At 29.9% G+C, this 115,343-nt stretch carries 131 protein-coding genes, 3 tRNA genes, 2 rRNA genes and 2 other annotated features; of the genes, 122 read left to right on the plus strand and 14 right to left on the minus strand.

Translation table 11 applies throughout. The features are described 5' to 3' along the window. The 4 genes from J2S18_RS08335 to J2S18_RS08350 all read left to right on the plus strand — a co-directional run. Nucleotides 1-145, plus strand: a 23S ribosomal RNA gene (locus tag J2S18_RS08335); the annotation flags it as partial. 61 nt (nucleotides 146-206) lie between these two features. Continuing rightward, nucleotides 207-323 (plus strand): 5S ribosomal RNA (gene rrf / locus J2S18_RS08340). Nucleotides 324-329: 6 nt separating this feature from the next. Continuing rightward, nucleotides 330-405 (plus strand) — tRNA-Phe (locus J2S18_RS08345). A gap of 5 nt (nucleotides 406-410) precedes the next feature. Then, nucleotides 411-484: transfer RNA gene (locus tag J2S18_RS08350), tRNA-Cys, on the plus strand. 156 nt (nucleotides 485-640) lie between these two features. On the opposite strand, the gene J2S18_RS08355 is transcribed toward J2S18_RS08350, so the two are convergent. Further along, nucleotides 641-1,552 (minus strand): S66 peptidase family protein, encoded by a 912-nt coding sequence (locus tag J2S18_RS08355; protein ID WP_307485637.1) that lies wholly within the window; start codon nucleotides 1,550-1,552, stop codon nucleotides 641-643. A gap of 77 nt (nucleotides 1,553-1,629) precedes the next feature. After that, nucleotides 1,630-2,577: a magnesium transporter CorA family protein gene (locus J2S18_RS08360; RefSeq protein ID WP_307485641.1), complete on the minus strand. Its 948-nt coding sequence runs from the start codon at nucleotides 2,575-2,577 to the stop codon at nucleotides 1,630-1,632. A gap of 292 nt (nucleotides 2,578-2,869) precedes the next feature. On the opposite strand from J2S18_RS08360, the gene J2S18_RS08365 reads away from it, so the two are divergent. The 8 genes from J2S18_RS08365 to fdxA all read left to right on the plus strand — a co-directional run bounded on the left by J2S18_RS08365 (nucleotide 2,870) and on the right by fdxA (nucleotide 7,124). After that, nucleotides 2,870-3,403, plus strand: coding sequence for a DUF6106 family protein (locus J2S18_RS08365; protein ID WP_307485643.1), 534 nt, complete (start codon nucleotides 2,870-2,872; stop codon nucleotides 3,401-3,403). Between the two features lie 97 nt (nucleotides 3,404-3,500). Beyond that, nucleotides 3,501-3,698 (plus strand): sigma factor G inhibitor Gin, encoded by a 198-nt coding sequence (locus J2S18_RS08370; RefSeq protein WP_307485645.1) that lies wholly within the window; start codon nucleotides 3,501-3,503, stop codon nucleotides 3,696-3,698. Nucleotides 3,699-3,732: 34 nt separating this feature from the next. Further along, a complete protein-coding gene (tmk, locus tag J2S18_RS08375) occupies nucleotides 3,733-4,374 on the plus strand; it encodes a dTMP kinase (protein ID WP_307485648.1) in 642 nt (213 codons plus the stop codon). Nucleotides 4,375-4,445: 71 nt separating this feature from the next. After that, complete coding sequence (darA, locus tag J2S18_RS08380; protein ID WP_307485651.1) at nucleotides 4,446-4,775, plus strand: cyclic di-AMP receptor DarA; 330 nt, start codon at nucleotides 4,446-4,448, stop codon at nucleotides 4,773-4,775. 24 nt (nucleotides 4,776-4,799) lie between these two features. Further along, complete coding sequence (locus J2S18_RS08385) at nucleotides 4,800-5,729, plus strand: DNA polymerase III subunit delta' (protein WP_307485654.1); 930 nt, start codon at nucleotides 4,800-4,802, stop codon at nucleotides 5,727-5,729. Nucleotides 5,730-5,733: 4 nt separating this feature from the next. Next, nucleotides 5,734-6,639: a PSP1 domain-containing protein gene (locus tag J2S18_RS08390; RefSeq protein ID WP_307485656.1), complete on the plus strand. Its 906-nt coding sequence runs from the start codon at nucleotides 5,734-5,736 to the stop codon at nucleotides 6,637-6,639. Nucleotides 6,640-6,650: 11 nt separating this feature from the next. Next, complete coding sequence (locus J2S18_RS08395; RefSeq protein WP_307485658.1) at nucleotides 6,651-6,854, plus strand: heavy-metal-associated domain-containing protein; 204 nt, start codon at nucleotides 6,651-6,653, stop codon at nucleotides 6,852-6,854. Between the two features lie 99 nt (nucleotides 6,855-6,953). Continuing rightward, nucleotides 6,954-7,124: a 4Fe-4S ferredoxin gene (gene fdxA, locus J2S18_RS08400; protein ID WP_204596642.1), complete on the plus strand. Its 171-nt coding sequence runs from the start codon at nucleotides 6,954-6,956 to the stop codon at nucleotides 7,122-7,124. Nucleotides 7,125-7,167: 43 nt separating this feature from the next. On the opposite strand, the gene J2S18_RS08405 is transcribed toward fdxA, so the two are convergent. Then, a complete protein-coding gene (locus tag J2S18_RS08405) occupies nucleotides 7,168-7,812 on the minus strand; it encodes an MBL fold metallo-hydrolase (RefSeq protein ID WP_307485660.1) in 645 nt (214 codons plus the stop codon). 145 nt (nucleotides 7,813-7,957) lie between these two features. Here J2S18_RS08405 and J2S18_RS08410 point away from each other — a divergent pair, with 145 nt between their 5' ends. The 4 genes from J2S18_RS08410 (at nucleotide 7,958) to J2S18_RS08425 (ending at nucleotide 12,336) form a co-directional block, all read left to right on the plus strand. After that, on the plus strand, nucleotides 7,958-8,413 hold the full coding sequence (locus J2S18_RS08410; protein WP_307485662.1) for a CtsR family transcriptional regulator: 456 nt from the start codon (nucleotides 7,958-7,960) through the stop codon (nucleotides 8,411-8,413). A gap of 163 nt (nucleotides 8,414-8,576) precedes the next feature. Continuing rightward, nucleotides 8,577-11,012, plus strand: coding sequence for an ATP-dependent Clp protease ATP-binding subunit (locus J2S18_RS08415; protein ID WP_307485664.1), 2,436 nt, complete (start codon nucleotides 8,577-8,579; stop codon nucleotides 11,010-11,012). A 150-nt stretch (nucleotides 11,013-11,162) separates the two neighbouring features. Beyond that, entirely contained in the window at nucleotides 11,163-12,098 is a 936-nt protein-coding gene (trxB, locus tag J2S18_RS08420) for a thioredoxin-disulfide reductase (RefSeq protein ID WP_307485666.1), read from the plus strand. A 13-nt stretch (nucleotides 12,099-12,111) separates the two neighbouring features. Then, entirely contained in the window at nucleotides 12,112-12,336 is a 225-nt protein-coding gene (locus tag J2S18_RS08425) for a glutaredoxin family protein (protein ID WP_307485669.1), read from the plus strand. A gap of 56 nt (nucleotides 12,337-12,392) precedes the next feature. Here J2S18_RS08425 and J2S18_RS08430 read toward each other — a convergent pair whose 3' ends face one another. Together J2S18_RS08430 and J2S18_RS08435 are read right to left on the minus strand one after the other, a co-directional pair. After that, nucleotides 12,393-12,623, minus strand: a complete 231-nt coding sequence (locus J2S18_RS08430; RefSeq protein ID WP_307485672.1) for a glutaredoxin family protein — start codon at nucleotides 12,621-12,623, stop codon at nucleotides 12,393-12,395. A 140-nt stretch (nucleotides 12,624-12,763) separates the two neighbouring features. Further along, on the minus strand, nucleotides 12,764-12,931 hold the full coding sequence (locus J2S18_RS08435; RefSeq protein WP_307485674.1) for a hypothetical protein: 168 nt from the start codon (nucleotides 12,929-12,931) through the stop codon (nucleotides 12,764-12,766). A gap of 138 nt (nucleotides 12,932-13,069) precedes the next feature. Between J2S18_RS08435 and J2S18_RS08440 the strand changes: the two genes are divergently transcribed. From J2S18_RS08440 to disA, 4 genes are all read left to right on the plus strand, one after another. Further along, nucleotides 13,070-13,792 carry a GntR family transcriptional regulator gene (locus J2S18_RS08440; RefSeq protein ID WP_307485677.1) on the plus strand — a complete coding sequence of 241 codons (723 nt, stop codon included), beginning with the start codon at nucleotides 13,070-13,072 and terminating at the stop codon, nucleotides 13,790-13,792. Further along, nucleotides 13,789-14,517, plus strand: a complete 729-nt coding sequence (gene nagB, locus J2S18_RS08445) for a glucosamine-6-phosphate deaminase (RefSeq protein ID WP_307485679.1) — start codon at nucleotides 13,789-13,791, stop codon at nucleotides 14,515-14,517. Before J2S18_RS08440 ends, nagB begins: the two co-directional genes overlap by 4 nt. Before the next feature lie 191 nt (nucleotides 14,518-14,708). Continuing rightward, entirely contained in the window at nucleotides 14,709-16,076 is a 1,368-nt protein-coding gene (radA, locus tag J2S18_RS08450) for a DNA repair protein RadA (protein ID WP_307485681.1), read from the plus strand. Between the two features lie 16 nt (nucleotides 16,077-16,092). Continuing rightward, nucleotides 16,093-17,157 (plus strand): DNA integrity scanning diadenylate cyclase DisA, encoded by a 1,065-nt coding sequence (gene disA, locus J2S18_RS08455; RefSeq protein WP_307485683.1) that lies wholly within the window; start codon nucleotides 16,093-16,095, stop codon nucleotides 17,155-17,157. A 66-nt stretch (nucleotides 17,158-17,223) separates the two neighbouring features. Here the strand turns inward: disA and J2S18_RS08460 are convergent, their stop codons facing one another. Beyond that, the gene (locus J2S18_RS08460; protein WP_307485685.1) at nucleotides 17,224-17,622 is read right to left on the minus strand and encodes a nucleoside triphosphate pyrophosphohydrolase family protein; all 399 of its coding nucleotides are present in this window, start codon (nucleotides 17,620-17,622) and stop codon (nucleotides 17,224-17,226) included. Nucleotides 17,623-17,933: 311 nt separating this feature from the next. Here J2S18_RS08460 and J2S18_RS08465 point away from each other — a divergent pair, with 311 nt between their 5' ends. The 63 genes from J2S18_RS08465 (at nucleotide 17,934) to J2S18_RS08775 (ending at nucleotide 66,651) form a co-directional block, all read left to right on the plus strand. Next, nucleotides 17,934-19,052: a PIN/TRAM domain-containing protein gene (locus J2S18_RS08465; protein WP_307485687.1), complete on the plus strand. Its 1,119-nt coding sequence runs from the start codon at nucleotides 17,934-17,936 to the stop codon at nucleotides 19,050-19,052. A 12-nt stretch (nucleotides 19,053-19,064) separates the two neighbouring features. Further along, the gene (ispD, locus tag J2S18_RS08470) at nucleotides 19,065-19,739 is read left to right on the plus strand and encodes a 2-C-methyl-D-erythritol 4-phosphate cytidylyltransferase (protein ID WP_307485690.1); all 675 of its coding nucleotides are present in this window, start codon (nucleotides 19,065-19,067) and stop codon (nucleotides 19,737-19,739) included. 64 nt (nucleotides 19,740-19,803) lie between these two features. Then, nucleotides 19,804-19,986 (plus strand) — a binding site (T-box leader). 58 nt (nucleotides 19,987-20,044) lie between these two features. Beyond that, entirely contained in the window at nucleotides 20,045-21,760 is a 1,716-nt protein-coding gene (locus J2S18_RS08475; protein WP_307485693.1) for a proline--tRNA ligase, read from the plus strand. Between the two features lie 15 nt (nucleotides 21,761-21,775). Then, on the plus strand, nucleotides 21,776-23,185 hold the full coding sequence (gene cysS, locus J2S18_RS08480; RefSeq protein WP_307485695.1) for a cysteine--tRNA ligase: 1,410 nt from the start codon (nucleotides 21,776-21,778) through the stop codon (nucleotides 23,183-23,185). A 51-nt stretch (nucleotides 23,186-23,236) separates the two neighbouring features. Beyond that, on the plus strand, nucleotides 23,237-23,653 hold the full coding sequence (locus tag J2S18_RS08485) for a Mini-ribonuclease 3 (protein ID WP_307485697.1): 417 nt from the start codon (nucleotides 23,237-23,239) through the stop codon (nucleotides 23,651-23,653). 33 nt (nucleotides 23,654-23,686) lie between these two features. Then, complete coding sequence (gene rlmB, locus J2S18_RS08490; protein WP_307485701.1) at nucleotides 23,687-24,610, plus strand: 23S rRNA (guanosine(2251)-2'-O)-methyltransferase RlmB; 924 nt, start codon at nucleotides 23,687-23,689, stop codon at nucleotides 24,608-24,610. A 15-nt stretch (nucleotides 24,611-24,625) separates the two neighbouring features. Continuing rightward, on the plus strand, nucleotides 24,626-25,138 hold the full coding sequence (locus J2S18_RS08495; RefSeq protein WP_307485702.1) for an NYN domain-containing protein: 513 nt from the start codon (nucleotides 24,626-24,628) through the stop codon (nucleotides 25,136-25,138). 92 nt (nucleotides 25,139-25,230) lie between these two features. Then, nucleotides 25,231-25,857 carry an RNA polymerase sporulation sigma factor SigH gene (sigH, locus tag J2S18_RS08500; protein ID WP_307485705.1) on the plus strand — a complete coding sequence of 209 codons (627 nt, stop codon included), beginning with the start codon at nucleotides 25,231-25,233 and terminating at the stop codon, nucleotides 25,855-25,857. A 77-nt stretch (nucleotides 25,858-25,934) separates the two neighbouring features. After that, nucleotides 25,935-26,010: transfer RNA gene (locus J2S18_RS08505), tRNA-Thr, on the plus strand. Nucleotides 26,011-26,072: 62 nt separating this feature from the next. Further along, complete coding sequence (gene tuf / locus J2S18_RS08510; protein ID WP_307485707.1) at nucleotides 26,073-27,266, plus strand: elongation factor Tu; 1,194 nt, start codon at nucleotides 26,073-26,075, stop codon at nucleotides 27,264-27,266. Between the two features lie 189 nt (nucleotides 27,267-27,455). Further along, entirely contained in the window at nucleotides 27,456-27,605 is a 150-nt protein-coding gene (rpmG, locus tag J2S18_RS08515; RefSeq protein ID WP_027099171.1) for a 50S ribosomal protein L33, read from the plus strand. 52 nt (nucleotides 27,606-27,657) lie between these two features. After that, nucleotides 27,658-27,888 carry a preprotein translocase subunit SecE gene (gene secE / locus J2S18_RS08520; RefSeq protein WP_307485714.1) on the plus strand — a complete coding sequence of 77 codons (231 nt, stop codon included), beginning with the start codon at nucleotides 27,658-27,660 and terminating at the stop codon, nucleotides 27,886-27,888. A 31-nt stretch (nucleotides 27,889-27,919) separates the two neighbouring features. After that, entirely contained in the window at nucleotides 27,920-28,441 is a 522-nt protein-coding gene (gene nusG / locus J2S18_RS08525) for a transcription termination/antitermination protein NusG (protein WP_307485717.1), read from the plus strand. Between the two features lie 86 nt (nucleotides 28,442-28,527). Next, entirely contained in the window at nucleotides 28,528-28,953 is a 426-nt protein-coding gene (gene rplK / locus J2S18_RS08530) for a 50S ribosomal protein L11 (protein ID WP_209796849.1), read from the plus strand. Between the two features lie 54 nt (nucleotides 28,954-29,007). Next, nucleotides 29,008-29,697, plus strand: coding sequence for a 50S ribosomal protein L1 (gene rplA / locus J2S18_RS08535; protein WP_307485721.1), 690 nt, complete (start codon nucleotides 29,008-29,010; stop codon nucleotides 29,695-29,697). A 42-nt stretch (nucleotides 29,698-29,739) separates the two neighbouring features. Beyond that, nucleotides 29,740-29,874: a sequence feature (ribosomal protein L10 leader region), on the plus strand. Nucleotides 29,875-29,906: 32 nt separating this feature from the next. Further along, complete coding sequence (gene rplJ, locus J2S18_RS08540; RefSeq protein ID WP_307485724.1) at nucleotides 29,907-30,410, plus strand: 50S ribosomal protein L10; 504 nt, start codon at nucleotides 29,907-29,909, stop codon at nucleotides 30,408-30,410. Between the two features lie 60 nt (nucleotides 30,411-30,470). Continuing rightward, nucleotides 30,471-30,833, plus strand: a complete 363-nt coding sequence (gene rplL / locus J2S18_RS08545; RefSeq protein WP_307485727.1) for a 50S ribosomal protein L7/L12 — start codon at nucleotides 30,471-30,473, stop codon at nucleotides 30,831-30,833. 368 nt (nucleotides 30,834-31,201) lie between these two features. Beyond that, the gene (gene rpoB / locus J2S18_RS08550) at nucleotides 31,202-34,912 is read left to right on the plus strand and encodes a DNA-directed RNA polymerase subunit beta (RefSeq protein ID WP_307485730.1); all 3,711 of its coding nucleotides are present in this window, start codon (nucleotides 31,202-31,204) and stop codon (nucleotides 34,910-34,912) included. A gap of 20 nt (nucleotides 34,913-34,932) precedes the next feature. Next, nucleotides 34,933-38,469: a DNA-directed RNA polymerase subunit beta' gene (gene rpoC / locus J2S18_RS08555; RefSeq protein ID WP_307485733.1), complete on the plus strand. Its 3,537-nt coding sequence runs from the start codon at nucleotides 34,933-34,935 to the stop codon at nucleotides 38,467-38,469. A gap of 209 nt (nucleotides 38,470-38,678) precedes the next feature. Then, the gene (rpsL, locus tag J2S18_RS08560) at nucleotides 38,679-39,053 is read left to right on the plus strand and encodes a 30S ribosomal protein S12 (RefSeq protein WP_209796855.1); all 375 of its coding nucleotides are present in this window, start codon (nucleotides 38,679-38,681) and stop codon (nucleotides 39,051-39,053) included. A gap of 147 nt (nucleotides 39,054-39,200) precedes the next feature. Next, complete coding sequence (rpsG, locus tag J2S18_RS08565; protein ID WP_209796856.1) at nucleotides 39,201-39,671, plus strand: 30S ribosomal protein S7; 471 nt, start codon at nucleotides 39,201-39,203, stop codon at nucleotides 39,669-39,671. A gap of 74 nt (nucleotides 39,672-39,745) precedes the next feature. Then, nucleotides 39,746-41,818 carry an elongation factor G gene (gene fusA, locus J2S18_RS08570; RefSeq protein ID WP_307485738.1) on the plus strand — a complete coding sequence of 691 codons (2,073 nt, stop codon included), beginning with the start codon at nucleotides 39,746-39,748 and terminating at the stop codon, nucleotides 41,816-41,818. A gap of 198 nt (nucleotides 41,819-42,016) precedes the next feature. Further along, nucleotides 42,017-43,210 (plus strand): elongation factor Tu, encoded by a 1,194-nt coding sequence (gene tuf / locus J2S18_RS08575; protein ID WP_307485707.1) that lies wholly within the window; start codon nucleotides 42,017-42,019, stop codon nucleotides 43,208-43,210. Nucleotides 43,211-43,668: 458 nt separating this feature from the next. Next, nucleotides 43,669-43,977 (plus strand): 30S ribosomal protein S10, encoded by a 309-nt coding sequence (gene rpsJ / locus J2S18_RS08580; protein WP_021876938.1) that lies wholly within the window; start codon nucleotides 43,669-43,671, stop codon nucleotides 43,975-43,977. Between the two features lie 77 nt (nucleotides 43,978-44,054). Continuing rightward, complete coding sequence (gene rplC, locus J2S18_RS08585) at nucleotides 44,055-44,684, plus strand: 50S ribosomal protein L3 (protein WP_307485763.1); 630 nt, start codon at nucleotides 44,055-44,057, stop codon at nucleotides 44,682-44,684. Between the two features lie 25 nt (nucleotides 44,685-44,709). Further along, entirely contained in the window at nucleotides 44,710-45,330 is a 621-nt protein-coding gene (gene rplD / locus J2S18_RS08590) for a 50S ribosomal protein L4 (RefSeq protein WP_307485765.1), read from the plus strand. Continuing rightward, a complete protein-coding gene (gene rplW, locus J2S18_RS08595; protein ID WP_307485767.1) occupies nucleotides 45,330-45,623 on the plus strand; it encodes a 50S ribosomal protein L23 in 294 nt (97 codons plus the stop codon). Before rplD ends, rplW begins: the two co-directional genes overlap by 1 nt. A gap of 64 nt (nucleotides 45,624-45,687) precedes the next feature. Continuing rightward, complete coding sequence (gene rplB / locus J2S18_RS08600) at nucleotides 45,688-46,521, plus strand: 50S ribosomal protein L2 (protein WP_307485770.1); 834 nt, start codon at nucleotides 45,688-45,690, stop codon at nucleotides 46,519-46,521. 62 nt (nucleotides 46,522-46,583) lie between these two features. Beyond that, nucleotides 46,584-46,859, plus strand: a complete 276-nt coding sequence (gene rpsS / locus J2S18_RS08605; protein WP_209796864.1) for a 30S ribosomal protein S19 — start codon at nucleotides 46,584-46,586, stop codon at nucleotides 46,857-46,859. A gap of 27 nt (nucleotides 46,860-46,886) precedes the next feature. Further along, nucleotides 46,887-47,219 (plus strand): 50S ribosomal protein L22, encoded by a 333-nt coding sequence (gene rplV, locus J2S18_RS08610; protein WP_307485772.1) that lies wholly within the window; start codon nucleotides 46,887-46,889, stop codon nucleotides 47,217-47,219. Between the two features lie 19 nt (nucleotides 47,220-47,238). Next, entirely contained in the window at nucleotides 47,239-47,904 is a 666-nt protein-coding gene (rpsC, locus tag J2S18_RS08615) for a 30S ribosomal protein S3 (protein ID WP_307485774.1), read from the plus strand. 23 nt (nucleotides 47,905-47,927) lie between these two features. After that, nucleotides 47,928-48,362, plus strand: coding sequence for a 50S ribosomal protein L16 (gene rplP / locus J2S18_RS08620; protein ID WP_307485777.1), 435 nt, complete (start codon nucleotides 47,928-47,930; stop codon nucleotides 48,360-48,362). After that, on the plus strand, nucleotides 48,362-48,574 hold the full coding sequence (gene rpmC, locus J2S18_RS08625) for a 50S ribosomal protein L29 (protein ID WP_039312823.1): 213 nt from the start codon (nucleotides 48,362-48,364) through the stop codon (nucleotides 48,572-48,574). The genes rplP and rpmC overlap by 1 nt, the downstream gene beginning before the upstream one ends. A 22-nt stretch (nucleotides 48,575-48,596) precedes the next feature. Beyond that, the gene (rpsQ, locus tag J2S18_RS08630; protein WP_307485787.1) at nucleotides 48,597-48,851 is read left to right on the plus strand and encodes a 30S ribosomal protein S17; all 255 of its coding nucleotides are present in this window, start codon (nucleotides 48,597-48,599) and stop codon (nucleotides 48,849-48,851) included. 32 nt (nucleotides 48,852-48,883) lie between these two features. Next, the gene (gene rplN / locus J2S18_RS08635; RefSeq protein WP_204596712.1) at nucleotides 48,884-49,252 is read left to right on the plus strand and encodes a 50S ribosomal protein L14; all 369 of its coding nucleotides are present in this window, start codon (nucleotides 48,884-48,886) and stop codon (nucleotides 49,250-49,252) included. 16 nt (nucleotides 49,253-49,268) lie between these two features. Further along, entirely contained in the window at nucleotides 49,269-49,583 is a 315-nt protein-coding gene (rplX, locus tag J2S18_RS08640; RefSeq protein ID WP_209796876.1) for a 50S ribosomal protein L24, read from the plus strand. A gap of 22 nt (nucleotides 49,584-49,605) precedes the next feature. After that, a complete protein-coding gene (gene rplE / locus J2S18_RS08645) occupies nucleotides 49,606-50,145 on the plus strand; it encodes a 50S ribosomal protein L5 (protein WP_307485794.1) in 540 nt (179 codons plus the stop codon). Nucleotides 50,146-50,161: 16 nt separating this feature from the next. After that, complete coding sequence (locus J2S18_RS08650; RefSeq protein ID WP_307485796.1) at nucleotides 50,162-50,347, plus strand: type Z 30S ribosomal protein S14; 186 nt, start codon at nucleotides 50,162-50,164, stop codon at nucleotides 50,345-50,347. 32 nt (nucleotides 50,348-50,379) lie between these two features. Further along, nucleotides 50,380-50,778 (plus strand): 30S ribosomal protein S8, encoded by a 399-nt coding sequence (rpsH, locus tag J2S18_RS08655; protein WP_307485798.1) that lies wholly within the window; start codon nucleotides 50,380-50,382, stop codon nucleotides 50,776-50,778. Between the two features lie 66 nt (nucleotides 50,779-50,844). After that, nucleotides 50,845-51,384: a 50S ribosomal protein L6 gene (gene rplF, locus J2S18_RS08660; RefSeq protein ID WP_307485801.1), complete on the plus strand. Its 540-nt coding sequence runs from the start codon at nucleotides 50,845-50,847 to the stop codon at nucleotides 51,382-51,384. Nucleotides 51,385-51,407: 23 nt separating this feature from the next. Then, a complete protein-coding gene (gene rplR / locus J2S18_RS08665) occupies nucleotides 51,408-51,767 on the plus strand; it encodes a 50S ribosomal protein L18 (RefSeq protein WP_307485804.1) in 360 nt (119 codons plus the stop codon). Nucleotides 51,768-51,786: 19 nt separating this feature from the next. After that, nucleotides 51,787-52,284, plus strand: a complete 498-nt coding sequence (rpsE, locus tag J2S18_RS08670) for a 30S ribosomal protein S5 (protein WP_307485807.1) — start codon at nucleotides 51,787-51,789, stop codon at nucleotides 52,282-52,284. 12 nt (nucleotides 52,285-52,296) lie between these two features. Next, a complete protein-coding gene (rpmD, locus tag J2S18_RS08675) occupies nucleotides 52,297-52,476 on the plus strand; it encodes a 50S ribosomal protein L30 (RefSeq protein WP_307485810.1) in 180 nt (59 codons plus the stop codon). Nucleotides 52,477-52,498: 22 nt separating this feature from the next. After that, nucleotides 52,499-52,939 carry a 50S ribosomal protein L15 gene (rplO, locus tag J2S18_RS08680; RefSeq protein WP_307485812.1) on the plus strand — a complete coding sequence of 147 codons (441 nt, stop codon included), beginning with the start codon at nucleotides 52,499-52,501 and terminating at the stop codon, nucleotides 52,937-52,939. 2 nt (nucleotides 52,940-52,941) lie between these two features. Beyond that, nucleotides 52,942-54,219 carry a preprotein translocase subunit SecY gene (gene secY / locus J2S18_RS08685; protein WP_307485815.1) on the plus strand — a complete coding sequence of 426 codons (1,278 nt, stop codon included), beginning with the start codon at nucleotides 52,942-52,944 and terminating at the stop codon, nucleotides 54,217-54,219. Nucleotides 54,220-54,246: 27 nt separating this feature from the next. After that, nucleotides 54,247-54,897 carry an adenylate kinase gene (locus J2S18_RS08690; protein WP_307485817.1) on the plus strand — a complete coding sequence of 217 codons (651 nt, stop codon included), beginning with the start codon at nucleotides 54,247-54,249 and terminating at the stop codon, nucleotides 54,895-54,897. Then, entirely contained in the window at nucleotides 54,897-55,646 is a 750-nt protein-coding gene (gene map, locus J2S18_RS08695; RefSeq protein WP_307485820.1) for a type I methionyl aminopeptidase, read from the plus strand. Before J2S18_RS08690 ends, map begins: the two co-directional genes overlap by 1 nt. Before the next feature lie 78 nt (nucleotides 55,647-55,724). Beyond that, nucleotides 55,725-56,006 (plus strand): hypothetical protein, encoded by a 282-nt coding sequence (locus tag J2S18_RS08700; protein ID WP_307485821.1) that lies wholly within the window; start codon nucleotides 55,725-55,727, stop codon nucleotides 56,004-56,006. A gap of 7 nt (nucleotides 56,007-56,013) precedes the next feature. After that, a complete protein-coding gene (gene infA, locus J2S18_RS08705; RefSeq protein WP_307485824.1) occupies nucleotides 56,014-56,232 on the plus strand; it encodes a translation initiation factor IF-1 in 219 nt (72 codons plus the stop codon). Nucleotides 56,233-56,271: 39 nt separating this feature from the next. Next, nucleotides 56,272-56,385, plus strand: coding sequence for a 50S ribosomal protein L36 (gene rpmJ, locus J2S18_RS08710; RefSeq protein WP_003373491.1), 114 nt, complete (start codon nucleotides 56,272-56,274; stop codon nucleotides 56,383-56,385). A 236-nt stretch (nucleotides 56,386-56,621) separates the two neighbouring features. Next, nucleotides 56,622-56,987: a 30S ribosomal protein S13 gene (rpsM, locus tag J2S18_RS08715; RefSeq protein WP_209796897.1), complete on the plus strand. Its 366-nt coding sequence runs from the start codon at nucleotides 56,622-56,624 to the stop codon at nucleotides 56,985-56,987. Nucleotides 56,988-57,002: 15 nt separating this feature from the next. Then, the gene (gene rpsK, locus J2S18_RS08720) at nucleotides 57,003-57,392 is read left to right on the plus strand and encodes a 30S ribosomal protein S11 (protein ID WP_204596696.1); all 390 of its coding nucleotides are present in this window, start codon (nucleotides 57,003-57,005) and stop codon (nucleotides 57,390-57,392) included. 28 nt (nucleotides 57,393-57,420) lie between these two features. After that, complete coding sequence (rpsD, locus tag J2S18_RS08725; protein ID WP_307485830.1) at nucleotides 57,421-58,041, plus strand: 30S ribosomal protein S4; 621 nt, start codon at nucleotides 57,421-57,423, stop codon at nucleotides 58,039-58,041. A gap of 93 nt (nucleotides 58,042-58,134) precedes the next feature. Then, nucleotides 58,135-59,082, plus strand: coding sequence for a DNA-directed RNA polymerase subunit alpha (locus J2S18_RS08730; RefSeq protein WP_209796903.1), 948 nt, complete (start codon nucleotides 58,135-58,137; stop codon nucleotides 59,080-59,082). 12 nt (nucleotides 59,083-59,094) lie between these two features. Further along, nucleotides 59,095-59,436 (plus strand): 50S ribosomal protein L17, encoded by a 342-nt coding sequence (gene rplQ / locus J2S18_RS08735; RefSeq protein ID WP_209796904.1) that lies wholly within the window; start codon nucleotides 59,095-59,097, stop codon nucleotides 59,434-59,436. 224 nt (nucleotides 59,437-59,660) lie between these two features. Next, nucleotides 59,661-60,506, plus strand: a complete 846-nt coding sequence (locus tag J2S18_RS08740) for an energy-coupling factor transporter ATPase (protein ID WP_307485837.1) — start codon at nucleotides 59,661-59,663, stop codon at nucleotides 60,504-60,506. Next, on the plus strand, nucleotides 60,491-61,363 hold the full coding sequence (locus J2S18_RS08745; RefSeq protein WP_307485840.1) for an energy-coupling factor transporter ATPase: 873 nt from the start codon (nucleotides 60,491-60,493) through the stop codon (nucleotides 61,361-61,363). The genes J2S18_RS08740 and J2S18_RS08745 overlap by 16 nt, the downstream gene beginning before the upstream one ends. Further along, nucleotides 61,364-62,164 (plus strand): energy-coupling factor transporter transmembrane component T family protein, encoded by an 801-nt coding sequence (locus J2S18_RS08750; RefSeq protein WP_307485843.1) that lies wholly within the window; start codon nucleotides 61,364-61,366, stop codon nucleotides 62,162-62,164. 15 nt (nucleotides 62,165-62,179) lie between these two features. After that, nucleotides 62,180-62,917, plus strand: a complete 738-nt coding sequence (gene truA, locus J2S18_RS08755) for a tRNA pseudouridine(38-40) synthase TruA (protein ID WP_307485846.1) — start codon at nucleotides 62,180-62,182, stop codon at nucleotides 62,915-62,917. Nucleotides 62,918-63,078: 161 nt separating this feature from the next. Next, the gene (gene rplM / locus J2S18_RS08760) at nucleotides 63,079-63,513 is read left to right on the plus strand and encodes a 50S ribosomal protein L13 (protein WP_307485849.1); all 435 of its coding nucleotides are present in this window, start codon (nucleotides 63,079-63,081) and stop codon (nucleotides 63,511-63,513) included. A gap of 29 nt (nucleotides 63,514-63,542) precedes the next feature. Then, nucleotides 63,543-63,935: a 30S ribosomal protein S9 gene (gene rpsI / locus J2S18_RS08765; RefSeq protein ID WP_024615630.1), complete on the plus strand. Its 393-nt coding sequence runs from the start codon at nucleotides 63,543-63,545 to the stop codon at nucleotides 63,933-63,935. A gap of 237 nt (nucleotides 63,936-64,172) precedes the next feature. Next, nucleotides 64,173-64,739 (plus strand): TetR-like C-terminal domain-containing protein, encoded by a 567-nt coding sequence (locus tag J2S18_RS08770; RefSeq protein WP_307485854.1) that lies wholly within the window; start codon nucleotides 64,173-64,175, stop codon nucleotides 64,737-64,739. 142 nt (nucleotides 64,740-64,881) lie between these two features. Beyond that, nucleotides 64,882-66,651 (plus strand): oleate hydratase, encoded by a 1,770-nt coding sequence (locus J2S18_RS08775; RefSeq protein WP_307485857.1) that lies wholly within the window; start codon nucleotides 64,882-64,884, stop codon nucleotides 66,649-66,651. Nucleotides 66,652-66,866: 215 nt separating this feature from the next. Here J2S18_RS08775 and J2S18_RS08780 read toward each other — a convergent pair whose 3' ends face one another. Next, nucleotides 66,867-68,519, minus strand: a complete 1,653-nt coding sequence (locus J2S18_RS08780) for an ABC transporter permease (protein WP_307485860.1) — start codon at nucleotides 68,517-68,519, stop codon at nucleotides 66,867-66,869. 3 nt (nucleotides 68,520-68,522) lie between these two features. Beyond that, entirely contained in the window at nucleotides 68,523-69,263 is a 741-nt protein-coding gene (locus J2S18_RS08785) for an ABC transporter ATP-binding protein (RefSeq protein WP_307486163.1), read from the minus strand. A gap of 357 nt (nucleotides 69,264-69,620) precedes the next feature. Here J2S18_RS08785 and J2S18_RS08790 point away from each other — a divergent pair, with 357 nt between their 5' ends. The 4 genes from J2S18_RS08790 to J2S18_RS08805 all read left to right on the plus strand — a co-directional run bounded on the left by J2S18_RS08790 (nucleotide 69,621) and on the right by J2S18_RS08805 (nucleotide 73,621). Next, nucleotides 69,621-71,240 (plus strand): Na/Pi cotransporter family protein, encoded by a 1,620-nt coding sequence (locus J2S18_RS08790; protein WP_307485861.1) that lies wholly within the window; start codon nucleotides 69,621-69,623, stop codon nucleotides 71,238-71,240. Between the two features lie 136 nt (nucleotides 71,241-71,376). Continuing rightward, complete coding sequence (gene cwlD / locus J2S18_RS08795) at nucleotides 71,377-72,051, plus strand: N-acetylmuramoyl-L-alanine amidase CwlD (RefSeq protein ID WP_307485864.1); 675 nt, start codon at nucleotides 71,377-71,379, stop codon at nucleotides 72,049-72,051. Nucleotides 72,052-72,198: 147 nt separating this feature from the next. Then, nucleotides 72,199-73,041, plus strand: a complete 843-nt coding sequence (locus tag J2S18_RS08800; RefSeq protein ID WP_307485867.1) for a fumarate hydratase — start codon at nucleotides 72,199-72,201, stop codon at nucleotides 73,039-73,041. After that, nucleotides 73,010-73,621 (plus strand): Fe-S-containing hydro-lyase, encoded by a 612-nt coding sequence (locus J2S18_RS08805; protein ID WP_370873789.1) that lies wholly within the window; start codon nucleotides 73,010-73,012, stop codon nucleotides 73,619-73,621. The genes J2S18_RS08800 and J2S18_RS08805 overlap by 32 nt, the downstream gene beginning before the upstream one ends. A 44-nt stretch (nucleotides 73,622-73,665) precedes the next feature. Here J2S18_RS08805 and J2S18_RS08810 read toward each other — a convergent pair whose 3' ends face one another. Next, nucleotides 73,666-74,523 carry a YitT family protein gene (locus tag J2S18_RS08810; protein ID WP_307485873.1) on the minus strand — a complete coding sequence of 286 codons (858 nt, stop codon included), beginning with the start codon at nucleotides 74,521-74,523 and terminating at the stop codon, nucleotides 73,666-73,668. 257 nt (nucleotides 74,524-74,780) lie between these two features. Between J2S18_RS08810 and J2S18_RS08815 the strand changes: the two genes are divergently transcribed. Continuing rightward, a complete protein-coding gene (locus tag J2S18_RS08815) occupies nucleotides 74,781-74,942 on the plus strand; it encodes a hypothetical protein (protein WP_307485876.1) in 162 nt (53 codons plus the stop codon). 36 nt (nucleotides 74,943-74,978) lie between these two features. Here J2S18_RS08815 and J2S18_RS08820 read toward each other — a convergent pair whose 3' ends face one another. Further along, on the minus strand, nucleotides 74,979-76,550 hold the full coding sequence (locus J2S18_RS08820; protein ID WP_307485878.1) for a putative ABC exporter domain-containing protein: 1,572 nt from the start codon (nucleotides 76,548-76,550) through the stop codon (nucleotides 74,979-74,981). Then, nucleotides 76,550-77,290 (minus strand): ABC transporter ATP-binding protein, encoded by a 741-nt coding sequence (locus J2S18_RS08825; protein WP_307485881.1) that lies wholly within the window; start codon nucleotides 77,288-77,290, stop codon nucleotides 76,550-76,552. Before J2S18_RS08825 ends, J2S18_RS08820 begins: the two co-directional genes overlap by 1 nt. 192 nt (nucleotides 77,291-77,482) lie before the next feature. Here J2S18_RS08825 and J2S18_RS08830 point away from each other — a divergent pair, with 192 nt between their 5' ends. From J2S18_RS08830 to ptsP, 6 genes are all read left to right on the plus strand, one after another. Beyond that, a complete protein-coding gene (locus tag J2S18_RS08830) occupies nucleotides 77,483-78,166 on the plus strand; it encodes a response regulator transcription factor (protein ID WP_307485884.1) in 684 nt (227 codons plus the stop codon). Further along, on the plus strand, nucleotides 78,144-80,012 hold the full coding sequence (locus J2S18_RS08835) for a sensor histidine kinase (protein ID WP_307485887.1): 1,869 nt from the start codon (nucleotides 78,144-78,146) through the stop codon (nucleotides 80,010-80,012). Before J2S18_RS08830 ends, J2S18_RS08835 begins: the two co-directional genes overlap by 23 nt. A 52-nt stretch (nucleotides 80,013-80,064) precedes the next feature. Further along, nucleotides 80,065-80,421, plus strand: coding sequence for an arsenate reductase family protein (locus J2S18_RS08840; RefSeq protein ID WP_307485888.1), 357 nt, complete (start codon nucleotides 80,065-80,067; stop codon nucleotides 80,419-80,421). A 370-nt stretch (nucleotides 80,422-80,791) separates the two neighbouring features. Then, entirely contained in the window at nucleotides 80,792-83,014 is a 2,223-nt protein-coding gene (locus J2S18_RS08845) for a ribonucleoside-diphosphate reductase subunit alpha (protein WP_307486165.1), read from the plus strand. Between the two features lie 20 nt (nucleotides 83,015-83,034). Further along, nucleotides 83,035-84,072 carry a ribonucleotide-diphosphate reductase subunit beta gene (locus J2S18_RS08850; RefSeq protein ID WP_307485890.1) on the plus strand — a complete coding sequence of 346 codons (1,038 nt, stop codon included), beginning with the start codon at nucleotides 83,035-83,037 and terminating at the stop codon, nucleotides 84,070-84,072. Between the two features lie 585 nt (nucleotides 84,073-84,657). After that, complete coding sequence (ptsP, locus tag J2S18_RS08855; protein ID WP_307485892.1) at nucleotides 84,658-86,277, plus strand: phosphoenolpyruvate--protein phosphotransferase; 1,620 nt, start codon at nucleotides 84,658-84,660, stop codon at nucleotides 86,275-86,277. Nucleotides 86,278-86,357: 80 nt separating this feature from the next. Here the strand turns inward: ptsP and J2S18_RS08860 are convergent, their stop codons facing one another. After that, entirely contained in the window at nucleotides 86,358-87,122 is a 765-nt protein-coding gene (locus J2S18_RS08860; RefSeq protein ID WP_307485894.1) for a DeoR/GlpR family DNA-binding transcription regulator, read from the minus strand. 173 nt (nucleotides 87,123-87,295) lie between these two features. Here J2S18_RS08860 and J2S18_RS08865 point away from each other — a divergent pair, with 173 nt between their 5' ends. From J2S18_RS08865 to J2S18_RS08915, 11 genes are all read left to right on the plus strand, one after another. Then, the gene (locus J2S18_RS08865; RefSeq protein WP_307485896.1) at nucleotides 87,296-88,198 is read left to right on the plus strand and encodes a glycyl-radical enzyme activating protein; all 903 of its coding nucleotides are present in this window, start codon (nucleotides 87,296-87,298) and stop codon (nucleotides 88,196-88,198) included. Between the two features lie 15 nt (nucleotides 88,199-88,213). After that, a complete protein-coding gene (locus tag J2S18_RS08870; RefSeq protein WP_307485897.1) occupies nucleotides 88,214-90,619 on the plus strand; it encodes a glycyl radical protein in 2,406 nt (801 codons plus the stop codon). Between the two features lie 19 nt (nucleotides 90,620-90,638). Further along, nucleotides 90,639-91,319, plus strand: a complete 681-nt coding sequence (locus J2S18_RS08875; RefSeq protein ID WP_307485900.1) for a fructose-6-phosphate aldolase — start codon at nucleotides 90,639-90,641, stop codon at nucleotides 91,317-91,319. 193 nt (nucleotides 91,320-91,512) lie between these two features. Next, nucleotides 91,513-92,049, plus strand: coding sequence for a chromate transporter (locus J2S18_RS08880; protein ID WP_307485903.1), 537 nt, complete (start codon nucleotides 91,513-91,515; stop codon nucleotides 92,047-92,049). Beyond that, nucleotides 92,050-92,580 (plus strand): chromate transporter, encoded by a 531-nt coding sequence (locus tag J2S18_RS08885; protein ID WP_307485905.1) that lies wholly within the window; start codon nucleotides 92,050-92,052, stop codon nucleotides 92,578-92,580. It begins immediately after the preceding gene. Nucleotides 92,581-92,815: 235 nt separating this feature from the next. Then, nucleotides 92,816-93,463: a biliverdin-producing heme oxygenase gene (locus tag J2S18_RS08890; RefSeq protein WP_307485907.1), complete on the plus strand. Its 648-nt coding sequence runs from the start codon at nucleotides 92,816-92,818 to the stop codon at nucleotides 93,461-93,463. Between the two features lie 119 nt (nucleotides 93,464-93,582). Next, nucleotides 93,583-94,779, plus strand: a complete 1,197-nt coding sequence (iadA, locus tag J2S18_RS08895) for a beta-aspartyl-peptidase (RefSeq protein WP_307485910.1) — start codon at nucleotides 93,583-93,585, stop codon at nucleotides 94,777-94,779. 131 nt (nucleotides 94,780-94,910) lie between these two features. Then, nucleotides 94,911-95,771, plus strand: a complete 861-nt coding sequence (locus J2S18_RS08900) for an ABC transporter ATP-binding protein (protein ID WP_307485913.1) — start codon at nucleotides 94,911-94,913, stop codon at nucleotides 95,769-95,771. Between the two features lie 294 nt (nucleotides 95,772-96,065). Next, the gene (locus J2S18_RS08905; RefSeq protein ID WP_307485915.1) at nucleotides 96,066-97,616 is read left to right on the plus strand and encodes a nitrite/sulfite reductase; all 1,551 of its coding nucleotides are present in this window, start codon (nucleotides 96,066-96,068) and stop codon (nucleotides 97,614-97,616) included. A gap of 234 nt (nucleotides 97,617-97,850) precedes the next feature. Continuing rightward, the gene (locus J2S18_RS08910) at nucleotides 97,851-98,153 is read left to right on the plus strand and encodes a hypothetical protein (protein ID WP_307485919.1); all 303 of its coding nucleotides are present in this window, start codon (nucleotides 97,851-97,853) and stop codon (nucleotides 98,151-98,153) included. A gap of 196 nt (nucleotides 98,154-98,349) precedes the next feature. Then, the gene (locus J2S18_RS08915; RefSeq protein ID WP_307485921.1) at nucleotides 98,350-99,807 is read left to right on the plus strand and encodes an NADP-dependent glyceraldehyde-3-phosphate dehydrogenase; all 1,458 of its coding nucleotides are present in this window, start codon (nucleotides 98,350-98,352) and stop codon (nucleotides 99,805-99,807) included. A 38-nt stretch (nucleotides 99,808-99,845) separates the two neighbouring features. On the opposite strand, the gene J2S18_RS08920 is transcribed toward J2S18_RS08915, so the two are convergent. Both J2S18_RS08920 and J2S18_RS08925 read right to left on the minus strand, forming a co-directional pair. Continuing rightward, on the minus strand, nucleotides 99,846-100,460 hold the full coding sequence (locus tag J2S18_RS08920; protein ID WP_307485923.1) for a cell wall hydrolase: 615 nt from the start codon (nucleotides 100,458-100,460) through the stop codon (nucleotides 99,846-99,848). Between the two features lie 60 nt (nucleotides 100,461-100,520). Beyond that, on the minus strand, nucleotides 100,521-101,528 hold the full coding sequence (locus tag J2S18_RS08925) for a hypothetical protein (RefSeq protein ID WP_307485925.1): 1,008 nt from the start codon (nucleotides 101,526-101,528) through the stop codon (nucleotides 100,521-100,523). A 165-nt stretch (nucleotides 101,529-101,693) separates the two neighbouring features. Here J2S18_RS08925 and cdaA point away from each other — a divergent pair, with 165 nt between their 5' ends. From cdaA to J2S18_RS09010, 17 genes are all read left to right on the plus strand, one after another. After that, complete coding sequence (gene cdaA, locus J2S18_RS08930; protein ID WP_307485927.1) at nucleotides 101,694-102,551, plus strand: diadenylate cyclase CdaA; 858 nt, start codon at nucleotides 101,694-101,696, stop codon at nucleotides 102,549-102,551. Then, nucleotides 102,518-103,795, plus strand: coding sequence for a CdaR family protein (locus J2S18_RS08935; protein ID WP_307485929.1), 1,278 nt, complete (start codon nucleotides 102,518-102,520; stop codon nucleotides 103,793-103,795). Before cdaA ends, J2S18_RS08935 begins: the two co-directional genes overlap by 34 nt. 11 nt (nucleotides 103,796-103,806) lie before the next feature. Next, nucleotides 103,807-105,402, plus strand: coding sequence for an NAD(P)/FAD-dependent oxidoreductase (locus J2S18_RS08940; protein ID WP_307485932.1), 1,596 nt, complete (start codon nucleotides 103,807-103,809; stop codon nucleotides 105,400-105,402). A gap of 225 nt (nucleotides 105,403-105,627) precedes the next feature. Beyond that, a complete protein-coding gene (ptb, locus tag J2S18_RS08945; protein ID WP_307485934.1) occupies nucleotides 105,628-106,536 on the plus strand; it encodes a phosphate butyryltransferase in 909 nt (302 codons plus the stop codon). Nucleotides 106,537-106,567: 31 nt separating this feature from the next. Beyond that, nucleotides 106,568-107,635 (plus strand): butyrate kinase, encoded by a 1,068-nt coding sequence (gene buk / locus J2S18_RS08950; RefSeq protein WP_307485937.1) that lies wholly within the window; start codon nucleotides 106,568-106,570, stop codon nucleotides 107,633-107,635. Nucleotides 107,636-107,917: 282 nt separating this feature from the next. Continuing rightward, the gene (locus tag J2S18_RS08955) at nucleotides 107,918-108,607 is read left to right on the plus strand and encodes a lytic transglycosylase domain-containing protein (RefSeq protein ID WP_307485939.1); all 690 of its coding nucleotides are present in this window, start codon (nucleotides 107,918-107,920) and stop codon (nucleotides 108,605-108,607) included. After that, nucleotides 108,597-109,019 carry a YaaR family protein gene (locus J2S18_RS08960; RefSeq protein WP_307485941.1) on the plus strand — a complete coding sequence of 141 codons (423 nt, stop codon included), beginning with the start codon at nucleotides 108,597-108,599 and terminating at the stop codon, nucleotides 109,017-109,019. The genes J2S18_RS08955 and J2S18_RS08960 overlap by 11 nt, the downstream gene beginning before the upstream one ends. Nucleotides 109,020-109,030: 11 nt before the next feature. Beyond that, entirely contained in the window at nucleotides 109,031-109,339 is a 309-nt protein-coding gene (locus J2S18_RS08965) for a FliM/FliN family flagellar motor switch protein (protein WP_307485944.1), read from the plus strand. Nucleotides 109,340-109,472: 133 nt separating this feature from the next. Next, nucleotides 109,473-109,742: a flagellar biosynthesis anti-sigma factor FlgM gene (flgM, locus tag J2S18_RS08970; protein ID WP_307485949.1), complete on the plus strand. Its 270-nt coding sequence runs from the start codon at nucleotides 109,473-109,475 to the stop codon at nucleotides 109,740-109,742. A gap of 5 nt (nucleotides 109,743-109,747) precedes the next feature. Continuing rightward, nucleotides 109,748-110,155 carry a flagellar protein FlgN gene (locus tag J2S18_RS08975; RefSeq protein WP_307485951.1) on the plus strand — a complete coding sequence of 136 codons (408 nt, stop codon included), beginning with the start codon at nucleotides 109,748-109,750 and terminating at the stop codon, nucleotides 110,153-110,155. A gap of 9 nt (nucleotides 110,156-110,164) precedes the next feature. After that, the gene (flgK, locus tag J2S18_RS08980) at nucleotides 110,165-111,463 is read left to right on the plus strand and encodes a flagellar hook-associated protein FlgK (RefSeq protein WP_307485954.1); all 1,299 of its coding nucleotides are present in this window, start codon (nucleotides 110,165-110,167) and stop codon (nucleotides 111,461-111,463) included. Nucleotides 111,464-111,474: 11 nt separating this feature from the next. Continuing rightward, the gene (locus J2S18_RS08985; protein WP_307485957.1) at nucleotides 111,475-112,389 is read left to right on the plus strand and encodes a flagellin N-terminal helical domain-containing protein; all 915 of its coding nucleotides are present in this window, start codon (nucleotides 111,475-111,477) and stop codon (nucleotides 112,387-112,389) included. Nucleotides 112,390-112,399: 10 nt separating this feature from the next. Further along, on the plus strand, nucleotides 112,400-112,777 hold the full coding sequence (gene fliW, locus J2S18_RS08990; protein ID WP_307485960.1) for a flagellar assembly protein FliW: 378 nt from the start codon (nucleotides 112,400-112,402) through the stop codon (nucleotides 112,775-112,777). A 1-nt stretch (nucleotide 112,778) separates the two neighbouring features. Further along, on the plus strand, nucleotides 112,779-112,991 hold the full coding sequence (gene csrA / locus J2S18_RS08995; protein WP_307485962.1) for a carbon storage regulator CsrA: 213 nt from the start codon (nucleotides 112,779-112,781) through the stop codon (nucleotides 112,989-112,991). 10 nt (nucleotides 112,992-113,001) lie between these two features. Further along, nucleotides 113,002-113,388, plus strand: a complete 387-nt coding sequence (gene fliS / locus J2S18_RS09000) for a flagellar export chaperone FliS (protein ID WP_307485965.1) — start codon at nucleotides 113,002-113,004, stop codon at nucleotides 113,386-113,388. Nucleotides 113,389-113,404: 16 nt separating this feature from the next. Then, entirely contained in the window at nucleotides 113,405-114,895 is a 1,491-nt protein-coding gene (fliD, locus tag J2S18_RS09005) for a flagellar filament capping protein FliD (protein ID WP_307485967.1), read from the plus strand. 14 nt (nucleotides 114,896-114,909) lie between these two features. Continuing rightward, nucleotides 114,910-115,233 carry a flagellar protein FliT gene (locus J2S18_RS09010; protein WP_307485970.1) on the plus strand — a complete coding sequence of 108 codons (324 nt, stop codon included), beginning with the start codon at nucleotides 114,910-114,912 and terminating at the stop codon, nucleotides 115,231-115,233. Nucleotides 115,234-115,343 lie beyond the last annotated feature (110 nt).

Below are 115,343 nucleotides of genomic sequence, written 5' to 3' on the forward strand. Positions count from 1 at the left end.
CTAAGCGTGAAGCCCACCTCAAGATGAGATTTCCCATAGCATAAGCTAGTAAGACCCCTTGAAGAACACAAGGTTGATAGGTCAGAGGTGTAAGCGTGGTAACATGTTCAGCTGACTGATACTAATAGGTCGAGGGCTTGACCAATAAAAAATAAGCGAATCAACAAAAATTCATATGCAATTTTCAGAGAACAATTTTCTTTGAATCTAGTGATGATGGCATAGAGGAAACACTCCTTCCCATTCCGAACAGGAAAGTTAAGCTCTATAGCGCCGATGGTACTGCATGGGAGACCGTGTGGGAGAGTAGGACGTTGCTAGGTAAGTGTGGCTCGATAGCTCAGTCGGTAGAGCAGAGGACTGAAAATCCTCGTGTCGCTGGTTCGATTCCTGCTCGAGCCACCACATATGGCGCTATAGCCAAGTGGTAAGGCAGAGGTCTGCAAAACCTTTATCCCCAGTTCAAATCTGGGTGGCGCCTCCAAAAGAGGGAAACCTGTAAACTTAGTTTACAGGTTTTTATTTTTTTAGTTCTTAAGTTCTATTTTTAAAATTATCCACAGAAAATAAATTTATACAGAAGTTATCCACCGAATAAATAAGAATTTGTGATTATATATTTTAAATTGTGAATTAAATATTATTCTAAAGCATTCTCACATAAGATTAATTTGCTAGTTTTTTTATCATAACTTGCTTTGCAGCCTATAGGGAAAATTAAATTTGGGTATGAATGTCCAAAAGGTACTCCATAGATTATAGGAATATTTAAAGGTAATAATCTTTTTTTTATTATTTCTAATGTAGTAAAGCTTTCTTCATAATTATCTAAAGAACAGCCTGTTAAATGACCTATTAATATTCCTCTACATTTATTTAATTTAGAAGATAGTATAAGTTGGGTTAGTAATCTATCTATTACATAGGGCTCTTCATTTATTTCTTCTAATAATAGGATAGATTTATCTAAATTTATTTCATAAGGTGTTCCTATTGAGGAGCATATCATTGAAAGATTCCCGCCCATTAATTTTCCACTAAAATAATCGTTGTTATATTTTGCACAATTGGATAAATCATAAATAAGTCCTTTACTAGGATTGAATAACATTCTTTTTAAATATGATAAAGTAAAGGTATCATTAAAATTAGATTTAATCATTGGTCCATGAAATGTAATAAGATTTTTATTAGCAAAAAAGTTTAGGAGTAGAGTTATGTCGCTATAACCACAAAAGAACTTCGGATGTTTTTTTATAGTAGATATATTTATATGGGGAAGAGTTCTAATGGATCCAAATCCTCCTCTAAAACATATAATTCCATCAATTGAGTCATCATTAAACATATTAACTAAATCTTCAGCTCTATTGTAATCATTTCCTGAGAAATAGCCAAATTTATCATATAGGTGAGTTCCTAAAATTATATTTTTAAACCCTAAATCTTTGAAATTTTTTATATATAAATCTATAATTTCTTTTTTACTACAGGATGCAGGTGCAATAATAGCAATTTTAGAGTCATAATTTAAAAGTTTCCCCTTAAGCATAAATAATCCTCCTAAAAAAAGAGAGCTAATTAGCTCTCTTTTGTTTTAGTATATAATATGTTTAATTTTAATATTTGTTATCTAAACATATCCTTTTTGTATAGTATCCAAGCAACTATTCCACATATTAGGAAAGTTATAAACATTATAAAATAAAAGGCAGCAGGATCATTAGCAGAAAATGGCAACCATACATTCATACCAAAAATACCACCTATTATTGTTGGGATTGCCATAAGTATTGTAACTGATGCAAGAACTTTCATTACTATATTAAGGTTATTTGATATTACTGAGGCAAAGAAATCCATTGTACTTGCTAATATATTACTATATATTTCTGTCATTTCTATTGCTTGTTTATTCTCAATAATTACATTTTCTAAAATATCCTTATCTTCTTCATACCTTTGCATTATATCAAGTTTTAACATTTTTTCTAATGTTATTTCATTAGCCTTTAATGAAGTTGAAAAATATACTAATGATTTTTCTAATGAATGTAGTTGAATAAGTTCTCTATTTTTCATTGATTTATGAAGTCTTTTTTCTATCATTAAACTTTTTTTATCAATTTGTCTTAAATATAATAAATAATATGTAGAAATTCTATTTAATATTTGTAATGTAAATCTTGATTTTTTAAATGTAAAAAATGATTTGATTCTTCCATTAATAAAATCAGTTAAAACTTTACTGTTTTTAAGACAAACTGTTATAAGTTGATTATCAGTATGAATTATTGAAAGTGGATACGTATCATAAGTAAGTGAATTATCTTCCATTTCAGTAAATGGTATATCTACTATTATTGATAGAGCATCATCTTCAATATCTATACGTGATGTTTCTTCATCATCTAATGAAGCTTTAAGTAAATCTAATGATACATTTGTCTTGTTTGCAATTAGAATAAGTTCTTCATCTGAAGGTGCAACTATATTTATCCAACAGCCTGGTTCTATATTATCTAGTTGTTTAAGAATCTTAGTATCATCACTATTAGTTTTAAATATTTGGATCATGATTAAACCTCCATATGTAATCATATATATTATACTCTTAAATTGTTAAATATAAAATAATCACTTTAAGAATATAATTTACAATAATACTTTAATTATATCATGAAAAGTAAAGCATATAGGAGGAATACCTAATAAACAATAGAGATATTGAGATAGATTTAAAATAATACTAAAAACAGATTAATAATGATAAAATTTAACTGATATTAGTATGGAATAAAATTAGAATTACGAGTATAATCTAATTTGTTATTTATAAATATTTCATTAAATCATGGGGGATTTAAATATGATGCACAAAGAAATAGTTGGTAGAAAGAAAGCTCCTGTAATTGCAATAGTATTTTTTGTACTGACATTTATGCTATATGCTCAGGAAGGCCTTAAATTTATAGATTTTAATAATTATAGAATGTTATTTGTTTGTAAAGTAGCAGTTTCAGTTTTAGCAATTGCTATAATTATAAGAGAATTTATTAGTTGTAAAATTTCATATAAATATGCTTTAATAGCAAACAAGCTTATAGTAAATAAAATTTTTTCAAGAGAAGAAAAAAATTTAGCAAGCATAAAAATTTCAGATATTGTTTACTTAGGAAAGAAAAATGGACAATCTAAAAAGTATGATGCTAAATCTATTGGAAATTATACTTGCGACAAATTAAAGGTAGGCCAATATTGTTGTGTATATAAAATTAAAGAAAATTACTATAAATTTTATTTTCAACCAAGTGAAAGATTTATAAAAAGAATCGAAAAAAATATAATTAATATAAAAGATAATAAATTGAATAGTTTAAATAATATAAACTCTCAAGCCTAGTTTTGCTTGAGAGTTTTTTTGATAATAGATTTATTATGTATAGAAACTCCAATAAGTGGGAATGATTAAAATATATTTAACTTAGGGGGTTTTATTTATGGGAAAATTATTAAATAAAAATATTAAAGAAAATATTTGTGGAATCTGTGGAAATGTTAGTGACAATGGTATAATTGTAAAAGGTGAATTGATATGTCCAAACTGTGAAGTGGATTTAATAAATAGTAAACCTGAAGATAATGAGTACGATTATTATGTTGATAAGATAAAAACTATGTTTAAGATTGAAAGATAAAACTATATTTAAATAAAGAAAGAGGTATACGAAAGTGAACAAAGGAATATTTATTGTATTTGAAGGCGGGGAAGGGTCAGGTAAAAGTACAATTTTAGATAAGACTTATACATGGCTTAAAGATTTAGGTTATGATTGTATAAAAACAAGGGAGCCTGGTGGCATAAATATATCAGAACAAATTAGGGAAGTTATTTTAAATAAAGAAAATACAAAAATGGATGGAAGAACTGAAGCACTTCTTTATGCAGCGGCAAGAAGACAACATTTAGTTGAAAAGGTAATACCAGCTTTAAAAAGTGGACAAATAGTCCTATGTGATAGATTTGTTGATTCATCTTTAGCTTATCAAGGTTATGCAAGAGGACTTGGTATAGAAGATGTTTATAGCATTAATAAGTTTGCAATTGAAGATTGTATGCCTAATTTATCAATACTTTTTGATATTAGACCAGAAATTGGTATGGAAAGAATAAAGAAAAATTCTAATAGGGAAGTAAATAGATTAGATTTAGAAAAGTTAGATTTTCATAATAAGGTTAGAGAAGGATACTCTTTAATTTATAATCAAAATAAGGATAGAATTGTTAAGATAAATGCGGAAAAATCAATTGATGAAGTTTTTGATGAAGTTAAAAAAATAATTTCAAATTTGATAAGTAATTCAGGAAAATAAAGGGTTATGGAAAGATATTACTTTGTGGTAGAATATAATTGGGTATTTTATTAAAGAGTGGAGGTTATTAAATGAAATTAGTAATAGCTATAGTACATGATGATGATTCAGATGATTTACTTGATATTTTAACGGAAAAAAACTTTGGTGTTACTAAGCTTGCAACTACAGGGGGATTTTTAAAGGCAGGAAATACAACTTTAATGATAGGTGTGGGAGAAGAAAAAGTTGAAGAAGTTATAAGCACAATAAGAGATGTTTGTAAAAAGCGTAATGAGGTTATTACATCATCAGCCCCTATTACAGGAAATGCAGGAATGTGTATGCAATATCCAATTGAAGTTGAAGTTGGTGGAGCAACTGTTTTTGTTATAGATGTAGATAAATTTGTAAAAATATAAAGATAATATAAAGGAGGTAGTGTATTGGATAGATTTATAGGACATAGTAAGATTATTGAAGGCTTTATGAAAAGAGTAGAAAGCAATACACTGTCTCATGCTCACTTAATTGCAGGAAGAGATGGAATTGGTAAGAGTATATTGGCAGATATATTTGTATCAAAGATATTAGATAAAGAAGTTTCAAAGGAACATGTTGATGCAATTAATTATAGAAATAAGAAAGCATCAATCGGTGTTTCAGAAGTTAGAGATATAATAGATGAAGTCAACAAGAGGCCATATGAAGGGGATAAGAAGGTAATTATTATATATGATGCAGAAAAATTAACTATTCAAGCCCAAAATGCCCTTTTAAAGACAATAGAGGAGCCACCAAGTGGAGTTTATATTTTCTTGCTTACAACTAATTTAGAATTTATATTAGATACAATAAAGTCTAGATGTCAAATATATAAGCTTACCCCTCTTACTAATGATGAGATGATTAGTTTAATTAAATCTAAACATGAGCTAAGTGAAGAAGAGTTATTGTCTGTACTTGCTTACTCGGAAGGAATACCAGGAAGGGCAGAGAGATTTTTAAAAGATCCTGAGCTTCAAGTCCTTAGAAATCTTATAATAGATATGATAAGGGATATAAATAAAAATGAAATAGACGTAACTATAAAGTACGAAAAGGCATTCCAAGATTATAAAGATGAAAAGGAGGAATTATTAAATATAATTTCAACTTTTATAAGGGACATAATTTTATATAAGGAACTTAACAATAAAAAGTTAATAATAAATTCTGACAAAAGTAAAGAAATAGAAGAATTAATGGAAATGATGTCCTATAAAAAATTAAATGGAATGTTAAAATATATAGAAGAAGCTAGAGTTAACTTAAATCATAATACTAATTTTTCTATAACTATTGGTATTATGCTTATGGGTTTTTTGGAGGTATAATTACATGATAAAAGTAATTGGAGTAAGATTTAAAAAAGCTGGGAAAATATATTATTTTTCCCCAAATGAATTAAATATAAATAAAGAAGACTATGTAATAGTAGAAACAGCAAGAGGTATTGAATTTGGTCAATGCGTTATTGGAGTTAAGGAAGTAAGAGAAGAAGATATAATAGCACCTTTAAAGAGCGTTTTAAGGATTGCTGATAAGGAAGATATAAAAAGACATCAAAACAATAAGTCAAAGGAAAAAGATGCTTTAAGTATATGTACAGAAAAAATAGCTGAACATGGTCTTGAAATGAAGTTAATTGATGTTGAATATACTTTTGATAACAACAAAGTTATATTCTATTTCACTGCTGATGGAAGAGTTGATTTTAGAGAATTAGTTAAGGATTTAGCTACAATATTTAAAACAAGAATAGAACTTAGACAAATTGGAGTTAGAGATGAAGCTAAAATGCTTGGAGGACTTGGACCTTGTGGAAGACCTATGTGCTGTTCATCATTTTTAGGAGATTTTGCATCAGTTTCAATAAAGATGGCTAAAGAGCAAAATTTATCTTTAAATCCAACAAAAATCTCAGGAATTTGTGGAAGATTAATGTGCTGTTTAAATTATGAACAAAGCACATATGAAGATATTAGAAAGAGACTTCCAAAGGTTGGCTCAATAGTTAAAACTATAGAAGGAACAGGGGAAGTTGTTCAAAATAATATAGTTAAAGAAAGTGTTAAAGTTAAACTTAAGAGAAAAGATGAAGAAATAATAGAGATGTTTAACATTGAAGAAATAGAACTTATTAAGGGAAGTTATGAAGATACAATAGATGATTCTGATATAAAAATTGAAGTAGAAACTGAAGAGGATAAAAAACTTATAAAGCAACTTATAAAAGAAAAATAGGGGGATCTCATATGAAGGCAGTGTTAAAGATTGCTGGAATGAATAATTCTAAAGATGTTAGAAATGTACAAAGTGCAATTGCTATGAGTGATGGAGTAATTGCAAGTGAGGTAGTTTTAGATAGAAAAGAGATTATAGTGATATACAATGATTTTTATATAGATCTAGAGAAAATAATAGATAAAATTGAAGAAGATGGATATACTGTAATATAAATAACATCTGCTAAATTTTCACAAAATACTTTTAAAAAGAATAGAAACGTGTTAAAATTATTTTGGTGAAACTACCATAAATTTTAGGAGGTGTTTTTAATGGCATTTGTAATAAACGATTCATGCATAAGCTGTGGAGCATGTGCGCCAGAATGTCCAGTTAATGCTATAAGTCAAGGAGATACTCAATTCGTAATAGATGCAGATACTTGTATAGATTGCGGAAACTGTGCTAATGTTTGTCCAGTTGGAGCACCAGTTCAAGAATAGTCATATAGCAGAAGAGACCGCTTTTAAAGCGGTCTTTTAAATTTTATTTACAATTTATTGGAAGTACTATTGTACCTTTATTAGAGTCAAGTGTTTCTTTAAAAATTCTAAAAGATTTATTAGGAAATTTTCTTATGTTTTTTAGTAATAGTGAAAATTCTTTTAATCCATTAAATAAAAAAGAAGAAGTTTTAGCTTTGTAGTTCATAGGTATTATAATCTTTGGGCTTATTTTTTTTGAAAGTAAATAAGCTTCCTTTCCAGATAAGGTAATATTCCCACCAACAGGAAGAAATAAAATATCGATTTTCCCTATTTCTTGTATAAGATTGTCAGATAAAATCTCTCCAAGATAACCTAAATGACATAATTTTAAATTATCTATATCATAGGTGTATATTATATTTTCTCCTCTCTTAGTCCCATTAAAGTCATCGCAAAAGGTAGTATATCCTTTTATTAAACCAATATCAGTATTAAAATTTCCACAAGAATTTATTATATTAATATTTGGGTCAATAGTTTGCTTATAGGATAAAGGTTGTTGAAAACTACTTAGCGTTATAACATTAGGGTTTAAATCTGATATATTACAATTATGAAATTTATTAAATGGGTCAATAAGAAGTCTTTTACCCATTGAAGTTTTTATAAAAAATGTTGAATTTTCAATCCATGTAATATCCATAAATACTCCTCCCTTATATAACTTTATTATTTACAAGGTAATAGGAATATAAACCTATTCTCTTGAAGAAATATAAAAAAAGTATTAATATAATGTTACAAAGTCAAGGTAAGTAAAGAACAATAAAAGCTAAGAAGGTGTAGATATGGCAAGATTAACTGACGTAATAGAAAAGTTTATAAAAGATATGATAAATGAAGAGAATGATAAAAAGATTTCAATTCAAAGAAATGAGTTGGCAGATCAATTTAGATGTGCACCATCTCAAATAAATTATGTATTAAGTACTCGTTTTACCTATGCTAAAGGATATGTAATTGAAAGTAGAAGAGGTGGCGGTGGATATATTTCAATTAAGAGAGTTGAACATAAATGTCCAGCTGGAAGAAAAAGATTATTATATGAATCTATAGGGGATAGTATAACATATCATAATGCAATTGCTTTCTTAGATAATATATTAGAAACTAAATTGATTAATAAAAAGGAGTATGAACTCATAAAAATATCAGTGAATGATAAAACATTAAAATCTGTTGAAGATAAAAATAAATTAAGGGCAGATTTATTAAAAGGCATGATGATGGTAATAATAGAATAATTATGTATATATTTGTTTTATAAATAATAAGAATATTTAAGATTAAAAATTATAAATTCTGGTAACAATATAGAAGAGATGTATGAATTTGTTAATTATGAAAGGGATGTGGGTAAAGCTTTCATAGTTATTGTATGGTATAAAAGGGTAAGGAGGATTAAACATGGGTAATGGGAGATTTACAGAAAGGGTTCAGACTGTAATACTAGAGGGTAAAAAAGAGTCATGCAACTTTAAACATGGATATATTGGTACAGAGCATATACTTCTTGGAATACTAAAAGAAGGAGGATATGCCGCACAAATTTTAAATAAATATAATATAAATGATAATAATATAAGAGAAAAAATAGAGCTTTATTTAGGTTATGGAGATGTGGATGTAACATTATTAGAGTTGTTATTAACTCCAAGAACTAAAAATCTTTTAGATAGAAGCTTTAAAGAAGCAAAAAATTATAATCATGAATATATAACTCCAGAGCATATACTATTATCTCTTCTTAAAGAAGCTGATGGAGTTGCATATACAATATTATTACAAACAGAAGTAAATATACAGGAAATATTAAATGATATAAATATATTTTTACAAAGTAAAGAAGATGAAAATTTTTCTAAATATGAAGAAGATGAAAAAGTTTATGAAAAAATGTCAGTACTAAATCAATATAGTGTTAATATGACCAAGCTTGCAAAGGAAGGTAAGTTTGATCCTGTTATAGGAAGAGATAAAGAAACACAAAGAGTTTTAGAAATACTTTGTAGGAGAGTAAAAAATAATCCATGTTTAATTGGAGAGCCAGGAGTTGGGAAGACAGCTGTTATTGAAGGATTAGCTCAAAGAATAGTAGCTGGAAATATACCAGAAATACTTAAAGAAAAACAAATATTTTCTTTAGATCTTACAAATATTATTGCGGGAGCAAAATATAGAGGGGAATTTGAGGATAGATTAAAGAAAATAGTTGAAGAAATAAAAGGGAATAAAGATATAATTTTATTTATAGATGAAATCCATATGATAATTGGAGCTGGAGGAGCAGAAGGTGCAATTGATGCCTCAAACATATTAAAACCATCCCTTGCAAGGGGAGATATTCAGTGTATAGGGGCTACAACAATAGATGAATATAGAAAGCATATAGAAAAAGATTTAGCGCTAGAGAGAAGATTTCAACCTATAAACGTTGGAGAGCCAAATAAGGAAGAAACATTAAAAATTTTAATGGGACTAAGGGATAAATATGAAGCTCATCACAAAATAAAAATATCAGATGAAGCTCTTAAAACAGCAGTATATATGGGTGAAAGATATATAGTAAATAGATTTATGCCTGATAAAGCAATAGATTTAATAGATGAAGCCTCAGCTAAAATTAGAATAGAAACTGTTATAAATCCTCCAGAAGTTAAGGAGTTAGAAGAAAAAATAAAATTAGTAATAGAAGAAAAGGAAGAGGCTATAAAAATTCAAGAATTTGAAAAGGCAGCAACCTTTAGAGATAAAGAAATAAAATTACAAGAGGAATTAAAAAATAGATTAAATAATTGGAATAATAATTTAGAAAATACATTAATAGTTGGTTCTGATGATATAGCTAAAGTTATTTCTAGCTGGACCAATATACCAGTTGAAAAACTTACTGAAAAGGAAAGTGAAAAATTACTTAAGCTAGAAGAGAGACTTCATGAAAGGGTAATTGGTCAAAGTGAAGCAGTATCATCAATTGCTAGAGCAATAAGAAGAGCTAGAGTAGGACTTCAAGATCCTAACAGACCAATTGGAAGCTTTATATTTCTAGGTCCAACAGGGGTTGGCAAAACAGAGCTTTGCAAGGCTCTTGCAGAATCAATTTTTGGTGATGAAAATAATATGATTAGAATTGATATGTCAGAATATATGGAAAAACATGCTGTCTCTAAATTAATGGGAGCACCTCCAGGTTATATTGGATATGATGAAGGAGGTCAATTAACAGAGGCTATAAGAAGAAAACCATATTCAGTTGTTTTATTAGATGAAATTGAAAAGGCTCATCCTGATGTATTTAATATATTACTTCAAATATTAGAAGATGGAAGATTGACAGATGGGAAGGGAAAGGTTGTTAACTTTAAAAATACTATAATAATAATGACATCTAACATAGGAGCAGAAAAAATTTATAAACAAAGAAATGTAGGGTTTTTAATTAATAATGACAAAGACTTTGGATATAATTTTATGAAAGAGAATATGTTAGAAGAATTAAGAAAAAGTTTTAAACCTGAATTTTTAAATAGAGTAGATGATACTATTGTATTTCATAAATTAAATAGGGATAGTATGAAAGAAATATTGGATATTATGCTTAAAGAAATGAAACTTAGATTAAGAAATAGCAATATTGATATAAGTTTTGATGAAGAGATAAAGGAATATTTATTAGATAAGTGCAAAATAAGTGATTATGGAGCAAGACCTTTTAGAAGAATAATTACAAAAGAAATTGAAGATAAATTAAGTGAAGAAATATTAAAGGGTAATATAGTAAAAGATAAATATTTAGAAGTTTTTATAAAAGAACAATGTATAAAATTTAAGAATATAAGTTAAGTTATAAAGGGGGTATTAGTTTTATACTCCCTTTAAATGTTTCTTAAAAATAATTATTACATAAAATATATTGTTGAAATGAATTTATATAGTGATATAATAAAAACAAATATAAAAGATATACCCCGTGGGGGTAAGGAGGCGGAAATAATGTCAAAGGAAGTAAAAGAAATTGATTTAATTATAGTTGGTGGAGGACCAGCTGGTTTAACTGCAGCTATATATGCATCAAGAGCAAGACTTAACATGTTATTATTAGAAGATAAAGTTATGGGTGGTCAAGTTAGAAACAGTTATTTAGTAGAGAATTACCCAGGCTTTAGAGAAATAGCTGGTGCAGAACTTGCAGATCGTATGCAAAAACAAGCTGAGGAGTTAGGAGCTACAATTGAAGAGTTTGATGTTATAGAAAAAGTTAAATTTAACGAAGAAGAAAAAATAATAGAAACTGAAGAGTTTATATATAAACCAAAGGCAGTAATAATTGCAACAGGAGCATCACCAAAGAAGTTACCAATAAAAAATGAAGAGAAATTCTCTGGAAAGGGAGTTCATTATTGTGCAGTATGTGATGGTGCAATGTATCAAGATAAGATTGTTGGTATAGTTGGTGGAGGAAACACAGCTTTAGAAGAAGCAATATTTTTAACAAATTTTGCAAAGAAAGTTTATTTAATTAGAAGATATGACTATTTTAGAGGAGAGCAAAGTGTATTAGAGGATGTTGAAAAGAATGAAAAGATAGAAATTCTTTATAATGAAGATTTAATAGCTGTTGATGGAGGAGACTTTGTAGAAAAAGGAATAATAAAGAATACATTAACAGGTGAAGAAAAAGAATTAAAATTAGATGCTGTTTTTGGTTCAATAGGTAATACACCAATGGTAAGCTTATTTAAAGAATATATAGAGGTAACTAAAGGTGGATATATAGTTACAGATGAGCATATGAGAACAAATGTACCAGGAGTTTATGCTGTTGGTGATGTAAGGGAAAAGGAATATAGACAAATTACAACAGCAGTTGCTGATGGAACAATAGCAGCATTAGAAGCAGAAAAGTATGTAAAGAAAATTAATAGATAAGGTGGGATAAATTATGGTAAAGATATATTCAACATCATGGTGTCCATCATGTGTTAAGGCTAAAAAATATTTAAATATGAAGGGGATAGATTTTGAAGAAATAAATGTTGCTGATAAACATGAAGATAGAAATGAAGTTCAAAAGGTATCAGGACAAAGAACTGTTCCAGTATTAGATATTGATGGCAAGATTATTGTTGGATTTGATAAAAAAGCTATAGACGAAGCTTTAAAATAAATTAATTTAAAAAAGTCCTATTACGAATTCGTAATAGGACTTTTTAATACTTTAAATTAAGCATTAGCTAATGCTTTATCAATTGCAGGTTTATCAAAACCTACTATGATTGTTCCGTTTATATCAAGAACTGGAACACCCATTTGTTTTGATTTCTTAAGCATTTCTTCTCTAGCATTCATATCTTCTTGTACATTTAAAGAAGTGAATTCTACGCCTTTCTTTGTTAAATAATCCTTTGCTTTTACACACCAAGGGCATGAATTAGTTGTATATACTTTTATCATAATTTTTACCTCCTAAATAATAATAATAATTATTATTAAATATCTTTTTTTCAATTTTACCTTAAATAAATATGAAATTCAAGGACGTTAGTGTGTATAATGTGTAACATTTAAATGATGATGAAATAATATACAGTATATTATTTTATTATATCTTTGTTGTCTAAATTTGAATTTAAAATAAAATTACTCACATCTCCATCTAAAATGGAATTTGAAAATGTCTCACTTACATTAATTTGATTAGTATCTTTTATAGTGTTTTTAGGGGTTACAATAGTATTAACAAGTTTTGTTTTATCAATCATAGTACCATCATCTCCTTTTAAACTGTATAATTATTATTTGTATAAAAGAAAATTATTATGCTAAAAATAAAATTAAATTGTATAGTGGTCTAGACAACTATATATTACGGGTATATAATTAATTAAGGAGGAACAGATATGATAGATAAAAATAGTCCAATTCCAGTTTATTTTCAATTAAAGGAGGATATCTTAGATAAAATTTCACAAGGTTATTGGAAGGTGGGAGACTGCATAAATAGTGAAAGGGAACTTTCAGAACAGTATGGAGTTAGCAGAATGACAATAAGACAAGCCTTAGGGGAATTAGTTCAAGATGGAGTTTTAGTAAGAGAAAAGGGAAAAGGTACATTTGTCTGTGAACCCAAAGTAAAGCAACAGGATGTAATGAGTTTTACTGATATGATTGAAAGCTCAGGAGGAAAACTTGAAACAGAAATTTTAGAGTTTGAAATTATAGATACTCCATGTGAGTTACTAGACATATTAAAAGATGAAAAAGTATATAGAATAAACAGAATGAGAAAAGTTGATGGGGAATGTATAGCAAATGAAATTGTACATATATCACCTAAAATATGTGGAGATATAACAGAGGAATCATTAAAAGGTTCATTATTTAAAATTATAGAGAAGAATGGACATTTTATAAATCATTCAGAATCATCAATAAGTGCAATTGTTATGGACGATTTTTATAAGAAGTTATTTAGGGTAAATAGAGTACTTCCTTTAATTAGAACCTTTGGAACTACTTTAGACGAAAATAATAATATACTTTTTGTAGAGGAGTCTATTTATAGATCAGATAAATATATTTTACAAGTAAATATATCAAGGCGAGAGGGGAAATTAAAGTGAAGCTAGTATTAGTTAAAAATTATGATGAGATGAGTAAGGTTTCAGCAGACCTAATGGTAGAAGTAATTAATAAAAAACCAGATGCAGTTTTAGGACTTGCAACAGGTGGAACACCAATAGGAATGTATAAAAATTTAATAAAGATGAACGAAGAAGGAAAAGTTGATTTTAGCAAGGTAACAACAGTAAACCTTGATGAATATATAGGACTTCCAGGAACTCATGAGCAAAGCTATAGATTTTTTATGAATAAGAATCTTTTTGACCATATAAATATAAATAAAGAAAATACTTATGTTCCAAATGGATTAGCAGAAGATATTGAAGCTGAAGGAAAGGCTTATGATGAAAAAATAGATTCTTTAGGTGGAACAGATATTCAATTATTAGGTGTTGGTAACAATGGACATATAGCTTTTAATGAACCAGATTCATGTTTAATTGCAGGAACTCATCTTACAGGTTTAACTAAGAGCACAATTGAAGCAAATTCAAGATTTTTTGATTCAATGGATGAAGTTCCAAAGACAGCCATAACAATGGGACTTGGACAAATAATGAAATCAAAAAAGATATTGCTAGTGGCTAGTGGAGATAGTAAAGCAGAGGCAATGAAGGAATTATTTAGTGGAAAAATAACAACTAATTGTCCTGTAACAATGCTTAATATGCATAGAGATGTTACAGTAGTAGTTGATGAAGAAGCTGCAAAACTAATAAAATAAGTTAAATAAATTAATTAAAATAAAGCTTAACCCAGAAAAAGGAATTATCATTAATTTGATGATTCCTTTTTGCATTAGTTAAAGATTATAAAAAATAAGTTAATAATGTTATATTAATATGATTGTATGGTATTATAATATAGATAGAATATAAGTTTAGACTAATTTATAAAAAGAGTGAGGGTGTTTTTGTGGCTAAGGTGAAATCAATATTTATTTGCCAAGAATGTGGTTATGAATCTGCAAAATGGCTTGGAAAATGTCCATCTTGTAATGAATGGAATACATTTGTTGAAGAAGTAAGAGATAATAAGGTTCAAATAAAAAATGATATAGTAAAAAAATTAGATCCTAAAAATATGCCTAAAAGCATCAGCAATATTAAATCTGGAGAGAAAGAGAGATATAATACTGGAATAGATGAATTAAACAGGGTTTTAGGTGGAGGATTAGTTAAAGGTTCTTTAACATTAATTTCAGGAGACCCTGGTATAGGAAAATCTACATTATTACTTCAAACTGCAAATAATATTGCAAAAAAGTATGGGAAAGTATTATATGTTTCTGGAGAAGAATCAGAGGAACAGATAAAAATAAGAGGAGATAGATTAGGTGTAACTTCAAATGATTTATATATTGTTTCAGAAACTAATCTAGATACAATAGAAGTTTATATAGATGAATTAGAGCCTAAGTTTGTAATAATAGATTCAATTCAAACAATATACAAAGAAGGGGTAACCTCGGCACCTGGTAGTGTATCTCAGGTAAAGGAATGTTCTAATCAAATAATGAGAATTGGAAAGAAAAGAAATATACCTTTATTTATAGTGGCCCATGTAACAAAGCAGGGTGAACTTGCAGGGCCAAGAGTGCTAGAGCATATGGTAGATACAGTTCTTTATTTCGAAGGGGAAAGAACTGAGGAATTTAGAATTTTGCGAACTATGAAAAATAGATTTGGAACAACAAGTGAAATTGGTGTTTTTGAAATGAGACAAGAAGGATTGGTTGAAATATATGATCCATCAAGTATTTTCCTTGAGGATACAACTTTTAATCAAGAAGGTTCAGTTGTAATTGGAATTATGGAAGGAACAAGACCAATACTTGTAGAAATTCAGGCATTAGTTACAGAGACAAAGGCTGTAATGCCAAGGAGAACTGCTGTTGGTATTGATAACCAAAGGTTAAGTTTAATACTTGCTGTACTAGAAAAGAAACTAAGGATTCCATTTTATAATCATGATGTATATGTAAATGTAGTAGGTGGATTAAACTTAGATGGTACAACAGCTGATTTAGGCCTTGCAATAGCACTGCTTTCAAGTATAAAGGGGAAGGGAATTAAACTTCCAAAGGTACTTGTAACAGGGGAGGTTGGATTAACTGGAGAGATAAGACCAATATCATCTGTAGATAGACTTGTAAATGAGGCAGAAAAGATGGGATTTGAATATACAATAATCCCAAATAGAAATAGAGAAAAAGTAGCAAATAAGACAATTAAAATTATAGGTGTTAGCAACATAAGGGAAGCGATAAGTAAGATATTCTAGGAGAATAGGTGAGTGAATGAGATTAGAAAGAGATATTGAAATAAAAAACATATTAAAAATAATGTGCCCAGGAACTCAACTAAGGGAAGGACTTGAAAATATTTTAAGGGCTAAAACAGGGGGACTAATAGTTTTAGGCGATAGTGATGAGGTTATGGATATAGTAGATGGAGGATTTACTATTAATTCAGAATATTCTCCAGCTTATGTATATGAACTTGCAAAAATGGATGGGGCAATTGTAATAAGTGAAGATTTAAAGAAAATAGTGCGTGCAAATGCACAATTAGTACCAAGTGCATCAATACCAACCTTTGAAACTGGAACAAGACATAGGACAGCGCAGAGGGTTGCAAGGGAAACTGGAAATATTGTTGTTGCTATATCTCAAAGAAGAAATATAATTACAGTTTACAAAGGTGAATTGAAATATGTATTAAGAGAAAGCAGCGTAATTCTTGGAAGAGCAAATCAGGCAGTTCAAACACTAGAAAAATATGTTTCAGTCCTTGAGAGGGTAATAAACAATTTGAATTTATTAGAATTTCAAGATTTAACAACTCTTTTTGATGTTGTAACTGCAGTTCAAAGAACGGAAATGGTTATGAGAATTGTAGAAGAAATAAGGATATATATTTTAGAACTTGGAAATGAGGGAAGACTTATTTCAATGCAATTAAATGAACTTATAAGACATATAGAAAGAGATGGAATTTATTTAATAAGAGATTATATTAATCCAGAGAGAGACTATGAAGAAATATATGAAGATATTCAAAATTTAACTTCAAAGGAACTTATAGATTTAGAGGCTATTGCTAGGGTTTTAGGATATGGATATGCACCTCTTGCAGATACATTAATATCACCTAAAGGATATAGAATGCTTAGTAAAATACCTAGGATACCATCAACTGTTAGAGATAATTTAATAAATCATTTTGAAGACTTCAATGGAATAATTGCAGCTGATATAGATGATTTAGATAAGGTAGAAGGTATTGGAGAAGCTAGAGCAAAGGCAATAAAAAATGGATTAAGAAGAATAAATGATCAAATTTCTTTAAAAGCGGAATTATAAAATTAATAAAAGCGGATTCTATTAATAAGTTATATAGAATCCGCTATTTATTTATCATTTATGTTATTATCTAAAATTAAATTTGCCAAGTGTTGTAATTTTATCATTTTCTTTAAGTAATACATCGTAAAGGTTTATGTCTAATGTGTTGCAAAGAGATGTAAGATAGAAAATGTTATTTCCCATTTCACGTTCAATAACTTCACGACAATTATCACATAAGGTTCCTTCTATATGGGTTTTAAAGCAATCTGTAAGATTATCTATAGAATCATTATCTTTTGGTAAGCATTGTTTACATGCATTTATCTTTATGCAACCGCAGTTAGTGACAGCTTTTATAATAGCTCTGTTAACTCTAGCATTTGATTCAGTATATTTGCTTAATGTATCAAGTATACTTTTATGCCTAAGTAAAGAATCGTTTACAGAATTTTGGAAATCATCAAAAATAATATCTTTCATTTGTCTCAACTCCTTGCTAGTATTTAATATGTCTAAGTTAATTATAAATTTATTAGGCAATATTTGTCAATGTAGATTTCAATGAATAAGTATTATTTAACATAATAGTATATCATTTTTATTATAAAATATAGGGGGTATAAATCTAATCTTTAATATAGTTAATCTAAATTAAGAAAATCTTCATATAAGTTAACGTTTTAAATATGGTATAATTAAGAAAAAGATTATACTGTTTTTTAAATAAAATAACAGTTTTTCAAGAATTTTATATAACAAATGTGGCAACAATTTAATAAGGAGGTGATAAAATGTTTAAAAAATTAATTAGAGGTATTTTGACATTAATGGGGCTGTTAGTCGGTTATATAATAGGAGAATCAATTTTAAAAATTCAAGCTGTTAAACAGATAAGTTATTTATCAAGTACAGTTGGTTCGGTATTATTCCTTATTGTTATTTCTTTATTAGTTGGTATTATTTTGTATTTAGTATCTCCAAAAATATATAGATCAGTTTCAGAGCTTGTAGACTACACTGAAAAGAATATAAGAAAATTTACTGTAGTAGAAATTATATATGGTGCAGTTGGAGCTGTGATAGCGTTAATAATTATGTTCTTCTTAGCAAGACCATTAAACGATATTGGAGGAAGCTTAGGACCTATAATATATGTTTTGGTTAACTTATTAAGTGCAATATTAGGTATGAAGATAATGGTTGAAAAGAAAGATGATATAGATAATATGCTATTATCTATGAAAAAAACAAATGCTTTAAAAGAAAAGGCTAGTAAAGAAAAAAAGGCTAAAGCTTCAGCTAAAATGGGTAAGGTTATACCTAAAGTGTTAGATACATCAGTTATAATTGATGGAAGAATATTTGATATTTGTAAGACTGGGTTTATTGAAGGACCTTTAGTTATACCTAATTTTGTTTTAGATGAATTAAGACATATATCAGATTCATCAGACTCATTAAAGAGAACAAGAGGTAGAAGAGGATTAGATATATTAAATAAAATTCAAAAGGAATTAGACATTGAAACTCAAATTTGGGAAGGAGATTTTCCAAAAATAGCAGAAGTAGATGCTAAACTTTTAAAATTATCTCAAACACTAGATGGAAAAGTAATAACTAATGATTATAATTTAAATAAAGTAGCAGAAGTACAAGGAGTACCTGTTTTAAATATTAATGAACTTTCTAATGCAATTAAACCAGTTGTTATTCCTGGAGAAGAAATGACAGTAGAAGTTGTAAAAGACGGAAAAGAGGCAAGTCAAGGAGTAGCATATTTAGATGATGGTACTATGATTGTAGTTGAAGGTGGAAAAAAATATATTTCAAAAACAATAGATGTTATAGTAACATCTGTACTACAAACTGCTGCAGGTAGAATGATATTTGCCAAACCTAAGGAAGCTTAGAAGGAGAACATTATGAATAGTGCAATCATTTTATCTGGTGGAAGAGGCAAGAGAATGGGCTCTAATTTAAGTAAGCAATTTATATTAATAAATGAAAAGCCTATTTTATATTACACAATTAAGAAATTTAGAGAAAATGAATTAATTGATGAGATAATATTAGTTCTTCCAAAAGACGAGATTGAATATTGTAAAAAAGAAGTATTAGAAAAAAATAATTTGTTTGTAGATAAGATAGTTGAAGGTGGAGAAGAAAGACAAGATTCTGTTTTTAATGGATTAAATGCCATAGATAATGGAGATATTGTTTTAATTCACGATGGAGCTAGACCTTTTGTTACTGATAAAATCATAAAAGATGGAATAGAAGGTGCTAAAAAGTTTAAAGCAGCAGCTCCAGGAGTAATGCCTAAAGATACTATTAAGGTAAAAGATAAGAATAACTTATCAAAGGAAACTCTTAATAGAGAAGAACTTATAGCAGTTCAAACACCACAAGTATTTGATTATAATCTTATATTAGAATGTCACAAAAAGATAAAAGAAAATAATATAAAAGTAACAGATGATACTATGGTTGTTGAAACCTTTGGAAATAAAGTTTTCTTATATGAAGGAGCCTATACAAACATAAAAATAACTACTCCAGAAGATTTAATTTTAGCTAAGTATTTAGCTTGTGATTAATGAAATAAAGCTATTGACAAGGTATTTTTCAAAGATTATAATTAATAGATATAACGAATATTAGTTAAAAGCTATGAAGAAGAATAGTAGAAATCGCCATTTTCAGAGAGAGAATTCACCGGCTGAAAGATTCTCAAATAGATTTTGAACCAGCTTTGGAGTAATAGGAAAAAACTATCGGTTTAATACCGTTATCATTATTAAAGAAAAAAATTAGGTGGTACCGCGATTAGTAGTCGCCCTATTGGTAAATAGGGTGGCTTTTTTTTATACATAAAAATAATAAAACCAGGAGGAAAATAATTATGAAAATGTCAAATATGTTTATGGCTACACTTAGAGAAGTTCCAGCAGAGGCTGAAATTGCAAGTCATCAATTAATGGTTAGAGCAGGATTAATAAGAAAAATGGCATCAGGAGTTTATAATTATCTACCATTAGGAGTTAAAGCTCTTAGAAATGTTGAAAATATAGTAAGAGAAGAAATGGATAATACAGGAGCTCAAGAACTTTTATGTTCAGCAGTAGTTCCAGCAGAATTATGGGAAGAATCAGGAAGATGGGGAGCTTATGGACCTGAATTATTTAGATTCCAAGATAGAAATAATAGAGATTTCTGTTTAGGACCAACTCATGAAGAAGTATTTACAGAAATTGCAAAGAATGAAATAAAATCATATAAGCAATTACCAGTAAATTTATATCAAATTCAAACTAAGTATAGAGACGAAACTAGACCAAGATTTGGAGTTATGAGATCTAGAGAATTCATAATGAAAGATGCTTATAGTTTTGATAAAGACCAAGAAGGATTAGATTTAGCTTTTAATAAAATGCATGATGCCTACATAAACATATTCAATAGATGTGGATTAGATGCAAAATGTGTTGAAGCTGACTCAGGTGCTATTGGAGGTTCAAACTCAGCAGAATTTATGGTTAAATCAGAAGTTGGAGAAGATGACGTAGTATTCTGTACATCATGTAATTATGCTGCAAATATAGAAAAGGCAGAAACAATAGCAGAAGTTGCAGAAGCTGAAGAGTTAGCTAAAATGGAAAAAATAGCAACTCCAGATAGCAGAACTATAGAAGAAATTTCAGAATTCTTAAAAGTATCTCCAAAGAAAACAGTTAAAACTTTAATTTATAACGTAGATGGAAAATTAGTTGGAGTTTTAGTTAGAGGAGATAGAGAAGTTAATGAAATCAAAGTTGCAAATGCTTCTAATGCTTCTGGTGATATAGAATTAGCTTCACATGAAGAAGTTTCAAAGGCAACTAATGCAGAAACAGGTTTTGCAGGTCCAGTTGGATTAAAAGTAGATTTATTATTAGTAGATGAAGAAGTTAGTAAAATGTATAATATGATTGTAGGTGCTAACGAAACAGGATACCATTTAACTGGTGTTAATTATGGAAGAGAATTTGAAGGTGTAATTGGAGACTTTAGAAACATAGAAGAAGGAGAAACTTGTCCAAAATGTGGTGGAAAAGTTACTATAGCAAGAGGAACTGAAGTTGGACACATCTTTAAACTAGGAACTAAGTATTCAGAAGCTATGAATGCAAACTTTATAGATGTTGATGGTAAAGAAAAACCATTTATAATGGGTTGCTATGGAATAGGTGTTACAAGAACACTTGCATCAATAATTGAACAACATCATGATGAAGATGGAATAATCTGGCCTTTAGCAGTTGCACCATATCATGTTTCAGTAATTGCTGTTAATTCAAAGGATGAAGAGCAAATGAGAATAGCTACAGAAATCTATAATGAATTAAACAAAATGGGAGTAGAAGCTCTTTTAGATGATAGAAAAGAAAGAGCTGGAGTTAAGTTTAAAGATTCAGAACTTATGGGAATTCCTATGAGAATTACAGTAGGTAAGAAAATAGGGGATGGAGAAGTTGAATTTAAGCTAAGAGATGGCGGCGAAAATGAAACTATAAAGATAGAAGATGCAAAGGAAAGAGTCAGAGCAGAATTCGAAAAGCATAACCTAAAAATAAGATAATTAGGAGGAATTAGAATGAAGCTTTATAACACGCTAACAAGAAAAAAAGAAGAATTCATACCAATAACTCCAGGAGAAGTTAAAATGTATGTTTGTGGACCTACAGTATATAACTTCTTTCATATAGGAAATGGTAGAACATTTATAGTTTTTGACACAATAAGAAGATATTTTGAATATAGAGGCTATAAGGTTAAATTTGTTCAAAACTTTACAGATATAGATGACAAGATGATAAAGAGAGCAAATGAAGAAGGAACTTCAGTAAAAGAAGTTGGAGATAAGTATATAGGAGAATATTATACAGATGCAGATGCTCTTAATATAGAAAGAGCAACTGTTAATCCTAGAGCTACTCAATATATAGATGAAATAATTAAGTTTGTAGAAGAACTAATTGAAAAAGGCTATGCCTATGAAGTAGATGGTGATGTTTACTTTAGCACTAAAAAGTTTGAAGGTTATGGCAAATTATCAAAACAAAATTTAGATGACTTACAAGCTGGAGCTAGAATTAATGTAGACGAAAGAAAGAAAGATCCTATGGACTTTGCTATATGGAAGGCAAAGAAAGAAGGAGAACCTGCATGGAAGTGCCCTTGGGGAGAAGGAAGACCAGGATGGCATATAGAATGCTCATGTATGGCAAAGAATATCCTAGGAGATACAATTGATATACATGCAGGTGGAATGGATTTAGCATTTCCACATCATGAAAATGAAATAGCCCAAAGTGAAGCCTTAACAGGAGAACCATTTGCACATTATTGGTTACATTCAGCTTATGTAAATGTAAATAATCAAAAAATGTCTAAGTCATTAAATAATTTCTTTACAGCAAGAGATGTATTAAAGGAATATGATTCAGATGTAATTAGATTTTTAATGCTTTCATGCCATTATAGAATTCAATTAAACTATAGTGCTGATTTATTAGAGTCAGCTAAGTCATCAGTTGAAAGATTATATAATGCAATAGGAAACCTTGAAAATCTTATGGATGAAGTTTCAAGAGTTGAAATGAATGAAGAAGAAAAGAAATACTTAGAAAGCTTAAATAAGTATAGAGAAAAATATATTGAAAAAATGGATGATGACTTCAATACAGCAGATGCTATAACTGCAATATTTGATTTAGTTAAAGACATTAATACTAACATAGATGGAAATTCATCAAAGGAATTAGCAAAGGGAGCTTTAGACTTAATAAGAGAACTTGGAGCACCTCTTGGAATGTTACAAAAATCAACTAAAGGTGATTTAGCAGATGAAGCTTCTGAAATAGAAGGATTAATAGAAGAAAGACAACAAGCAAGAAAGAATAGAGACTTTGCCCTTGCAGATAAAATAAGAGACGATTTAAAAGCAAGAGGAATAGTCCTTGAAGATACTCCACAAGGAGTAAGATGGAAAAAGGTCAACTAATTAAAAAGGGCTGTGCAATTAAGCGCAGCCCTTATTTAAAGGAGTAATAATATGTTAGAAAATTTCAGAAATAGAGAATTTACAAAAGATGAAGCTAGAAGACTAAATCCACTTCAATTAGCATTAATAGGAGATGGAGCTTATGAATTATTTATAAGAGATTATATTATTTCAAATAATACAGAACTTTCAGCCCATAAAATTCATAGAGAAGCTATAAATTATGTTAAGGCAAAAAGTCAATCAGATATAATGCATGAAATAGAAGATTTATTAACGGAAGAAGAAAGCTATATTTATAAAAGAGGAAGAAATGCTAAATCAGCAACTGTACCTAAAAATGCAGATGTTAGAGATTATAGAATGGCAACAGGTTTTGAGGCTTTAGTTGGATACTTATATTTAATAAATGATATGGAAAGATTAGAATTTGTATTTAATAAAAGTATAGAAATATGTAAAAAATAATATAAAATATAACTAATAAGGAGTTATGTAAAAATGACAAGAATAAAAAAGAGTAATCAAAATAGAAAAAGAGATGATAGAAAAAATAATAAATTTAGAGAAAATAGAGAAGTAGAAGTTGATTTTTCACCTAGAAATAAAGATGGTAGAAAATTTAGAGAAGAAAAACAATTTAAACAAAGAGAAGAAAAAGTTTTAGGTAATAAACAAATAGAACAGGTAAGAGAAGATTTAATAATAGGTAGAAATGCTGTTATGGAAGCGTTAAAAAGTAATAAGACAATAGAAGCGCTATATATAACAAATGGACCTAGAGAAGGCTCAATAAATGCAATAATAAATCTTGCAAAAGAAAATAGAATTGTTCTTAAAGAGGTTGATAAAAAGAAATTAGATTCAATGTCAGATGGAGCAGTGCATCAAGGGGTTATAGCTAGAATAACACCATATAAATATTTTGAAGTGAAGGATATATTAGATGATGCAAAGAAAAAAGGAGAAGAACCTTTTATAATAATTTTGGATGAATTAGAAGATCCTCACAACTTAGGTTCAATAATCAGAACTGCGGAAACTTGTGGAGTTCATGGTATTATAATTCCAAAAAGAAGAAATGTTGGGGTAACTCCTACTGTATATAAATCATCAGTTGGAGCAGTAGAACATGTAAAAATAGCAAAAGTTACTAACGTAAATAGTATAATTGATGATTTAAAGTCACAGGGAATATGGGTTTATGGAGCAGATATAGAAGGAAAAGAATATAGTTATGAAGTGGACTTTAGTGGATCATGTGCATTAATAATAGGTAGTGAAGGTAGAGGTATATCTAAATTAACTCTTAAAAAATGTGACAAGTTAGTTAAAATACCTATGATTGGAAAAATAAATTCTTTAAATGCATCAGTAGCTGGTGGTATAATGATGTATGAAGTATTAAAGGGTAGATTGAAATAAAAAGAGGGATGAGTTTTGAAAATTATATTTATAGATGGATATAATGTATTAAACAGCTGGCCCAATTTAAAAGATTTGAAGAATATTAGTTTTGATGGAGCTAGAAATAAATTGGTGGATATATTGCATAATTATGGTAGCTACAATGACTGTAAAGCAATTTTAGTATTTGATGGACATAAAGTGGCAGGCAATATAGAAAGCAAGGAAGAAGTTAATAAAAATCTATCTATAGTTTTTACTAAAGATGGAGAAACCGCTGATAGTTATATAGAAAAGGCAGTCCATTCTATTGGTAGAAGGTATGAAGTTTACGTAGTTACATCAGATTGGTTAGAACAGCAAACAATATTCCAACGGGGAGCTGTAAGAATGTCCTCATTAGAATTTTATAATGAGGTTATTGGACTAGAAAAGAAAATAAGAGTAAAAGCAGAAAATAATATGATTTCACAAAAGAATAGCTTAGAAGACAATATTTGTGATGATGTTTTGGATAAACTTGAGAAACTGCGTAGAAGTCATTGATACTGTTGACTTAGTTTTCAGTGCTAATGTATAATAGCAGTTATATAAAGGGTTTTATTTTAGGGCAAAATGTGGAGAATGGTGGGTATTCTATGACTAAATGTTTGGATTTAGATTTTAAAGAAAAAAATGATGAAGAAGTAGCAGTAGAAGCAAAAAATGGAAATGTAAAAGCACAGGAATATTTAATAAATAAATATGAGGGCTTTATTAAAACTAAAGCAAAGTCATATTTTTTAATTGGTGCAGATAGAGAAGATATTTATCAAGAAGGTATGATAGGTCTTTATAAAGCAATTAGAGATTTTAATCCAGATAAATTATCAACATTTAAAGCATTTGCAGAATTATGTGTAACAAGACAGATAATAACAGCAATAAAAACAGCAACAAGACAAAAACATATTCCATTAAATACTTACGTATCTTTAAATAAACCCATTTATGAAGAAGAATCTGAAAGAACCTTGTTAGATGTTCTTTCTGGATTTAAAATCACAGACCCTGAAGAACTTGTTATAAGTCAAGAAGAAAAAGTAAGAATTGAAGAAGAGATAGAAAAAGTTTTATCAAGATTAGAATTAGAGGTATTAAATTCATATCTTGATGGAAAATCCTATCAAGAGATAGCATGTGATTTAGATAGACATGCAAAATCAATAGACAATGCACTACAAAGGGTAAAAAGAAAGCTTGAAAAATGCCTTGACATAAAGTAGTGAATTTTTATTGACAAACAAAAGGAATGATAGTAAACTTTATAATTGGTATATTAAAGAAAACTCATGAATTGAGTGCTCACGTAGCTCAGTTGGCAGAGTGTCGCCTTGGTAAGGCGGAGGTCGTCGGTTCAATCCCGATCGTGAGCTCCAAGCATATAAAAATGTACAAAACACTAGGCAAGGTTTATTAGAGTGATAAGGAGGAATTTATAATGTCAAAAGCAAAATTCGAAAGAAGTAAACCACACGTTAACATTGGAACAATAGGTCACGTAGACCATGGTAAGACAACATTAACAGCAGCTATTACAACAGTATTAGCAAACAAGGGGTTCGCTGAATCATTTAAGTATGATGAAATTGATAAGGCTCCAGAAGAAAAAGAAAGAGGAATCACAATCAATACAGCACACGTTGAGTATGAAACAGAAAACAGACACTATGCTCACGTAGACTGCCCAGGACATGCTGATTACGTAAAGAACATGATCACAGGAGCAGCACAAATGGATGGAGCAATCTTAGTTGTATCAGCAGCAGATGGTCCAATGCCACAAACAAGAGAACATATCCTACTAGCATCAAGAGTTGGAGTTGACTATATCGTAGTATTCTTAAACAAAGCAGATATGGTTGATGATGAAGAATTACTTGAATTAGTAGAAATGGAAGTAAGAGAATTATTAAGCGAATACAACTTCCCAGGAGATGATATTCCAGTAATAACAGGATCAGCATTAAAAGCATTAGAAAACCCAACAGATGAAGCAGCAACAAAATGCATCATGGACTTAATGGAAGCAGTAGATAGCTACATCCCAACTCCAGAAAGAGCGACAGATAAGCCATTCTTAATGCCAGTAGAAGATGTATTCACAATCACTGGTAGAGGAACAGTTGCAACAGGAAGAGTTGAAAGAGGAATACTACACATCGGAGACGAAGTAGAAGTAGTAGGAATCAAGGAAGAAACAAAGAAGACTGTAGTAACAGGAATCGAAATGTTCAGAAAGTTATTAGACGAAGCGCAAGCTGGAGATAACATAGGAGCATTATTAAGAGGAATACAAAGAACAGAAATCGAAAGAGGTCAAGTATTAGCAAAACCTGGTACAGTAAACCCTCATAAGAAATTCGTAGGTCAAGTATACGTACTTAAAAAAGAAGAAGGTGGAAGACATACTCCATTCTTCGATGGATACAGACCACAATTCTACTTCAGAACAACTGACGTAACAGGATCAATAAAATTACCAGATGGAATGGAAATGGTAATGCCAGGAGACCACATCGACATGAACGTTGAATTAATCACTCCAGTAGCAATGGACGAAGGATTAAGATTCGCTATCAGAGAAGGTGGAAGAACAGTAGGTTCAGGAGTTGTTACTAGTATAATTGAATAATATTGATTAAGATTGTCAAATATATTTTAATAAGGACTGGGTAATTTACCTAGTCCTTTACAAAGGACATATTATTGACAGTTTAAATAAATTGTGATAATGTGAGAAAGTAACTCATAAAGTCACGAAATAGATACAGTAAGAGGTATGTCTCTTAAAATATATATTTAAAAACTGGAGGTGCAGACCGTGAGAGTAAAGATAACTTTAGCATGCACAGAGTGTAAACAAAGAAACTATAACTCAATGAAGAACAAGAAAAATAACCCAGATAGAATGGAAATGCAAAAGTATTGCAAATTCTGTAAAAAGCACACTCTTCATAGAGAAACAAAATAGTTTAGCGATTAAGTAAAGACACAGACTTACCTTAATATAAGGATGTGAAATTATGACTGGTAATAATTCAAAAACCAAAAATAGTGCTACTTCTAAAGGTGGCATGTTTAAATTCTTTAAGGATGTGAAAGCAGAATTCAAAAGAATAATGTGGCCATCCAAAGAGGAAACAAAAAAAGCATTGATTGCAGTTCTTGGATTCACCGCTATATACATAGTATTAGTAGGTGGTCTAGACTATATTTTTCAAAACCTCTTTGAAGTAGTTTTGAAACTTAAGTAAAAGGAGGTTTGGGTGTTAATCACCGATTAATATGAGTGAAAGAGCAAGATGGTACGTAGTACATACGTATTCTGGATATGAAAACAAAGTCAAAGTTAACATTGAGAAAGTTGTTGAAAATAGACATCTTGAATCATTAATTCACGACATCCAAATACCAATGGAAGAAGTAATTGAAGAGAAAGATGGAAAACAAAAAGTTTCTCTTAAAAAGAAATTTCCTGGATACGTAATAGTAAAAATGCTAATGACAGACGAATCTTGGTATGTTGTTAGAAACACAAGAGGCGTAACTGGATTTGTGGGACCTGGATCTAAACCAGTACCTCTTACTGAATATGAGATTGAATCAATGGGAGTTTTAGAACTTCCAAAGGAAGTAGATCTTGAAGTAGGCGAGAGCGTAAAAGTTATATCAGGACCACTTAGAGAATTCGTGGCAACAATTCAAGAAATAAATCTTGAAAAGCAAAAAATTAAAGCTTCAGTTGATATGTTTGGAAGAGAAACATTAGCTGAACTAGACTTTAATCAAGTAGAAAAATTAGTTTAATTAATAAATTACAACTAATCTTTTAATTAAGTGGGAGGACAAAAAATTATTGTCCGTATACACCACAGTATAGGAGGAATAACAAAATGGCTAAGAAAGTAACTGGAATGATTAAACTTCAACTTGCTGCAGGAAAGGCAACTCCTGCTCCACCAGTTGGTCCAGCTTTAGGACAACACGGTGTAAACATAATGGGATTCTGTAAGGAGTTTAATGCAAAAACTGCTAATCAAGCTGGATTAATAATACCAGTAGTAATCACAGTTTACCAAGACAGATCATTTAGTTTTATATTAAAGACTCCTCCAGCTGCAGTTCTAATAAAGAAAGAATTAGGACTTGAAAGCGGATCAGGAGTTCCAAACAGAACAAAAGTTGGAAAATTAACTAAAGATCAATTAAAGAAAATCGCAGAAACAAAAATGCCTGACTTAAATGCTGCAAACATCGAGAGTGCAATGAGAATGATCGAAGGTACAGCTAAGAGTATGGGTGTAACTATTGAAGAGTAATTCATAAAAATAGTGGGAGGTAAGAACCGCTAATACCACAAAGGAGGCTTATTAATGGGAAAGAAATATGTTGAAAGTGCAAAGTTAATAGATAAAAGTGCTTTATATAATCCAGCAGAAGCTTTAGAGCTTGCTGTTAAAACTGCAAAAGCTAATTTCGATGAAACAATCGAAGTACACGTTAGACTTGGTGTAGATCCAAGACACGCTGACCAACAAGTAAGAGGTGCAGTAGTATTACCAAACGGAACTGGTAAAAACGTAAGAGTTTTAGTTTTCGCAAAGGGAGATAAAGTAAAAGAAGCTCAAGAAGCGGGAGCAGATTTTGTTGGAGCTGAAGAATTAGTTCAAAAGATCCAATCAGAAAACTGGTTCGACTACGATGTAGTTGTAGCAACTCCAGATATGATGGGTGTAGTTGGTAGAATCGGTAGAGTTTTAGGACCTAAAGGATTAATGCCAAACCCTAAATCAGGAACTGTAACATTTGATGTTGCAAAAGCAATAGCAGAAATCAAAGCTGGTAAAGTAGAATACAGATTAGATAAAACTGCTATAGTACACTGTCCAATCGGAAAGAAATCATTTGGTGCTGAAAAGTTACATGAAAACTTTAAGACTTTAATGGAAGCTTTAGTTAAGGCTAAACCAGCTGCTGCTAAGGGACAATACATGAAGTCAGTTACTGTAACAAGCACAATGGGACCTGGAGCAAAAATTAATCCAGGAAAAGTTACAGAATAATTATTGACTTAATAAAATTTAAGTGATATAATAAATTTCGTTGAAAAATGAAATAATGTTCCGTAGACAGTAGGTGCATAATGCGTAACGTATAACTACCTACCGAGGGTTCTTTATAAACATAGAGTTTATGTAAGGTCTTCCTCTGTCTACGGGAAGACCTTTTTAAATACATTAAGCAGTTAATACTGTGAGGAGGTGGACACACAGTGAACAAGAACAGACAATTAAAGGAAGCAAAAGTTGCTGAAATTAAAGAAAAGTTAGAAAAATCACAAAGCGTTGTTTTAACTAGCTATCAAGGTCTAACTGTTGAAGAAGACACACAATTAAGAAAGAACTTAAGAGAAGCAGGAATAGAGTACAGAGTATACAAAAATACTTTAGTTACTTTAGCAGCTAAGGAATTAGGTTTAGAAGGTATGGTTCAATACCTAGAAGGACCAGTTTCAATGGCATTCGGATATGAAGATGCTACAGCTCCAGCAAGAATCTTAAATGATTTCGCTAAGGACCACAAGAAGTTAGAATTAAAAGCAGGTGTAGTTGATGGAGAAGTTTATGATCAAGCAATGATCACAAAGATCGCATCAATACCATCAAAAGAAGTTCTTATTGCAAAACTTCTTGGAAGTATCAAGGCTCCATTATCAAACCTTGCATACTTATTAAATGCAATAAAAGAAAAGAAAGAAGCTGAATCAGCTGAATAATAATTAACTTATTAAATAAGTTAAACATTGTTTTTTAAAAAATTTGGAGGTGCAATTAAAATGACAAGAGAAGATATCATTCAAGCTATAAAAGAAATGAGCGTTTTAGAATTAAATGAATTAGTAACTGCTTGCGAAGAGGAATTTGGAGTAAGCGCTGCTGCACCAGTAGCAGTAGCAGGAGCAGTAGCTGGTGGAGCTGCTGAAGAAAAGACTGAATTCGACGTAGTTTTAGCTAATGCTGGAGCTAACAAGATTAAGGTTATCAAGGCTGTAAGAGAAATAACTGGATTAGGATTAAAGGAAGCTAAAGAAATAGTTGACGGAGCTCCTAAGACACTTAAAGAAGCTGTAGCTAAAGAAGAAGCTGAAGAAATGAAAGCTAAATTAGCTGAAGTTGGAGCTGAAGTAGAATTAAAGTAATTTTACTTTAATTAAATTTCAAAATGTATATATAAAGGTGCTAGATTTAGCACCTTTTTATTTTCTAAGGATAAGGTTTTGGAACTATATAAATTATCCAGTTCTATAGAAGGATATTTTATATAGTTTTATTTATAATAAAATTATAAAATTAGATAGAATTGCTTCGGAAAAAATGTTGACATTGGTAATATGTTGTGATACTATCATTTAATGTACTATTCATTATGGATAAGTATATTAAATTGGGAAAAAAAGTATAACTATGTTTTATTTGGTTATACTAAAAGATGACGCTGTCCGAAAGCTAAAGTCCTTAGGGAAGTTATGCTTTTGGTTATTTTAGTTTATACAAGGGGTGAAAATTCATGGTACATCCTGTCCAATCTGGAAAAAGAACAAGAATGAGTTTTGGTAAAGTTAAAGATGTAACAGAAATGCCAAATCTTATCGAAGTACAATTAGATTCTTATGACTGGTTTCTTAAGGAAGGTTTACATGAGGTATTTGACGATATAAATCCTATTGGAAACTTTACTGGAAATTTAGTCCTTGAATTTGTTGATTACAAACTTGATATGGATAATATTAAGTACACAGTGGAGGAATGTAAGGAGAGAGATTCAACTTATGCTGCACCACTAAAAGTCTCAGTAAGACTTACAAATAATGAAACTGGAGAAATCAAAGAACAAGAGGTATTTATGGGAGACTTCCCATTAATGACTGAACAAGGTACTTTTATTATTAATGGTGCTGAAAGAGTTATTGTTAGCCAATTAGTAAGATCTCCAGGGGTATACTACAGCCTAAATAGAGATAAGAGTGGTAAAAAGCTATTCTCATCAACTGTTATACCAAATAGAGGTGCATGGCTTGAGTATGAAACAGATTCTAACGATATAATATCAGTTAGAATAGATAAAACAAGAAAACTTCCAATAACTATATTAGCAAGAGCTATGGGATTTGGAAGTGATCAAGAGTTATTAGACTATTTTGGCGAAGAAGAAAGATTAAAAGCTACAATAGAAAAAGATAACACTAAAACTAAGGAAGAAGCTTTACTTGAAATCTATAAGAGATTAAGACCGGGTGAACCACCTACAGTTGATAGTGCTGTATCTTTAATAGACTCATTATTCTTTGATGCTAAAAGATATGATTTATCAAGAGTTGGTAGATATAAGTTTAATAAGAAGTTAGCTATAAACTTAAGACTAGCAAACCAAGTTGCTGCAGTTGATGTAGTAAATCCTTCTACAGGAGAAATAATGGTTGAGCAAGGTCAAAAGATATCAAGAGAAATGGCAGAAGAAATCCAAAATGTTGGAATTAATTCAGTTGATATATTAATAGAAGATAGAGTTATTAGAGTAATTGGTAACCACTTCGTTGATATTAAGAAACATGTTTCATTTGATATAAGTGATCTTCATATTAAAGAAGCAGTTCATTATCCAACATTAAAAGAAATACTTGATAACTTCAGTGATGAAGAAAGTATTAAAGAAGAAATTAAAAAGAATATTACAAGATTAGTTCCAAAACATATTGTAAGAGATGATATATTTGCAACAATAAGTTACGAATTAGGATTAGCTTACGGTATTGGTTATGTAGATGATATAGACCATTTAGGAAATAGAAGATTAAGATCAGTTGGAGAATTGTTACAAAACCAATTTAGAATTGGATTATCAAGAATGGAAAGAGTAGTTAAAGAAAGAATGACTATTCAAGACCAAGAAGCGATTACTCCACAAATGTTAATTAACATAAGACCAGTTGCAGCTGCTATTAAAGAATTCTTTGGTAGCTCACAATTATCACAATTCATGGATCAAACAAATCCATTATCAGAGTTAACTCATAAGAGAAGATTATCTGCATTAGGACCAGGAGGACTTTCAAGAGAAAGAGCTGGATTCGAAGTTAGAGACGTTCACCACTCACATTATGGTAGAATGTGTCCTATAGAAACTCCTGAAGGACCTAATATAGGACTTATTAACTCATTAGCTACATATGCTAAAGTTAATGAATATGGATTCATAGAAACTCCTTATAGAATTATTGATAAGGAAAATAAGAGAGCAACTGATGAAATAAGATACTTCACTGCTGATGAAGAAGACCAATATCTAGTAGCCCAAGCAAATGAGCCATTAGATGAAACAGGACACTTCATACATGACAAGGTAACTGTTAGATACATGGAAGAAGTTATAGTAATTCCAGCAAATGAAGTTGACTTAATGGACGTTTCACCAAGACAAATCGTATCTGTAGCAACAGCTATGATTCCTTTCCTTGAAAATGATGACGCATCAAGAGCTCTTATGGGATCAAACATGCAACGTCAAGCAGTTCCACTATTAAAGCCACAAGCTCCAATAGTTGGTACAGGAATAGAATTTAGAGCAGCAGCAGATTCAGGGGTACTACCTAAAGCTAAAAATGCTGGAGTAGTAACTTATGTAAGTGCTAGTGAAATTAAAGTTAAGAGAGATATTGATGGAGGAGTAGATTCTTACAAGTTATTAAAGTTCAAAAGAAGTAACCAAGGTACTTGTATAAATCAAAGACCATTAGTAAGTACTGGGGAAATGGTATTTAAGAACCAAGTTCTTGCAGATGGACCTTCAACAGATTTAGGAGAAATAGCATTAGGAAAGAACATCAGAATGGGATTCATAACTTGGGAAGGTTATAACTACGAAGATGCTATGCTTATTTCAGAAGAATTAGTAAGAGAAGATGTATTTACATCAATTCATATAGAAGAATATGAATGTGAAGCTAGAGATACAAAGCTTGGACCAGAAGAAATAACTAGAGATATTCCTAACGTAAGTGAAGATGCTTTAAAAGACATCGATGAAAGAGGAATAATAAGAATCGGAGCTGAGGTAAGATCAGGAGATATCCTTGTTGGAAAAGTAACTCCAAAGGGAGAAACTGAATTAACAGCAGAAGAAAGATTATTAAGAGCTATCTTTGGTGAAAAAGCAAGAGAAGTTAGAGATACTTCATTAAGAGTTCCTCATGGAGAAGCTGGTATTATAGTAGACATAAAAGTATTCACTAGAGAAAATGGGGATGAATTAAATCCTGGAGTTAATGAGCTTGTAAGATGTTATATAGCTCAAAAGAGAAAGATATCCGTTGGAGATAAGATGGCCGGACGTCATGGTAACAAGGGGGTTATTTCAAGAGTACTTCCTGAAGAAGATATGCCTTTCTTACCAGATGGTAGACCACTTCAAATATGCTTAAACCCACTAGGGGTTCCATCACGTATGAATATTGGTCAGGTACTAGAAGTTCACTTAGGTTGGGCAGCTAGTGCATTAGGATGGCACATTGCTACTCCAGTATTCGATGGTGCAACAGAGTCAGATATAGAACAATGCTTAGTAGATGCTGGATACAATGCAAATGGTAAGACTGTTTTATATGATGGTAGAACAGGAGAAGCATTTGACAACGAAGTTACAGTTGGAATAATGTATATCCTAAAACTTGCTCACTTAGTTGATGATAAGATTCATGCTAGATCAACTGGACCATATTCATTAGTTACTCAACAACCACTTGGAGGTAAAGCTCAATTTGGTGGTCAAAGATTTGGAGAAATGGAAGTTTGGGCACTAGAAGCATATGGTGCAGCACATACATTACAAGAAATCTTAACTGTTAAGTCAGATGATGTTGTTGGTAGAGTTAAAACTTATGAAGCAATAGTTAAGGGAGAAAACATCCCAGAGCCAGGAGTTCCAGAATCATTTAAGGTTCTTATAAAGGAATTACAAGCACTTTGCTTAGATGTTAAAGTTCTTAACGATGACAATGAAGAAGTAAGACTTAAAGAATTAGCTGAAGAAGAAGATTCAGCAGATTTAGAAGTAAACATTGAAGGAACAGAAGAGTTTGTTCAACAACCTGCTAAAGATTCTGAAGATAGTTATACTTCAGAAGCAGAAAGCGAAGATGAAGTTGAAGAAGAGTATGAAGGGTTTCAGTTAGAAGAGTTTCAAGATAACTTAGAGCTTGATGATTTTAATGATGAACACTAATTTTGAAGGGAGGATTACCCTTGTTTGAATTAAATAATTTTGATGCCATACAAATAGGCTTAGCATCCCCTGAACAAATCAGAGAATGGTCAAGGGGAGAAGTTAAAAAACCAGAAACAATAAATTACAGAACTTTAAAGCCAGAGAGAGACGGTTTATTCTGTGAAAGAATATTTGGACCAATGAAAGATTGGGAATGTCACTGTGGTAAATATAAGAGAGTTAGATATAAAGGTATAGTTTGTGACAGATGCGGAGTTGAAGTTACAAAAGCTAAAGTAAGAAGAGAAAGAATGGGGCATATAGAACTTGCTGCCCCAGTTTCTCACATTTGGTACTTCAAAGGAATTCCATCAAGAATGGGATTAATACTTGATATGTCACCAAGATCATTAGAGAAAATTTTATATTTCGCTTCATATGTTGTAATTGACCCAAAAGAAACACCATTATTAAAGAAACAACTTCTTAATGAAAAAGAATATAGAGAAGCAATAGACAAATATGGTGAAGAAAGCTTTGTAGCTGGAATGGGTGCTGAAGCTGTTCAAGAACTTTTAGGTGAAATTGACTTAGAAGCTAGTTCAAGAGAACTAAAAGAAGAGTTAAAACAAAGTACAGGTCAAAAGAAAGTAAGAATAATCAGAAGATTAGAAGTTGTTGAATCATTTAGATCATCAGGAAATGATCCAAAGTGGATGATTATAGATGTTATCCCTGTAATACCACCAGATTTAAGACCTATGGTTCAATTAGATGGTGGAAGATTTGCAACATCAGACTTAAATGACCTTTACAGAAGAGTTATAAATAGAAATAACAGATTAAAGAAGCTATTAGATTTAGGAGCACCTGACATCATAGTTAGAAACGAAAAGAGAATGCTTCAAGAAGCAGTAGATGCTCTTATAGATAATGGTAGAAGAGGAAGAGCTGTTACTGGTCCTGGAAACAGACCATTAAAATCTCTTTCAGATATGCTTAAAGGTAAGCAAGGAAGATTTAGACAAAACTTACTTGGTAAAAGAGTTGACTATTCTGGTAGATCAGTTATCGTTGTTGGACCAGAATTACAAATGTACCAATGTGGTCTTCCAAAAGAAATGGCTCTTGAATTATTCAAGCCATTTGTAATGAAAAAATTAGTTCAAGATGGAGTTGCACATAATATAAAGAGTGCAAAGAGAATGGTAGAAAGAGTAATGCCACAAGTATGGGATGTATTAGAACAAGTAATTACAGACCATCCAGTATTACTTAACCGTGCCCCTACTCTACACAGACTTGGAATTCAAGCTTTCCAACCTGTATTAGTTGAAGGTAGAGCTATTAAATTACATCCATTAGTATGTACAGCTTATAACGCTGACTTCGATGGTGACCAAATGGCTGTTCACGTACCATTATCAGTTGAAGCTCAAGCAGAAGCTAGATTCTTAATGCTTGCAGCAGGAAACATAATGAAACCATCAGATGGTAAGCCAGTTTGTGTACCTACACAGGATATGGTTCTTGGTTCTTACTATATTACTATGGAAAGAGACGGAGCTAAAGGAAGTGGAAAGTACTTCTCATCAAAAGATGAAGCTATAATGGCTTATCAAGTTAAAGAATTAGAAATTCATGCAGATATTTTTGTAAGAATGTTTAAGGAAATCGACGGGGAAATTAAATCAGGAATAATTAAAACTACTGTAGGTAAGATAATATTCAATGAATCAATTCCTCAAGATTTAGGATTTGTTGATAGAAGCAATCCAGATGAACTATTTAATTTAGAAGTAGATTTCTTAATAACTAAAAAGTCATTAGGAAAGATAATAGATAAGTGTTACATGAAACATGGACCAACACAAACTTCAATAATGCTAGATAAGATCAAAGCAACAGGATATCATTATTCATCAATTGGAGCGGTTACAGTTTCTGCTTCAGATATGATAGTACCTGATGCTAAGTACGAACTATTAAAAGAAGCTGATGAAACAGTAGATAAGATAGAGAAAATGTACAAAAGAGGTTTCATATCAGAAGATGAAAGATATGAAAGAGTTATAGAAAAATGGACTAAGACAACAGAAGATGTTGCCAATGCACTAATGGATAGTTTGGATAAATGGAATCCAATATTCATGATGGCTGACTCTGGAGCCAGAGGTTCTAAGTCACAGATTAAACAATTAGCTGGTATGAGAGGACTTATGGCTAGTCCATCAGGTAAAATCCTTGAATTACCAATTAGAGCATCATTCAGAGAAGGTCTTGATGTCCTAGAGTACTTCATTTCAACTCACGGAGCTAGAAAAGGTAATGCCGATACAGCTCTTAAGACAGCTGACTCAGGATACTTAACAAGAAGACTTGTTGACGTATCACAAGATGTTATTGTTAGAGAAGAAGATTGTGGAACTGATGACGGTATAGTTGTTAGTGAAATAAGAGAAGGAAATGAAATAATTGAAGAATTAAAGGAAAGATTAACTGGAAGATATTCAGCAGAAGATATTCTTCATCCTGAAACTGGAGAAGTGTTAGCTTCAAAGAATCAATATATGGATGGAGATTTAGCTGAAAAAATCAGCAATGCTGGTGTTAAGAAAGTTAAGATTAGATCAGCCTTTACATGTGGATGTAAAATTGGTGTTTGTGCTAAATGTTATGGTATGAACATGGCAACAGCTCAAAAGATTAATATCGGTGAAGCTGTTGGTATTATAGCTGCACAATCAATTGGAGAACCTGGTACTCAGCTTACAATGAGAACATTCCATACTGGTGGTGTTGCATCAGCAGGAGATATAACTCAAGGTCTTCCTAGAGTTGAAGAATTATTTGAAGCTAGAAAACCAAAGGGACTTGCGATTGTAAGTGAAATAAATGGTACTGTAAGAGTAGAAGAAACTAAGAAAAAGAGAATTGTTCATGTAATGGGAGCAGATGGAGAAGAATTAAGTTATGATATTCCATTTGGATCAAGAGTTAAAGTTTCAAACGATGATTATGTTGAAGCTGGAGACGAAATTACAGAAGGTTCAGTAAATCCTCACGACATCATGGCTATTAAAGGCGTTGATGGAGCTAGAAGATATCTTTTATCAGAAGTTCAAAAAGTTTATAGATTACAAGGTGTTGATATCAATGATAAGCACTTAGAAGTAGTTATTAAACAAATGACTAGAAAGGTAAAAGTTACTGAATCAGGAGATACAAATCTTTTACCAGGTACTACAATAGATATGTTTGACTTTAAGAGTGAGAATGATAGAGTAAGAGAATTTGGTGGAGAAGAAGCTAAAGGAGATCAAGTATTACTTGGTATTACTAAAGCTGCACTTGCTACGGATAGTTTCTTATCAGCTGCATCATTCCAAGAAACTACAAGAGTTCTTACAGAAGCAGCTATTAAAGGAAAAGTTGATCCATTAGTAGGATTAAAAGAAAATGTTATAATAGGTAAATTAATCCCAGCTGGAACTGGAATGATGAAATACAGAGCAGCAAGATTAGATATCGAAGATGACAAAGTTGAAGACAACGTAATAGTAAATGTTGAATAGAAATTAATTTTATTGACATGTGTATTATGAAATGATAAAATACGTGTTGTGTGTTTAATACAAAATGCAACAAAATAATTGTCTACATTACTTCATGGAGACAAAGTTCTACTTTGTCTCATGAGGTTTTAATATAAAATGTAGTCATGATAAATTCGTTTTATCTAATAAATTTTTATATAGATAAATAAAATTCAGGAGGTGAAAAAATGCCAACTATAAGCCAATTAGTTAGAAAAGGAAGAAAAGTTGCTGTGAACCAATCAACAGCTCCAGCACTAAAAAACTGTCCACAAAAAAGAGGAGTATGTACAGTTGTTAAGACATCAACTCCTAAAAAGCCTAACTCAGCCCTAAGAAAGGTTGCAAGAGTAAGACTTACAAACGGATACGAAGTTACTGCATACATTGGTGGTGTAGGACACAACTTACAAGAGCATAGTGTTGTTCTTATAAGAGGTGGAAGAGTAAAAGACCTTCCTGGGGTTAGATACCATATCGTAAGAGGAGCACTTGACTGTGCTGGTGTAGCTAACAGAATGCAAGGAAGATCAAAGTACGGTGCTAAGAGACCTAAGAAGTAGGATTTCTTAAATTAATTTAGTGCTTATCTTCAAAATTTACGTAGATTTATAAATTAAGTTTATATAGATGATGGGAAAAGCACTTTGCGACATGAGAATGTCGAGTACCGATGAACTTAAATTTAAATTGTTAAGGAGGGAAGAAAAGTGCCAAGAAAAGGACATATAGCAAAAAGAGACGTTCTAGCTGATCCAGTATACAACTCAAAGGTTGTTACTAAGTTAATCAACGGAATCATGCTTGACGGTAAAAAAGGAGTAGCACAAAAAATATGCTACCAAGCGTTTGAAACTATGGCAGAGAAAACTGGTAAAGATGCTTTAGAAGTTTTCGAAGAAGCTATGAACAACGTAATGCCATTACTAGAAGTTAAGGCAAGAAGAATAGGTGGAGCTACTTACCAAGTTCCAATAGAAGTTAGAGCAGAAAGAAGACAGACTTTAGGTATCAGATGGATACTAGCTGCTGCTAGAAAAAGAGGAGAAAAGTTAATGTGTGAGAGATTAGCAAGTGAATTATTAGACGCTGCTAATAACACAGGTGCAGCTGTTAAAAAGAGAGAAGACACTCATAAAATGGCTGAAGCAAACAAAGCATTCGCTCACTACAGATACTAATTTCAAGACTGTTTTGGCTTCAGCCAAAACAGTCTTGTTGAATTTAAAATTACTCATTGAGAGGAGGAATTATTGTGTCAAGAGAATTTCCTTTAGACAAATTTCGTAATATAGGAATTATGGCTCACATAGATGCTGGTAAGACAACAACTACTGAGCGTATTTTATTCTACACTGGTAGAACACATAAAATCGGAGAAACACATGATGGTGCTTCACAAATGGACTGGATGGCGCAAGAGCAAGAAAGAGGTATAACTATCACTTCTGCTGCTACATTCTGTAAGTGGAAAGGATATGCAATTAATATAATTGATACTCCTGGACACGTAGATTTCACTGTTGAGGTTGAAAGATCATTAAGATGTCTAGATAGTGCTATCACTGTATTAGATGCTAAGAGTGGGGTTGAACCACAAACTGAAACTGTTTGGACACAAGCAGATAACTATGGAGTACCAAGAGCAATCTATGTAAATAAGATGGATGCTACTGGAGCAGACTTCTATGCTTGTATCAATTCAGTTAGAGATAGATTAAAAGCTAACGCTGTAGCTATCCAAATTCCAATAGGAGCAGAAGAAAACTTCGTAGGTATGATAGACCTTATGGAAAATATAGCTCTTATTCATAAAGACGACTTAGGAAAAGACATAGAAAGAGGAGAAATCCCAGCTGAGTTAAAAGACAAGGCAGAAGAATACAGAAACATCATGATTGAAGCAATTGCAGAAACTGATGAAGAGTTAATGATGAAATACCTAGATGGTGAAGAGTTAACTAAAGAAGAATTAAAAGCAGCTTTAAGAAAAGCTACTATTAATAATGAAATAGTTCCTGTAATTTGTGGTTCATCATACAAAAACAAAGGTGTTCAAGAAATGATCGATTTAGTTGTTGATTATTTACCATCACCTTTAGATATACCACCAGTTAAGGGTGTAGATGTAGACGATCCAGAAATAGAATTAACAAGAGAAGCTAGTGATGAAGCTCCAATGTCAGCATTAGCATTTAAGATAGCTACTGACCCATTCGTAGGAAGACTTGCATTCACAAGAGTTTACTCAGGTGTAATGGAAAGTGGTACTTACGTTCTTAACTCAACTAAGGGTAAGAAAGAAAGAATCGGTAGACTAGTTAAGATGCACGCTAACTCAAGAGAAGAAATTAGCGAATTAAGAGCAGCTGACTTAGGTGCTATAGTAGGATTAAAGAATACAACTACTGGGGATACTTTATGTGATGAAGCACATCCAATCATACTTGAAAGTATGGAATTCCCAGAACCAGTTATCTCAATCGCTATAGAGCCAAAGACTAAGGCTGGTCAAGAAAAGATGGGTATAGCTTTAGCTAAGTTAGCAGAAGAAGATCCAACTTTCAAGACTTGGACTAACCAAGAAACAGGTCAAACAATCATCGCTGGTATGGGTGAGTTACACTTAGATATCATCGTTGATAGACTACAAAGAGAATTCAAAGTTGAATGTAACGTAGGTGCTCCACAAGTTGCTTACAAAGAAACTATCAAGAAAGCTGTTAAGGCTGAAGGTAAGTTCGTAAGACAATCAGGTGGTAGAGGACAATACGGACACTGTTGGATTGAAATGATCCCAACAGATGGAGAATATGAATTCGAAAATGCTATTGTTGGAGGATCAATTCCAAGAGAATACGTTCCAGCAGTAGATAATGGTATTAGAGAAGCAGCTGAAAGCGGAGTTGTAGCTGGATTCCCAACTATAAACTTCAAAGTAAAATGTTTCGACGGTTCATACCATGATGTCGATTCATCAGAAATGGCATTCAAGATTGCCGGATCAATGGCATTCAAGAACGCTATGAAGAAAGCAGATCCTACATTACTTGAACCTTCAATGAAGGTAGAAGTAGTTGTACCAGAAGAGTACATGGGAGATGTAATGGGTGATATCAACTCAAGAAGAGGTAGAATCGAAGGTATGGAACAAAGAAATGGACGTCAAGTTATCAGAGCGTTCGTACCACTATCAGAAATGTTCGGATATGCAACTACATTAAGATCAAGAACACAAGGTAGAGGAACTTATGTAATGACATTTGACCATTATGAAGAAGTACCAAAGAGCATCCAAGAAGAAGTAGCTGGTAAGAAGACTAAATAGTTTTTTTATTAAAACAGTAAATTAGAGAGGATTACAATTAATAAGATTATTAATTGTAGCTCTTCTCTTAATTAAATAGATTGAAAATATTTTATCGTTATATTAATGTTTAAAATATTTCATACCAAAGATTTAAATAGATATATACATCGGGTATAATAATGACTAAATGTCATTGCAATGAAGGAGGAATAAACAATGTCAAAAGCAAAATTCGAAAGAAGTAAACCACACGTTAACATTGGAACAATAGGTCACGTAGACCACGGTAAGACAACATTAACAGCAGCTATTACAACAGTATTAGCAAACAAGGGATTCGCTGAATCATTTAAGTATGATGAAATTGATAAGGCTCCAGAAGAAAAAGAAAGAGGAATCACAATCAATACAGCACACGTTGAGTATGAAACAGAAAACAGACACTATGCTCACGTAGACTGCCCAGGACATGCTGATTACGTAAAGAACATGATCACAGGAGCAGCACAAATGGATGGAGCAATCTTAGTTGTATCAGCAGCAGATGGTCCAATGCCACAAACAAGAGAACATATCCTACTAGCATCAAGAGTTGGAGTTGACTATATCGTAGTATTCTTAAACAAAGCAGATATGGTTGATGACGAAGAATTACTTGAATTAGTAGAAATGGAAGTAAGAGAATTATTAAGCGAATACAACTTCCCAGGAGATGATATTCCAGTAATAACAGGATCAGCATTAAAAGCATTAGAAAACCCAACAGATGAAGCAGCAACAAAATGCATCATGGACTTAATGGAAGCAGTAGATAGCTACATCCCAACTCCAGAAAGAGCAACAGATAAGCCATTCTTAATGCCAGTAGAAGATGTATTCACAATCACTGGTAGAGGAACAGTTGCAACAGGAAGAGTTGAAAGAGGAATACTACATATCGGAGACGAAGTAGAAGTAGTAGGAATCAAGGAAGAAACAAAGAAGACTGTAGTAACAGGAATCGAAATGTTCAGAAAGTTATTAGACGAAGCGCAAGCTGGAGATAACATAGGAGCATTATTAAGAGGAATACAAAGAACAGAAATCGAAAGAGGTCAAGTATTAGCAAAACCTGGTACAGTAAACCCTCATAAGAAATTCGTAGGTCAAGTATACGTACTTAAAAAAGAAGAAGGTGGAAGACATACTCCATTCTTCGATGGATACAGACCACAATTCTACTTCAGAACAACTGACGTAACAGGATCAATAAAATTACCAGACGGAATGGAAATGGTAATGCCAGGAGACCACATCGACATGAACGTTGAATTAATCACTCCAGTAGCAATGGATGAAGGATTAAGATTCGCTATCAGAGAAGGTGGAAGAACAGTAGGTTCAGGAGTTGTTACTAGCATAATCGAATAGTAATAATTGTTTATATAAAATAGTAAGAGAGACGTCTCTTACTATTTTTTTTTATATAAAAAGAAATTAAGAAGGTATAAAAATAGTAAAAGTTTACAATAATGCTTAATAAATTACTTTTTAAAAATGCTTGATATTTATATGAAATACTATTAAAATATAAAAAGCGAATTAATTCTAACAGAAAAAAATTTAAAAAAATAAATTATTCAATATATAAAAATTACTTGAAAAAGAAAAAAAACCATAGTATAATATAGAAGTTGTATAGCATGCGGCGATGAATCAAGAGGTTGCCGGACTTCCGGGTAATTCTTGATGAGTATGTCAGGATCTAGAATCCGACGACAGGGATTCTATAAGTTTTTCTAAAAGTTATGAAACACCAGGAACAGTTTATAGAAGAACCGCTGTTGTACGTTAGAAGTAAAGCGTACATGAAAAGGAGGGAAACCAAGATGTCAAAACAAAAAATAAGAATCAGATTAAAAGCTTTTGATCACACAATATTAGATCAATCAGCAGAAAAAATCGTTGAAACTGCAAAGTCAACAGGAGCTAAGGTTGCAGGTCCAGTACCACTACCAACTGAAAAAGATGTTGTTACTATATTAAGAGCAGTTCACAAATATAAGGACTCTAGAGAGCAATTTGAAATAAGAACTCACAAGAGACTTATAGATATCGTTAATCCATCACCAAAAACTGTTGATGCATTAATGAGATTAAATCTACCAGCAGGAGTAGATATCGAAATAAAGCTATAATAGCAAAATTATAATAAAGACATTGAACTATTAAGATTGCTTAGCAATCCGCTGATAAGTTTGGGAGGTGTAAATACATGAAAAAAGCTATAATTGGTAAGAAGATAGGAATGACTCAAATTTTCGACGAAAATGGTAAAGTAATTCCAGTAACAGTTGTAGAAGCAGGTCCATGTGTTGTAACTCAAAAGAAAACTGTTGAAAAAGACGGTTATGATGCAATACAAGTTGGTTTTGGAGAAGTAAGAGAAAAATTACTTAATAAGCCAGCAAAGGGACACTTCGCAAAAGCAGGAGTTTCTTTAAGAAGAACTCTTAAAGAATTCAGATTAGAAGATACTAGCGCATATGAAGTTGGTCAAGAAATAAAGGCTGATGTATTCGCAGTAGGAGATAAGGTAGACGTATCAGGAGTTTCTAAAGGTAAGGGATTCCAAGGTGTTATAAAGAGATGGAATCAACAAAGAGGACCTATGACTCATGGTTCAAAATTCAAGAGAGCACCAGGTTCAATGGGAGCAGCTTCAGATCCTTCAAGAACATTTAAGAATAAGAAGATGCCAGGACACATGGGTGCTGTAAACACTACAGTATTAAACTTAGAAGTAGTTAAAGTAATAGCTGAGAAAAACTTAATACTAATCAAGGGCGGAATTCCAGGTCCAAACAAGAGTAAAGTAGTAATAAGAAATACAGTAAAGGCTTAATTTCTTAGGGAAAGGAGGAAGCAGGATGCCTACAGTAGGATTATTTAATAAAGAAGGTAAACAAGTTGGAGATTTCCAATTAAATGAAAATATATTCGCAGTTGAAATAAACGAAAACGCTATGCACCAAGTTGTTGTTGCATTATTAGCAAACAAGAGACAAGGAACTCAATCAGCTAAAACAAGAGCTGAAGTTAGAGGAGGCGGAATCAAGCCTTGGAGACAAAAGGGAACTGGTAGAGCAAGACAAGGTTCAATCAGAGCTCCACAATGGATCAAAGGTGGTATTGTATTCGCACCAAAGCCAAGAGATTATAGAATGGCTATACCAAAGAGCATGAAGAGAGTTGCTATGAAATCAGCTTTATCAACTAAAGTTCAAGACGGACAAATGGTTGTTGTTGAAGATTTAGCATTCGATTCAATCAAGACTAAAAATGTAGTTAACATGCTAAACGCAATGGAAGCTAAGAAGACTTTAATCATAACAGCTGAATCAAATGATGTTGTTTATAAGTCAGCTAGAAACATTGCAGGAGTAGCTGTTATCCCTGCAAACAACATCAACGTATATGACTTACTTAAGTTTGAAAAAGTAGTTATGACTAAAGATGCTGTATCAAAGATTGAGGAGGTGTACGCATAATGAATTTAACAAGCCATGATATCATAAGAAAGCCTGTTATCACTGAAAAGAGTATGGCAGCAATGGCAGAAAATAAGTACACTTTCATAGTTCACATAAATGCTAACAAATCTCAAATAAAGAGAGCAGTTGAAGAAGTTTTCAATGTAAAAGTTGAAAATGTAGCAACTAGCAGAACTATGGGAAAAACTAAGAGAATGGGCGTACATGTAGGAAAGAGAGCTGACTATAAGAAAGCTATCGTTACATTAGCTGAAGGCAGCACTATTGAGTTCTTTGAAGGAATGCAATAGACGTCAATAAGGTGATTTATTGGTGCTTATGCACCAGATAAGCTGAAAGAAGGAGGGAAATTAAATGGCAGTTAAAACATTTAGACCTATGACACCATCAAGAAGAAATATGACTATGCCAACATTTGAAGAAATAACTACAGATGCTCCGGAGAAGTCATTATTAGTTTCTTTAAAGAAAACTGGTGGTAGAAATGCACAAGGTAAAATAACTGTAAGACACCATGGTGGTGGTGCTAAGAGAAAGTACAGAATAATTGATTTCAAGAGAAATAAGGATGGTATCGAAGCAAAGGTTGCTACAATAGAATACGATCCAAATAGATCAGCATATATTGCATTAGTTGTATACGCAGATGGAGATAAGAGATACATAATCGCTCCAGCAGGATTAAAAGTTGGGGACAAAATTGTATCAGGACCAGATGTTGATATAAAACCAGGTAATACATTACCATTATTAAACATGCCAGTTGGTACATTTGTACACAACATAGAATTACAAGCTGGAAAAGGAGCTCAATTAGTAAGAGCTGCTGGTGGATCAGCACAATTAATGGCAAAAGAAGGTAAGTATGCTACATTAAGATTACCTTCAGGAGAAATGAGATACGTTAGAATAGAGTGTAGAGCTACAGTTGGTACTGTATCAAACTCAACTAATGATATTGTTAAGTTAGGTAAAGCTGGAAGAAAGAGACACATGGGAATCAGACCTACAGTTAGAGGTTCTGTAATGAACCCTTGCGATCACCCTCACGGTGGTGGAGAAGGTAAGTCTCCAGTAGGTAGACCAAGTCCAATGACTCCATGGGGTAAACCAGCTCTTGGATACAAGACTAGAAAGAATAAGAAATACTCAGATAAATTAATTATCAAGGGTAGAAATAAGAAGTAGTTTGAAGAGAATATTCATTCTCTTCAAGGCTAAAGCCTAAGAAATGAAGGGAGGCAAATATAGTGAGTAGATCAATCAAAAAAGGACCTTTCGTCCATGCTGGACTTTTAAAGAAAATAGAAGAAATGAATGCTAATGGTGAGCACAAAGTTGTTAAAACTTGGTCAAGAAGTTCAACAATTTTTCCTCAAATGATAGGACACACAATAGCTGTTCATGATGGAAGAAAACATATTCCAGTTTATATTTCAGAGGATATGGTAGGACACAAACTAGGTGAGTTTTCACTAACTAGAACATACAGAGGACATGATGATAAATCATCAAAAAGAAAGTAGTAGAGAGCCTGGAAAGGAGGATCATAAATGGAAGCTAGAGCTATAGCTAAATATGTAAGAATGTCTCCAATAAAGGTAGGAGCTGTTCTTGATTTAATAAGAGGAAAAGACGTAAAAGAAGCAAGTGCTATTTTACAATACACTCCAAGAGAAGCTGCAGTAGCAATCAACAAGGTGTTAAAATCAGCTGTTGCAAATGCTGAAAATAATCATGGATTAGAAGCCGATAGATTATTTGTATCAGAAGCATACGTAGGTCAAGGTCCTACATTAAAGAGATTTAGACCAATGGATCATGGTAAAGCATTTAGAATAAACAAGAGAACAAGTAATATAACACTAGTTGTTAAAGAAAGATAGAAGAAGGAGGGAAATCGAAGTGGGTCAAAAAGTACATCCTCACGGACTTAGAGTAGGTGTTATCAAAGGATGGGATGCAAAATGGTATGCAAACAAAAAAGATTTTGCTGATAATCTAATAGAAGATAACAAGATTAGAGAATTTGTTAAAAAAGATCTTTTTTCAGCTGGAATTTCAAAGATTGAAATCGAAAGAGCTGCTAAAAGAATTAAGTTAAATATATATACTGCTAAACCAGGTGTTGTCATCGGAAAAGGCGGTTCAGGTATCGAAGCTTTAAAGAAGAAATTAACTAGTTTCGTATCAGGAAAGAATATCTTAATAAACATAGTTGAAGTTAAGAATGTTGAATCAGACGCTCAATTAATGGCTGAAAACATTGCAGCTCAACTAGAAAAGAGAATTTCATTCAGAAGAGCTATGAAGCAAGTTATTCAAAGAGGAATGAAACAAGGAGTTAAAGGAGTTAAGACTGCTTGTTCAGGAAGACTTGGTGGAGCAGAAATAGCTAGAACTGAGCAATATCATGAAGGTACAATTCCACTACAAACTTTAAGAGCAGATATCGATTATGGATTTGCAGAAGCAGATACAACTTACGGAAAAATCGGAGTTAAGGTTTGGGTTTATAATGGAGAAATTCTTCCAACTAAAAAAGTTGAAAAGGAAGAAGCTAACGCATAAGAGTAAGAAAGGAGGAATAAATCATGTTAATGCCTAAAAGAGTAAAGCATCGTAAGGTACAACGTGGTAGAATGAAAGGTAAAGCAACAAGAGGAAATTTCCTTGCTTATGGAGATTTCGGTATTCAAGCTACTACTTGTGGATGGATCACAAGTAACCAAATAGAAGCTGCCAGAATTGCTATAAATAGATATATAAAAAGAGGAGGAAAACTTTGGATAAAGATTTTCCCAGATAAGCCAGTAACTGCAACACCTGCCGAAACTAGAATGGGTAAAGGTAAAGGAGCTGTAGAATATTGGGTAGCAGTAGTTAAACCAGGTAGAGTATTATTTGAATTATCTGGAGTTAATGAAGAAATTGCAAGAGAAGCTATGAGACTTGCATCACACAAACTTCCTGTAAGAACTAAGTTTGTTACAAGAAGAGATTTTGAGGAAATGGGTGGTGAAGAATAATGAAGGCTAGAGAATTAAAAGAATTAAGAGCAAGTAATCCTCAAGATTTAAAAGCTAAATTAGGAGAACTTAAAGCTGAATTATTCAACTTAAGATTCCAATTAGCTACAGGACAATTAGAAAATCCTATGAGAATAAGAGAAGTAAAGAAATCTATAGCCCAAATAAAAACCATCTTAAGACAAGAAGAGTTAAGGGTTGTTGAACAGTAAATCTGGAAGGAGGTAAGCCTTAATGGAAAGAGGACTAAGAAAAAAGAAAATCGGTAGAGTTGTTTCTGATAAAATGGATAAAACTATCGTAGTTGCTATTGAAACTAAAGTAAGACATCCACTATACGGAAAAACTGTTAACAGAACTACTAAGTTCAAAGCTCATGATGAAAAGAATGAAGCAAAAGTTAATGATAGAGTATTAATAATGGAAACAAGACCTTTATCAAAGGATAAGAGATGGAGACTTGTTGAAATAGTTGAAAAAGCTAAATAATATGGCTTAAAGACTGAAAGGAGGGTAATCTAATGATACAACAACAAACTAGATTAAAAGTTGCTGACAACTCAGGAGCTAAAGAGATAATGTGCATCAGAGTGTTAGGCGGATCTAAGAGAAAGTACGGTAACATTGGAGATATAATAGTTGCCAGCGTTAAAAGTGCAACACCAGGCGGAGTTGTTAAAAAAGGTGACGTTGTTAAAGCTGTTATTGTTAGATCAGTAAAAGGAATAAGAAGAGCAGACGGTTCATATGTAAGATTTGATGAAAATGCTGCTGTTATAATAAAAGACGATAAGCAACCAAGAGGAACACGTATATTTGGACCTGTTGCTAGGGAGCTAAGAGATAAAGAATTTAACAAAATATTATCATTAGCACCAGAAGTTCTATAATAAGGAGGTGGCTGACTTGAAAATACATGTAAGAAAGAACGACACAGTTGTAGTTATATCAGGAAAAGATAAGGGCAAAACAGGTGAAGTTTTAAAAGTATATCCTAAAACTGGTAAAGTACTAGTTCAAGGAGTTAACATAGTAAAGAAGCACCAAAAGGCAAGTAGAACTCAAGCTGAAAGTGCTATAATCGAAAAAGAAGCTGCAATAAACAGCTCAAAGGTAATGTTATATTGTACAAAGTGCAAAAAAGCTACTAGAATTAGTAACAGAATATTAGAAGATGGTGCTAAGGTTAGAGTGTGCAAGAAGTGCGGAGAAACATTCTAGAAATTGAAAGGAGGTTAACAATATGACAAGACTTCAAGAAAAGTATGAAAAAGAAATAATTCCGGCTATGATGGAAAAGTTCGGATATGAAAATATAATGCAAGTTCCAAGACTTGAAAAGATAGTAATCAACATGGGTGTTGGTGAAGCTAAAGATAATCAAAAAGTTTTAGAATCAGCTGTTAGCGATTTAACATTAATATCAGGTCAAAAGCCAATATTAACAAGAGCTAAGAAATCAGTTGCTAACTTCAAGATTAGAGAAGATATGGCATTAGGATGTAAAGTTACATTAAGAAAAGCAAAGATGTATGAATTTGCTGACAAGTTAATGTCAATTGCTTTACCAAGAGTTAGAGATTTCAGAGGAATTTCAGCAAAATCATTCGATGGTAGAGGAAATTACTCATTAGGAATTAAAGAACAATTAATATTCCCAGAAATAGAGTACGATAAAATCGACAAAGTAAGAGGAATGGATATAATCTTCGTTACAAGTGCAAACACTGACGAAGAAGCAAGAGAATTATTAAGATTTCTTGGAATGCCATTTGCTCAATAATTAAGGAGGGGTATCTATGGCACGTAAAGCGATAATAGAAAAGTGGAGTAAAGCTCCTAAGTACAAGACAAGAGCTTATACTAGATGTAGAATATGTGGAAGACCACATTCTGTATTAAAGAAATTCGGTATATGCCGTATCTGTTTCAGAGAACTTGCATACAAAGGCCAAATCCCTGGTTGTAGAAAAGCAAGCTGGTAATACTGAAGATATAGTGAAAGGAGGCACATTAAATGGTTATGACAGATCCTATAGCAGATTTGCTAACTCGTATAAGAAACGCAAATGCTGTTAAACATGAAGTAGTAGAGGTACCTTCTTCAAGCGTAAAGAAGGCCGTTTCAAATATATTATTACAAGAAGGATACATCAAGGAAATTGATGAATACAATGATGGAGTAGTTCCAATGTTAAGAATAACTCTTAAATATGGAGCTAACAATGAAAGAGTAATAACTGGATTAAAGAGAATATCAAAGCCAGGACTTAGAGTATATTGCAAAAAGGATGAAACTCCTAAGGTTCTTAATGGTTTAGGAATCGCTGTTATTTCAACTTCAAAGGGAATAATGGTAGATAGAGAAGCTAGAAAGAATGGCGTAGGTGGAGAAGTTCTTTGCTACGTTTGGTAGTATTTAATTAGTAATTAAGCAATAAATTCAATATATGCATGTTAAAGAAATACAGGAGGTGCAATTATGTCAAGAGTAGGTAGATTACCAATAGCTATACCTGCTGGCGTAACTATTACAGTAACACCAGATAACGTTGTTACTGTAAAAGGACCTAAGGGTGAGCTAGTAGAAACTATGCACAAAGACATTAATATCGCAGTTGAAAACAACGAAATAGTTGTAACTAGACCTAGCGATAACAAAGAGCACAGAGCTCTTCACGGATTAACAAGAGCACTTATAAACAATATGGTTGAGGGAGTTGAAAAAGGTTTCCAAAAGACTTTAATCCTAAACGGTGTTGGTTATAGAGCTCAAAAGCAAGGAAATAAACTTGTAATGAACCTTGGATATTCACATCCAGTTGAAATAGAAGCTATGGAAGGTGTTGAATTTGAAACACCTGAAGCTACAAAAGTAGTTGTTAAAGGAATCAACAAGCAAAAAGTTGGAGAAGCAGCTGCAAAGATAAGATCATGGAGAAAGCCAGAACCATATAAGGGTAAAGGTATAAGATACGAAAACGAAGTGATCAGACGTAAAGAAGGTAAGACTGGTAAGTAATAAAAGAAAGGAGTGAGCTTTATATGTTCAAGAAAGCAGACAGAAAAGCTAGCAGAAAGAGACGTCACCTAAGAGTGCGTAAGAAAGTTTTCGGTACTCCTGAAAGACCAAGACTTTCAGTATACAGAAGTGAAAAAAATATATATGCACAAATAATTGATGATATAAACGCTGTAACATTAGTTGCTGCTTCAAGCTTAGATAAAGGATTCGAAGCTAAAGGTGGAAACAAAGAAGGCGCTAAAGTAGTAGGCGAATTAGTTGCTAAGAAAGCAGCTGACAAGGGAATAACAGAAGTTGTTTTCGATAGAGGTGGATTCGTATATCACGGAAGAATTCAATCATTAGCTGAAGGTGCTAGAGAAGCAGGCTTAAAATTCTAAGAAACGAGGAGGGAAATAAATGAGAATCGATCCTAGTACACTAGACCTTAAAGAAAAGGTTGTTAACATAAATAGAGTTACTAAGGTTGTTAAAGGTGGTAGAAACTTCAGATTCGCAGCTCTAGTTGTTGTTGGAGACGAAAACGGACACGTTGGAGTTGGAATGGGAAAATCTATCGAAATACCAGAAGCAATCAAAAAAGGAATAGAAGATGCTAAGAAGAACTTAGTAGAAGTTTCAATGGTTGAAACTACTATTCCTCATGAAATACACGGCAGATTCGGAACAGGTGATGTTCTTATAATGCCAGCTAAAGAAGGTACAGGAGTTATAGCTGGAGGTCCAGCTAGAATAGTACTAGAATTAGCAGGAATCAAGGATGTTAGAGCTAAATCATTAGGTTCAAACAATCCTAATAACATGGTTAAAGCAACAATCAATGGATTAGCAAGCTTAAGAACAGCTGAAGAAATAGCTAAATTAAGAGGAAAATCTGTTGAGGAAATATTAGGTTAGGAGGGAAATTGCATGGCTAAGTTAAGAATTACATTAGTAAAGAGCTTAATCGGTAGAAAGAAAGACCATATCGCTACTGCAAATGCCCTTGGACTTAAAAAAATAGGTAAGACAGTAGAGCATGAGGGAACTCCTCAAATAAACGGTATGGTTAACAAGATAAGCTACATGTTAAAAGTAGAAGAAGTATAAAAAAGAGGAGGTGCACTGAGATATGAAACTTCATGAATTAAAGCCAGCAGCTGGAAGCAGAAAGGCTCCTAAGAGAGTTGGAAGAGGAACTGGTTCAGGTTTAGGAAGAAACGCTGGTAAAGGTGAAAAAGGACAAAACGCTAGATCAGGCGGTGGAGTTAGACCAGGATTCGAAGGGGGTCAAATGCCATTATATAGAAGACTTCCTAAGAGAGGATTTAACAACATCTTCGCTAAAAAGATCGTTAGCATAAATGTAGATAGATTAAACATTTTTGAAAACGGAACAGAAGTTACTCCAGAAGTATTACTAGAAAGAAGAGTTGTTTCTAAAGTAATGGATGGAGTTAAGATTCTTGGAAACGGAAACTTAGAAAAGAACTTAACTGTTAAAGGATGCAAGTTCTCAAAATCTGCTATCGAAAAAATCGAAGCAGCTGGAGGAAAAGTTGAGGTGAAATAAGAATGCTATCAACCCTACGTAATGCCTGGAAGGTACCTGAACTGAGAAAGAAATTTTACTGGACAATATTTTTAGTGGCAATCTTTAGGATGGGAAGTCATATTCCTGTTCCTGGGATTAGCGCTGATTATTTGAAGGGAATGACTCAATCAGGGAATTTGATGGGTTTCTATGATTTAATATCAGGAGGAGCCTTTAGTAGATTTAGTATTTTTGCTCTTGGTGTAATGCCATACATCAATGCATCAATTATAATGCAGCTATTAACTATAGCAATACCTTCATTAGAACAACTTCAAAAAGAAGGTGAAGAAGGTAGAAAGAAGATACAAAATGCCACTAGGTATGTATCAATTGTTATTGCTGTAATTCTTGCATTTGGTATGTATGCTACAATTTCTCAAATGGGAGCAACAATAGGTATGAAAACTGTACAAATGATAGTAGTCATACTAGCCTTAGTTGTCGGTTCAACTTTCTGTATGTGGTTAGGAGACCAAATCACTGTTAAGGGATTTGGGAACGGTGTTTCAATCCTAATCTTTGTAAATATAGTTTCAAGGTTACCAATGACAGTTAAGTCTATGTTGATATTAGAAAACTCAGGAGATATTAGTATTGTTGAAATAGCCTTATTCGTAGTATTTGCTGTAGCGGCACTTGCTGGAGTAGTATATTTTTCACTTGCAGAAAGAAGAATTCCTGTTCAATATGCAGGAAAGGCAGTTGGTAATAAAGTAATGAAGGGTGAATCAACTCACATTCCTTTAAGTATAGTTGGATCTGCTGTTATAGCGATTATATTCTCTATGTCAGTAATGCAATTCTTACCAACAGTTGCTGGATTCTTTCCACAACATGAATGGGCAAAATGGGTTACAAGTAATCCATGGAGTGTGTTTAATAGTAAAACTTGGATGTATCCAGTAGTTTATTCACTATTAACTATATTCTTTAATTGGTTCTATACACAGGTTACTTTTAAACCTGATGAAATGTCAGAAAATCTGAACAAATCAGCTGGATTCATTCCAGGTATAAGACCAGGAGAGCCTACAACAGCATATTTCGAAAGTATTCTTAATAGAATATCTTTCATTGGAGGAATATTCGCAGCACTATTAGCTGTTACACCAATAGTTATAGATAACTATACTTCATTCAAAGGAATACAATTTGGGGGAACAGCACTTCTTATTATAGTTAGTGTTGCTCTAGATTTCACAAGAAAGCTAGAATCACAAATGATAATGAGACACTATAAAGGATTTCTTAAATAAGATTAAATAATGGAGATGATGATGCCCGTGAAGATTATTTTATTAGGTCCTCCTGGAGCAGGAAAAGGAACACAGGCAAAATCAATTAGTAATAGATATTCAATACCTCATATTTCAACAGGAGATATTTTTAGAAAGAACATTTCTGGAAATACTCCATTAGGAATAGAGGCAAAGAAATACATGGATAACGGACAGTTAGTACCTGATACAGTTACTATAAACATGGTTAAGGATAGACTTCAAGAAGAGGATTGTAAAAATGGATATTTACTTGATGGATTTCCAAGAACAGTTGCTCAAGCTGAAGCATTACAAGAATTCTTAGATAGTAGAAACGAAAGTTTAGATACAGCATTATGTATAGAAGTTCCAAGTGAATTTATACTTGAAAGAATGACTGGAAGAAGAGTTTGTCCATCATGTGGAGCAAGTTATCATGTTAAATTTAACCCACCAGCGGTTGAAGGAAAATGTGATCTTTGTGGAAGTGATTTAATACAAAGAAAAGACGATACAGAAGAAACTGTAAAGGAAAGACTTGACGTATATGAAACACAAACACAACCACTAATTGATTTTTATAGAGATAAAAATTTACTTTCAACAGTTGACGGAACTAAAGCAATCAATGAAGTATTTGAAAGTATTTGTGAAATTTTAGGAAGCGCTAAATAATGATTTTTAAAAAAGACGATTTAGAACTTTCTTTAATGAGAAAAGCAGGTAAAATAGTAGGTGAAACATTACTACTATTAAAAAATAAAATTGAGCCAGGTATAAGTACTGGGGAATTGGACAGAATAGCAGAAGAATTCATAATAAGTAAAGGAGCTAAGCCATCCTTTAAGGGGATGTATGGATTTCCTAACACATTATGTATTTCTGTAAATGACCAAGTAGTTCACGGTATACCGGGAGGCTACATCTTAAAAGAAGGAGACATAGTCAGTATAGACTGTGGGGCTTTCATAGATGGATTCCACGGAGATGCAGCTAGAACTTTTCCAGTAGGTAAAGTTTCAGAAAATGCAGAAAAGCTTATACAAGTAACAAGAGATTGTTTCTTTGAGGGAATTAAATTCGCTCAAGTTGGTAATAGATTAACAGATATATCACATGCCATACAAAAATATGTTGAAGCAAACGGATTTTCCGTTGTTAAAACTTTTGTAGGACACGGGATAGGCAGAGATCTACATGAAGATCCTGAAGTACCAAACTTCGGAAGACCGGGTAAAGGTCCAATGCTTACAAAGGGCATGGCTTTAGCTATAGAGCCAATGGTTAATGAAGGATCCTTTAGAGTAAGAACTTTAAATGATAATTGGACGGTTGTAACAAGTGATGGAAGCCTATCAGCACATTACGAAAATACAGTTGCAATTTTACCAGATGGTCCCGAAATATTAACACTAGTTAAATAAAAGTGTTTCTTAGTTATAAATTTGCAAAGTATTATTACGAGCTTATTTATTACTAAGGTAATCATCGAGGTGAAAAATTTGCAAAACAATGACTTGATTGGGAAAGTGGTACTTTCTCTAGCTGGTAGAGATAAAGATCATTTATATGTAGTAATAAATGTAATTGATGATCAATATGTATTGCTTGCAAATGGTGATACTAAGGGGATCAAAAAACCTAAGAAAAAGAAGGTTAAGCATTTAGATTTCTTAGAAAATATAGATGAAGAAATAAAATCAGCCATAATCAGTGAGAGAAAAGATACTGACTTAAAAATTAAGAGATTTTTAAAATTAAGAGGCATTGTTAAGGAGGGTTGATTACCTTATGTCAAAAGATGATGTTATAGAAATGCAAGGAGTCGTTTTAGAATCCTTACCAAACGCTAACTTCCAAGTTGAACTTGAAAGTGGGCACATAATTCTAGCACATATATCAGGAAAATTAAGAATGAACTTCATAAGAATTTTACCTGGAGATAAAGTTACAGTGGAACTTTCTCCATATGACTTAACAAAAGGTAGAATTACTTGGAGAGCAAAATAAGATAGAAAAATCTATCAAATCTTACAAGGAGGGTTAGCGATGAAAGTAAGACCATCAGTTAAGCCTATTTGCGAAAAGTGCAAAGTAATTAAAAGAAAAGGAAGAGTAATGGTAATCTGTGAAAATCCAAAGCACAAGCAAAAACAAGGCTAATATAAATAAATATTAGACAAAAAATACAAATTAGGTATTTAAAATTTATTGACTTTTTTGTCAAAGTCACATATCATTATATAGGCATTTAATTAAATAATTAGATTTTAGGAGCGGCTGATGATAGAGAACAAATTCTCTATTAACCTAAAATTTTATTATATATATATTATATTTTTGATATTCAAAAATAATAAACTTTTAGGCATTTCAATTACCAGGAGGTGTAAATTTTAATGGCAAGAATAGCAGGTGTAGACCTACCAAGAGAAAAAAGAGTTGAAATAGGTTTAACTTATATTTATGGAATAGGATTACCTACTTCACATAAGATATTAGACGTTACAGGTATAAATCCTGATACAAGAGTTAAGGATTTAACTGAAGATGAAGTAAACGCACTAAGAACTTATATTAAGGAACTTACAATTGAAGGTGACTTAAGAAGAGAAGTAGCTTTAAACATCAAGAGATTAGTAGAAATCGGATGTTATAGAGGAATTAGACATAGAAAAGGTCTTCCAGTAAGAGGACAAAAAACTAAAACTAATGCGAGAACAAGAAAAGGTCCTAAGAAGACTATCGCAAATAAGAAGAAGTAGTTAGGAGGGAAAGCAATGGCAAAGGTTAAAAAGACTAGAAGAAAAAGAGACAGAAAAAACGTTGAGCATGGTGCTGCACACATCAAGTCAACTTTCAACAATTCAATAGTTACTTTAACAGACGCACAAGGAAATGCGTTATCATGGTCAAGTGCTGGAGCTCTAGGTTTCAGAGGATCAAGAAAGAGTACTCCATTTGCAGCTCAAATGGCAGCAGAAACTGCAAGTAAGGCAGCAATGGAACATGGTTTAAAGAGCATTGAAGTATATGTAAAGGGACCAGGAGCTGGAAGAGAAGCAGCTATAAGATCTTTACAAGCAGCAGGATTAGAAGTAACTTTAATAAAAGACGTTACTCCAATCCCACACAATGGATGTAGACCACCAAAAAGAAGAAGAGTCTAGTATTTGATTCATACAGGAGGTGTAATTAATGGCAAGATATACTGGAGCTACATGCAGATTATGTAGAAGAGAAGGTATGAAATTATTCCTTAAAGGGGATAGATGTTATACAGATAAATGTGCTTTCACAAGAAGAAGTTACGCACCAGGACAACACGGAGCAGCTAGAAAGAAATTATCTAACTACGGTGTACAACTTAGAGAAAAGCAAAAAGCTAGAAGAATATACGGAGTGTTAGAAAGCCAATTCAGATCATATTATGAAAAAGCTGAACACATGAAGGGTATCACTGGTGAAAACTTATTAATGTTATTAGAATTAAGATTAGATAACGTTGTTTATAGATTAGGATATGGTGCTTCAAGAAATGAAGCAAGACAATTAGTTAACCACGGACATTTCTTAGTAAATGGTAAGAGAGTTGACATTCCTTCATTCAGAGTATCAGTTAACGATGTAATAACTGTTGCTGAAAAGAGCAGAGGAAGCGAAAAGTTTAAGACTTTCGTTGAAAATCCAAAGACTTTACCAAAATGGTTAGAAGCTAACGTTGAAAACTACGAAGGCAAAGTAGTTGCTGAACCAGTAAGAGAAGATATTGACGTACCAGTTAATGAAACTCTTATTGTTGAGTTATACAGCAAATAATTGTAATATTTGTTATATAGATAAACTTATAGCAAATATAGAATCAGTTGCCCTCAGAATAAGGTTGCCATTTTAAAAATAAGGAGGGTTCGTATGTTAGAAATCGAAAAGCCAATAATTGAATGTGTAGAGGCAAATGAAGACGGTACTTATGGTAAGTACGTTGTAGAACCATTAGAAAGAGGATATGGTATTACTTTAGGGAATGCCCTAAGAAGAATATTATTATCATCATTACCTGGAGTTGCAACTACTTCAGTTAAGATTGATGGCGTTCTTCATGAGTTTTCTACAATACAAGGAGTTAAAGAGGATGTTACTGAAATAATCCTTAACATTAAGTCTTTAGCTTTAAAAATGAATGGTGAAGGTCCAAAGACTATATATATAGATGCAAAGGGACCTGGTGTTGTTACAGCAGCAGATATAAAGACTGACGGAGATGTTGAAGTTGTGAATAAAGATTTACATATTGCAACTTTAGACGACGATGGAAGACTTTATATGGAGTTAACTGTTAATAGAGGTAGAGGATATGTTACTCAAAATAAAAATAAGAGTGAAGACCTACCAATATCAGCAATAGCTGTTGATTCAATATATACACCAGTTAAGAGAGTTAACTTTAAAGTAGAAAATACTAGAGTTGGTCAAATTACTGACTATGATAAGTTAACACTTGAAATTTGGACTGATGGAACTATTAAGATTGATGAAGCTATAAGCTTATCAGCAAAGATCCTAATAGAACATTTCAAATTATTCATGTCATTAACAGATGAAACTAATGACGTTGAAATTATGATTGAAAAAGAAGAAGATAAAAAGGAAAAAGTACTAGAAATGACTGTTGAAGAGCTTGACTTATCAGTTAGATCATATAACTGTTTAAAAAGAGCTGGAATTAATACAGTTCAAGAACTTGCTAACAGATCAATGGATGATATGATGAAGGTAAGAAATCTAGGAAAGAAATCCTTAGAAGAAGTTGAAAAGAAGCTTAAAGAATTAGGCTTAAGCTTAAAATTAAGCGACGAGTAAGGAGGTAAATCCATGGCAGTTAATCGTAAGTTAGGTCGTCCTACAGACCAAAGAAGAGCTATGCTAAGAAACCTAGTAACTAGTTTCTTAAAGCATGGTAAGATTGAAACAACTGAAACTAGAGCTAAAGAAACTAGAAGTATAGCTGAAAAGATGATCACTCTTGCTAAGAGAGGAGATCTTCATGCTAGAAGACAAGTTTTATCTTTCGTACAAGAAGAAGCTGTAGTTAAGCATTTATTTGATAATATAGCTCCACAATACACTGAAAGAAACGGTGGATATACAAGAATGTATAAAAAAGGTCCTAGAAGAGGAGACGGAGCAGAAATGGTTATACTTGAATTAGTATAATTATTTTAGGGGGATTAAGAGAAATCTTAGTCCCCATTTTGTTATATAAAATAATAATTTATATAGAAAAGCAATGATTTAAATATTCAGAATATAGTTGAAAGTTAAGATTTATGATATATAATAATGTTAATGTGAATATACATTGAAGATTACTTTTGTATATAGAATATTGTTTATTTAAGTATAAAAGGAACTAATAAGCAATGATTATGGAGGAACAGATGAGTCAAGAAATGATTAAATGTGAGGATTTAGTTTTTAAATATACATCACATGAAGAGGGTATAGAAAAGTATGCCATTAATGGGGTGAACTTATCAGTTAAAAAAGGTGAGTTTTTAGTTGTATTAGGGCATAACGGATCAGGAAAATCAACTTTAGCTAAACAAATGAATGCACTTTTAGTACCTACTGATGGATTTGTTTATGTTGATGGACTTAATACTAAAGATGAAGACAATGTTTGGGATGTAAGAGCAAAGGCTGGAATGGTATTTCAAAATCCAGATAACCAAATGGTTGCAACTATTGTAGAGGAAGATGTTGCTTTTGGTCCAGAAAATTTAGGAGTAGATCCAAAAGAAATAAGAAAACGTGTAGATGATAGTTTAGAGAAGGTTGGCATGAGTAAGTATAAAAGGCATGCACCACATCTTTTATCAGGTGGACAAAAGCAAAGAGTTGCTATAGCTGGAATACTTGCAATGCAACCTGAATGTATAATTTTTGATGAGCCAACTGCAATGCTTGACCCATCAGGTAGAAAAGAAGTAATAAATAATATTAAAGAAATTAATAAAGAATATGGAATTACAATAGTTCTTATAACTCACTATATGGATGAAGCAGCAGAGGCTGATAGAATAGTTGTAATGGATGATGGAAAATTAATATTAGAAGGAACACCTAAAGATGTTTTTTCAAAGGTAGAACTTATGAAAAAAATAGGTTTAGATGTACCTCAAGTAACTGAACTTAGCTATGAACTAAATAAAGAAGGTATAAATTTAGATAGCAAAATAATAAATGTGGATGAAATGGTGGAAGCGTTATGTCAATTAAAATAGAAAATTTAACACATGTATATATGCCTAATGGTCCTTTTGAAAAGAAAGCACTAGATGACGTTAATATAGACATAAAAGATGGAGAATTTATTGCTTTAATAGGACACACAGGTTCAGGAAAGTCAACTTTGATACAACATATGAATGGATTATTAGAGGCTACTTCAGGTCATATAATCGTTGATGGAGAGGATATAACAAAAGAAGGTGTTAAACTTTCTGATGTTAGAAAAAAAGTAGGATTAGTATTTCAATATCCAGAATATCAACTTTTTGAGGAAACAATAGAAAAGGATATAGCCTATGGACCAAGAAATCTTGGGCTAGATGAAGAGGAAATACATAAACGTGTAATAAAGTCTATGGAGATGGTGGGACTTGATTATGAAATTTATAAGGATAAATCTCCCTTTGATTTAAGTGGAGGGCAAAAAAGAAGAGTAGCAATAGCTGGTGTTGTTGCTATGGAGCCTAAAACTTTAATATTAGATGAGCCAACAGCAGGATTAGATCCAAAAGGTAGGGATGATATATTAAATCAAATAACAATTCTTCATAAAAAATATAATATGACAATAATTTTAGTAAGTCACAGTATGGAAGATGTAGCTAAGATTGCTGAGAGAGTTATTGTTATGAATGAAGGTAAGGTTGCCCTTCAAGGAACTCCTTCTGAAGTTTTTAAGGAAGTAGATACATTAGAGGAAATAGGACTTGGAGTACCACAGGTTACTTATCTTATGAGGGAACTTAAAAAGAGAGGCTTTAATGTAAAGGATGTTTATACAATAGAGCAGTGTAAAAAGGAATTGTTAAGAGTATTTGGAAACAAATCAGAAAGTAAGGGGGATAGATAGGTGATAAAGGATATAACTATAGGACAATATATACCAGGGAATACATTTATTCATAAGTTAGACCCTAGAACAAAAATTTTAATATCTTTATTATTTATTGTATCTTTATTTATAATAGATAAGTTTGTTGGATATATATTAGTAGTTGCATTTATTGCAGCAATAGTAATAAGTTCAAAGGTGCCACCAAGATATATATTAAAAGGTTTAAAGCCCATTGTAATTTTATTAATATTTACATCAGTATTAAATATTTTTATGATTAAGGGAACTGAAAACACATTATTATTTCATTTTGGATTTTTAAAGATATATGTTGAAGGTGTTAGAACAGCTATATTTATGATTTTTAGGTTATTATTTTTAGTTATTGGAACATCTATGCTTACTTTAACAACATCACCTATAGAGCTTACAGATGGTATTGAGAGCCTTCTTAGACCAATTGGTAAGGAAATGGCTCATGAGCTTGCTATGATGATGACAATAGCCTTAAGATTCATTCCAACACTTATGGATGAGACAGATAAGATTATGAAAGCTCAAAAAGCAAGGGGAGCTGATTTTGACTCAGGTGGAATTATACAAAAAGCTAAGAGTTTAGTACCTCTTTTAGTGCCATTATTTATAAGCTCATTTAGAAGAGCTGATGAACTTGCTATGGCAATGGAAGCTAGATGTTATAGAGGTGGCTCTGGAAGAACTAGAATGAAACAATTAAAGTTTACTAAAAATGACTTAATAGCATGGGGTATATTTTCAATATTATTTATAGCTAGTATAGTTATTAGAATACTTTAATTTTTAGGTGATATTATGAAAAATATAAAGTTAACCATTGAATATGATGGAACTAATTATTTAGGATGGCAAAAACAAAAGAGTAGTAAAAATACAATTCAAGAAACAATAGAGAAGGCAATAGAGAAAATAGTTAAAAAGGAAGTATCCCTAACAGGAAGTTCAAGAACAGATTCTGGAGTTCATGCAAAGGGTATGGTTGCAAACTTTTTAACAGACAGTAGTGTTCCACCAGAAAGGTTTAGGGAAGCTATAAATACTAAGCTTCCAGATGATATTGCTATAATTAAATCAGAAGAGGTTCCAGAGGAATTCCATGCAAGATATAATAGCAAAGGGAAAACTTACTGTTATACTCTTATTAATAGAATAGAGAAAGTGGCCCTATATAGAAATTATTCATATCACGTAAGGGATATATTAGATATAAAGGCTATGGAAGAGGCGTGTAAGTACTTTATAGGTAAACATGACTTTAGTGCCTTTAAAAGTAGTGGAAGCTCAGTTAAAACATCAGTTAGAACAATAACTGATTTGCATATAGAAAAAGAAAATGATATTTTAAAAATTTTCGTTACAGCTGATGGTTTTTTGTATAATATGGTAAGAATAATAGTAGGAACTTTAATTGAAGTAGGTAATGGAAAACTAAAGGCTGAAGATATTGAAAACATAATAAATACAGGAAAAAGAGATAAGGCAGGCTTTTGTGTTCCACCAAATGGCCTAATTTTAGAAAAAGTTTATTATTAATGAAAAAAATATCTAAAATACATTGACACGCCCGTAAGCGTGTATTATAATAATATATGTTTGTTAGAATATTTATGTACATAAGATCTAGTAAGCTAGTATCTTGACATAAATGCAATATGTAGATATTGCACATCGTAAGTTCAAGGAGGGAAACATAGATGAAATCATACATTGCAAAAGCACAAGAAGTTGAAAGAAAATGGTATGTTGTTGATGCTGCTGGTAAGCCACTAGGAAGAGTTGCTAGCCAAGTTGCTTCAATATTAAGAGGAAAAAATAAGCCAACATTTACACCTAATGTTGACTGCGGAGATTTCGTTATCGTAATCAATGCTGAAAAAGTTGTTTTAACTGGTAAGAAGTTAGATCAAAAAATGATGAGAAAGCACAGCTTATACGTTGGTGGATTAAAGGAAATTCCATACAGAGAAGTTCTAGAAAAGAAACCAGAATTCGCTTTCGAAGAAGCAGTTAGAAGAATGCTTCCAAGTGGTGTTTTAGGAAGAAAAATGTTAAAGAAATTAAATGTAGTAAGAGGTTCAGAACACGGACACGAAGCTCAAAAACCAGAAGTACTAGAATTAAAGTACTAATAAGCTGAAGTTCGGGAGGAGGATTTAAAATGGCAAAAGTTCAATACATGGGAACTGGTAGAAGAAAGAAATCAGTTGCAAGAGTAAGACTAGTACCAGGAAATGGTAAAGTAGTTATCAATAAGAGAGAAATAGAAAACTTTTTTGGTTTAGAAACTTTAAGAGTTATCGTTAACCAACCTTTAGTTTTAACAGGAACTAAAGATAAATTTGACGTATTAGTTAACGTTCATGGTGGAGGATTCACAGGTCAAGCTGGAGCAATCAGACACGGAATAGCTAGAGCATTAGTTAAATCAGACGAAGCTTTAAAGTCAGAATTAAAGAAAGCTGGATTCTTAACTAGAGACCCAAGAATGGTTGAAAGAAAGAAATACGGTCTTAAAAAAGCAAGAAGAGCTCCACAATTCTCAAAGAGATAATATTTGGAGTACGATATACGAAAGGGAAGAGTTTTATACTCTTCTCTTTTTTTGTATAGGAAAATATAAAGCAATAGCAATGGCTTAAATAGAATAAAATATGAAAATAAAATAGAGATAAAACCATTAAATATGATAAAATTGTTCTATAATAAAAGAGATGTTTATAATAAGATTTCTATTTAAAATAATATTTTTATAAAATTAGATTAATATCTAAAGGAGTTGAGTGCAACGATGTCAAAGACTACAAAAAAAGCTCTTGCAGCCTCACTTAAAAAGTTGCTTGAATATAAGCCACTTGATAAAATAACTATTATTGATATTGTAGAAGACTGTGAAGTAAACAGACAAACCTTTTACTATCATTTTCATGACATATATGATCTTGTTGGATGGGTATTTTTAAATGAATCTGAAAAAGCTATAGATGGTAAAAAGACTTATGATACATGGCAACAAGGATTTTTGAAGATTTTCCAATATGCTTTAGAAAATAAAGCTCTTATAACAAATGTTTTTTATTCTATTGCAAGGGAACACTTAGAACGTTATTTATATAATGAAACATATAATCTTTTAATTGGAGTTGTTAATGAGAGAGCAGTAGGTATGGATGTTAAGGATGAAGACAAGGACTTTATAGCAGATTTTTATAAATTTGCATTTGTAGGACTTATGCTTGATTGGATACGTACTGGAATGAAGCAAAATCCAAATACTATTATTGATAGATTAAGTATTCTTATTCAAGGTGATGTTACAAAGGCTCTCAACAAATATAGAACTGATTATTATATTTAGACAAAAGATTTTATTTGTATAAAGTTTTTACAATATAGGAGTAGTGTTTAAAATTTAAACACTACTCTTTTTTTGTATATAGTAATGAAATTTAAAGAGAATTATACTATAACCATAAAATGAATTTGGGGAGGTAATCTATATGTATTATTCAAATGGGAATTATGAAGCTTTTGCACATCCAGAAAAGCCAGCTAATGTTGACAAAAAGTCAGCATATATTGTAGGTTCAGGATTAGCTGCATTAGCTACTGCTTGTTTCCTTGTTCGTGATGGGCAAATGAAGGGGGAAAGAATTCATATATTGGAAGAACTTAATCTACCAGGAGGGGCTTGTGATGGTATAGAAGATAGTGAAAAGGGCTTTATCATTCGTGGTGGACGTGAAATGGAAAATCATTTTGAATGTTTATGGGACTTATTTAGATCAATTCCATCAATGGAAATAGAAGGAGCATCTGTCCTTGATGAATATTATTGGTTAAATAAGCATGACCCAAATTATTCACTTATGCGTGCAACTGTAAATCGTGGTGAAGATGCACATACTGATGGAAAGTTTGGACTTTCAGAAAAAGCTTCAATGGAAATAATAAAATTATTTTTGACAAGGGATGAAGATTTATATGATAAAAAGATAGAAGATGTATTTACAGATGAAGTTTTTTCATCAAATTTTTGGCTTTATTGGCGTACTATGTTTGCCTTTGAGGAGTGGCATAGTGCTTTAGAAATGAGAAAATACATTCAAAGATTTATTCATCATATTGGAGGCCTTCCTAATTTTAAGGCATTAAAGTTTACTAAATATAATCAATATGAATCACTTATAATTCCAATGGTAAAATATTTAGAGAAATATGGAGTGAAATTTCAATATAATACAAGAGTTACTAATGTAATTTTTGATATTCAAAAAGATAAAAAAGTTGCAAAACAAATTGTATATATTCATGATGGAAAAGAAGAGGCTATAAATTTAACTGAAGATGATTTAGTATTTGTTACAAATGGAAGCTGTACAGAAAATTCTTCATTAGGAGATGATAATCATCCTGCAGAATTTATAATTGAAAATGGAGGCTGCTGGGAACTTTGGAGAAACATTGCAAAGCAAGATCCATCCTTTGGACGTCCAGATAAATTCTGTACAAATACAGAAAAAACTAATTGGGAATCTGCAACTGTTACTACATTAGATGATAGAATTCCAAAATATATAGAAAAAATATGCAAACGTGATCCTTTTAGTGGAAAGGTTGTTACAGGAGGAATTGTAACTGCTAAAGATTCAAGTTGGTTAATGAGTTATACTGTAAATCGTCAACCACACTTTAAAAAACAACCAAAGGATGAACTTGTAGTATGGGTTTATGGCTTATTTACAAATGTTCCAGGAGATTATGTAAAGAAACCTATGAGAGAGTGTACAGGTATTGAAATAACAGAAGAATGGCTTTATCATATGGGAGTGCCAGAAGATGAAATACATGATATGGCTACTAAGTCAGCACATTGCGTTCCTTGTATGATGCCATATGTTACTGCATTCTTTATGCCAACAACTGAAGGGGATCGTCCTGAAGTTGTTCCAGATGGATGTGTTAATTTTGCATTTATTGGACAATTCGCAGATACAGTAAGAGATACAGTTTTTACAACTGAATATTCAGTAAGAACTGCAATGGAAGCTGTATACACATTACTTGATGTAGATCGTGGTGTTCCAGAAGTATTTGCTTCATGCTATGATATTCGTGTACTTTTAGATTCTACATCAAAAATGATGGATGGTAAAAAGTTAACTGATTTGAAATTACCTTTGGGTGCAAATATAGCTGAAAAGAAAGTAATGAAAAAAATATCAGGAACAGTAATAGAGGAGTTACTAAGAAGATACAATATTATTTAATTAGTAATTTAAGTTAAAGGAAAGTAGTATTTTATATATTAAGATAATTAAATATTCATTTAGATTATAAAAAAACCTCTGCAGAATGAACAGACCCCCATAAGTTAGATTTTTAGGTCTAACTTATGGGAGGCACATCAGAAAAACAGAGGTTTTTCTATTTAATAGAATAATTAGAATGTTAATTTACAAAATTGATATTATTAAAAAATCATTTAATATTTGATTTTTTCAACATTAACTTTAAAAGTTCTATTCCAAAGTAATATTAACAAAATTAAATAAATACCAATTAAAATATAAACACCATAATCTAAAAATGATAAAGAAAAATGAAGTATTCCAGCAACTATACTTAAGAAAAATCCAAAAAAGTATATAGCTATACCATCTGTATTACCATTATAAGAAAAGTCATTTGAAAATGGAAAATACTTATCCATTGTTTTAAATAGTATAAGAGAAACTATTAATAGTGAAAGTATTATAGCTAATAAATTTAAATACATATGGATAGGATATATTATAAAAAATGGTATAAAAGCTAAAATCATTGTAGGGAATATTAATCTATAAAATGAACCTTTAAATACACCTTTATAAAGATTAGAGGTATCAGTAAAAGGCACACTTTTATAAATATAAGAGCCTTTATAGTTTTCTGAATATCTGCACATTAAAGGAACTGGTGCAAGTACAAATAGCTGAATATATAAAGCAAAATAAGCTTTTGAAGTACTTAACTCATATATAGCATTGTGAATAGATGAAAAATCATCAATTCCAATAAATAAAAATAGGAAAGGAAAGAAAACAGCCATAGCTAAATTAGGGTATGTTTTAAGCTTAAAGGTTCTCTCACTTCTTATTATATTTACAGTAAAATTAAAGAAATTTCTTTCAGTAGGATTTTTACATATAAGTTTACTAAGTTTAAAGGAAAATGGAATTTTATCTGTTCCTTTATAGCTATTATTATTTAATTTTTGAATATAATCTTCAAAGGAATTAGAAATCTTAAAATAAATAATTATAGATAAAATTGGTAAAATTACAGCAAGTGCTGTACAAATTATTAAAAAGTTATTTGTATGCCCTGAATCAATTATTTGTAAGGGGGCAGCAAACCAAGATGAAGGTAACAAGTAGGGTAAAAGACTACTTGGAGATTCTAAAGTATTTACATCAATAAAGTTAAATATTCTTCCAACAAGTTGATAAAATATCATAATACCAACAGATAAAATTATTTGAACAAAGTTTATTATGTCCTTTAGTTTTTCACCATCAAAAAACTTTAATATTAAAAAATAAATAAAGGTAGTTAAAAGTATCATAAATAATGTTACTAAAATAATTTCTACTATAAAAATTAAGGTAAAAACTATTCCATATCGTATAGAAGCAATAATAGAAAGTCCACAAAGGGCTAAAGTTATTTGAAGTATGTAAATAAATATATGAGTAATTTTTGCTGCACTTATAGTTTTGGAGCTTATGGCTTTTGTACTTAAAATATTTTTGTCACGAACATCTAATAAAACATAAGAGAAGTCAGATATAAATACAGTACCTATAAAAAACATAAACATTCCAAAAAACACAGACATTTGAACAAATATATTAAGTTTAATAACTATCATAAGAGCCAAGAAGAAACCAAAGAAAGCATAAAAAAACAGTGCCGTAGTTAATTTATTTTCTTTATTCTTAATATTTTTATTATCATTTAATATAGTAGGAGTTCTTCTACAGTCCATAGTTAACTTTGTATAAATTATGAGTCTCATAGTATCATAATCTACACCGAATTTCTCATAAATATGTTTAAACTTATCTAATATTTTTAAAGACTTAAAATTTTTCATAAGTTACGCTCCTTTAATTATATTAGTAAATTCTTCAGCAAGTTTTGCATGTCCTGTAAATCCAGTTAAATCATTAAATATACTTTCTAAAGAACCATCATTAGAAGCTGCTTTTAAATCTTCAAAGCTACCATCAGCAGAAATTAAACCATCGTTTAAAAGAACTATTCTATTACTTATTTTTTCAACAACATCCATTATGTGAGAAGAATAAAATATAGTTTTACCTTCTTTAGCTAAAGTAGCTAGAATTTCTTTTATTATCATTACACTATTTGCATCTAAACCATTTAAAGGCTCATCTAAAAATAAAATATCTGGATTATGAAGAAGACTTGCTATTAATAATATCTTTTGCTTCATTCCTTTTGAATAACTAGATATTCTAGAATTTCTAGCATCACTTATGCCTAAAATTTTCATTAGAGCCTTGGCTTTAAAAAGAGAATCATCATAACTTAACCCATAAAGTTGTCCAACAAAGGTTAAATATTCATTAGCTGTTAGAGAATCATAAATATCTGCAATTTCAGGAACATAACCTATTTTCTTTTTATAATTAATATTATCAGAAATATTTTCCCCCATAACTTCAATAGTTCCCGTGTATCCAGTTATTAATCCTAAAATAATTTTAACAGTAGTGCTTTTACCAGCACCGTTAGAACCTATGTAACCTATAATTTCCCCTTCATGAATATCTAAGTTTATTCCTTTTAAAACCTCCTTTGATCCAAAGTTCATTTTTAAATCCCTAATTTTTAAGACCACATTATTATTTTTCAAATATAAATCCTCCTTCTATTTGTAAAGTAAGTTATAAAAAGTATATCATGACAAATATTTATATGAATTTATAAATAAGAATATATACAAAAAGTTTACAGAATATGAAGCAATGTACATATTATTAGGCATTTATAATAAAAATTTATTTTACAAAATAGATTTGGAATAAAAAGTAAGGTTATATTAAAAGTAGGTTAAAAAGTAGGAATAAATATTAACAAATATTAATAAATAATGTACAATTGGAATATAAAATTAAGAAAAAACGATAAATTTGTTAAATAAATTTTTTTAAAGCATGGAGGAAAAAGGTTGAATTCTATAGTGTTGACAATTATAACTTTAATGGGTGGACTTGGATTATTTCTTTATGGAATGAAATTAATGGGAGATGGTCTAGAAAACGCCGCTGGAGAAGGTTTAAAAAAGATTCTTGAAAAAGTTACATCAAATCCAATTGTTGCAGTTTTAGTTGGAGCTGCAGTTACAGCCGTAGTACAAAGTAGTAGTGCTACAACAGTAATGGTTGTTGGTTTTGTTAATGCAGGCCTTATGAATTTAGCTCAGGCAGCTGGAGTAATAATGGGAGCAAATATTGGTACAACAATAACAGCTCAATTAGTAGCTTTTAAGCTTGATAGTGTAGCACCAATATTTGTATTTGTAGGTGCAACTATGGTTATGGTTGCTAAAGTTAGAAAGAAAAGAGAAATTGGTAATATAATATTAGGTTTTGGTATATTATTTATTGGTATGGGAATGATGAGTGATGCTATGAAACCATTAGAAACATTACCAATGTTTAAACACTTAATAATGGCTATTAGCGATAACATGTTTATAGGAATAGTTGTAGGGGCGGCAATTACTGCAATACTTCAAAGTTCATCTGCAACAACAGGTATACTTATAGCACTTGCAACAACAGGAACACTTGATATAAATGCAGCATTACCTATATTATTTGGATGTAATATTGGTACATGTATAACAGCTATGCTTGCAACTATTGGTGCAAATAAAACAGCACATAAAGCGGCTCTGTTACATCTTATATTCAATGTGGGAGGAACCATAATCTTTATACCATTCTTAGGACTTCTTGGACAACTAGTTCAACATATTAGTCCAGGAGATGTTGAAAGACAAATTGCAAATTCACATACAGTATTTAATATTGCAAATACAATAGTTTTATTACCACTTAGAAACTATCTAATTTTAATAGTTAATAAGTTAGTTCCAGGAAAAGATGAAGTTGAAAAAGTTGGACCAAAATATATTGATGATAGATTACTTGAAACACCAGTAATTGCAGCTGGACAAGTTATAAAAGAAACTATAAGAATGGCTAACAAGGCAGAACAAAATCTTGAATTATCTATGAAGGCATTTATGGAGCAAGATGAAGCTTTAATAAAGAAAGTATATGATAATGAAGAGATAATAAATGTTTTAGAAGAGGCAATAACTACTTATTTAGTTAAACTATCAAAATGTGAGTTATCAGACAAAGAAAGTAGTATAGTTTCATCAACATTCCACATAGTAACTGATATTGAGAGAATAGGGGATCATGCAGAAAATATTGCAGATCTTGCAGTTCAAAAATCAAATAAAAAATTACAATACAGTGAAGATGCTATAGATGAATTATATGAAATATATAACTATACAAGAACAGCATTGCAATTAGCTATAGAAAGTTATGAAAATAGAGATGTTAATAAAGCAAGCAGCATTAACTTTGTAGAAGAAAGAATAGATGTATCTCAAAAGAATTATAGAGATAAACATATAAAGAGATTATATGATGGTAAGTGTAATGCTTATGCAGGAACTATATTCTTAGATTTAATTTCAAATTTTGAAAGAATTGGAGATCATGCTACAAATATTGCTGAAAGTGTAATAGAAAATAATACATTATAATTAAGTTTAGAAATAGGAATTAGATTTATCTAGTTCCTATTTTTTTATGTTTTTGGATAGAATTAAAAAATTTAAAAAGAATAAATAATTAGCTTATTCACATAATAAACCTATAAATATTTATAGGAGGAGAAGTATGAAATTTTTAAAAAGCTTGTTAATAGCCGTAGCATTTTTAACTATAGGTTGTGAAATGCAAGTAATGGGAGCTGAAAAGGCTAAAGAATATAAAATTTTAATTGATCCAGGTCATGGAGGATATGATGGAGGAGCTAAATCAAAAGGTGGAGTAATAGAAAAGGATATTAACTTACAAATAAGTTTAAAGTTAAAAGAGACATTAAAAAAAGAAGGATATACAGTTTATATGACAAGGGATGATGATATTGCATTATCTAATAGAAAAAAAGAAGATTTAGAAATTAGATGTGAAAAGAAAAAAGAAACAGAGTGTGATGCTTTTATATCCATTCATCAAAATATGTTTAGTAGTGGTAAAAGTAAAGGGACACAGGTTTGGTATTCTAGCAATGAAAGTAGTAAAAGATTAGCAGAAAGCATCCAACAATCTGTTAAGGAAACCCTTCAGCCTAATAATAATAGACTAGCTAAGGATGCTAAAAAATCATATAAAATACTTAGGGATGATTATAATGGTGCAAGCGTAATTGTTGAGTGTGGATTTTTATCTAATAGGGATGAAGAAGCAAAGTTACAAAATGATGATTATCAAAATAAAATTGCTTTAGAAATATCAAAAGGAGTAAAGAGATATTTTGAAGAAAAACCATCAGAACCAATATTGAAGTAATTTGAGATATTTCCCAGGAAAAAGAGGATTAATGTCTAAAACATTAATCCTTTTCACTATTATATAAACAATTTTTTAAGAAACATTGTCAGTTGTTGTAATTTTAATGATAAATTTATAAACTGAGTATGAGAGGAGATGGCTTTTATGAGAGAAGTTAGTGTAAATAAAGTGAGGGATGTTGTTAGAGACTTATGTATTGAGTCAAATTATTATATAGGTGAGGATATTAAAGACAAGCTTACTTATTATAAAGATAATGAAGATTATCCAATTGCAAAAGAAATTTTAGAGCAGATAATTGAAAACGACAACATTGCTGAAACAGAAGAAGTACCTATGTGCCAAGATACTGGAATGACCTGTGTCTTTGTAGAGATTGGACAAGATGTTCATTTTGTTGATGGAGATTTAGAAGATGCAATTAATGAAGGTGTTAGAAGAGGTTATATAGAAGGATATCTTAGAAAATCTGTTGTATCAGATCCAATAGAAAGGATTAATACAAAAGATAATACTCCAGCTATTATTTATTATAAAATTGTTGAAGGGGATAAAGTAAAAATAATAGTTGCACCTAAAGGTGCAGGTTCTGAAAACATGAGCAAAATAGCAATGCTTAAACCATCAGATGGATTAGAGGGAGTAAAAGAATTTATTTTAAAAACTGTTGAAGAAGCAGGACCTAATCCATGTCCACCGATGATTGTTGGAGTTGGAATTGGGGGAACCTTTGATAAGGCAGCATTTTTGGCAAAAAAAGCTTTAACAAGATCACTTAATGAACCTAATAAAAATAAATTTTATGCACAGCTTGAAGAGGAATTACTTAAAAATATTAACAAGTTAGGAATAGGGCCACAAGGTTTTGGAGGATTAACAACTGCTTTAGGAGTAAATATTGAAGTATATCCAACTCATATAGCAACATTACCTGTTGCTGTTAATATAAGTTGTCATGCTACAAGACATAAAGAAAAGGTTATATAAAAAAAGGGGATGTGTTATTTTGATTAAAAGGATTACAACACCACTTACTGAAGAAAAAGTTAAAGATTTAAAATGTGGAGATTCAGTGCTTTTATCAGGGAAATTATATACAGCAAGGGATGCAGCTCACAAGAGATTAATAGATATTTTAGATAGGGGAGAAGAACTTCCTATAAATATAAAGGATGAAACTATATACTATGTTGGACCAACACCAGCAAAACCTGGAGAGGTTATAGGATCAGCTGGACCAACAACAAGTTATAGAATGGATGCTTATTCACCTAAACTTTTAGATTTAGGGTTAAAGGGTATGATAGGAAAGGGTAAAAGAAATAAAGAAGTTATAAATTCAATGAAGAAAAATAATGCAGTTTATTTTGGAGCTATTGGAGGAGCCGCAGCCCTTATAGGAAAATGTATTACAGCATCAGAAGTTATTTTATATGAAGACTTAGGATCAGAAGCAATTAGAAGATTAGAAGTTAAGGATCTTCCTTTAATAGTAGTAATAGATTCAGAAGGAAATAATCTTTATGAAAAAGGAAGAGAAGAATATAAAGAGATGTTAGATAAATAAAAATAAAAGGTATAAATCTTTTTTAAGATTTATACCTTTTATTTTTATACATTTTTAAAGCCTTTTCCTTTAACTTCTGATGTATCAACTATAGTAATAAATGCCATAGGATCAACACCATAAATTTTATTTTTTAAAGATAACATTTCACGAGTTGAAACTATACAGTAAAGCATTTTATCTTTCTTGTGAGTATATTCACCTTCTATTGGAATAGAAGTTACTCCTCTATGCATGTCTTTAATTACAAAGTCTATTATTTCTTGACTCTTATTTGTTATTATAAGTAAAAGCTTTCTGCTATTAAACCCTTGAAGAACTCTATCTAAAACAATTCCTTGAGTAAAAATAGAAAGCATTGTATAAAGTGCTCTTGGAAGTCCAAAAACAACTGCACCAACAATAACAATAATACAATTTAATATAAAACCAAGTTTTCCAATTTCAAAACTTGAGTACTTTTTTCTAATTAACATAGTTATTATATCAGTTCCGCCAGTAGATCCATTTCTTAAAAAAACAAGTCCATAGCCAATACCGCATAAAACACCACCATATATACAGTAAAGTAAAGTATCATTTATTCTAATTGCTGTAGATAATGGTTTAGTTATAATAAGTGCTAATGATAATGATGTCATACCAATAGCAGAATAAAGAGTAAAGCATTTACTAAGTTTTTTGTAGCTTAATATAAATAAAGGTATATTAAGAACAAAAACTACAATTCCGGCTGGCACATCAAATAAATATTGAAAAATAAGTGCTACACCAGTTGCTCCACCACTTAATAATTTAGCATGAGTTAAAAATAAATTAACTCCAAGGGAAGCAATAATACAACCAGCAAAAATAATAATAACATCCAGTACAAAAGTTTTACTTTTTAGTAGTTTAATCATGATAATCTCCTAAATATATATTTATATAATATCTTTGTCTATTATATATAAAAATTGGAATAAAGTTAATGTCTAAATAATAGATAATTCAAGCAAAATATGGGTTAATTACATTGATAAATTAAATGAAATCAGTAACCTTATTAATAACTCTAAAAAGATATAAATAGCTACATAATTTAACTATATTTTATAGACATATAAATATTAATAAAGGATAATTATAATATAAGTTAATAAATGGAGGATATTTATATATGTTTAACTTTAAATTACCTGGAAATTTAAAAATTAAAAAAATAATACTAGCAATACTTATAATTGTATGTTTAGGAATTTTAGTGAATAAATTAGTCCTTAATAAAGGAAATACTAATAAAAGTAATATAAATACAGAAACACAAATAAAGAGCAAATAAAAGCACAATGAAATTTATTTTTCATTGTGCTTTTATTTAAAGTTCTATAGTATCAAATATACTTTTAGAAAAGTGCATTAATATAAAGGACATTAAAATATTATATAAAGAAATTCCAATATAAAGAGGGTAATTTCCTAAATATTTAAAATTAATTCCTATAAAAGTTCCAATTAATATTGATGGTAGTATGTATATAAATAAGCTAAGGAATTTAATCAAAGCTTTAATAGTATTATTAGAAACTCTATCAAATAGCTTATAACTAAATACTCCGCCATAAGTACTTAAAAATACAAATGTAATATAAGTTATAATACAAAAGATAATCTCTATAATATCTGGATGAATTATAAAGCCTAGTACTAAAAACATAAGTATTCCATCTATTGAGGCTTTTATAATTGCAGATAATGTTGAGTAGAACATTTTTCTTTTACTGCTATCTGGTATTAAAAAGATTGAAGGATTGTTAAATTCCAGTGTCCATTTTGAGCCTGATGAAAATAGGACAAGAAGATATACAGATAAACAAAAGAAAATAAATAAATCTGATTTTAAAAATATTCCCCATAAAACAGCAAGAGAAATAAATATTACTGTAGTTATATTTAGAAAATAAAATCCAGTTTTCTTATATTCAAGAAGTTGTCTTCTAAAAATAGCTTTAGAAAATTTAGAAGAATAATTATCAGTAACATTTTTTCTTGTCCATGGCTTATATTTTAATTTACTATAATCAAGTTGTTTTGCATCATAAACACTGTTTTTATATTGAGTTGCAGTTTCTCTTGCTTCAGCAGAAGAAATTACATCTTCATAAAAATCTAAATTCAACTTACATAATATGTATATAAATATAACTGTAAAAATAATAAATCCTAAAATAGGATAAATAATATTAAAAGAAAAACCACTAAACATTAAGGAAGCCATACTTTTACTAAAACCAATTAAGGGTACATAATCCCAAATAGAAGAGGTTGATAAATGTATAAATGAATTAAAGTAATCATGACTTTTATATATTTCTAAGCCAAAATACAAAATAACCATAAGAATTATTGATAAAAATATATTTTTAAATAATTTTTTCCTTTTAGGAAAATGAAAAAACATTCCATAAACCATTAAGGATAAAGCACTTGAACTAAAGGTAATCAATATAATTAGTAAAATTAAAATAAGAAAACCTTCAATAGTTAATCCAAATTTATTAATTAATATTGGAATTTGAAATAAAATAAAAAATGAAAGTACAAAGCCAGAAGCTATTTCTTTCAAAAATCCATAAACTAAAATTTTAATATTACTTATAGGTGAAGTGAAAAGTAAATTTACATCAGCCATCGAATAAGAAAATCCTTTTTTACTTATACCTGAGTATATAGATAACAAAAATAATATTAAAGATATAATTGTTACTATACCTATAAATAAATCAGGAGAAAAATTAGATTTAGATCTTTCTCCTAAAAATAATGGAAAAAATGATAATCCTAAAATAATAATAAAAAATATGTAAGGAATAGCTTTAGTTGGCTTTGATTTAAAACTTTTAAAATAATTTATTGTATTTCTTTTTAATAAGTATAAAAATGAGCTCATTAAATAACACCTTCCTCTAAGTTAGTATTATTTTTAGAATCAGTATATTTAAAGAAAATATCTTCTAAATTTTCACCACTTTTCATAAGTTCTTCTTCAAGTTCTAGTTTGGTTTTATCCAAAACTATTTCACCAGTTTTCATAAGTAAAACTCTATCCCATAGCTCTTCTACTGATGAAAGAAGGTGAGTACTTATTAGTATAGTAGTTCCTTCATTTTTTAGTTTTAATATAAGATTCTTTAACTCCTTAATAGCTTTAGGGTCTAAACCTATCATTGGTTCATCTAATAAAAGAAGTTTTGGCTTTGTAATTAAGGATACACACAAACTAACCTTTTGCTGCATACCCTTTGAAAGTTCGGAGCCAAGTTTATCTAATTTATCATCAAGGTCAAAAATATTAAATAAATAGTTAGCATATTCTTCGTAATCTTCAATTCCATAGGCTTTAGCTATGAAGTGGATATGCTCCTTTACTGTAAGTAATGGATATAATCCAGGAAGTTCAGGAACATAAGAAAAGGATTTCTTGCCATCTATACTTTTATTAAGGTTATTATCTATAAGGATTTCACCATCATATCTTAAAAGACCAGCTATTGATTTAATTGTAGTTGATTTTCCAGCACCATTAGGACCTGCTAGTACACAAACTTCTCCCCTATTTAAATTAAAGCTAATGTTTTTTAAAGCAGGTACCTTTTTAAATTTTTTCGTTAGATTAGTTATTTTAAGCATTAAGCTTACCCCCTTTTATTATTGGATATAATTAAGTAGTATAATAGTATGATATAATAACATAATTTCCCTGTAAATCATAAAAATTATATTTAAGTAAAGTTTAAGTTTTAAGAATTTCGTAACAAAGATAGATGTTATTTATAGTGGATTTACGATAAGATAAAGATAAGGAAAGGAGTGTCTATAATTATGTTTAATATTTTAGTGGTAGATGATGAAAAAGAAATAAGAGATGCAATAAATATATATTTAAGAGGAGAAAACTTAAAGGTATTTAATGCAGCAAATGGATTTGAGGCTCTAGAAATATTAGAAGAAAAAAATATTCATCTCATAGTTCTTGATATAATGATGCCAAAGTTAGATGGAATAAAGACATGTCTAAAAATTAGAGAAAACAATAATATTCCTATAATAATGCTTTCAGCAAAAGGGGAAGATTCAGATAAAATTTTAGGATTAAATGTAGGAGCAGATGATTATATAACAAAACCCTTTAATCATTTAGAACTTGTAGCAAGAGTAAAGTCTCAACTTAGAAGATATGAAAAACCATTATCTATGGAAAATAAAGACTTTATAAAGGTGAAGGATCTTGAAATTGATACTGTAGCAAAGAAGGTTACAGTTAGAGGAGAAGAGATAAAAGTAACAGCAACAGAATATAAGATACTTGTACTTTTAGCTTCAAATCTTGGAAGAGTATTTTCAATTAAGGAGATATATGAGAAGGTTTGGGAAGAACCATTTTATAAAAGTGAGAACACAGTTACAGTTCATATAAGAAGAATAAGAGAAAAAATTGAGATTAATACTAAAGAGCCTGAATATATAAAGGTGGTATGGGGAATTGGATACAAGATTGAAAAATAAAATGAAAAAGTATTTTAATAATATATGGCTTGCAGAAATAATAATAGTAATTTTAATAACAATTTTATGTGTTGATATTTCAGTTAGATATGTAAATAGTCCAGAAGCTCATGAAGGAACTGGAGTAATGGATGCTGTATTTGACAAAGATGCTTTTTATAAAAACTCCTTAAAAAATGATAGTAAGGTTTTAAGTGAGGATTTATATAATAGAACAAATGGATTAAATAAGCTTTTATATTCAACTGAAAATGGAAAAGATGATTTAAGAAAAAATATATATGAAAATAGTTTCTATTCAAAACAGGCAGTTAAAGATGGAAAAGAAAAATTACCTAAAGATGTTTACTTTATTATAAGAAATAAATTTAATGACGATATATTTACTAATGATCCATTTTTCCAAGGAATTAAAAAAATCCAAGGTGAAAATTTATATAAGGTAATTGATGAAAAGTATAAAGGCGAGGGAATAATAACATATAGTTGTAATAACGTAAATATATACAATAAAGTAGTTGAGGCTGGAGATTCTAATTATTCTTCAAAGGTATTAAAGAATTTTGAAGAAATTTATTATGCACCTGAAAGTAAATATGCAGGTGAAGTAAGTGATTATATAAAAGAATTTTGCTTTTTTGTATTTATGATTGTTGTTGATATATTCTTAATATGTAAAATTATTTATGTATTTTTAAGTAAAAAGGGAAAAGTTATAATAAGAGGAAATATAATAAAGGATATGATATATATATTTAAGCATGTGTTTAAATATAGAGGCCCAAGAAAGGCTATGATAATAGCAATAATAACAAGTATTATATTTTATGTAGTTTATTTATATATTTTAGCCCTAGGTGGAACAGATAATAATATTATAGTTAATTTCTTTAAACTTTATCCATTTAAGGGAAGCTTCCTTTTAGTATTACTTCCAATGATAGGAGTTATGTATTCAATTAAAAGAAATATTGAAATTGGAATGGTTAAAGATGATTTAAAAATAATAAATGATGGTAACTTTGAACATACAATAAAAGAAATTGGTGGAGTTGAAATTAGAGGTCTTATTGAAAATATTAATAAGATGAAAGATGGATATAATATAGCTGTTGAAGAAGCCCTTCAAAATGAAAGATTAAAAACAGAATTAATTTCAAATGTATCCCATGACTTAAAAACACCATTAACATCAATAATAAACTATGTAAATATACTTCAAGATAATAGAATTTCTGAAGAAGAAAAAAAGGATTATTTAAAAATATTAGAGCAAAAATCAAATAAGTTAAAAACTCTTATAGAAGATTTATTTGAAGTTTCAAAAATAAATTCAGGAAAACTTCAATTAAATAAAGAAAAAATTGATATAGTTTCACTTATATATCAAGCTATTGGAGAATATTCTTCTCTTTATGAAGAAAAGGGAATAGAATTTAAAGTTGAATGTAGTGAAGATGAAATAATAATGGACTTAGATGGAATAATGATATCTAGGGTTATTGAAAATATAGTAATAAATGCACTTAAGTATTCACTTGAAGATACAAGGGTATATGCAACTATTATAAAAGAAGAAAATGGAGTTTTAGTTTCCTTTAAAAATGTTGCAAACTATGAAATGGATTTTGATGAAACTGAAATGTTTGAAAGATTTGCAAGGGGAGATAAATCAAGAACATCTGCAGTGGAAGGTTCAGGGCTTGGACTTGCAATAACTAAGAGTATAGTAGATCTTCATGGAGGAACAACTAGAATAAAAAGAGAGGGAGATTTATTTAAAATATATGTTTTCCTTCCTTTTGATGGAGAAGAAATACTAAAAATAGATGAAACTTTAAATTAATCATGGTATAATCAATAATAAATATTAATTAATAATTATTGGAGGGAGAGGCATGAGTTATTTATTTGTAGAATACCCAAAATGCACAACTTGCAAAAGAGCTAAGAAATGGTTAGAAGAAAATAATATAGATTTTATAGACAGAGATATAAAACTTGAAAATCCAACAAAGGAAGAATTAAAGTTATGGCTAGATAGAAGTGGACTAGAAATAAAGAAATTCTTTAATACAAGTGGCGTACTTTATAGAGAAAAGGGTATGAAGGATAAAATTAAAGTTTTATCAGAGGATGAACTTTTAGATATTTTAGCATCAGATGGAATGATGGTTAAAAGACCTTTAATTATAAGCGACTCTAAAGTTTTAGTAGGATTTAAAGAACCTGAGTGGGAAAGTAATCTAAAATAAATTTAAAAGAGATTTTATATTAATTTAAATATTAGATTATGTTTTATGTAAGTATTTATTTTAATTATGAAAATTTATAGGATTGAGTAGTATGTTTAATCATAAACTCAGTCCTTTTAATTTTACAATTAATGAGTAAACAATAAATATCTTTTAGTTTAAATTGTCAAAGGATAAAAGTTATTAAAAAGAAGAGATATTTAAAGCTTTGTAAAAGAAAAGGGTTAATATAATAGTATATTAACCTTTATAAAATTTTACACATTACAGTAGAAAAACTATAATATATTAAGTCAATATATTGTATTGGTTTGGTAAAAATACAATATAGATATACTATATATTGTTGGAGGTAACTTAAGTGGATAAAATGGAAATGCTTTGTAATTTGGGTTTAGAGTCAATTAAAGATAGAGCGGAAATATACAATATAGATAGATTAAAAGAAAAGTTAGATTTAATTATAAGACCAGGAATGGATTACATAGAAATAAGAGATTCAATAATTCAGGTATCATTAGAACTTACTACAGATATGGAACCTGACTGGCAAAGTGTGGCATCAAGATTACATGTTTATAAGCTTTATGATGAAGTTAAATTAAATAGAGGATTAAAGGACGAAGAAAATCCATATGATAATTTATATAGTTTTATAAAGACCTTAACAGAGCAAAATTTATATGGAAAATATATATTAGATAATTATACAAAAGAGGAAATAGAAGAATTAGAAAGAGAAATTAAACCAGAAAGAGATTTTCTATTTACTTATAGTGGCATAAAGCTATTAAGTGGAAGATATCTTGTGGAAGATTTCAATAGAAAAGTTTTAGAATTACCTCAACAAATGTTTATGGGAATAGCAATGCACTTAGCAATTCCTGAAAAGAAAGAAAAAAGAATTTACTGGGCTAAGAGATTTTATGATGTTTTAAGTTCTCTAAAAGCTACAATGGCAACTCCTACAATGGCAAATGCAAGAAAGCCTTTTTATCAATTAAGTTCCTGTTTTATAGATACTGTAAATGATAGTTTAAAGGGAATATATAAATCCCTTGATAATTTTTCAGAAGTATCAAAGTTTGGTGGCGGAATGGGAATATATATTGGTAAAATAAGAGCTCTTGGTTCACCTATAAGAGGATTTAAAGGAGCATCTGGCGGAGTTATACCTTGGGTTAAATTATTTAATGATACTGCCATTGCTGTTGACCAATTAGGCGTAAGAAATGGTTCTGTTGCAATATGGCTTGATGCTTGGCATAAAGATATGCCAGAATTTCTTCAAGTTAGAACAAATAATGGTGATGATAGAAAGAAAGCTCATGATGTTTTTCCAGGACTTTGTTATCCAAATCTTTTCTGGAAACTTGCAGAGGAAGATATAGATGCTAACTGGTATATGATGTGTCCTCATGAAATAAAAGAGATAAAGGGTTATTCATTAGAAGATTTTTATGGAGATGAGTGGGAAAAAAGATATTTAGACTGCGTAAATGATGAAAGAATTGATAAGCGTATTATGAAGGTTAAAGATATAGTAAGACTTATTATAAAAAGTGCAGCAGAAACTGGAACACCATTTGCTTTTTATAGAGATGCTGCAAATAAAATGAATCCAAATAAGCATAAGGGAATTATATATTCATCAAATCTTTGTACAGAAATAATGCAAAATATGAGTGCTATGGATATAAAAAAAGCAGAAATAACTGATGAAGATGGGGAATCAGTTGTTGTTGAAAAGATTAAGGCAGGAGATTTTGTTGTATGTAACCTTTCTTCAATAGTTCTTGGAAATGTTGATGTAGTAAATGAGGAAGAAATTGAATATGTTGTGGAAACTCAAATAAGAGCTATGGACAATGTTATAGATTTAAATTATTATTCAGTTCCATATGCAGAGGTAACAAATAAAAAATATAGAGGGGTGGGACTTGGAACATCAGGTTATCACCACATGCTTGTAAATAATAGAATACATTTTACAGCAGATGAACATAAGGAATTTGTAGATAAAGTTTATGAAAACATAAATTACTATGCAATAAAAGCAAGTATGAAAATTGCAAAGGAAAAGGGAAGTTATAAAGTATTTGAAGGTTCAGATTGGGAAAATGGAGATTACTTTAAAATTAGAGGATATAATTCTAAAAGATGGAATGACTTAAAGGATGATGTAAAAAATTATGGTATGAGAAATGGATATCTTATGGCAATAGCTCCAAATGGATCAACTGCAACTTTAGCTGGAACATCAGAAGGGGTAGACCCTGTTATATCAAGATTTTGGCTTGAAGAGAAGAAGGGAAGCATAGTTCCAAAGACAGCTCCTGGACTTTCAGAAGAAACTTACTGGTATTATAACTCAGCTTATAATATAGATCAAAAGTGGTGTATAAATATGAATGGAGTAAGACAAAGACATATAGATCAAGGTCAATCCTTTAACCTTTATATAACAAATAATTACACAATGAGACAGATTATGAATCTTTATATAGAAGCTTGTAAATCAGGAGTTAAGTCAATTTATTATGTTAGAAGTAAATCATTAGCAGTTAGTGATTGTGAAAGCTGTTCTGCTTAATATTAGGAGGTAATATACAAATGCTAGATATAAACAAGAAACCTCTTTTTAATGAATTTGGAGATACGGAAACTTCAAAAAAGAGGATGATAAATGGAAATACTACAAATCTTAATGACTTCAATAATATGAAGTATACTTGGGTATCAGACTGGTACAGACAAGGAATGAATAATTTCTGGATACCTGAAGAAATTAATTTAGCACAGGATTTAAAGGATTATAAAAAGTTAGAAGAAGAGGAAAGAATAGCTTATGATAAAATACTTTCATTCTTAATATTTTTAGACTCAATTCAAACAGCTAACCTTTCTAATATAAACAATTATATAACAGCAAGTGAAGTTAATCTTTGCTTAACTATTCAAGCCTTCCAAGAGGCTGTTCATTCTCAAAGTTATAGCTATATGTTAGATACAATATGTTCTCCAGAAAAGAGAAATGAAATTTTATATCAATGGAAGGATGATAAAATTCTTCTTGAAAGAAATAAGTTTATAGGAGATCAATATAATACATTTTTAAATGAGCCAAGTAAGCATAACCTAATAAAAACAATAATGGCTAATTATATATTAGAAGGAATTTATTTTTATTCTGGATTTATGTTTTTCTATAACTTAGAGAGAAATGGTAAGATGCCAGGTTCAGCACAGGAAATAAGATATATAAATAGAGATGAAAATACTCATCTTTGGTTATTTAGAAATATAATAAAGGAGCTTCAAAAGGAAGAACCTGAATTATTTACAGAGGAATTAAAAGAAGAATTATCTGAAATGGTTAAAACAGGAGTTTCTCATGAAATTGCATGGGGACATTATGTAATTGGAGATAATATTCAAGGAATTAATAAAAAGCTTATTGAAGATTATATAAAGTATTTAGGAAATCTTAGGTTAAAGGCTATTGGACTAGAAAAGATATATGAAGGTCATGATGAAAATCCAGCAGAGTGGGTAGATAGGCAAGCTGATGCAAATTCTGTAAAGACAGACTTTTTTGAAGCTAAATCAACAGCTTATGCAAAGGCAGCAACTCTTATAGATGACCTTTAATATTGTTAAATTATAAATAACAAAATTATAGATTGTATTATTTCATTAATAATTCTAACAATAATAGGAATATATTTAGTTATGTTACCTATAATAATAAAGAAAATTAATATTTATGGCATTAGTTTAATCTAAAAATAAAAAAGCAAAATAATAAACATTTAATAAGTATTACAATTTTCTTGTAATAAGTCTATTAGTTTATAATTTTGCTTTTTATAAAATATATAACAATAAAATTTTAAAATTATTAATTACACAAATAAAATTTTAAATAAAATATATAAAAAACAATGGATAATTAGGAATAATTTAGGTTTGTGTAAAATAATTCAAAAAATAACAAAAATAATTATAAAAAGAAGAAATTTATAAAAATTGTAAAAAATAATTAGAAAATATTAAAAAATTAACTTATTAATTAATAAAAAAACTATATAAAGTGGTTAAAAACTAAATAAATTATGCTATAATTAATGAGGGTTGTACTTAATATGTAAAAGTTATCATAAATTTGTTATTTAATAACAATTTTTTTATTTTACTTAATTTATTGAAAGTAACATAATTAAGGAGGATTTTATTATGAAAAAAGGTATTGCTGCTTCAAAGGGATACGCTATAGGTAAAGTATTCTTACAAGAGCATGAAGAAATAGTTATAACTGATGAAAAAATTACAGATGTAGCTGCAGAAAAAGAAAAATTACAAAAGGCATTAGATGCTTCAAGAGAACAATTAGAAAAAATCAAAGCTAAGGCTGCTGTTGAAATGGGAGAAGAAAAGGCTGCTGTGTTTGAAGCACACATCACCTTATTAGATGATCCAGAATTCACAGGAACTATGGCTATGGAAATAGAAAATAATAGTATAAATGCAATGAAGGCTGTTGAAAATGTAACAAATACTTTCGTTACTATATTTGAATCAATGGAAGATGCTTATATGAGAGAAAGAGCAGCAGACATTAAAGACGTTTCAAAGAGAATAATTTCAAACTTAGCTGGAAGAGGCGGAGATGCTTTTGCAATAACAGAAGGAAATACTATAGTTGTTGCTCATGATTTAACTCCATCAGATACAGCTCAATTAGATAGAAGTAAAGTTGTAGCTTTCTTAACTAACATTGGAGGAAGAACTTCTCACTCAGCTATTATGGCTAGAACATTAGAAATTCCTGCAATAGTTGGATTAAAAGATATAACAACTTCAGTTAAAACTGGAGATTCAATAATCGTAGATGGTATTGAAGGAATTGCAATAATTAATCCAGATGAAGCTACAGTTAAAGAATATGAAGCTAAAAGAGATAAATTCTTAAAGGAACAAGAAGAACTTAAGAAACTTATCGAAGTTAAAACTGTAACTAAATCAGGTAAGAGAATAGAAGTTTGCGGAAATATTGGTAAAGCACAAGATGTTGAAGGTGTTTTAGCTAATGGTGGAGACGGAATCGGATTATTTAGAACTGAGTTCTTATATATGGATAGAGAAAGTGCTCCAACAGAAGAAGAACAATATGAAGCATATAGATACGTTTTAGAAAATATGAATGGAAAACAAGTTGTTATAAGAACACTTGATATCGGTGGAGATAAGACATTACCATACTTACCATTACCACAAGAAATGAATCCATTCTTAGGATACAGAGCAATTAGACTTTGCTTAGATAGAAAAGAAATATTTAAAGTTCAATTAAGAGCATTATTAAGAGCTTCTATATATGGAAATCTTGCAGTAATGTTCCCAATGATTTCAGGAATTCAAGAATTCAGATCTGCTAAAGAAGTAGTTGAAGAATGCAAAGCTGAACTTAAAGCTGAAGGAATAGAATTCTCAGATTCAATCCAATGGGGTATCATGGTAGAAATCCCAGCTGCAGCAGTAATGGCTGACGAATTAGCTAAGGAAGTTGATTTCTTCTCAATAGGAACAAATGACTTAATTAAATATACATTAGCAGCAGATAGAATGAGTGAAAAAGTATCATACCTTTATAATCCAATGCACCCAGCTGTACTTAGATTAATAAAGATGACAATAGATGGAGCTCACAAACATGGTAAGTGGGTAGGAATGTGTGGAGAAATGGCAGGAGATGAAGCTGCTATACCAACACTAGTTGAATATGGATTAGATGAGTTCTCAATGAGTGCATCATCAATATTAACTGCTAAAAAAATAATCTTAGAACAAAAATAAGATATTTTTTATAAATAACACAAATAGCCCAAAATAATTTAAGCGTGGAATTTATTCCACGCTTTTTGCTTTATAAAATTTTATATTATTGAAATATTTAACTTATTCATAAGTTTTATTATTTTGTTATCTGGAAGGATTTCAGTTATTATATAGTCTATTTGAGAAAGGGAAGCGAATTTATAAGTACCATCAAAATGGAATTTTTTATTTTCAATTAATAGATAAACCTTATTTGAAGAAGCTATAATTGCTTTTTTTGTATTACCTTCCTCTAAATCGAAGTTACAAATACTTTTATCAAAAATATTTATTCCACAGCTTCCTATAAAAGCCTTATTAAATCTATATTTTGAAATACTTTCAATTGCCTCTGAGCCAGTAACTCCACCAAGAGCCTTATTATATAATCCACCTATACAGATTAAATCTATATTTAAATCAGCATTATTAAATAAAGAAGATATTTCAACCATATTAGTTACTAAGGTAATTTTTTTAGTACTTTTTGATAGTAGCTCTGCTAATAAGTAATTTGTACTAGATATATCCAAAAATATTGTATCTTTATCTTCTATTGAATTAAATGCTTTAAGGGCAATTTCTTTTTTTGTATCAATATTTTTAATTAATCTATTTGAAATACTTGTAGTTTCAGCAATTCCCCTTGGAAGTATGGCACCTCCATAGGTTCTTTCAACTAATCCTTCCTTTTCAAGTTTATTTAAATCTTTTCTAATCATACTTTCTGTAACATTAAATTTAATACTTAAATCTTTAACAAGAACTTTATTATCCTTTTTTAATAACTCTAATATTTCATTAAGTCTTTCTTCCATAAACATTTATTTATACCTCTAATCTATAATCAATCTTTTTATATTATTATAACCAAAATGAGAATAAATGAAAACAAATAAAAATAAAGTTTATTGACAATAGTAATAAATGAATATAAAATATAATCAAACAGTAATAAATGACAATGAACGAGAATAGAATTAAGAGGGTGATTAAAATGACCAAAGCAGTTGTCTGTGAAATTGAAAGATATGCAACTCATGATGGTCCTGGAATTAGAACAGTAGTCTTTTTAAAAGGATGTCCATTAAAGTGTATATGGTGTGCCAATCCAGAAACCCAAAGAAAAGAAAATGAAATTTATTACAACTTAAATAAATGTATTAAATGTTTAAGATGTGTAAAGAGCTGTAAAAATGGTGCTTTAACCTTTGAAAATGGAAAGATAGTAATAAATAAGGAAAAATGCAATTTATGTGGTCTTTGTATAAAAATGTGTCCAATGTCAGCTTTAAATTTTGTTGGTAAAGAAAGAGATGTTAATGAAGTATTTAAGGAAGTATATAAAGATTTAGTTTTTTATAAAGAGTCTGGTGGAGGGGTTACAGTTTCAGGAGGGGAAGTATTAGTAAATAAGGAATTTACTAAAGAACTTTTAAGAGAATGTAGAGAAAATTATATAAATACAGCAATTGAAACAAGTGGCTTTGGAAAATTTGAGGCTCTAGAAGAAATAGCAAACTTATGTGATTTAGTTATGTTTGATATTAAAAATACCTGTGATAGTGAGCATAAAAAACTTACTGGGTTATCAAATAAATTAATATTAGAAAATTTAGAAAAACTAAGTAAAATTCATAACAATATAATAATTAGAGTTCCTGTTATACCAGGATGCAATAATAGTGTTGAAAATATTGAAAGAGTTTCATATATAGCAAATAAAAATAATATTAAAGAAGTTCATTTATTACCATATCATTCTTTAGGAAAGGAAAAATATAATCAGCTTCAAAGGGATTATGAATTAAAATCTCTAAAAAATCTTAAAGAAAGTGATGTGGAATATTTAAAAAATATTATAGAAAATAGTGGATTAAAATGTGTTATTGGAGGATAAGGAGGAAAGTTTATTATGAAAAATTATGAAATTAAAAGTGAGAGAGTTAAAAAGTTAAGAGAATCAGTATTATCACAAACGCCTATGGTATGTATAGAAAGAGCTAGATATGTAACAGAGGCTTATAAAGAAAATGAAGCAGAACCAATTTATATAAAAAGAGCAAAAGCTGTTGAAAAGATATTAGAAAATATGACAATATATATTAAAGATGGTGAACTAATTGTTGGTAATCAAGCATCAAGTGAAAGAACAGCTCCTGTTTTCCCAGAATATGCAGTACAATGGATGGAAGATGAAATAAAGGAAAAAGGAAATTTTGATAAAAGAGATGGAGATAATTTTCATCTGCCAGAGGAAGATATAGATGAACTTTTAGAAATAGTTCAATATTGGAAGGGTAAAACTTTAAGAGATAAATGTTTTGCTGTTATGCCAAAGGAAATAGAAGATGCAATTAATGTAAAGGTTATCCATGGGGAAGGGAATATGACATCAGGAGATGGACATATAGTTCCTGATTTTGAAAAAGCATTAAATATTGGTTTAAGTGGAATTATAGAAGAGGCAAGAGAAAAACTAAATAGCTTAGACATAAGTGAAAATGATGCTTTAAGGAAAAAAGGATTTTTAGAATCAGTAATTATTACAAATGAGGCAGTAATTAAGTTTGCAGAAAGATATTCAAAACTTGCAATAGAACTTGCACAAATTGAAGAGGATGAAAAAAGAAGAGAAGAATTATTAGAAATAGCTAAAGTTTGTGAAAGAGTTCCAAAGGAAACTCCAAGAACATTTTATGAAGCAGTTCAAATGATCTGGTTTATTCATTTAGTTATTCAAATTGAAAGTAATGGACATTCAGCATCTTTAGGAAGAGTGGATCAATATCTTTATAAATTCTATAAACATGATATTGAAAATGGAATTATAAATAGGGAAGAAGCTAAGGAACTTTTAGAATGTTTATGGGTAAAATTATATTCAATATTAAAGGTTAGACCAACTTCTCATGCAGGTTATGGGGCAGGTTATCCAACATATCAAAATGTAACAATAGGTGGTTCAAATTTTGATGGAACAGATGCTGTAAATGAATTAAGTTACCTTATATTAGAAAGTGTTGCAGAGGCAAAGCTTACTCAACCAAATCTTTCAGCTAGATTACATGCAAATAGTCCAGAAAGATTTCTTCGTGAATGTGCAAATGTTATAGCAACTGGATTTGGTATGCCAGCTCTTCACACTGATGAAATTATAGTGCCAGCTCTTTTAAATAAGGGAGTAGATTTTAAAGATGCATATAATTATACAATGGTTGGATGTGTTGAAGTGGCTGTTCCAGGTAAATGGGGATATAGATGTACAGGAATGACATTTTTAAATATGATAAAGGCTTTAGAACTTACTTTAAATGATGGATATGATAAGAGAACAGGGAAAACACTTTTATCAGGTAATGGAAAATTAACTGACTTTAATACCTTTGAGGAACTTTGGAAGGCATGGGAGAAAAATATAGCTTATTATACAAAGCTAACAGTTGCATTAGATAAACTTGCAGACACTCATTTAGAAGAATTCCCAGATATACTTTGTTCATCACTAGTAGATGACTGTATAGGAAGAGGAAAGACAATTAAAGAAGGTGGCTCAGTATACGATTTTATTGCAGGACTTCAAGTTGGACTTTCAAATGTAGCAAATTCTTTTGCAGCATTAAAGAGTGTAGTTTATGAAAATAAATATTTAAGTACAAAGGAAGTAATGGAAGCTCTAAAAAATAATTTTAGTGGAGAAAATGGAGAAGTAATTAAAAAGATATTACTTGAAGCACCTAAGTATGGAAATGATATAGACTATGTAGATAATATTGCAAAGGAAGCTTATGATACTTATATAAAAGAAATTAAAAAATATAGAACAACAAGGTATGGAAAAGGTCCTATTGGCTGCAAATATGGATTATCAACTTCAGGAATTTCTTCAAATGTACCAATGGGAACAGTAACAGGTGCAACACCAGATGGAAGAATGGCTTGGACACCAGCAGCTGAAGGAGCATCACCAGTACAGGGAACAGATACAAATGGACCAACATCTGTTTTAAAATCAATAACAAAGTTACCAACAATTTTAATGACAGGAGGACAACTTTTAAATCAAAAGTTCTCACCAGAGTTATTAAAGGGAGAGGCACAGTTTGAAAAGTTTGTTGCCTTAATAAGATCCTTTGTTTTAATGAAGGGATGGCATATTCAATTTAATATTATTTCAACAGAAACTTTAAGGGCAGCACAAAAGGATCCAGAAAAATATAGAGATGTAATTGTTAGAGTTGCAGGTTATTGTGCACAATTTATAACATTAGATCCAACAACACAAGAAGATATTATAAAGAGAACAGAAGAAAAATTATAATTTTTAGGGGGAAATATTTATGATATACATGTTAGATACAGCTAATTTAAATGCTATAAGAAAGGCTTTTGATATATATCCAATAACAGGAGTAACAACAAATCCAACAATAATATCAAAGGAAAATAGAGATTTTATAGGATTACTAAAGGAAATTAGAAAAATTATTGGAGAAGATACAATGCTTCATGCACAAGTTATAGGAAAAAGTGCAGAGAATATGATAAAGGAAGCTAAATATCTTAATGAAACAATAGGAGGAAACTTTTATGTGAAGATTCCTGTTACAAAAGAAGGTATTAAAGCTATAAGAGTATTAAGCAAAGAAGGAATAAATATAACAGCAACTGCAATATTTACAGCACAACAAGCACTTATGGCAGCTGTAAGTGGTGCAAAATTTGTAGCTCCTTATGTAAATAGAATTGATAATATAAGTGGAAATGGAGTAGAAGTAGTTAAGGATATTATAGAAGAACTTAAATTATATAATTTAGACTGCAAAGTTTTAGCAGCTTCATTTAAAAATGTTCAACAAGTTCAAGATTTATCAAGAAATGGAGTTCATTCAGTAACTGTTAATCCAGATATAATGGATAAAATGTTAGAGCATCCATTAACAGACTGGAGTGTAGATCAATTTATTAATGATTGGGAAAAGGTTTATGGAGAAGGAAAATTAACAACAGATGTAAAATAGTCAACATATAAATAAAAAGTGATATATTTAATAAAAAGGCAAAGTAATAAATAGATAGGAATATTATTTCTTAGAAGTTTTATACTTTGTCTTTTTTATTATTATAATTGTTAAGATAACTTCTTTCCTTGTATTTTAATTGTTAAGTTGTGATAAAATATGTGTATATCTAAAGTAATGTGGAGGAAAAGTTGTGGATAAAGTTTTAAAAATGTTTATAGCTTTCTTTAAGATAGGAGCTTTCACCTTTGGTGGTGGATATGCCATGATTCCTATTATTGAAGAGGAAGTAGTAAATAAACAAAAATGGGTAAGTAAAGAAGAGTTTATGGATATGTTAGTTGTATCTCAAAGTTTTCCAGGTGCAATGTCTATAAATTGTTCTATTTTTATTGGTTATAAGATAGCAGGAGTTTTGGGCGGTGTAATAGCCCTTCTTGGAGTTGCACTCCCTTCATTCTTAATAATATTAATAGTAGCTACTTTCTTTATGAAATTTAGGGAAAATTATTATGTTAATCTTGTATTTAAAGGAATATCAGCAGCTGTTCCAGTATTAGTTTTAACAGGAGTTATTAGTTTAGCTAAAGGGGTAGATAAAAATATAAGAAATGGAATAACAATAGTTTTAGCATTAATAGCTTTAGTTATATTTAAGGTTAATCCTATTATAGTAGTTGTAGCTGCTGCCATTTATGGAGCTGTATTTTTAAGGGAGAAGGTGAAATAGGTGAGTTTAGTAATACAATTATTTTTAACCTTCTTAAAAATAGGAACCTTTAGTTTTGGTGGTGGATATGCCATGATACCATTTATACAAAGTGAAATAATTGAAAATCATCATTGGATAAGTGGTAAAGTATTTATGGATATAATAGGAATTTCTCAGATGACTCCAGGACCAGTAGCTATAAATTCAGCAACTTTTGTTGGATATAAAGTATTTGGAGTTTTAGGTAGTGTAGGAGCTACTTTAGGAGTTGTAACAACATCATTTATATTAGTATCTATAGCATCAAAGGCTATGGAAAAATTTAAAGAATCAAAAATTTTAAAAGGTGCATTACTTGGTATGAGACCAGTTCTTATAGCACTAATAATACAGGCTTTTTTAGATTTAGCTAAAGATGCTTATGTAGATGTTAAATCTGTGATAATAACTTTAATAATAGGAGCTTTATTATTATCTAAAAAGGTTCATCCTATAATATCAATAGTACTAGCAGGTATTTTTGGAGTTGTATTTTATGGAATTTTTTAATAAAAAAGCATATTCTTAAATGTAATGTAAATATATTATTAATTGATAATAATTATTAAGTAATAGGGAGAGAATTGAATTAAATATTAGAAAAATAGGCTTTTTATAGAGAATTTAAGAGAAATAGAGGAAATAAGGACATTGAATGTTTTATTTTAATAGATTATTATTTAGCCATAAACAAGAGATAAATAGTAGATATACATTAAAATAAAATATTTAAGAAGGTGTTTTTATGAATTCTTTTATGAATGAAATTAGAAAAAATAATCAAGTTTTACATGATTCAGCTGAAAAGACAGGTTTTTTAAAAAGACTTATGGATGGAAAGGCTTCAAAGGAAAGTTACGCAGAATATTTATTCAACATATATGAAATATATAAAACTATAGAATTTAATCTAGAAAAGTATAGAGAAAATTCAGTAGTTAATGATTTTGCTATTAAGAAAGTTTATCGTACAGAGGAAATTTATAAAGATTTAAAATTCTTATTAGGAGAAAAACTTAGCGAAATGAGATTACTAGCTTCAACAAAAGCATATATAGAAAGAATAAATGAAGTTAGCGAAAAGCAACCAGAATTATTAGTAGCACATGCATATAGCAGATATTTAGCAGATCTTTTTGGTGGAAGAAGTATATATAAAATGCTTAGAGAATCATATGAAATTGATCCAAAAGGTTTAAATTATTATGTTTATGATGAAGTTTTTGAAGATGCAGATGATATGAGAGCATTTGTTATGGAATATCATGGAATGCTAAATGAAGTTGAATTTGATAGAAAACTTGAAGAAAAATTTATTAATGAGGTATCTAATTCATATATTTACAATATAGCTATTTCAAATGAATTAGAAATTAAACTTTATAACAAATAAAATTTATTTAAAGACTGTATTCCAAAAGTAGGAATATGGTCTTTTTTTATAGAAGTAAATATAATAATGAAAAGTTGGGAATTTATAAATATATTAATTAATTTTTAGGAGGAAATAAAATGATTAAAGTTATAAAGAATATTAAATTATATTCTCCAAAAAGTTTAGGCAGAAAAGATATAGTTTTAGTAGGAGATAAAATAGAAGGAATATATGATAGCATAAATGTTCCAAAGGATTTTATAAATATTGAAATTATAGATGGCAGTAACAAATATGCCTTTCCAGGATTTATTGATGGTCATGTACATTTAATTGGAGGTGGTGGAGAAGGTGGCTTTAAAACAAGAACACCAGAATTACAATTAAGCAATTTAACTACAGCTGGAATTACAACTGTTAATGGGTGTATTGGAACTGATGGAGTTTGTAGAAATATGAGATCATTAGTTGCTAAGGTTAAGGGATTAAAGGAAGAGGGAATTACAGCAACATGCTATACAGGTTCCTATGATGTTCCTGTAAAAACTATGACAGAAAGTATAAAGGGAGATTTAATGGTTGTAGATGAAATTATAGGTGTTGGAGAGATTGCTCTATCAGACAATAGAAGTTCCGAGCCAAGATTAGATCAGTTTATAAATTTAGTTGCAGAGGCTAGAGTTGGAGGCCTTCTTTCAAATAAGTCTGGAATTGTTAATATTCATTTAGGTGGAGGAGCTAGAAGGTTAGACTTTTTATTTAAAATGTTAGATGAAACAGAGATACCAGCTACTCAAGTATTACCAACTCATATGAGCAGAACAAAGGAACTTTTAGATGCAGGGGTAGAGTGGATAAAAAGAGGAGGTTATATTGACCTAACAACAAGTTCAGATCCTGATAATTTAGAAAAGGGAGAAATGATTGCATCAAAGGCATTAAAATATCTTTTAGATAAAGGATTACCAATAGAAAAAATAACTTTTACATCAGATGGAAATGGAAGTATGCCTATATTTGATGAAGATGGAAAGCTAAAGGGTCTTGGAATATGTAGTGTAAAATCCCTTTATGAATCAATAAAAGAGTCAATATTAAATGAAGGTATAGCAATTGAAGATGCTTTAAAAGTAGCAACTTCAAATGTGGCAGATGTTCTTAAATTAAATAGTAAAGGAAGAATTGAAGAGGGAAAGGATGCAGACATAGTTATAGTTAATGAAAAGGATTTATCAATTGATAAAGTTATAGCTATGGGAAAGATTATGGTTGATGAAGGAAAGGCAAAAATAACAGGAACTTTTGAAAATGCTATTAAAAAGTCTTTTGATTAAAAGGAAAATAATGTATAATTAATATAAGATAATTAGGTCGTTAAATTAGATAAATTTCTATTTAATGACCCTTTTTATTATGGGTTTTGGTATTATTGTGGGAATTTAAAATAAATGATATGGGAGGGTATATGGAAGCTTTAAGAATTAACTCCTTAACTAAATATTGTAATGGTAAAAAGATAATTAAAAACATTAGTTTTGATGTTAATGAAGGGGAAATAGTAGGGATTGCAGGTCCAAATGGTTCTGGAAAATCAATATTAATGGAGATGTTACTTAATTTTTCTTCTCCATCAAGTGGGAATATTAGTATTTTGGGACTAGATTCTAAAGATAAGGCTAAAGAAATTGAGGATATAGTGGGATATGTACCAAGTGAAATAGCTTTTTCTAAAAATTTAAAAGTAAAAGATATTTTTAAGAGCAAAGAAAATAATTTAGAGGATAAAATAAATGATTTATGCAGAAAGTTTCAAATAAATAAAAATAAAAGGATAGGAGAATTGTCCTTTGGAAATAGAAAAAAAGTAGCAATTATTAATGCTATTATAAAAAATCCTAAGATTATTATTTTGGATGAGCCTACTAGCAGTGTAGATGAAGATGTTAAAAAGATAATATTTGAAATAATATTAGAGGAAAACAATAAGGGAACAACTATATTAATATCAAGTAATAACTTAAATGATATTCAAAAATATTGTGATAAGGTAGTAATTATTAGAAAAGGAAAAGTTATAGATATAAAAAATATGAAAATTATAAAAAATTTTCTTAAGAAGAAGATTATTTTAAAAACTAATGAAAGTATGGAAAGAGATATAAGAATATTTGGAGGAGAAAGTGTAAAGAGAGAGAAAAATTATATTGAATTTTTATATGATGGAGATATAAATAGATTAATTAAATTTTTAGCATGTTATGAAATAGACGATATAGTTTTAGAAGAAGAAAACATTATACAAAATGTATTTAATTATTATAAATAAAAATATAGTTAAAGATAAGGCTAACTTATAATGAAATGGTTATATATGTTATAAGTTAGTCTTATTTTATAAATTATTATTTAAATGAAAAAGTTTTCTTATCTCTTATTCATCTAAAGTTTAACTTTGATTAAAAATATGTCTATTAATTAGGAGTATAATCCAGTTTGGATATAGGGATAATAAAGGATATGAATTAATTTTACTATAGGTATTTAATTATATTAATATAAGAAAAAATTCTTTTACGATATAAATTTGAAATAGTAAAATAAATTGAAGAGGTGAGTATAAATGAAAAAATTAAATGATGTACTAAAAGAGGAAATTATAGAGTTTAGAGAAAATGGACATAAGTTTTTAAATAAAGAACTTAATGTTGCACAATTTAAAGGAATGTCTGGAGGAATGGGAGTATACGCTCATAGAGGTGGAAAAGAGTTTATGATAAGACTTAAAACTCCTTCAGGAAGAGTTTCAAAAGAAGACTTTAATAAGATATATGAATGGGCTAATAGATATAATTTAACTTGGCTTCATACAACAACAAGACAAGCTATTCAATTACATGGGTTAGGAATAGATGATGTTTGCGATATAATGGAAGAAGCTATTGATTATGGAATATATACAAGAGGATCAGGTGGAAACTTCCCAAGAAATGTTGCAATGTCACCTCTTTCAGGAGTAGAAAAAGGGGAAGCCTTTGATGTAACACCATATGCAGAAGCAGTTAATAAGTATATTATGGAAAGAGTATATACATATAAATTACCTAGAAAGATAAAGATAGCTATGGCTACTAATACAAAGGATGAACCACACTGTACAGTAACAGATTTAGGATTCCTTGCAATAAATAAAGATGGAGAAAAGTTCTTTAAAGCTTATTTAGGTGGTGGACTTGGAAGAAATCCAAGAATGTCAGTAGAATATGATGAACTTATAAAACCAGAAGATGTTTTATATCATGTTGAAGCAATGATAAACTTATTTATGGCTGAAGGTGATTATAAAAATAAAGGTAAAGCACGTATAAGATATATAGTTGAAAGAATGGGAGAAGAAGAATTCTTAAAATGTTATAAAAAACATTTAGAAGAAGTTATCTCAAAGAAAGACTTAAAAATAGATGTAAAAGAAAAAAAAATTAAAAAAGAAGGAATTAAAACTTCTAAAAAAGATGCAAGATTAATAGAACAAAAACAAGAGGGACTTTATAGTGTTTACTTCCACCCATTTGGAGGAAAGCTAATGATGAAAGACCTTAAAGCTATATTAGATGCTACAGAAAAAATGGATGATATAGATTTTAGATTTACTATGCAAGAAGGTATATATATAAGAAATCTTAATGGAAATGAAGCTGAAGAAATTTTAGAATTAACTAAAGGCCGTGGTGGAGAATTAAAGGTAATGCAATCAGTAAGTTGTATTGGAGTTCCAATATGTCAAATGGGATTAAAAAATAGCCAAGAGTTATTAACTAATATTTTAGATAAGCTTTCAAGTGAACATATAGAAAAAGATTTACTTCCTGTAGTTCATATATCAGGTTGTGCAAATTCTTGTAGTGTACATGAAATTGGATCAATTGGATTCTCAGGAAAATCAAAGAGAGTAAATAATGAGTTAAAGAGTTGTTTTGAACTTCATGTAGCTGGTGACTTTGAAATAGGTAATAGTCATCTTGGAGAAGTTTACGGTGATATAATAGATACAGAAATTCCTAATTTCATTTATGACTTATATAAAGTTTTAGAAAAGGAAAATGTAGAATTTATAAACTGGTATAAGGAAAATAAAGAAGGATTTAAAGAGCTAGTTTCAAAATATTTAGTTTAATATTATTTCCTTTTGAAGTTATAGTTAAAAATAAATATTTAATTATATATAGAGGGCTTTTCATTAATTTGAAAAGTCCTTTTTAATAATTTGCTATGTTTTATATCCATGTTGATTTTAGGTGTTTTTTTATGTTATAAAAAAATAAACATAAGATTTTTAAATATTTATGTTTAAAAATAAGTTAAAGTATTTTAGAATATAGTAAAAATACTTTATAAAAGGAGAAAAACTATGGCAAAGAAAACAAGCAAAAATAGTGATTTATTATATAATGCAAGAGAAAAGACTTCTCCAAAGGTATATAATATAATAATAGATTTAGTAAATGATGATAAAGAAGATTTAGCTAAGGAAGTTATGAAAGTAGATTATATTTTAGAGTATACAAGTACTTGTATAAAACAGAAGGACTTTAAGGAAGCTAAAGAATCTATAAATAGAGCTTCAGAAAGAATAAATAATTTAAAAAGTAATGGAGCTAATGTTGAATATTTAGAATATTTAAGAGATGGAATAAAAGAAAAAATAAAGTAAGTATATATGTGGATGAGTTAGTAAATTTAACTCATCTATTTTTTTGCTATAAAACTTAATAGTTTTTGAAATAATAAAATATGAAGAAATTTTTAATTCTTAGTAGATTTATACGAATTAAGTGGAAAAATGTATAAAAGTGTATTATAATCAATAATAAATATCAACAAAAAGAAATTATTGACGGAGGTGGAATATGTTTTTTCAAGAAGTAGAAGGCAAAAAAATTTATTCAAACTTATTAGATGGAAAATGGATAGTAAAAAATAGCGATAAATTAATAGAGATAAAATCACCAGCTAACGGAGAAACAGTAGGCTTTGTTGAAGCTATGAGCAAAGAAGCAGTAGATGAAGCTATAAGAGTGGCTAGGGAAGAACAAAAGAAGTGGAGAGAAGTTCCTACTAATCAAAAATCAAGATTATTACATAATGTGGCTGATTTATTAGAAGAAAGAATAGAAGAGATGGCAGAAATAATGATGGTTGAAATAGCTAAAGATAAAAAAAGTGCCATGTCAGAAATAAAGAGAACAGCAGATTTAATTAGATTTACAGCAGATACTGCTGAAAATATTAAAGGAGAATCAATACCTGGAGATTCATTCCCAGGATTTAAAAATGATAAAATATCAATAGTTACAAGAGAACCTCTTGGAGTTGTACTTGCAATATCTCCTTTTAATTATCCAGTAAACTTAGCTGGATCAAAAATTGCACCAGCATTAATGGCAGGTAATACTGTTGTATTTAAACCTGCAACACAAGGTAGTATATGTGGATTATATTTAGCTAAAGCATTTAATGAAGCAGGAATACCAAGTGGAGTTATAAATACAATTACAGGAAAGGGTAGCGAAATAGGAGATTATGTAGTTACACATAAAGGAATAGATTTTGTAAACTTTACTGGAAGTAGTGAAGTTGGAAGAAGAATTTCAAGAATTACAGAGATGAAACCACTTTTAATGGAACTTGGTGGAAAAGATGCAGCTATAGTTTTAGAAGATGCTGATTTAGATTTAGCTGCTAAAAATATTGTAGCAGGTGCATTTTCATATTCAGGACAAAGATGTACAGCAGTAAAAAGAGTTTTAGTAATGGATTCAATTGGAGATGAATTAAGTGGAAAAATATTAAAGGAAATGGATAAAGTAACTGTAGGAAATCCATTAGAAGGAGACTTTACAGTTGGACCTTTAATAAGTAGTAAGGCATGCGATTTTGTTGAAGGAATAATAGAAGAGGCAAAGGAAAAAGGTGCTAAACTTTTATTAGGTGGAAACAGAGAAGGAAACACTATAATGCCAACATTATTTGATAATGTAACAGTAGATATGAGAATTGCTTGGGAGGAACCTTTTGGACCAGTTCTTCCAATAATAAGAGTAAGTGCTATTGATGATGCAATAAAAATTGCAAATGAGTCAGAATATGGACTTCAATCATCAGTATTTACTAAGGATATAAATAAAGCATTTTATGTAGCAAATAGATTAGAAGTTGGAACTGTTCAAGTAAATAATAAAACAGAAAGAGGACCAGATCACTTCCCATTCTTAGGAGTTAAATCATCTGGTATGGGAACTCAAGGTGTTGCTTATTCAATAGAAGCTATGTCAAGACCAAAAGCAACAGTTATAAATTTAAAATAATAAAAATATAAAGGCTCCTAAATTTAAGGAGCCTTTTTCTATTGCTTAAAAAATGTGTGATTTCCTATTCTTTTAGAATCTTTCTTTGCTGTTTCTTTCATCCAAGAACAAGTTGAAATTGCAGGATTATAGAAAAATAAAGCTTCATTTGTAGGATCTTTACCTCTTATGGCTTCATAGACAGCATCATAGCAAGATTCATTAGGCTGGGCTATTAATTTTCCATTTTGAACACATGAGAAAGCATTCCTTTGGAAAATTACATCAGTTATAGTGTTTGGGAATTTAGGACTCATTACTCTATTTAAAACCACAGATGCAACAGCAACTTTCCCTTTGAAAGGTTCACCTCTGCTTTCGCAATAAACAAGTTTGGCCATTAAATCAATATCTGCCCTTGAGATTTTAAGTTGAGTCCCTTTTTGATTAAAAACTTCTATATTATTTTTAGAAACTTCATTTTTATTTGATGACTTTTCTTTTTTAGTTGCTTCATTTTTTGAATTAGGCTTATCATTATTTTTAGATTTATCTATACTTTCTATATCCTCAGTTAGAGAAATATAATCAAATAAGCTAAGCATTGAAGCCTTGGCTTCTACAGATGACATTAACATCATAGAAAGTAAAAAAAGACTTATAAATTTTTTCATAAAAACCTCCTTTTTACAACCCAGTCAATAGTATTATTGCCAAAGGAGGATGATTATATACTATTTTTCTTTAAAATATTCTAAGTCGTTACATAATTTATTTAATGATGTTATAAACTCAGAGTATTTTGAAAAAGTATTTTTGTAATTTTCCTCTATTTTATCAGAACTCTCTTTAGATTCCATATCAAGATGCAAATTTTCATCCATAGAGGATATATATGAATCATATAAGTCAATTGTTTGAAGTAGCTTTGAATGGATTGTACTAGCTTCTTCAGGCACACTTAGCATATAAAAATCATTTTTTATACTATCAAAAGTAGATTTTTTATTTGATATGTCATTAAGCAATGTATTGAAATTTCTATTATTTTCTTTTACATCATCTAAGGCTGGTTTTAAATCTTCATTTATTTCTTTAAGCTTAACTATTATATTATCAATTCCTAATATATAATCATATTTTTTTTCACTAGAAATATCTTTCATCATATTAACTTGAATTAATGTATCAAAATATTTATAAGTTTTATCAAAAAATATAAGAGCTTCATCAGAAATTGGATTTTTTATTCTAAGTTTAGATAAATCATTTCTACTATCATTAAAATTGTCTAATGTTTTTTTATACTTTTTAAGTTTGTTTGGAAGATTAGAACTAGAAGGTGACATATACATAGACAAGCATTCATCATAAAGTGAAATATTATAATTCAATGTTTCACTAAATTTATCCTTTATAGTATTAATTGAATCTGGAACTTTCAATTCAGTTAATGATGAGCTTGCCTCTTTTAAATTATTAATATATTTTGGTAGTTCATTTTTTACATTCTCAGAATCTATTACCTCAGATCCACTTAGCCTTTGTAAATTAGAGTTTATAGAATAAATTTCTTTTGATAGTTTATTAATATTTCTAATACTTCTACTAGATGGTGTTATTTTGGTTATAATAAGAAGTATTATTGGAATTAAAATAATTATAAATGCTATAATTAATAACTTCTTTTTAGATTTTAAGTGATTAATAAATTTAGTTAAATTTTCTTTGTAAATTTCCACAAATAGTCCTCCTTTTCATAATTTAAATAAAGTAATCTTATAAATTATATTGCTAAAGGTTTTAAAATATTATTAAGAATAATAAAAAGTAAGATAGTATTATATTAAGGGAAGGGTATTTGGTGTATAATTTAGAAAAGACACAATAAATAAGGGGTGAAACTGATGCAGGAATTTTTTATTGAAGCAATAAATTCAATTAAGCATATATCAATTTCTTCAATATTAGACATTTTAGTTGTTTCGTATATTTTTTATAAAGGTTATATGCTTATAAAAGAAACTAGAGCAGAACAGCTATTGAAGGGGATTTTATTTATTATAGTATTAATTCCTATAAGTTATGTTTTAAAGTTAGATATGCTTTATTTCATTTTAAGTAAGACATTAACAATAGGAGTTCTTTCTGTAGTAATTATATTTCAGCCAGAAATTAGACGTGCACTTGAACATTTAGGAAGAAGTGCCTTTGATGAAACACACACAATTACTAATTCTAAAGAGAGAGAAGCTATAATTGATGAAATAGTAACAGCAGTAGAGGATTTAGCAGAAACAAAAACAGGTGCATTAATTGCAATAGAGCAAAAGACAGGACTTGGAGAAGTTTTAGGATCAGGGACTATAATAGATGCTGAGGTAAGTTCAGCCCTTTTAGAGAATATATTTGTTGTAAATACCCCTCTTCATGATGGAGCAACAATTATAAGAAAAGATAGAATTTATGCTTCTGGATGTGTGTTACCTTTGACAAATAATAATGGCATAAACAAGAAATTAGGTACTAGACATAGAGCCGGTATAGGTCTATCAGAAAATTCAGATGCATTAGTAATAATTGTTTCAGAGGAAACAGGAACAATATCACTAGCTATGGGTGGAAGACTTACAAGAAATTATGATAAAGAAAAGTTAAAGAAAACTTTACTTAGTATAATGCAAGATAATGAAAATAAGAAGGTAAAATCAGCTGGAGAGAAGGTGAAAGCATGGATAAGGGGAATACAAAAAAACAAACGTTAATTATAAAGTTAGTATGTGTACTATTATCCTTTGGATTATGGCTTTATGTAACTAATATTCAAAATACAACAAGATCATATACTTTAAAGGGAGTGCCAGTTAAAGTAACAAATACGGCTGCCTTAAAGGAAGATGGGTTAGCATTAGCACCTAATCAAACCTTTTCTGTGGATTTAGATCTTGAAGGATATTCAAAATATATTTATGCAGCAACCAAAAGCCAATTTTCACTTTCAGCTAATCTTGGAGAATATGCATTAAAGCAAGGTGTTAATAATATACCAGTCCAAGTAAAAAATTATCCAGATGAATTGAACATAAAAAATAATGGGAACTTAGTAATTAAGGTTAAACTTGAAAAGTTAATAACTAAGCAATTTAATACAATATCACAGGTTAATGTAAGTTATGCTAAAGGTGTTTATAAGCAAAAAGAACAATTCAATTCTGAAAAAGTTCAAGTTTCAGGACCTCAAAGTGCTGTGGATAAAGTTGCAAATGTTGCCTTAGTTGGAACCTTAGAAAGTGTTAGTGAAAATATAACTAAGGAATTGCCACTTAAAGCATTAGATTCATATGGAAATGTAGTTGAAGGGGTTACCTTAAGCAAAAATGTAGGAACTATTAGTATAAATGTTAATAACGGAAAATCAGTTGATGTTACAACTGAATTTACAGGTTCAGTTCCAAATGGATATAAATTAGTTAGTACAAATCCATCAAAAACTTCTGTTCAAATAGTAGGTGATGAAAAAGCTATAGCCTCTGTAAATTCTTTGAAAACTGAGTCTATAAATTTATCAAATATTACTAGTGATACAGAAAAGAAGGTAAAGATAATTTTACCTAATGGAGTTAATGTAAGTGATGGAAACAATTATATAACAGTAAAGATTAATGTAGAAAAGGTAGGAGATAATGAAATATCAAAGAATCTAGAAGTTCCTGTTAATTACACAGGACTTAATAGCAATTTAGAGATCTCTAATGAAACAAAGACAGTTAAAATTACTATACAAGGAAATAAAAGTGATATAAATAATTTAAGTTCTAGTAATTTTACATGTAATTTTGATTTGAGTAAATTCAAAAATGAAGGAGACTTTGAAGAGCAAGCTAATGTTAAAATGACAGGCTCTAATTCTAATGTATCAATATCAAATTCAGGTACAGTAAGCTTTACTTTAAAGAAAAAAGAAAGTCCAAAAGATAATAAGAGTACTTCAAATAAAAAATCAGTATAGGGAGAAATTTTATGGCAATAAGAATAAATAATATTATTCTAAGTATTGAAGAAGATAAGGCATTACTTAAAAAGAAAGCAGCAAAAAAGTTAAGAATAAAGGAAAGTGATATACATTCACTTAAAATAATAAAAGAAAGTATAGATGCAAGAAAAAAAGATGATATTAAATTTAATTATTGTGTTGATGTAAAGTGTGACAATGAGAAAAGCATAGTAAAAAAAATCAATAACAATAATGTAAAATTAGAAGATGAAAATAAAGAAGAAAAATTTATATATGGAAATAAAAAATTAAAATCAAGACCAGTTGTTATTGGCTTTGGACCAGCTGGAATATTTGCAAGCTTAACTTTAGCAAAGCATGGTTATAAACCAATAGTCTTTGAAAGAGGAGAAGATGTGGATAAAAGAACTGAAACTGTGGAAAAGTTTTGGGAAACTGGGGAGTTAAATTTAAATTCAAATGTTCAGTTTGGAGAAGGTGGTGCAGGAGCCTTTTCAGATGGAAAGTTAACAACTAGAATAAAAGATAAAAGATGTTCATTTGTATTAGAAGAGTTTGTTGAAGGTGGAGCACCAGAGGAAATAACTTATGTTGGAAAACCTCATGTAGGTACAGATATATTAAAAGATGTAGTTAAAAATATAAGAGAAAAGATAAAAAGACTAGGTGGAGAAGTTCATTTCAATTCAAAACTTGAAAAAATAAATGAAGAAGATGGTAAGTTAAAAAGTATAGTTGTAAATGGAAAAGAAATACCTTGTGATTGTTTAGTTTTAGCAATAGGCCATAGTTCAAGAGATACTTATGAGATGTTATATGACAATAAAGTATTAATGGAACAAAAAGCTTTTGCAATAGGAGTTAGAGTAGAACATCCACAGGATATAATAAATAAAAGCCAATATGGAAAATATGCAAATCATCCAAAATTAAAAGCTGCTGATTATAGATTAACTTATCAAAGCAAGAAGGAAAATAGAGGAGTATATTCATTCTGTATGTGTCCGGGAGGAGTTGTAGTTGCTGCAGCTTCAGAGGAAGGAAGACTTGTTTCAAATGGAATGAGTTATCATGCTAGAGATTTAGAAAATGCAAATTCTGCATTAGTTGTAACAGTTGGACCAGAAGATTTTAAAGGAGATCATCCACTAGCTGGAATGGAATTTCAACGATATTATGAAAGTCTGGCATTTAAATTAGGTGGTGGAAATTATAAAGCGCCAGTTCAACTTATTGGAGATTTTCTAAATGATAAAAAATCAACAAAGTTAGGAAAGGTTATTCCTACATATAAGCCAGGATTTGAATTTAAAGAACTTAAGGAGTGCTTGCCAAAAGCTGTAGTAGATACATTAAAGGAAGGAATTTTAGTTTTTGGTAAGAGAATAGATGGATATGATATGTATGATGGAATTTTAACAGGGATAGAAACTAGAACATCAGCACCAGTTAGAATTTTAAGAGATGAAAAACTTCAAAGTGTATCAATAAAAGGATTATATCCAACAGGTGAAGGTGCAGGTTTTGCAGGAGGAATAATATCTGCAGCTGTTGACGGAATAAAAGCTTCAGAGAGGATAATGGAGGAATATACATTATAATCATAGAAAATTAAAATTATGTTTACATTAAAGGTGGATTTATCCACCTTTTTTTTGTAAAAGAATTTTCTGACAACTTGCCTTTTATATGAAAAATCTGATACAATATAACTGTTAAATTGTTATAAAATTAACGATAAAAAATTAACAATATATGGTGAGTAATGTATTTTAAGTATATGAAAATAATTATTTTAAAATATAGATATAAGAGGTGCGTTATAAATGAGTAAAAATTTTGATGAGTTGTTATCAAAGGTTAAAGAACTTAAACAAAAGAAAGTTGCTGTAGCAGTTGCTCAAGATGAGCCAGTATTAGAAGCTGTAAAATCAGCAAAGGAACAAGGAATTGCTGAAGCTATATTAGTTGGAGATAAAGATGAAATTAAAAAAATCGCTGATAAGATAGGAATGGATTTATCAGGATATGAAATAATGGATGAAAAAGATGCTAAGAAAGCAGCACTTTTTGCAGTTCAACTTGTTTCAAGTGGAAAAGCAGATATGGTTATGAAGGGATTAGTTGATACTGCAACATTTTTAAGAAGTGTTTTAAATAAAGAAGTAGGATTAAGAACAGGAAAGCTTATGTCCCATGTTGCTGTTTTTGAAATTGAAGGAATAGATAGATTAATATATTTAACAGATGCTGCATTTAATACATACCCTGATTTAAAGGCTAAAAAGCAAATTATAGACAATTCAGTTGCAGTAGCTCATGCTTGTGGACTTGCTATGCCAAAGGTAGCTCCAGTTTGTGCAGTTGAAGTTGTAAATCCAGATATGCCAGCAACATTAGATGCTGCATTATTATCAAAAATGAATAATAGAGGACAAATAAAGGGCTGTATAGTTGATGGACCTTTAGCACTTGATAATGCTATTTCAGAAGAAGCAGCACATCATAAGAAAGTATCAGGACCAGTTGCAGGAAAGGCAGATATTATAATGCTTCCAAATATAGAAACTGCAAATGTTATGTATAAATGCTTAACTTATACAGCAAAATCAAAAAATGGTGGATTATTAGTTGGAACATCAGCTCCAGTTATATTAACTTCAAGAGCAGATTCTTTTGAAACAAAAGTTAACTCAATTGCATTAGCAGCTTTAGTTGCTGAGTCATTAAAGTAATAGATAGGATATTTAGGAGGTAATTAAAGTTATGTCATATAAATTATTAATTATAAACCCAGGCTCAACTTCAACAAAAATAGGAATTTATGAAGATGAAAAGGAAGTTTTAGAAACTACTTTAAGACATTCATCAGATGAAATAGCAAAATATGCTACAATATTTGATCAATTAGATTTTAGAAAAGATATTATTTTAGAAATATTAAAGGAAAAGAATTTTGATATTAATGAATTAGATGCTGTTGTTGGAAGAGGTGGAATGCTTAAACCAATTCCAGGTGGTACTTATAAAGTAACAGAAGCTCTTATAGAAGATTCAAAAAAAGGTGTTCAAGGACAACATGCTGCAAATTTAGGTTCAATATTAGCTAATGAAATAGCAAAACAAGTTAATGTACCAGCATTTATAGTAGACCCAATTGTTGTAGATGAATTAGAACCAGTTGCAAGAATTTCAGGTATACCAGAATTACCAAGAAAGAGTAAGTGTCATCCATTAAATCAAAAGGCTGTTGCTAGAAGATATGCTAGAGAAAATAACAAAAAGTATGATGAAATAAATCTTATAGTAGCTCATATGGGTGGTGGAGTTTCAATAGGAGCTCATAAGTTAGGAAGAATTGTTGATGTTAACAATGCTTTAGATGGAGATGGTCCATTCTCACCAGAAAGATCAGGAAGTGTTCCTGTTGGAGATTTAGTAAAAATGTGCTTTAGCGGAAAATATACAGAAGCTGAAGTTTATAAAAAGATATTAGGAAGAGGAGGCTTTGTTGCTTACCTTGATACTAATGATGCTAGAGATGTATTAAAGAAAGTTAGCGAAGGTGATGAAGAAGCTAAATTAATATATGATGCATTTATATATCAAATATCTAAAACAATAGGAGAAATGGCTACTGTATTAGAAGGAAAAGTAGACAAAATTCTTCTAACAGGTGGAATAGCTTATTCAGAAAAAGTTGTTAATGACATAACTAAGAGAGTTGGATGGATAACAGAAGTTAAAGCTTATCCAGGAGAAGATGAATTACTTGCATTAGCACAAGGTGCAATTAGAGTATTAAGCGGAAAAGAAGAAGCTAAGATTTACTAATAAAAATTGAAAAAGTAGTAATAGTTAAGGAGAAAAATAAACTTATTAGTTTATTTTTCTCCTATTTTTAATGCAACAAAAAGTATAATATATATTTGATGCATTAAATAGTAAAGTTTTTAAAAGGTTTTGAATTATTATAATTATTAGAAGGTGAATTGGTTCTACAAATGCTAGTACCATGGCTTTTTTTAGATAGGAATATGATTAATTTAATTAAAAGTATTAAGTTATCTTAAAAAATTCCGTATAATAAGGTTATAAATGTTTTGAGGTGATATAGTGATAAATGGAATAAATGATATGGGGTTATTTATAAATAGTTTAAGTGGATTTGGAAATTCTAATGGAGAATCAAAAAGTAATATTTTTGAAACAGTAATGATAAGTTTATTAAGTGCCATAAGTGAGAAAAATAAAACTGTTGGGAGTATAGAAGATAAAGTATCTATAGAGGATATTATTGGCTCTTTAAATAGTTGTAAATTAAATGGTATAAACATGAACAGTTTTTCTAAAAATATTAATTTGGATGATATTAATATTAGTAGCTTAAGTAAAAAAGATAGAATAAAAAATGCTATAAATACTTGTGGTGAAAAATATGGTGTAGATAAAAATTTAATTAAGGCAATAATTAAAGTAGAATCTGATTTTACCCCAAATACTGTTTCATGGGCTGGGGCAAAGGGACTTATGCAGCTTATGCCTGAAAATTGCAAAAGTTTAGGTATAGTTGATCCTCTTAATATTGAACAGAATATAGATGGTGGAGTAAGACATATTAAAGAATACATAAAAAGATATAACGGAGATGTTAAAATGGCATTAATGGCTTATAATGGAGGTCCTACTAGAATGGCAAATAGAGGAGTTAGATCCATAGATGATATATATAAAATGCCAAAAGAAACTCAAAATTATGTTAAAAAAGTAATGAATTATTATAAAGGATTGCATGATGAAAATTAATGGAATAAATACAAAAAAAACCATAAGTATTAAAGAAAAATCTAGTACAACAAAAAATGATTTTTCAGGTAGCTTTATGAAATCATATAAGTCTTCAAGTAAAGAGCAGCTGGAAAATTACATAAAAGAAATTAAGAAAAAAGGTACTAGACTAATTGTAAGTAAAAATTATGCTGATGTAAAAAGTTATAAAAACACAATTAAACAATACTTAGAAACTATTGTTCAATATACATATACGCTTAACAAAAATATTGGTTTTTTTGAAAATAAGTATTATTCAACAGTTGAAACTATAAATGAAAAGTTAGAATCTTTAACTGCTAAAGTATTAGAAGAAGAAAAGGAAAACTTAGATATAAGTTCTACAATAGATAATATACAAGGTCTTTTGGTAGATTTATATAGATAAAGGAGAATTTTATGATTGAAGGAAAAAAGGAAGATTTATACGAAGTAGAATTTGATACTTTACAAAAAAAAGAAGTAGAGGAATTTGAAGATAAAGGAATTTTATTAAATTCTAAATTAGATATAAGCGTAACTATAGGTAGCAGCAAAAAAAGTATAAAGGAAATACTATCTCTTAAAGAGGGAGATGTAATAGAACTTGAAAAAACTATAGATGAGGATTTAGATATTAACATCAATGATAAAATGATAGCTGACGGAGAAAGTCTTAAGTTTGGAAATAAAATTAGTGTAAGATTAAGTTCTTTAAAAAAGAATTGAACTAAAGATATAGGTGTGGAGAAAATATAGTCTGCACCTATTATTTTTTTGTTAAATATAAAAAAGGACTAAATTAATTAGTTAATTAGCCGATAATTAATAATAGATGAATAAAAAAAGTTGGGGGCATAATATGAAGATAGATTCTATTAGAAGAAATAATATGATAAATGTATATAAAAAACAAAAGCATTATGAAAATAAAACTGTAACAAAAAAAGAAATGAAAGATAAAGTAGAGATATCTGATGCTGCTAAATATTTAAATAAAATAGTAAATGATAATGAAAATATTAATTTGGATAAGATTAATGATATAAAAAATAGAATAAATAATGGAACTTACAAAATTGATAGTAAAAAAATAGCTAAAAAAATGATTGAAAGTATTAAAGGAGAGTAATTTAAATGGATTCTAGCTTAAAACTAGTAATTTTTGAAGAAAAAAGAATCTTACAAGAATTAATGAATTTATTAGATAAGCAGTATAATTTAATTTTATCTGATGAAGTAGTAGCTTTAGATAAAGTAAATGAGGATATAGAATTAATAGGAAAAAAATTAGCAACTATTGAAATTAAAAGAAGAGACATAATTAAAGATAATGATTTTAAAGAAATAATTGAAAATAGTTATGATGAACATCTTAAAGATGTTTATGAAGAAGTTAAGGGGCTACTTAAAGATATAGAGTTACAAAAGGATACTAACTCTACTCTTATAAAGCAGAGGTTATTTTTTGCAAATAAAATGATAGATGTTATAAAGCCTTCAAAAAATATAGGTACGTATAATTCGTATGGAAATGTAAGATAGGAGATTATTATGACAGGTTTATTAGGAACTTTACAAACAGCAAAATCAGGAATGATTGCAAGTAAAACAGCAATACAAACAACATCACATAATATAAGTAATTTAAATACACCAGGGTATACAAGACAAAGAGTGGAACAAACAACAAGCAGACCATATACTGCAATTGGTTATAATAGTCATCACGGTCCAGGTCAACTTGGAACAGGTGTAACTGTTAATGATGTAACAAGAATAAGAAATTCTTTTTATGATTTTCAATTTAGAAGTGAAAGTCATGAGTATGGAGAGGTAAGTGTAAAGGCTGATTATTATAGAAATATGGAAAATGTCTTTGACGAACCATCAAAAAATTCAATATCAGCATCTATTAATGATTTTTTTAATTCTTTAAATGAATTATCTAAAGATCCAAATAGTGTTGGAGCAAAAAATGTGGCAATAGAGAAGGCAAAGTTTTTAAGTAATAACATTAATAGTGTTAATTCTAAACTTGAAACATTAAAAGAACAATTAAATTCTCAAACAGAGGGAATTGTTTCAGATATAAATAATAAAATCTCAGCAATAAAGGAATTAGATAAGAACATAAAATTAATTCAAGGGGCTGGGAAATCACCAAATGATTTATTAGATCAAAGAGATAATCTTATGGATGAATTAAGCTTTAAAATAGATGTAAATGATGATTCAGTTAAAGCTGTATTTGATGTGGAAGGTAAGGATGCTAAGGCTCAAGCTGATGATTTAGAGGCTTTACAATCTAAAATAAAAGAAAAAAGTTTAAGCGGTGAACTAAGTGGAACTAAAATTATGAAAGCTGAAATAGAAAAATGCCAAAATAAATTAAGAACATTAGCTAACGCTATAACTTCAAATATAAATAATGTTTATAAAGGTAAAGAAAATATATTTGTAGCAGGAAAAAATGGAAAGCTTATTGATGTAAATCCTAATATTATAAAAGATGCATCTAAATTAGAAATGACATCTAGTAAATCATTAGAATTATATGATATACAAAATAAAAAAGTAAATATAGATGGGGAAGATATTACTATAGGAAGTTATTATAATGGTACTATTCAAGAATTAGGACAATCTTCTCAAATAGCTAAAAAGCAAGCGTTTAATAATAATAAGCTTTTACATAGCATAGATAAATCTAGAATGAGTATTTCAGGTGTTTCTATGGATGAAGAAATAGTAAATTTAGTTCAATTACAGCACGCTTATAATGCAAGTGCAAAGGTAATTTCAACTATAGATTCATTATTAAATGTAGTAGTAAATGGATTAATTAAGTAGGGGGATAATATATGAGAATAACAAATAACAGTATTATGAGCAGCTATTTAAGAGATGTTCAAAATAATCTTCAAAATATGGATGGAATAAATGAAAAGTTAAATACAGAAAAACAAATTAATAGGATATCTGATGATCCATTTAAAACAGTAAAAATACTTAATATACAAAATGAAATACAAAATACTGAAAAATATAATTATAACTGTGATGAAATTACAGGTTGGCTTGATATTACTGATGAGTCTTTAGATAGAATTGCTAATCTAAGTAGTGATATTAAAACTAAGTTAACATCTATAAGCGGAGCTTTTGGTAAAAATGAAATAGCAGCTGTTAGAGCAGAGGTTAACGAAAAGATTAAACAAATAGGAGAAACCCTAAATACAACATATGCAGGAAAGTATATTTTTGGTGGACAACTTACAGATGCTAAACCTATAAACACTAAAGTAGATGAAAATGGAATTATTTCATTTTCAATAGAAAATAAAGATAATGAAGAATTAAATAAAAAGCTAACTAGTGCAATTTCTAGTGGACTTAATATAAGTTATAACCTTACAGTTAATGATGTAACTGGAGGAGAAGAAGGATTAAAATTATTTGAAGAGTTAAGTACAGCTTTAAATGGGGATTCTGTAGATACTGAAAAGATAGGGAAATTATCTACTAAAATAGATAACTATATGAATGATATATTAAACAATAGATCAATTGTTGGAGCGAGAACTAATACAATAGATAAAGTAAAAGAGACAAATGACGAAAATATTTTATCTATGAAAAAAAATTATTCAAATATACAGGATGTAGATTTTTCAAAGGAATATATACATTTAAAAGAGTCACAAATGGTATATATGGCAAGCTTACAAGTTGGAGCTAAATTAATTCAAGGTACTTTATTAGATTATTTAAGATAGGAGATATTTTATGAAAGTAGTATTTGAAAAGGGAATTCCAGGATTCGAAAATATTAATGAATTTGAAATTAAAGATTTAGAAAATAATAATAAGTTTAAAATTGTTGAATCTTTAGGTAATGAAGTAAGTTTTGCAACTGTTAATCCTTTTGAAATTTATAATGAGTATGAAATTGATTTAAATGATGAAACTATTAAAGAGTTACAAATAGAAAACCCTAAGGATGTGTTACTTTTAACTATCATAACTTTAGGAAAAACTTTAGAAAGTAGCACTATTAATTTAAAGGCGCCTTTAGTTATTAATATTAAAAATAAACTTGGTAGACAATTTATAATACAAGGGGATAAATATAATACTAAACATCCTTTAGTTAGGAGAAATTAATATGTTAGTAGTTACAAGAAAAAAAGATGAATCTATATTAATTGGTGATGATATAGAAATTAAAATAACTAAAATAGAAGACGGCAGTGTAAAAATAGCTATTGAAGCACCAAAAGATATTACTATTCTTAGAAAAGAAGTATATGAGAGAGTAAAGGAAGAAAATAAGAAGGCTGTTAGGGGTAATTTAGATTTATTAAAAGAGCTAAAATAGGAGGACTAAAATGTATAGCAGTAGTAATAATCCATATAATGCATATAAAAGTAATACTGTAAACATGGCATCTAAAGATCAACTTCTTTTAATGTTAGTTGATGGAGCAGTTAAATATACAAAAATAGCAAAAATGGCTATCCAAAATAAAAATATAGAAAAGGCACATAAGGAGTTAGTAAGAGTACAAGATATATTTACAGAACTTATGGCAACTTTAGATAGAAGTTTAGGAGAATATTTTGAAAATCTTTTTAAAGTATATGAATTTATAAAAGATAAGTTAGAAGAGGCAAATCTTAAAAAGGATATAAATATAATAGATGAAGTACTACCCCTTATTGAAGAGGTTAGAAACACTTGGTATGAAGTAAGCAAGAAAGCAAAGGGATTATAAAAGGGAGGGTAAAAAAATGCCACAAATAAATTCAGCCAGTAATCAAACAACCAATACAAATAGAATAACAGGTATGGCAACAGGTATGGATATTGACCAAATGGTAAAGGGTATGGTTGTAAAGGACCAAGCTAAAGTAGATAGCGAAGAACAAAAGCGCCAAATAAATGAATGGAAACAAGAAAAGTATAGAAATGTCATTAAGGATGTTAAAGGATTATATGACAAATATCTTTTAGCAGGTTCTAAAGATTCAATGATGGTTAGTAAAGTGTATAGCACAATGGCTATAAATAGTTCTGATAGTTCAATAATAAGTGCAACAGCTGGACTAGATGCTGCTAGCATTAATTATAATTTTAAGATAGATAAGATAGCTAAATCAGCAGAACTGCAAAGTTCTAAGGCTAACTTAACTATAGATACAAAACTATCTGATTTAGGACTTACTGACACTAAAATAAAAATAAATGGTATAGATATTGATTTAAAGGATGCAAAAAATATTAGTGACGTAATAAAAGTTATTAATAGTAAATTTCCTAAAAATGAAGTACAAGCTTCCTTTAGTGAAATGACTGAAAAATTTACTATAAAAACTAATAAAACAGGAGTAAATTCTGAGCTAACATTTGAAGGAGAATTATTTGAAAAATTAGAATTAAAAGATGGAGATAAATTAGTTGGAAATAGTGGAACTGTAAAAGGAAGTAATAACCTTGTAAAAGTTTTTGACATAGAAGGTAAAGAAATAAGAACTATAGAAAAGGAAAGTAATACTTTCACTATAGACAATATTACATATAGTGTAAATGGAGTAAGTAAAGAGAATATTTCAATGACTTCAAAAACTGATACCTCAAGTGCAGTGGAGAAGATGAAAGACTTTGTTGATGAATATAATAAAGTTATTAAAGGTATTTATGATTCAATAACAGAGAAGAAAGATAGAAATTATAAACCTCTTACACAAGCACAAAGAGATGATATGAGTGAAGAGCAAATTAAAAAGTGGGAAGATAAAGCTAAAAAAGGTATCTTAAGAAATGATAAAGAGATGCGACAATTTATGGATAAAATTAGAACATCAGTATCAGGTGTTATAGAAAGTACTGGATTCACATTAAGTGATATTGGAATAAAACCAAGTTCTAATTATAACAATCAAGGTCAATTAAATCTTGATGAAGATAAATTTAAAGAGGCATTAGAGAAAAATGGAGAAAATGTATTTAAAACTGCAACAGAGGCTTTTTCTAATATTAAAGATATAACCTACAATTATGCAGGAAGTTCTTCAGGATTATTTGTAAAGAAAGCTGGAATGAATAATTCATCTACAGCAGTAAATAATCTTTATTCAGAACAAATAAGAAAACAAGAAATACATATAAAAGAACTAAAGGCAAAGATGCAAAAGAAAGAAGATAAGCTTTATAAAAAGTTTGCACTTTTAGAATCAAATATGACTAAAATTAATGCACAGTTAAGTTATCTTATGAAATAATAGAGGATTTTAATATGATAAATTTATATAAAAATATTTCTTTAGAGATTCTAAAACTTTTAAATGAAGATGATATAGATAATGAGAAATTAGAGTATAACATAGAAAAAAGACAAGAGATTATTGATAGTTTAAGAAATGAAGATTTAGAAAGCTTTAAGAACCATTATAAAAATTCTGAAATAATAAAAATAGATAATGAAATAAAAAATTTATTAGGAAAGAAAATTATAGAAGTTAGAAAAGAATTAAATTCATATAAAACTAAAAGAAGTGTAAATACTGCTTATGTAAATATGAATAAGAACAATATGAATATTTTCTCAAAAAAAGTATAAAGTAATAAATTTATTTACCGATATGTATAATAGGTTATATTTTAGGTAAATATTGCTTATAAAAAAGACAAGGATGTCGAAAAAAATTAAATACTAAGGAGAGTAAAAAT

It is taken from the genome of Eubacterium multiforme, assembly GCF_030813415.1.
GTDB classification, from domain to species: Bacteria; Bacillota; Clostridia; order Clostridiales; family Clostridiaceae; genus Clostridium; species Clostridium multiforme.

Bases quoted from the DNA above. Each gene is read 5' to 3' on its own strand.
- J2S18_RS08355 (WP_307485637.1), bottom strand. From the start codon at position 1,552: ATGCTTAAGGGGAAACTTTTAAATTATGACTCTAAAATTGCTATTATT.
- J2S18_RS08360 (WP_307485641.1), bottom strand. From the start codon at position 2,577: ATGATCCAAATATTTAAAACTAATAGTGATGATACTAAGATTCTTAAA.
- J2S18_RS08365 (WP_307485643.1), top strand. From the start codon at position 2,870: ATGATGCACAAAGAAATAGTTGGTAGAAAGAAAGCTCCTGTAATTGCA.
- J2S18_RS08370 (WP_307485645.1), top strand. From the start codon at position 3,501: ATGGGAAAATTATTAAATAAAAATATTAAAGAAAATATTTGTGGAATC.
- darA (WP_307485651.1), top strand. From the start codon at position 4,446: ATGAAATTAGTAATAGCTATAGTACATGATGATGATTCAGATGATTTA.
- J2S18_RS08390 (WP_307485656.1), top strand. From the start codon at position 5,734: ATGATAAAAGTAATTGGAGTAAGATTTAAAAAAGCTGGGAAAATATAT.
- J2S18_RS08395 (WP_307485658.1), top strand. From the start codon at position 6,651: ATGAAGGCAGTGTTAAAGATTGCTGGAATGAATAATTCTAAAGATGTT.
- fdxA (WP_204596642.1), top strand. From the start codon at position 6,954: ATGGCATTTGTAATAAACGATTCATGCATAAGCTGTGGAGCATGTGCG.
- J2S18_RS08405 (WP_307485660.1), bottom strand. From the start codon at position 7,812: ATGGATATTACATGGATTGAAAATTCAACATTTTTTATAAAAACTTCA.
- J2S18_RS08410 (WP_307485662.1), top strand. From the start codon at position 7,958: ATGGCAAGATTAACTGACGTAATAGAAAAGTTTATAAAAGATATGATA.
- J2S18_RS08415 (WP_307485664.1), top strand. From the start codon at position 8,577: ATGGGTAATGGGAGATTTACAGAAAGGGTTCAGACTGTAATACTAGAG.
- trxB (WP_307485666.1), top strand. From the start codon at position 11,163: ATGTCAAAGGAAGTAAAAGAAATTGATTTAATTATAGTTGGTGGAGGA.
- J2S18_RS08425 (WP_307485669.1), top strand. From the start codon at position 12,112: ATGGTAAAGATATATTCAACATCATGGTGTCCATCATGTGTTAAGGCT.
- J2S18_RS08430 (WP_307485672.1), bottom strand. From the start codon at position 12,623: ATGATAAAAGTATATACAACTAATTCATGCCCTTGGTGTGTAAAAGCA.
- J2S18_RS08435 (WP_307485674.1), bottom strand. From the start codon at position 12,931: ATGATTGATAAAACAAAACTTGTTAATACTATTGTAACCCCTAAAAAC.
- J2S18_RS08440 (WP_307485677.1), top strand. From the start codon at position 13,070: ATGATAGATAAAAATAGTCCAATTCCAGTTTATTTTCAATTAAAGGAG.
- disA (WP_307485683.1), top strand. From the start codon at position 16,093: ATGAGATTAGAAAGAGATATTGAAATAAAAAACATATTAAAAATAATG.
- J2S18_RS08460 (WP_307485685.1), bottom strand. From the start codon at position 17,622: ATGAAAGATATTATTTTTGATGATTTCCAAAATTCTGTAAACGATTCT.
- J2S18_RS08465 (WP_307485687.1), top strand. From the start codon at position 17,934: ATGTTTAAAAAATTAATTAGAGGTATTTTGACATTAATGGGGCTGTTA.
- ispD (WP_307485690.1), top strand. From the start codon at position 19,065: ATGAATAGTGCAATCATTTTATCTGGTGGAAGAGGCAAGAGAATGGGC.
- J2S18_RS08475 (WP_307485693.1), top strand. From the start codon at position 20,045: ATGAAAATGTCAAATATGTTTATGGCTACACTTAGAGAAGTTCCAGCA.
- cysS (WP_307485695.1), top strand. From the start codon at position 21,776: ATGAAGCTTTATAACACGCTAACAAGAAAAAAAGAAGAATTCATACCA.
- J2S18_RS08485 (WP_307485697.1), top strand. From the start codon at position 23,237: ATGTTAGAAAATTTCAGAAATAGAGAATTTACAAAAGATGAAGCTAGA.
- rlmB (WP_307485701.1), top strand. From the start codon at position 23,687: ATGACAAGAATAAAAAAGAGTAATCAAAATAGAAAAAGAGATGATAGA.
- sigH (WP_307485705.1), top strand. From the start codon at position 25,231: ATGACTAAATGTTTGGATTTAGATTTTAAAGAAAAAAATGATGAAGAA.
- tuf (WP_307485707.1), top strand. From the start codon at position 26,073: ATGTCAAAAGCAAAATTCGAAAGAAGTAAACCACACGTTAACATTGGA.
- secE (WP_307485714.1), top strand. From the start codon at position 27,658: ATGACTGGTAATAATTCAAAAACCAAAAATAGTGCTACTTCTAAAGGT.
- nusG (WP_307485717.1), top strand. From the start codon at position 27,920: ATGAGTGAAAGAGCAAGATGGTACGTAGTACATACGTATTCTGGATAT.
- rplK (WP_209796849.1), top strand. From the start codon at position 28,528: ATGGCTAAGAAAGTAACTGGAATGATTAAACTTCAACTTGCTGCAGGA.
- rplA (WP_307485721.1), top strand. From the start codon at position 29,008: ATGGGAAAGAAATATGTTGAAAGTGCAAAGTTAATAGATAAAAGTGCT.
- rplL (WP_307485727.1), top strand. From the start codon at position 30,471: ATGACAAGAGAAGATATCATTCAAGCTATAAAAGAAATGAGCGTTTTA.
- rpoB (WP_307485730.1), top strand. From the start codon at position 31,202: ATGGTACATCCTGTCCAATCTGGAAAAAGAACAAGAATGAGTTTTGGT.
- rpsL (WP_209796855.1), top strand. From the start codon at position 38,679: ATGCCAACTATAAGCCAATTAGTTAGAAAAGGAAGAAAAGTTGCTGTG.
- tuf (WP_307485707.1), top strand. From the start codon at position 42,017: ATGTCAAAAGCAAAATTCGAAAGAAGTAAACCACACGTTAACATTGGA.
- rpsJ (WP_021876938.1), top strand. From the start codon at position 43,669: ATGTCAAAACAAAAAATAAGAATCAGATTAAAAGCTTTTGATCACACA.
- rplC (WP_307485763.1), top strand. From the start codon at position 44,055: ATGAAAAAAGCTATAATTGGTAAGAAGATAGGAATGACTCAAATTTTC.
- rplD (WP_307485765.1), top strand. From the start codon at position 44,710: ATGCCTACAGTAGGATTATTTAATAAAGAAGGTAAACAAGTTGGAGAT.
- rplW (WP_307485767.1), top strand. From the start codon at position 45,330: ATGAATTTAACAAGCCATGATATCATAAGAAAGCCTGTTATCACTGAA.
- rplB (WP_307485770.1), top strand. From the start codon at position 45,688: ATGGCAGTTAAAACATTTAGACCTATGACACCATCAAGAAGAAATATG.
- rplV (WP_307485772.1), top strand. From the start codon at position 46,887: ATGGAAGCTAGAGCTATAGCTAAATATGTAAGAATGTCTCCAATAAAG.
- rplP (WP_307485777.1), top strand. From the start codon at position 47,928: ATGTTAATGCCTAAAAGAGTAAAGCATCGTAAGGTACAACGTGGTAGA.
- rpmC (WP_039312823.1), top strand. From the start codon at position 48,362: ATGAAGGCTAGAGAATTAAAAGAATTAAGAGCAAGTAATCCTCAAGAT.
- rpsQ (WP_307485787.1), top strand. From the start codon at position 48,597: ATGGAAAGAGGACTAAGAAAAAAGAAAATCGGTAGAGTTGTTTCTGAT.
- rplN (WP_204596712.1), top strand. From the start codon at position 48,884: ATGATACAACAACAAACTAGATTAAAAGTTGCTGACAACTCAGGAGCT.
- rplE (WP_307485794.1), top strand. From the start codon at position 49,606: ATGACAAGACTTCAAGAAAAGTATGAAAAAGAAATAATTCCGGCTATG.
- J2S18_RS08650 (WP_307485796.1), top strand. From the start codon at position 50,162: ATGGCACGTAAAGCGATAATAGAAAAGTGGAGTAAAGCTCCTAAGTAC.
- rpsH (WP_307485798.1), top strand. From the start codon at position 50,380: ATGGTTATGACAGATCCTATAGCAGATTTGCTAACTCGTATAAGAAAC.
- rplF (WP_307485801.1), top strand. From the start codon at position 50,845: ATGTCAAGAGTAGGTAGATTACCAATAGCTATACCTGCTGGCGTAACT.
- rplR (WP_307485804.1), top strand. From the start codon at position 51,408: ATGTTCAAGAAAGCAGACAGAAAAGCTAGCAGAAAGAGACGTCACCTA.
- rpsE (WP_307485807.1), top strand. From the start codon at position 51,787: ATGAGAATCGATCCTAGTACACTAGACCTTAAAGAAAAGGTTGTTAAC.
- rpmD (WP_307485810.1), top strand. From the start codon at position 52,297: ATGGCTAAGTTAAGAATTACATTAGTAAAGAGCTTAATCGGTAGAAAG.
- rplO (WP_307485812.1), top strand. From the start codon at position 52,499: ATGAAACTTCATGAATTAAAGCCAGCAGCTGGAAGCAGAAAGGCTCCT.
- secY (WP_307485815.1), top strand. From the start codon at position 52,942: ATGCTATCAACCCTACGTAATGCCTGGAAGGTACCTGAACTGAGAAAG.
- map (WP_307485820.1), top strand. From the start codon at position 54,897: ATGATTTTTAAAAAAGACGATTTAGAACTTTCTTTAATGAGAAAAGCA.
- infA (WP_307485824.1), top strand. From the start codon at position 56,014: ATGTCAAAAGATGATGTTATAGAAATGCAAGGAGTCGTTTTAGAATCC.
- rpmJ (WP_003373491.1), top strand. From the start codon at position 56,272: ATGAAAGTAAGACCATCAGTTAAGCCTATTTGCGAAAAGTGCAAAGTA.
- rpsM (WP_209796897.1), top strand. From the start codon at position 56,622: ATGGCAAGAATAGCAGGTGTAGACCTACCAAGAGAAAAAAGAGTTGAA.
- rpsK (WP_204596696.1), top strand. From the start codon at position 57,003: ATGGCAAAGGTTAAAAAGACTAGAAGAAAAAGAGACAGAAAAAACGTT.
- rpsD (WP_307485830.1), top strand. From the start codon at position 57,421: ATGGCAAGATATACTGGAGCTACATGCAGATTATGTAGAAGAGAAGGT.
- J2S18_RS08730 (WP_209796903.1), top strand. From the start codon at position 58,135: ATGTTAGAAATCGAAAAGCCAATAATTGAATGTGTAGAGGCAAATGAA.
- rplQ (WP_209796904.1), top strand. From the start codon at position 59,095: ATGGCAGTTAATCGTAAGTTAGGTCGTCCTACAGACCAAAGAAGAGCT.
- J2S18_RS08740 (WP_307485837.1), top strand. From the start codon at position 59,661: ATGAGTCAAGAAATGATTAAATGTGAGGATTTAGTTTTTAAATATACA.
- J2S18_RS08745 (WP_307485840.1), top strand. From the start codon at position 60,491: ATGTCAATTAAAATAGAAAATTTAACACATGTATATATGCCTAATGGT.
- truA (WP_307485846.1), top strand. From the start codon at position 62,180: ATGAAAAATATAAAGTTAACCATTGAATATGATGGAACTAATTATTTA.
- rplM (WP_307485849.1), top strand. From the start codon at position 63,079: ATGAAATCATACATTGCAAAAGCACAAGAAGTTGAAAGAAAATGGTAT.
- rpsI (WP_024615630.1), top strand. From the start codon at position 63,543: ATGGCAAAAGTTCAATACATGGGAACTGGTAGAAGAAAGAAATCAGTT.
- J2S18_RS08770 (WP_307485854.1), top strand. From the start codon at position 64,173: ATGTCAAAGACTACAAAAAAAGCTCTTGCAGCCTCACTTAAAAAGTTG.
- J2S18_RS08775 (WP_307485857.1), top strand. From the start codon at position 64,882: ATGTATTATTCAAATGGGAATTATGAAGCTTTTGCACATCCAGAAAAG.
- J2S18_RS08780 (WP_307485860.1), bottom strand. From the start codon at position 68,519: ATGAAAAATTTTAAGTCTTTAAAAATATTAGATAAGTTTAAACATATT.
- J2S18_RS08785 (WP_307486163.1), bottom strand. From the start codon at position 69,263: ATGAACTTTGGATCAAAGGAGGTTTTAAAAGGAATAAACTTAGATATT.
- cwlD (WP_307485864.1), top strand. From the start codon at position 71,377: ATGAAATTTTTAAAAAGCTTGTTAATAGCCGTAGCATTTTTAACTATA.
- J2S18_RS08800 (WP_307485867.1), top strand. From the start codon at position 72,199: ATGAGAGAAGTTAGTGTAAATAAAGTGAGGGATGTTGTTAGAGACTTA.
- J2S18_RS08805 (WP_370873789.1), top strand. From the start codon at position 73,010: ATGCTACAAGACATAAAGAAAAGGTTATATAAAAAAAGGGGATGTGTT.
- J2S18_RS08810 (WP_307485873.1), bottom strand. From the start codon at position 74,523: ATGATTAAACTACTAAAAAGTAAAACTTTTGTACTGGATGTTATTATT.
- J2S18_RS08815 (WP_307485876.1), top strand. From the start codon at position 74,781: ATGTTTAACTTTAAATTACCTGGAAATTTAAAAATTAAAAAAATAATA.
- J2S18_RS08820 (WP_307485878.1), bottom strand. From the start codon at position 76,550: ATGAGCTCATTTTTATACTTATTAAAAAGAAATACAATAAATTATTTT.
- J2S18_RS08825 (WP_307485881.1), bottom strand. From the start codon at position 77,290: ATGCTTAAAATAACTAATCTAACGAAAAAATTTAAAAAGGTACCTGCT.
- J2S18_RS08830 (WP_307485884.1), top strand. From the start codon at position 77,483: ATGTTTAATATTTTAGTGGTAGATGATGAAAAAGAAATAAGAGATGCA.
- J2S18_RS08840 (WP_307485888.1), top strand. From the start codon at position 80,065: ATGAGTTATTTATTTGTAGAATACCCAAAATGCACAACTTGCAAAAGA.
- J2S18_RS08845 (WP_307486165.1), top strand. From the start codon at position 80,792: ATGGAAATGCTTTGTAATTTGGGTTTAGAGTCAATTAAAGATAGAGCG.
- J2S18_RS08850 (WP_307485890.1), top strand. From the start codon at position 83,035: ATGCTAGATATAAACAAGAAACCTCTTTTTAATGAATTTGGAGATACG.
- ptsP (WP_307485892.1), top strand. From the start codon at position 84,658: ATGAAAAAAGGTATTGCTGCTTCAAAGGGATACGCTATAGGTAAAGTA.
- J2S18_RS08860 (WP_307485894.1), bottom strand. From the start codon at position 87,122: ATGTTTATGGAAGAAAGACTTAATGAAATATTAGAGTTATTAAAAAAG.
- J2S18_RS08865 (WP_307485896.1), top strand. From the start codon at position 87,296: ATGACCAAAGCAGTTGTCTGTGAAATTGAAAGATATGCAACTCATGAT.
- J2S18_RS08870 (WP_307485897.1), top strand. From the start codon at position 88,214: ATGAAAAATTATGAAATTAAAAGTGAGAGAGTTAAAAAGTTAAGAGAA.
- J2S18_RS08875 (WP_307485900.1), top strand. From the start codon at position 90,639: ATGATATACATGTTAGATACAGCTAATTTAAATGCTATAAGAAAGGCT.
- J2S18_RS08890 (WP_307485907.1), top strand. From the start codon at position 92,816: ATGAATTCTTTTATGAATGAAATTAGAAAAAATAATCAAGTTTTACAT.
- iadA (WP_307485910.1), top strand. From the start codon at position 93,583: ATGATTAAAGTTATAAAGAATATTAAATTATATTCTCCAAAAAGTTTA.
- J2S18_RS08900 (WP_307485913.1), top strand. From the start codon at position 94,911: ATGGAAGCTTTAAGAATTAACTCCTTAACTAAATATTGTAATGGTAAA.
- J2S18_RS08905 (WP_307485915.1), top strand. From the start codon at position 96,066: ATGAAAAAATTAAATGATGTACTAAAAGAGGAAATTATAGAGTTTAGA.
- J2S18_RS08910 (WP_307485919.1), top strand. From the start codon at position 97,851: ATGGCAAAGAAAACAAGCAAAAATAGTGATTTATTATATAATGCAAGA.
- J2S18_RS08915 (WP_307485921.1), top strand. From the start codon at position 98,350: ATGTTTTTTCAAGAAGTAGAAGGCAAAAAAATTTATTCAAACTTATTA.
- J2S18_RS08920 (WP_307485923.1), bottom strand. From the start codon at position 100,460: ATGAAAAAATTTATAAGTCTTTTTTTACTTTCTATGATGTTAATGTCA.
- cdaA (WP_307485927.1), top strand. From the start codon at position 101,694: ATGCAGGAATTTTTTATTGAAGCAATAAATTCAATTAAGCATATATCA.
- J2S18_RS08935 (WP_307485929.1), top strand. From the start codon at position 102,518: ATGGATAAGGGGAATACAAAAAAACAAACGTTAATTATAAAGTTAGTA.
- J2S18_RS08940 (WP_307485932.1), top strand. From the start codon at position 103,807: ATGGCAATAAGAATAAATAATATTATTCTAAGTATTGAAGAAGATAAG.
- ptb (WP_307485934.1), top strand. From the start codon at position 105,628: ATGAGTAAAAATTTTGATGAGTTGTTATCAAAGGTTAAAGAACTTAAA.
- buk (WP_307485937.1), top strand. From the start codon at position 106,568: ATGTCATATAAATTATTAATTATAAACCCAGGCTCAACTTCAACAAAA.
- J2S18_RS08960 (WP_307485941.1), top strand. From the start codon at position 108,597: ATGAAAATTAATGGAATAAATACAAAAAAAACCATAAGTATTAAAGAA.
- J2S18_RS08965 (WP_307485944.1), top strand. From the start codon at position 109,031: ATGATTGAAGGAAAAAAGGAAGATTTATACGAAGTAGAATTTGATACT.
- flgM (WP_307485949.1), top strand. From the start codon at position 109,473: ATGAAGATAGATTCTATTAGAAGAAATAATATGATAAATGTATATAAA.
- J2S18_RS08975 (WP_307485951.1), top strand. From the start codon at position 109,748: ATGGATTCTAGCTTAAAACTAGTAATTTTTGAAGAAAAAAGAATCTTA.
- flgK (WP_307485954.1), top strand. From the start codon at position 110,165: ATGACAGGTTTATTAGGAACTTTACAAACAGCAAAATCAGGAATGATT.
- J2S18_RS08985 (WP_307485957.1), top strand. From the start codon at position 111,475: ATGAGAATAACAAATAACAGTATTATGAGCAGCTATTTAAGAGATGTT.
- fliW (WP_307485960.1), top strand. From the start codon at position 112,400: ATGAAAGTAGTATTTGAAAAGGGAATTCCAGGATTCGAAAATATTAAT.
- csrA (WP_307485962.1), top strand. From the start codon at position 112,779: ATGTTAGTAGTTACAAGAAAAAAAGATGAATCTATATTAATTGGTGAT.
- fliS (WP_307485965.1), top strand. From the start codon at position 113,002: ATGTATAGCAGTAGTAATAATCCATATAATGCATATAAAAGTAATACT.
- fliD (WP_307485967.1), top strand. From the start codon at position 113,405: ATGCCACAAATAAATTCAGCCAGTAATCAAACAACCAATACAAATAGA.
- J2S18_RS09010 (WP_307485970.1), top strand. From the start codon at position 114,910: ATGATAAATTTATATAAAAATATTTCTTTAGAGATTCTAAAACTTTTA.